At 42.3% G+C, this 115,343-nt stretch carries 99 protein-coding genes and 1 pseudogene (2 of these 100 cut by a window edge); 49 read left to right on the top strand and 51 right to left on the bottom strand.

Annotated elements, in window-relative coordinates; all coding sequences use genetic code 11:
* The 9 genes from RMZ95_RS08390 to RMZ95_RS08350 form a co-directional block, all read left to right on the top strand.
* Positions 1-2,573 carry the 3' portion of a PAS domain S-box protein gene (locus RMZ95_RS08390; protein ID WP_322685241.1) on the top strand. 1,327 nt of this gene lie to the left of the window's left edge, so the window shows 2,573 of its 3,900 coding nt (coding positions 1,328-3,900); its start codon lies beyond the left edge, outside the window; the stop codon is at positions 2,571-2,573.
* Between the two features lie 734 nt (positions 2,574-3,307).
* Positions 3,308-3,700, top strand: coding sequence for a beta-lactamase hydrolase domain-containing protein (locus RMZ95_RS08385; RefSeq protein WP_322685242.1), 393 nt, complete (start codon positions 3,308-3,310; stop codon positions 3,698-3,700).
* A gap of 204 nt (positions 3,701-3,904) precedes the next feature.
* On the top strand, positions 3,905-6,328 hold the full coding sequence (locus RMZ95_RS08380) for a sucrose synthase (RefSeq protein ID WP_322685243.1): 2,424 nt from the start codon (positions 3,905-3,907) through the stop codon (positions 6,326-6,328).
* Positions 6,329-6,671: 343 nt separating this feature from the next.
* Positions 6,672-9,704: a beta-phosphoglucomutase gene (gene pgmB / locus RMZ95_RS08375; protein ID WP_322685244.1), complete on the top strand. Its 3,033-nt coding sequence runs from the start codon at positions 6,672-6,674 to the stop codon at positions 9,702-9,704.
* Between the two features lie 362 nt (positions 9,705-10,066).
* Positions 10,067-11,416: an ATP-binding protein gene (locus tag RMZ95_RS08370; RefSeq protein WP_322685245.1), complete on the top strand. Its 1,350-nt coding sequence runs from the start codon at positions 10,067-10,069 to the stop codon at positions 11,414-11,416.
* Positions 11,417-11,599: 183 nt separating this feature from the next.
* On the top strand, positions 11,600-12,037 hold the full coding sequence (locus tag RMZ95_RS08365) for an Rrf2 family transcriptional regulator (RefSeq protein ID WP_322685246.1): 438 nt from the start codon (positions 11,600-11,602) through the stop codon (positions 12,035-12,037).
* A 93-nt stretch (positions 12,038-12,130) separates the two neighbouring features.
* The gene (locus RMZ95_RS08360) at positions 12,131-12,523 is read left to right on the top strand and encodes a pentapeptide repeat-containing protein (protein WP_322685247.1); all 393 of its coding nucleotides are present in this window, start codon (positions 12,131-12,133) and stop codon (positions 12,521-12,523) included.
* 97 nt (positions 12,524-12,620) lie between these two features.
* A complete protein-coding gene (locus RMZ95_RS08355; protein WP_322671567.1) occupies positions 12,621-13,109 on the top strand; it encodes a DUF2243 domain-containing protein in 489 nt (162 codons plus the stop codon).
* Between the two features lie 215 nt (positions 13,110-13,324).
* Complete coding sequence (locus RMZ95_RS08350; protein ID WP_322685248.1) at positions 13,325-13,930, top strand: DUF4129 domain-containing protein; 606 nt, start codon at positions 13,325-13,327, stop codon at positions 13,928-13,930.
* Between the two features lie 237 nt (positions 13,931-14,167).
* Here RMZ95_RS08350 and RMZ95_RS08345 read toward each other — a convergent pair whose 3' ends face one another.
* The 3 genes from RMZ95_RS08345 to RMZ95_RS08335 form a co-directional block, all read right to left on the bottom strand.
* Positions 14,168-15,448, bottom strand: coding sequence for an aspartate aminotransferase family protein (locus tag RMZ95_RS08345; protein WP_322685249.1), 1,281 nt, complete (start codon positions 15,446-15,448; stop codon positions 14,168-14,170).
* Between the two features lie 103 nt (positions 15,449-15,551).
* Entirely contained in the window at positions 15,552-15,827 is a 276-nt protein-coding gene (locus RMZ95_RS08340; RefSeq protein WP_322685250.1) for a hypothetical protein, read from the bottom strand.
* Position 15,828: 1 nt separating this feature from the next.
* On the bottom strand, positions 15,829-16,047 hold the full coding sequence (locus RMZ95_RS08335; protein WP_322671570.1) for a hypothetical protein: 219 nt from the start codon (positions 16,045-16,047) through the stop codon (positions 15,829-15,831).
* Between the two features lie 125 nt (positions 16,048-16,172).
* Between RMZ95_RS08335 and RMZ95_RS08330 the strand changes: the two genes are divergently transcribed.
* Positions 16,173-16,355, top strand: coding sequence for a hypothetical protein (locus RMZ95_RS08330; protein ID WP_229458098.1), 183 nt, complete (start codon positions 16,173-16,175; stop codon positions 16,353-16,355).
* A gap of 132 nt (positions 16,356-16,487) precedes the next feature.
* The gene (locus RMZ95_RS08325) at positions 16,488-17,504 is read left to right on the top strand and encodes a potassium channel family protein (RefSeq protein WP_322685251.1); all 1,017 of its coding nucleotides are present in this window, start codon (positions 16,488-16,490) and stop codon (positions 17,502-17,504) included.
* A gap of 269 nt (positions 17,505-17,773) precedes the next feature.
* On the opposite strand, the gene RMZ95_RS08320 is transcribed toward RMZ95_RS08325, so the two are convergent.
* The 3 genes from RMZ95_RS08320 to lysA all read right to left on the bottom strand — a co-directional run bounded on the left by RMZ95_RS08320 (position 17,774) and on the right by lysA (position 20,957).
* On the bottom strand, positions 17,774-18,523 hold the full coding sequence (locus RMZ95_RS08320) for an isoprenyl transferase (RefSeq protein ID WP_322671572.1): 750 nt from the start codon (positions 18,521-18,523) through the stop codon (positions 17,774-17,776).
* Complete coding sequence (cdaA, locus tag RMZ95_RS08315; protein WP_322671573.1) at positions 18,520-19,443, bottom strand: diadenylate cyclase CdaA; 924 nt, start codon at positions 19,441-19,443, stop codon at positions 18,520-18,522. Before cdaA ends, RMZ95_RS08320 begins: the two co-directional genes overlap by 4 nt.
* 116 nt (positions 19,444-19,559) lie before the next feature.
* Positions 19,560-20,957, bottom strand: a complete 1,398-nt coding sequence (lysA, locus tag RMZ95_RS08310; RefSeq protein WP_322671574.1) for a diaminopimelate decarboxylase — start codon at positions 20,955-20,957, stop codon at positions 19,560-19,562.
* 92 nt (positions 20,958-21,049) lie between these two features.
* On the opposite strand from lysA, the gene rimI reads away from it, so the two are divergent.
* The 4 genes from rimI to RMZ95_RS08290 all read left to right on the top strand — a co-directional run bounded on the left by rimI (position 21,050) and on the right by RMZ95_RS08290 (position 25,841).
* On the top strand, positions 21,050-21,601 hold the full coding sequence (gene rimI / locus RMZ95_RS08305; protein ID WP_322671575.1) for a ribosomal protein S18-alanine N-acetyltransferase: 552 nt from the start codon (positions 21,050-21,052) through the stop codon (positions 21,599-21,601).
* A gap of 576 nt (positions 21,602-22,177) precedes the next feature.
* Positions 22,178-24,646, top strand: coding sequence for an ATP-dependent Clp protease ATP-binding subunit (locus tag RMZ95_RS08300; protein ID WP_322648268.1), 2,469 nt, complete (start codon positions 22,178-22,180; stop codon positions 24,644-24,646).
* Positions 24,647-24,737: 91 nt separating this feature from the next.
* Complete coding sequence (locus RMZ95_RS08295) at positions 24,738-25,115, top strand: hypothetical protein (protein WP_322685252.1); 378 nt, start codon at positions 24,738-24,740, stop codon at positions 25,113-25,115.
* A gap of 504 nt (positions 25,116-25,619) precedes the next feature.
* Positions 25,620-25,841 carry a ferredoxin-thioredoxin reductase variable chain gene (locus RMZ95_RS08290; RefSeq protein WP_409882227.1) on the top strand — a complete coding sequence of 74 codons (222 nt, stop codon included), beginning with the start codon at positions 25,620-25,622 and terminating at the stop codon, positions 25,839-25,841.
* A 5-nt stretch (positions 25,842-25,846) separates the two neighbouring features.
* Here RMZ95_RS08290 and RMZ95_RS08285 read toward each other — a convergent pair whose 3' ends face one another.
* The 5 genes from RMZ95_RS08285 to RMZ95_RS08265 all read right to left on the bottom strand — a co-directional run bounded on the left by RMZ95_RS08285 (position 25,847) and on the right by RMZ95_RS08265 (position 30,369).
* Positions 25,847-26,068 (bottom strand): hypothetical protein, encoded by a 222-nt coding sequence (locus RMZ95_RS08285; RefSeq protein ID WP_322671578.1) that lies wholly within the window; start codon positions 26,066-26,068, stop codon positions 25,847-25,849.
* 129 nt (positions 26,069-26,197) lie between these two features.
* The gene (locus tag RMZ95_RS08280) at positions 26,198-26,989 is read right to left on the bottom strand and encodes a YdcF family protein (RefSeq protein WP_322685253.1); all 792 of its coding nucleotides are present in this window, start codon (positions 26,987-26,989) and stop codon (positions 26,198-26,200) included.
* A gap of 160 nt (positions 26,990-27,149) precedes the next feature.
* The gene (locus tag RMZ95_RS08275; protein WP_322671580.1) at positions 27,150-27,656 is read right to left on the bottom strand and encodes a hypothetical protein; all 507 of its coding nucleotides are present in this window, start codon (positions 27,654-27,656) and stop codon (positions 27,150-27,152) included.
* 131 nt (positions 27,657-27,787) lie between these two features.
* Positions 27,788-29,317 (bottom strand): AAA family ATPase, encoded by a 1,530-nt coding sequence (locus tag RMZ95_RS08270; RefSeq protein ID WP_322685254.1) that lies wholly within the window; start codon positions 29,315-29,317, stop codon positions 27,788-27,790.
* A 176-nt stretch (positions 29,318-29,493) separates the two neighbouring features.
* Positions 29,494-30,369 (bottom strand): hypothetical protein, encoded by an 876-nt coding sequence (locus RMZ95_RS08265; protein ID WP_322671582.1) that lies wholly within the window; start codon positions 30,367-30,369, stop codon positions 29,494-29,496.
* Positions 30,370-31,135: 766 nt separating this feature from the next.
* Between RMZ95_RS08265 and RMZ95_RS08260 the strand changes: the two genes are divergently transcribed.
* From RMZ95_RS08260 to RMZ95_RS08250, 3 genes are all read left to right on the top strand, one after another.
* On the top strand, positions 31,136-31,702 hold the full coding sequence (locus tag RMZ95_RS08260; protein WP_322686224.1) for a hypothetical protein: 567 nt from the start codon (positions 31,136-31,138) through the stop codon (positions 31,700-31,702).
* Positions 31,703-31,845: 143 nt separating this feature from the next.
* Positions 31,846-32,055, top strand: coding sequence for a hypothetical protein (locus RMZ95_RS08255; RefSeq protein ID WP_409882194.1), 210 nt, complete (start codon positions 31,846-31,848; stop codon positions 32,053-32,055).
* A 233-nt stretch (positions 32,056-32,288) separates the two neighbouring features.
* Positions 32,289-35,018 carry a CHAT domain-containing protein gene (locus tag RMZ95_RS08250; RefSeq protein ID WP_409882193.1) on the top strand — a complete coding sequence of 910 codons (2,730 nt, stop codon included), beginning with the start codon at positions 32,289-32,291 and terminating at the stop codon, positions 35,016-35,018.
* Positions 35,019-35,452: 434 nt separating this feature from the next.
* On the opposite strand, the gene RMZ95_RS08245 is transcribed toward RMZ95_RS08250, so the two are convergent.
* Positions 35,453-36,070, bottom strand: a complete 618-nt coding sequence (locus RMZ95_RS08245) for a 50S ribosomal protein L25/general stress protein Ctc (RefSeq protein WP_322686221.1) — start codon at positions 36,068-36,070, stop codon at positions 35,453-35,455.
* Positions 36,071-36,161: 91 nt separating this feature from the next.
* Positions 36,162-37,505, bottom strand: a complete 1,344-nt coding sequence (locus tag RMZ95_RS08240; protein WP_322671587.1) for an adenylosuccinate synthase — start codon at positions 37,503-37,505, stop codon at positions 36,162-36,164.
* A gap of 490 nt (positions 37,506-37,995) precedes the next feature.
* On the opposite strand from RMZ95_RS08240, the gene RMZ95_RS08235 reads away from it, so the two are divergent.
* Genes RMZ95_RS08235 through RMZ95_RS08225 form a run of 3 tightly spaced genes read left to right on the top strand, consistent with a single transcriptional unit; the run spans position 37,996 to position 40,295 of the window.
* Positions 37,996-38,754, top strand: a complete 759-nt coding sequence (locus tag RMZ95_RS08235; RefSeq protein ID WP_322671704.1) for an ATP-binding cassette domain-containing protein — start codon at positions 37,996-37,998, stop codon at positions 38,752-38,754.
* On the top strand, positions 38,751-39,383 hold the full coding sequence (locus RMZ95_RS08230) for an ABC transporter permease (RefSeq protein WP_322671588.1): 633 nt from the start codon (positions 38,751-38,753) through the stop codon (positions 39,381-39,383). The genes RMZ95_RS08235 and RMZ95_RS08230 overlap by 4 nt, the downstream gene beginning before the upstream one ends.
* A gap of 3 nt (positions 39,384-39,386) precedes the next feature.
* Positions 39,387-40,295 (top strand): glycine betaine ABC transporter substrate-binding protein, encoded by a 909-nt coding sequence (locus RMZ95_RS08225; RefSeq protein ID WP_322686220.1) that lies wholly within the window; start codon positions 39,387-39,389, stop codon positions 40,293-40,295.
* Positions 40,296-40,462: 167 nt separating this feature from the next.
* Here RMZ95_RS08225 and RMZ95_RS08220 read toward each other — a convergent pair whose 3' ends face one another.
* The 4 genes from RMZ95_RS08220 to RMZ95_RS08205 all read right to left on the bottom strand — a co-directional run bounded on the left by RMZ95_RS08220 (position 40,463) and on the right by RMZ95_RS08205 (position 45,341).
* Complete coding sequence (locus RMZ95_RS08220; RefSeq protein WP_322686219.1) at positions 40,463-40,921, bottom strand: cupin domain-containing protein; 459 nt, start codon at positions 40,919-40,921, stop codon at positions 40,463-40,465.
* A 55-nt stretch (positions 40,922-40,976) separates the two neighbouring features.
* Positions 40,977-43,373: a glycoside hydrolase family 15 protein gene (locus RMZ95_RS08215; protein ID WP_322686218.1), complete on the bottom strand. Its 2,397-nt coding sequence runs from the start codon at positions 43,371-43,373 to the stop codon at positions 40,977-40,979.
* A 73-nt stretch (positions 43,374-43,446) separates the two neighbouring features.
* On the bottom strand, positions 43,447-44,385 hold the full coding sequence (locus tag RMZ95_RS08210; RefSeq protein ID WP_322671592.1) for a cation diffusion facilitator family transporter: 939 nt from the start codon (positions 44,383-44,385) through the stop codon (positions 43,447-43,449).
* 143 nt (positions 44,386-44,528) lie between these two features.
* On the bottom strand, positions 44,529-45,341 hold the full coding sequence (locus RMZ95_RS08205; RefSeq protein ID WP_322686217.1) for an SDR family oxidoreductase: 813 nt from the start codon (positions 45,339-45,341) through the stop codon (positions 44,529-44,531).
* A 766-nt stretch (positions 45,342-46,107) separates the two neighbouring features.
* Between RMZ95_RS08205 and RMZ95_RS08200 the strand changes: the two genes are divergently transcribed.
* The 11 genes from RMZ95_RS08200 to RMZ95_RS08150 all read left to right on the top strand — a co-directional run bounded on the left by RMZ95_RS08200 (position 46,108) and on the right by RMZ95_RS08150 (position 55,122).
* Entirely contained in the window at positions 46,108-46,602 is a 495-nt protein-coding gene (locus RMZ95_RS08200; RefSeq protein ID WP_322686216.1) for a DUF2231 domain-containing protein, read from the top strand.
* Entirely contained in the window at positions 46,599-47,204 is a 606-nt protein-coding gene (locus RMZ95_RS08195; RefSeq protein WP_322686215.1) for a DUF2231 domain-containing protein, read from the top strand. Before RMZ95_RS08200 ends, RMZ95_RS08195 begins: the two co-directional genes overlap by 4 nt.
* Before the next feature lie 32 nt (positions 47,205-47,236).
* Entirely contained in the window at positions 47,237-48,160 is a 924-nt protein-coding gene (locus RMZ95_RS08190; RefSeq protein WP_322686214.1) for a cytochrome c oxidase subunit II, read from the top strand.
* Positions 48,150-49,805, top strand: coding sequence for a cbb3-type cytochrome c oxidase subunit I (locus tag RMZ95_RS08185; protein WP_322686213.1), 1,656 nt, complete (start codon positions 48,150-48,152; stop codon positions 49,803-49,805). Before RMZ95_RS08190 ends, RMZ95_RS08185 begins: the two co-directional genes overlap by 11 nt.
* Before the next feature lie 158 nt (positions 49,806-49,963).
* Positions 49,964-50,629, top strand: a complete 666-nt coding sequence (locus tag RMZ95_RS08180; protein ID WP_322686230.1) for a heme-copper oxidase subunit III — start codon at positions 49,964-49,966, stop codon at positions 50,627-50,629.
* Positions 50,630-50,666: 37 nt separating this feature from the next.
* The gene (locus tag RMZ95_RS08175; protein ID WP_322671599.1) at positions 50,667-50,912 is read left to right on the top strand and encodes a hypothetical protein; all 246 of its coding nucleotides are present in this window, start codon (positions 50,667-50,669) and stop codon (positions 50,910-50,912) included.
* A 652-nt stretch (positions 50,913-51,564) separates the two neighbouring features.
* Positions 51,565-51,843, top strand: a complete 279-nt coding sequence (locus RMZ95_RS08170) for a chaplin (protein WP_322671600.1) — start codon at positions 51,565-51,567, stop codon at positions 51,841-51,843.
* A 162-nt stretch (positions 51,844-52,005) separates the two neighbouring features.
* A complete protein-coding gene (locus tag RMZ95_RS08165) occupies positions 52,006-52,224 on the top strand; it encodes a bacteriocin (RefSeq protein WP_322671601.1) in 219 nt (72 codons plus the stop codon).
* Between the two features lie 198 nt (positions 52,225-52,422).
* On the top strand, positions 52,423-52,719 hold the full coding sequence (locus RMZ95_RS08160) for a hypothetical protein (protein WP_322671602.1): 297 nt from the start codon (positions 52,423-52,425) through the stop codon (positions 52,717-52,719).
* 173 nt (positions 52,720-52,892) lie between these two features.
* Positions 52,893-54,260 (top strand): NAD(P)/FAD-dependent oxidoreductase, encoded by a 1,368-nt coding sequence (locus RMZ95_RS08155; protein WP_322686212.1) that lies wholly within the window; start codon positions 52,893-52,895, stop codon positions 54,258-54,260.
* Between the two features lie 451 nt (positions 54,261-54,711).
* Positions 54,712-55,122, top strand: coding sequence for a peptidoglycan-binding domain-containing protein (locus RMZ95_RS08150; RefSeq protein WP_322671604.1), 411 nt, complete (start codon positions 54,712-54,714; stop codon positions 55,120-55,122).
* A 307-nt stretch (positions 55,123-55,429) separates the two neighbouring features.
* On the opposite strand, the gene RMZ95_RS08145 is transcribed toward RMZ95_RS08150, so the two are convergent.
* The 9 genes from RMZ95_RS08145 to RMZ95_RS08105 all read right to left on the bottom strand — a co-directional run bounded on the left by RMZ95_RS08145 (position 55,430) and on the right by RMZ95_RS08105 (position 64,642).
* Complete coding sequence (locus tag RMZ95_RS08145) at positions 55,430-56,065, bottom strand: nucleotidyltransferase family protein (RefSeq protein ID WP_322686211.1); 636 nt, start codon at positions 56,063-56,065, stop codon at positions 55,430-55,432.
* Positions 56,066-56,070: 5 nt separating this feature from the next.
* Complete coding sequence (locus RMZ95_RS08140) at positions 56,071-57,228, bottom strand: XdhC family protein (protein WP_322686210.1); 1,158 nt, start codon at positions 57,226-57,228, stop codon at positions 56,071-56,073.
* 505 nt (positions 57,229-57,733) lie between these two features.
* Positions 57,734-59,050 (bottom strand): Gfo/Idh/MocA family oxidoreductase, encoded by a 1,317-nt coding sequence (locus RMZ95_RS08135; RefSeq protein ID WP_322686209.1) that lies wholly within the window; start codon positions 59,048-59,050, stop codon positions 57,734-57,736.
* Positions 59,051-59,535: 485 nt separating this feature from the next.
* Positions 59,536-60,231 (bottom strand): DUF4142 domain-containing protein, encoded by a 696-nt coding sequence (locus tag RMZ95_RS08130; RefSeq protein WP_322686208.1) that lies wholly within the window; start codon positions 60,229-60,231, stop codon positions 59,536-59,538.
* A gap of 167 nt (positions 60,232-60,398) precedes the next feature.
* A complete protein-coding gene (locus tag RMZ95_RS08125; RefSeq protein WP_409882190.1) occupies positions 60,399-60,518 on the bottom strand; it encodes a twin-arginine translocation signal domain-containing protein in 120 nt (39 codons plus the stop codon).
* 573 nt (positions 60,519-61,091) lie between these two features.
* The gene (locus RMZ95_RS08120) at positions 61,092-61,985 is read right to left on the bottom strand and encodes an aromatic alcohol reductase (protein ID WP_322686207.1); all 894 of its coding nucleotides are present in this window, start codon (positions 61,983-61,985) and stop codon (positions 61,092-61,094) included.
* A gap of 111 nt (positions 61,986-62,096) precedes the next feature.
* Positions 62,097-62,609 (bottom strand): quercetin 2,3-dioxygenase, encoded by a 513-nt coding sequence (locus RMZ95_RS08115; RefSeq protein ID WP_322686206.1) that lies wholly within the window; start codon positions 62,607-62,609, stop codon positions 62,097-62,099.
* Positions 62,610-62,890: 281 nt separating this feature from the next.
* The gene (locus tag RMZ95_RS08110; RefSeq protein WP_322686205.1) at positions 62,891-63,850 is read right to left on the bottom strand and encodes an AraC family transcriptional regulator; all 960 of its coding nucleotides are present in this window, start codon (positions 63,848-63,850) and stop codon (positions 62,891-62,893) included.
* A gap of 399 nt (positions 63,851-64,249) precedes the next feature.
* Entirely contained in the window at positions 64,250-64,642 is a 393-nt protein-coding gene (locus RMZ95_RS08105; RefSeq protein WP_322686204.1) for a DUF6632 domain-containing protein, read from the bottom strand.
* A 364-nt stretch (positions 64,643-65,006) separates the two neighbouring features.
* Here RMZ95_RS08105 and RMZ95_RS08100 point away from each other — a divergent pair, with 364 nt between their 5' ends.
* On the top strand, positions 65,007-65,378 hold the full coding sequence (locus RMZ95_RS08100; protein WP_322686203.1) for a hypothetical protein: 372 nt from the start codon (positions 65,007-65,009) through the stop codon (positions 65,376-65,378).
* Between the two features lie 48 nt (positions 65,379-65,426).
* Here RMZ95_RS08100 and RMZ95_RS08095 read toward each other — a convergent pair whose 3' ends face one another.
* From RMZ95_RS08095 to RMZ95_RS08050, 10 genes are all read right to left on the bottom strand, one after another.
* Entirely contained in the window at positions 65,427-66,365 is a 939-nt protein-coding gene (locus RMZ95_RS08095) for a cation diffusion facilitator family transporter (protein ID WP_322686202.1), read from the bottom strand.
* A 160-nt stretch (positions 66,366-66,525) separates the two neighbouring features.
* Positions 66,526-68,739: a xanthine dehydrogenase family protein molybdopterin-binding subunit gene (locus RMZ95_RS08090; RefSeq protein ID WP_322686201.1), complete on the bottom strand. Its 2,214-nt coding sequence runs from the start codon at positions 68,737-68,739 to the stop codon at positions 66,526-66,528.
* Positions 68,736-69,719, bottom strand: coding sequence for a xanthine dehydrogenase family protein subunit M (locus RMZ95_RS08085; protein WP_322686200.1), 984 nt, complete (start codon positions 69,717-69,719; stop codon positions 68,736-68,738). The genes RMZ95_RS08090 and RMZ95_RS08085 overlap by 4 nt, the downstream gene beginning before the upstream one ends.
* The gene (locus tag RMZ95_RS08080) at positions 69,706-70,329 is read right to left on the bottom strand and encodes a (2Fe-2S)-binding protein (protein WP_322671617.1); all 624 of its coding nucleotides are present in this window, start codon (positions 70,327-70,329) and stop codon (positions 69,706-69,708) included. Before RMZ95_RS08080 ends, RMZ95_RS08085 begins: the two co-directional genes overlap by 14 nt.
* A gap of 592 nt (positions 70,330-70,921) precedes the next feature.
* Positions 70,922-71,263, bottom strand: a complete 342-nt coding sequence (locus tag RMZ95_RS08075) for a cupin domain-containing protein (protein ID WP_322686199.1) — start codon at positions 71,261-71,263, stop codon at positions 70,922-70,924.
* 142 nt (positions 71,264-71,405) lie between these two features.
* Positions 71,406-72,575, bottom strand: a complete 1,170-nt coding sequence (locus RMZ95_RS08070) for a zinc-dependent alcohol dehydrogenase (RefSeq protein WP_322671620.1) — start codon at positions 72,573-72,575, stop codon at positions 71,406-71,408.
* A 164-nt stretch (positions 72,576-72,739) separates the two neighbouring features.
* Positions 72,740-73,129 (bottom strand): hypothetical protein, encoded by a 390-nt coding sequence (locus RMZ95_RS08065; protein WP_322671621.1) that lies wholly within the window; start codon positions 73,127-73,129, stop codon positions 72,740-72,742.
* Positions 73,130-73,192: 63 nt separating this feature from the next.
* A complete protein-coding gene (locus RMZ95_RS08060) occupies positions 73,193-74,362 on the bottom strand; it encodes a zinc-dependent alcohol dehydrogenase (RefSeq protein WP_322671622.1) in 1,170 nt (389 codons plus the stop codon).
* Positions 74,363-74,421: 59 nt separating this feature from the next.
* Entirely contained in the window at positions 74,422-75,120 is a 699-nt protein-coding gene (locus RMZ95_RS08055) for an SRPBCC family protein (protein WP_322671623.1), read from the bottom strand.
* Between the two features lie 105 nt (positions 75,121-75,225).
* Entirely contained in the window at positions 75,226-76,323 is a 1,098-nt protein-coding gene (locus RMZ95_RS08050) for a DJ-1/PfpI/YhbO family deglycase/protease (RefSeq protein WP_322686198.1), read from the bottom strand.
* A 476-nt stretch (positions 76,324-76,799) separates the two neighbouring features.
* On the opposite strand from RMZ95_RS08050, the gene RMZ95_RS08045 reads away from it, so the two are divergent.
* Positions 76,800-77,198: a DUF6335 family protein gene (locus tag RMZ95_RS08045; RefSeq protein ID WP_322686197.1), complete on the top strand. Its 399-nt coding sequence runs from the start codon at positions 76,800-76,802 to the stop codon at positions 77,196-77,198.
* Here the strand turns inward: RMZ95_RS08045 and RMZ95_RS08040 are convergent, their stop codons facing one another.
* Both RMZ95_RS08040 and RMZ95_RS08035 read right to left on the bottom strand, forming a co-directional pair.
* Positions 77,199-77,615, bottom strand: a complete 417-nt coding sequence (locus RMZ95_RS08040; RefSeq protein ID WP_322686196.1) for a response regulator — start codon at positions 77,613-77,615, stop codon at positions 77,199-77,201.
* Positions 77,616-78,380: 765 nt separating this feature from the next.
* Positions 78,381-79,178, bottom strand: coding sequence for a peroxiredoxin-like family protein (locus tag RMZ95_RS08035; protein WP_322686195.1), 798 nt, complete (start codon positions 79,176-79,178; stop codon positions 78,381-78,383).
* Positions 79,179-79,719: 541 nt separating this feature from the next.
* On the opposite strand from RMZ95_RS08035, the gene RMZ95_RS08030 reads away from it, so the two are divergent.
* The gene (locus RMZ95_RS08030) at positions 79,720-80,082 is read left to right on the top strand and encodes a DUF2809 domain-containing protein (protein WP_322671628.1); all 363 of its coding nucleotides are present in this window, start codon (positions 79,720-79,722) and stop codon (positions 80,080-80,082) included.
* 61 nt (positions 80,083-80,143) lie between these two features.
* Here RMZ95_RS08030 and RMZ95_RS08025 read toward each other — a convergent pair.
* The 4 genes and pseudogenes from RMZ95_RS08025 to cobJ form a co-directional block, all read right to left on the bottom strand.
* Positions 80,144-80,249: pseudogene (locus RMZ95_RS08025) on the bottom strand (ISKra4 family transposase); the annotation flags it as partial.
* Between the two features lie 129 nt (positions 80,250-80,378).
* Complete coding sequence (locus RMZ95_RS08020; RefSeq protein ID WP_322671629.1) at positions 80,379-81,425, bottom strand: glycosyltransferase family 2 protein; 1,047 nt, start codon at positions 81,423-81,425, stop codon at positions 80,379-80,381.
* A 536-nt stretch (positions 81,426-81,961) separates the two neighbouring features.
* Positions 81,962-82,204: a hypothetical protein gene (locus RMZ95_RS08015; protein WP_322686229.1), complete on the bottom strand. Its 243-nt coding sequence runs from the start codon at positions 82,202-82,204 to the stop codon at positions 81,962-81,964.
* A gap of 41 nt (positions 82,205-82,245) precedes the next feature.
* Entirely contained in the window at positions 82,246-83,964 is a 1,719-nt protein-coding gene (gene cobJ / locus RMZ95_RS08010; protein WP_322686194.1) for a precorrin-3B C(17)-methyltransferase, read from the bottom strand.
* A gap of 292 nt (positions 83,965-84,256) precedes the next feature.
* On the opposite strand from cobJ, the gene RMZ95_RS08005 reads away from it, so the two are divergent.
* Together RMZ95_RS08005 and RMZ95_RS08000 are read left to right on the top strand one after the other, a co-directional pair.
* Positions 84,257-84,505 (top strand): helix-turn-helix domain-containing protein, encoded by a 249-nt coding sequence (locus RMZ95_RS08005; protein WP_099103407.1) that lies wholly within the window; start codon positions 84,257-84,259, stop codon positions 84,503-84,505.
* Complete coding sequence (locus RMZ95_RS08000) at positions 84,487-85,176, top strand: BglII/BstYI family type II restriction endonuclease (RefSeq protein WP_409882224.1); 690 nt, start codon at positions 84,487-84,489, stop codon at positions 85,174-85,176. Before RMZ95_RS08005 ends, RMZ95_RS08000 begins: the two co-directional genes overlap by 19 nt.
* Before the next feature lie 11 nt (positions 85,177-85,187).
* Here RMZ95_RS08000 and RMZ95_RS07995 read toward each other — a convergent pair whose 3' ends face one another.
* Both RMZ95_RS07995 and RMZ95_RS07990 read right to left on the bottom strand, forming a co-directional pair.
* Positions 85,188-86,297, bottom strand: coding sequence for a DNA-methyltransferase (locus tag RMZ95_RS07995; RefSeq protein WP_322686192.1), 1,110 nt, complete (start codon positions 86,295-86,297; stop codon positions 85,188-85,190).
* Positions 86,298-86,579: 282 nt separating this feature from the next.
* The gene (locus tag RMZ95_RS07990; protein ID WP_322671633.1) at positions 86,580-86,969 is read right to left on the bottom strand and encodes a hypothetical protein; all 390 of its coding nucleotides are present in this window, start codon (positions 86,967-86,969) and stop codon (positions 86,580-86,582) included.
* A gap of 166 nt (positions 86,970-87,135) precedes the next feature.
* Here RMZ95_RS07990 and RMZ95_RS07985 point away from each other — a divergent pair, with 166 nt between their 5' ends.
* A complete protein-coding gene (locus tag RMZ95_RS07985; RefSeq protein WP_322686191.1) occupies positions 87,136-87,837 on the top strand; it encodes a DUF547 domain-containing protein in 702 nt (233 codons plus the stop codon).
* On the opposite strand, the gene RMZ95_RS07980 is transcribed toward RMZ95_RS07985, so the two are convergent.
* The gene (locus RMZ95_RS07980; protein ID WP_322686190.1) at positions 87,822-88,577 is read right to left on the bottom strand and encodes a TIGR04283 family arsenosugar biosynthesis glycosyltransferase; all 756 of its coding nucleotides are present in this window, start codon (positions 88,575-88,577) and stop codon (positions 87,822-87,824) included. The genes RMZ95_RS07985 and RMZ95_RS07980 overlap by 16 nt on opposite strands.
* Before the next feature lie 264 nt (positions 88,578-88,841).
* Complete coding sequence (locus RMZ95_RS07975) at positions 88,842-89,333, bottom strand: rhodanese-like domain-containing protein (protein ID WP_322686189.1); 492 nt, start codon at positions 89,331-89,333, stop codon at positions 88,842-88,844.
* Positions 89,334-89,502: 169 nt separating this feature from the next.
* Between RMZ95_RS07975 and RMZ95_RS07970 the strand changes: the two genes are divergently transcribed.
* Together RMZ95_RS07970 and RMZ95_RS07965 are read left to right on the top strand one after the other, a co-directional pair.
* Entirely contained in the window at positions 89,503-90,390 is an 888-nt protein-coding gene (locus RMZ95_RS07970) for a pirin family protein (protein WP_322686188.1), read from the top strand.
* 335 nt (positions 90,391-90,725) lie between these two features.
* Positions 90,726-92,132: a collagen-like protein gene (locus RMZ95_RS07965; RefSeq protein ID WP_322686187.1), complete on the top strand. Its 1,407-nt coding sequence runs from the start codon at positions 90,726-90,728 to the stop codon at positions 92,130-92,132.
* Between the two features lie 396 nt (positions 92,133-92,528).
* On the opposite strand, the gene RMZ95_RS07960 is transcribed toward RMZ95_RS07965, so the two are convergent.
* From RMZ95_RS07960 to RMZ95_RS07950, 3 genes are all read right to left on the bottom strand, one after another.
* The gene (locus tag RMZ95_RS07960) at positions 92,529-93,089 is read right to left on the bottom strand and encodes a nitrate transporter (RefSeq protein WP_322671639.1); all 561 of its coding nucleotides are present in this window, start codon (positions 93,087-93,089) and stop codon (positions 92,529-92,531) included.
* A gap of 477 nt (positions 93,090-93,566) precedes the next feature.
* Complete coding sequence (locus RMZ95_RS07955) at positions 93,567-94,742, bottom strand: patatin-like phospholipase family protein (protein ID WP_322686186.1); 1,176 nt, start codon at positions 94,740-94,742, stop codon at positions 93,567-93,569.
* A 552-nt stretch (positions 94,743-95,294) separates the two neighbouring features.
* Complete coding sequence (locus RMZ95_RS07950) at positions 95,295-96,614, bottom strand: dihydroorotase (protein WP_322686185.1); 1,320 nt, start codon at positions 96,612-96,614, stop codon at positions 95,295-95,297.
* 417 nt (positions 96,615-97,031) lie between these two features.
* Between RMZ95_RS07950 and lepB the strand changes: the two genes are divergently transcribed.
* From lepB to RMZ95_RS07925, 5 genes are all read left to right on the top strand, one after another.
* Positions 97,032-97,673 carry a signal peptidase I gene (lepB, locus tag RMZ95_RS07945; RefSeq protein WP_322671642.1) on the top strand — a complete coding sequence of 214 codons (642 nt, stop codon included), beginning with the start codon at positions 97,032-97,034 and terminating at the stop codon, positions 97,671-97,673.
* 414 nt (positions 97,674-98,087) lie between these two features.
* Positions 98,088-98,873, top strand: coding sequence for an MOSC domain-containing protein (locus RMZ95_RS07940; protein ID WP_322686184.1), 786 nt, complete (start codon positions 98,088-98,090; stop codon positions 98,871-98,873).
* Between the two features lie 533 nt (positions 98,874-99,406).
* Positions 99,407-103,093 (top strand): ATP-binding protein, encoded by a 3,687-nt coding sequence (locus RMZ95_RS07935; protein WP_322686183.1) that lies wholly within the window; start codon positions 99,407-99,409, stop codon positions 103,091-103,093.
* Positions 103,090-104,925: an EAL domain-containing protein gene (locus RMZ95_RS07930; RefSeq protein WP_322686182.1), complete on the top strand. Its 1,836-nt coding sequence runs from the start codon at positions 103,090-103,092 to the stop codon at positions 104,923-104,925. Before RMZ95_RS07935 ends, RMZ95_RS07930 begins: the two co-directional genes overlap by 4 nt.
* 265 nt (positions 104,926-105,190) lie before the next feature.
* Positions 105,191-106,648, top strand: coding sequence for a response regulator (locus tag RMZ95_RS07925; protein ID WP_322686181.1), 1,458 nt, complete (start codon positions 105,191-105,193; stop codon positions 106,646-106,648).
* Between the two features lie 44 nt (positions 106,649-106,692).
* On the opposite strand, the gene RMZ95_RS07920 is transcribed toward RMZ95_RS07925, so the two are convergent.
* Positions 106,693-107,367, bottom strand: coding sequence for a response regulator transcription factor (locus RMZ95_RS07920; RefSeq protein WP_322686180.1), 675 nt, complete (start codon positions 107,365-107,367; stop codon positions 106,693-106,695).
* A 136-nt stretch (positions 107,368-107,503) separates the two neighbouring features.
* Complete coding sequence (locus RMZ95_RS07915; RefSeq protein ID WP_322671706.1) at positions 107,504-108,601, bottom strand: HAMP domain-containing sensor histidine kinase; 1,098 nt, start codon at positions 108,599-108,601, stop codon at positions 107,504-107,506.
* Positions 108,602-109,253: 652 nt separating this feature from the next.
* Here RMZ95_RS07915 and kdpA point away from each other — a divergent pair.
* The 4 genes from kdpA to RMZ95_RS07895 form a co-directional block, all read left to right on the top strand.
* Positions 109,254-110,939, top strand: a complete 1,686-nt coding sequence (gene kdpA / locus RMZ95_RS07910) for a potassium-transporting ATPase subunit KdpA (protein WP_322686179.1) — start codon at positions 109,254-109,256, stop codon at positions 110,937-110,939.
* A 681-nt stretch (positions 110,940-111,620) separates the two neighbouring features.
* Entirely contained in the window at positions 111,621-113,726 is a 2,106-nt protein-coding gene (gene kdpB, locus RMZ95_RS07905) for a potassium-transporting ATPase subunit KdpB (RefSeq protein ID WP_322686178.1), read from the top strand.
* A gap of 335 nt (positions 113,727-114,061) precedes the next feature.
* Positions 114,062-114,664: a K(+)-transporting ATPase subunit C gene (kdpC, locus tag RMZ95_RS07900; protein ID WP_322686177.1), complete on the top strand. Its 603-nt coding sequence runs from the start codon at positions 114,062-114,064 to the stop codon at positions 114,662-114,664.
* A 163-nt stretch (positions 114,665-114,827) separates the two neighbouring features.
* Positions 114,828-115,343, top strand: partial view of a universal stress protein gene (locus RMZ95_RS07895; RefSeq protein WP_322686228.1) — the beginning only. Its footprint extends 633 nt past the window's final position; 516 of the gene's 1,149 nt are visible here — the first part of the coding sequence; the start codon lies at positions 114,828-114,830; its stop codon lies beyond the right edge, outside the window.

The raw sequence follows: 115,343 nt of genomic DNA, 5'->3' as shown, positions 1-115,343 counted from the left end.
CCAATGCAGCTGCTTGTCAAATTTTCGGTTGGAAACAAGATGAGTTTCGCGATCGGTCAATTTTCCAATTTCTTCATCCAGATGACTTGCCTGAAGCGATGGAAGATATGGCAGCTTTAGGATCTTCATTCCATCCCTTGATTAATCGTGAGCGACGTGCATTGACAGTCAACGGTATCCGTTGGTTTCAATGGAATGCGATCGCAATTCGTAACGACAAAGGAGAGGTTCTTGAAATCCAAAAGGTAGGCAGAGATATTACCGAACAGCAAGCTACGCTACACGAATGCCAAGTTGCCGAAGCAGCACTGCGCCAAAGTGAAGAGAAATTTCGCAAATTTGCGGAAAACACCCACGCAGTTATCTGGATTGCCAGCACAGATTCATTCCGAACTTTGTATGTTAGTCCTGCCTATGAAAAAATTTGGGGTCGCTCTTGCCAAAGTTTATTGGAGCGGCCTGAGTCTTGGATAGACTTTGCTCATCCAGACGATCGCGAGCGCTTAACCATTGCAGCAAAGCAACAGCTTATTAATGAGTCGGTTTCAATAGAATATCGAATTTTGCGACCTGATGGATCGATGCGCTGGATATGGGATCGAGGCTTTGCTATCTATGATGACCAAGGAAAAGTTCAATACTATGGTGGCATCGCCGAAGATATCACCGAACGCAAACTAGTCGAAGAGTCACTGCAAGAAAGTGAAGCGCGATTGAGTTTAGCTACCGAAGCAGCCCAAATTGGCATCTGGGAGCGGAACCCGATCGCTAATACTGGTATTTGGTCTGCCAATATGGGGCCACTTTATGGTCTACCGAGCAATACCTTATGTCCAACCTATGAAGATTATCTTAATTTAATCTATCCAGAAGACCGCGAATCAGTGGCTGCGAGTATAGCGCGGATGATTGAGCAAGGAAAGGGATCTATAGAGTATCGAATTGTCTGGCCCGACGGCAGCTTACACTGGTTAAACTGCAAAGGTCAGGTTTACTATAACGAAATCGGTCAGCCGATCCGGATCGTCGGCATAAATAGGGATGTCACTGAGCGCAAGTTGGCAGAACAAAAAATCTCTGAACAAGCCGCTTTACTTGATATTGCCACCGATGCCATATTAGTTCGAGATTTCCAGTCTCAAATCTTATTCTGGAATCAAGGTGCAGAGCGGATGTACGGTTGGCTTTCTACAGAGGCGATCGGAAAAAACCTCCAGGAGATTTGTTACACAGCAGGAACTCAGCAGCAATTGGAAGTACCCCTGAAAAGGGTAATTGAGAGTGGTTCGTGGCAAGGTGAGTTAAATAAAGTTACAAAATCTGGTCAGAAAATTATTGTGGAAAGCCGCTGGACATTGATGCGCGATTCTGCGGGAAAACCCAAATCCATCCTGACTGTTGACACTGACATCACCGAAAAGAAACAACTCGAAGAACAGTTTTTTCGCACCCAGCGATTGGAAAGCCTTGGCACTCTTGCAGGTGGAATTGCCCACGACTTGAACAATATATTGACACCAATTTTGGCAGCGGCTCAATTGTTACAGAGAGCATTGTTACAAGATGAGGAGCGTTCTGGGCAACTGTTGGCACTTGTAGAAACCAACGCCAAACGCGGAGCAGCTTTAGTAAAGCAAATCTTGTCCTTTGCACGAGGATATAAAGGAGAGCGGACAATTATCCAAATCCAATATCTGATTTCAGAAATTGTCCAAATTGCTAAACAGACATTTCCCAAATCTATTGAACTTTCCACGTTTATCCCAAAAGAAATTTGGGCTGTAAATGGAGACATCACGCAACTGCATCAAGTATTGATCAATTTGGTAGTAAATGCCCGCGATGCTTTACCGGATGGCGGTAATATCAATATTTCTGTAGAAAATAAGTTTATTGATGAAGCTTATACGCGAATGAATCTTGATGCCAAGGTTGGGCATTATATTGTGATTACCGTTGCCGATAACGGAATTGGCATACCGCCAGACATAATAGATAGAATTTTTGAGCCATTTTTTACTACAAAAGAGGTCAATGCAGGTACCGGACTTGGACTTTCAACAGTGCTGGGAATCATCAGAAACCACGACGGTTTTATCAAAGTGTCTAGCAATGTTGGTAGAGGCAGCAAATTTGACCTGTTTTTACCAGCAGTGGAAGCAACCCAAGCGTTCAACATAGAAGACCTGGATTTGCTTTCAGGAGAGGGAGAATTGATTTTGGTTGTGGATGATGAACCCCAAATTCGGGAGATTGTCACAATCATCTTGGAAAACCATAACTATAAGATACTAACTGCCAGTAATGGCATTGAGGCGATCGCGCTTTACGCCCAATACGAGCATCAAATCAATGCCGTATTGATGGATTTAATAATGCCAGAAATGGATGGAATCATTGCTATTCGCACCTTGCGAAGAATGAATATGCAGGTTCAAATTATTGCCTGTAGCGGACTCAACTCAATGGAAATCTTTGCTCAATCTGCTGAGGCTAATGTACAAGCAGTTTTATTAAAACCCTATACGGCCAGAGAATTATTAAAAACCTTACATAATTTATTCAGAGACTAGTACCGCAAGGCGGAATTAACAATTAAAAATTAAAAATTAAAAATTAAAAATTAAAAATGTATACAGCATAAGGGTTTCGTTGATTTGGAATGATTGGTTTATTTCTGCCTTGTATAGCAGTTGCCAGGTAGATTAGGACATAATGACAAGCGTAAATATCAGGAATAGCAAGGTTTTTACCTCCTGCCTGGTTGTTGAGCGTAGTCGAAACACTGCCTCCTGCCTCCTGCTATATTAGGAGCGCAAGGCGGAAGTCAAAGGTCGCGTATGCTTTAATTTTGGGCTTTCTAGCTGTAATGAAATAGCGCGATCGCTTTTTCCAAACTATTGAGAACGAAATCAAACGTTTATCACAACTGATTCATGACCTGCTCGATCTCGGAGGCTTAGAGGATATTTGAAAAGTGGTATGTTGTGATTTTAATCGAATTATTACCCCCCTTAATCCCCCCGATGTATTGGGGGAAACAAGAAAATCCGGTTCCCTCCCAATATATCGGGGAGGGTTAGGGTGGGGTAAAAAATATTTGATACATTAATCACGACTTTTCAAACATCTTCTTAGAAGCAGGAATTACTCAACTCGAACAGCAAACTTTCTCACTGCGCGATCTGATTCACCATGCTCAATGCTCCAATTCTCTAGACTTTGATGATTTCCTCACAAGTTCCTCAAATTTCTTTGCTAGGGTTAAAGCTAGGGCAATGTCGGCAAAATGGAGTTAATCCGGCTGATGAACATTATTAGAGAAATTAATCGTGAGTTAGCGATCGCAGGACAAATTACACTAGCTCAGCTGCAACAAGTAGCTGATGAGGGTTATAAGTGTGTAGTTAATCTACGTTTGGCTGACGAAACAGGCTGGCTGGCTAATGAACGGAAAAAAACTGAACTTTTGGGATTGTATTATGTTAATTTCCCAACTGAATGTGAAGACATTAATCATCAAAGTACGCTCCAGATGTATCAGACTATCACTGAATTACCCAAACCGATTCTGATACATTGTGATAATTCAATTCGTTCAGCTGCAATAGTATTTTTGTATATAGCCCTAAAACAAGGTATAGACTTTGAAAAAGCACTGCAAAAAGTTATTAGTTTAGGTTTGATATCTAGAGTTTAGACCTTAACGCAAAAGATACTCTTTTGCCCTTTTCTCCCACTTCCTCATCCCATAGATTTGAAGTTATTACAGCCTTTCATCCCAGAGCTAGACGCGAAAATTTTTATAGCAATTTACGATTGTTTGGGGAATATACCTCAGCAAACCGAAAACTGGAAAAAAAAATGAGGTTATTACCTAACTAAATTTCTGGAATTCGTCATCATGTATGAACTAGTTCAAGCTCTCTCCAACGGTGATGAGAAAACTGCTCTACATCAGTTGATTTATGCGTTGAGTGCTTCAGGTAAGAATTACTTCCTAAGAAATGAGATTTTGCTCTTCTTTGCTGATTACTGTCATCAATCCCAAAAGCCAGCCTATTTTTACCACTCTTCTTCTGTTGGCAAACTAATACAATATACCCACGAAATCATTCTCGAAGAGGGAAGAACTTGGTTCGTGATTCGACCGAGGATTGCTAATCAACAAGTTTGGCAACTGACAGCCGATTTTAGTAAGTTCGAGCAGATGACGCCTCAAGCGCTGTTAGATGTGAGAGATCGTTTAGTCAACCGTTACCAACCTCATATCCTTGAAATCGACCTCCACCCCTTCTATGAGAGTTCTCCAAGAATTGACGATGCGAGAAATATTGGTCAAGGTTTAGCCTTCCTCAACCGTTACCTGTGCAATCAATTGTTGACTGACTCTGAATATTGGGTAGAAATGTTATTTAAAGCATTACATAGGCTGCAATGCAATGATATTCGCCTGTTGTTGAGCGATCGCATTGACTCCGGTATTCAGTTAGCCAAACAAATTAAGCTAGCGCTGAAATTCCTGAGCGAGCGATCGCCTGATGAACCTTATGAAAAATTCCGCTTCGATCTCCAAGAACTCGGCTTTGAGCCGGGTTGGGGTAACACTGCGGCGCGAGTCTCCCAAACCCTAGAACTCCTCGACCGACTCATTTACTCTCCAGAACCTGCCATTTTAGAAGCTTTTGTGGCCCGCGTCCCCGCCATCTTTCGCGTTGTCCTCGTTTCTGTCCACGGCTGGGTTGGACAGGAGGATGTTTTGGGAAGAGATGAAACACTCGGTCAAGTTATCTACGTCCTCGAACAAGCTCGCAGCCTAGAAAACGAACTGCGCGAACAAATCAAACTCGCTGGACTCGACCAGCTAGGTATTAAACCCCATGTAATTATTCTGACTCGATTAATTCCTAACTGTGAAGGCACATTTTGTAACTTGCCCTTAGAAAAAGTCCAAGATACTGAAAATGCTTGGATATTGCGCATTCCTTTTGGTGAATTCAATCCAGAGATTACGAATAATTGGATTTCTAAATTCGATATTTGGCCTTATTTAGAGCAATTTGCTGTAGATGCAGAAAGAGAATTACTAGCTCAATTCCAAGGCAAACCTAATTTAGTTGTTGGCAATTACAGCGATGGGAATTTAGTAGCCTTTCTGCTATCTCGCCGGATGAAAGTTACCCAGTGTAATATTGCCCACTCCTTAGAAAAACCTAAATATCTATTTAGCAATTTATATTGGCAAGATTTAGAAGATAAATATCATTTTTCGGCACAATTCACCGCCGATTTGATTAGCATGAATGCAGCTGACTTTATCATCACATCGTCCTATCAAGAAATTGTCGGTACGCCTGATACCATCGGTCAATACGAGTCATACAAGTGGTTTACGATGCCGCAGTTGTATCATGTAGTTGATGGCATTGATTTGTTTAGTCCTAAATTTAACTTCGTGCCGCCGGGAGTAAATGAAAATCTTTTCTTTCCCTACAGCCAAAAAGAAAAGCGAGATCCTAAACTTTGCACAGAAGTTCACGACTTACTCTTTAGCCGCGAAGATCCACAAATTCTTGGTTATTTAGAACGCCCCAATAATCGCCCAATCTTTGCCCTTGATACCATCAATTCAATCAAAAATTTCACTGGTTTAGCTGAATGTTTTGGTAAAAGTCAAGCGTTACAAGAGCGTTGTAACCTGATTCTATTAACTACTAAACTGCATTTACACGAAGCTAGCAACCCAGAAGAAGCAGAAGAAATTCAAAAACTCCACGACATTATCGACCAATATCATCTTGATGGCAAGATTCGCTGGGTGGGGATGCGTGTTCCTAGCCGCGACATCGGCGAAGCCTACCGAGTAGTTGCAGATTCTCAAGGAATTTATGTCCATTTTGCCCGTTTTGAATCCTTCGGTCGGAGTATTTTGGAAGCGATGATTTCTGGCTTGCCAACTTTTGCTACTCAATTTGGCGGTTCTTTAGAAATTATCGAGAACAAAGAAAACCAATTTAATGTTAATCCTACAGATTTAGAAGGAACAGCAACGAAAATTTTAGACTTCCTTGAACAATGCGATACTCATACTGAATACTGGCAAGAAGTTTCAGAATGGATGAGTCAGCGAATTCATCACAAATATAATTGGCATTTACATAGCAATCAATTACTACTGCTTGCGAAAATGTTTAGTTTTTGGAACTTTGTTGCTCCCGAAAATAACGAAGCTAGAGATCGCTACATGGAAACCTTATTTCATCTCATTTATAAACCTAGAGTCGAAAAGATTTTGGAAAAACATCAGGGAGTGGGGAGTGGGGGATGAGGGGGATGAGGCAATACGGTGCGGGTTTTGATCCCCCCGCCTACGGCGACCCCCTTAAAAAGGGGGTAAATAGGAGGAAAAGCCCCCTTTTTTAAGGGGGTTGGGGGGATCTCCGAGAGCCAAATATACTAACCGAACCGTATTGGGGGATGAGGGGGATTAGAGACTTGTTCATCCACCTCTGAACTCCGTTAATCCACCTCTGAACTCCGTTAATCCACCTCTGAACTCCGTTAATCCACCTCGGAACTCCGTTCATCCACCTCAAATACTCATTAACGGAGTTCAAAGACTCATTCATCTAGCTCAAAGACTCAAAATCCCAATTCCCCAATCTTAATTTATGCAAACAAAAGGTCGTTCTCGCCATTTTATCTACACAGACTGGATATTAATCGAAACCCAGTTTGACCCTGAGCAATTGCACTCCAAAGAAACCGTCTTTACAATCGGCAATGGATACCTGGGAACAAGAGGCAGTTTCGAGGAAGGTTATCCTCATGCATTGCCAGCTACTTTTATTCACGGTGTTTACGATGATGTGCCTGTGGTTTACACCGAACTGGTAAATTGCCCTGACTGGCTACCCTTGATAGTAATTGTAAATGGCGATCGCTTTCGTCTCGATCGAGGTGAGATATTGCGCTACGATCGCCAGCTTGATTTAAGCCAAGGACTACTGACTCGGGTTTTGCGTTGGCGCTCTCCCAGTGGGAACACCATAGACATCAGCTTTGAACGCTTTGCTAGTCTTGCAGATCCGCACGTGTTGGCGTTACGCTGCCATTTAACACCAATAGATTTTGAGGGGTTAATCGAAGTTCAAGCTAGCATCAATGGCTATCCAGAAAATCAGGGTTTCAATCACTGGGAAGAATTAGATCAGGGCAAGATTGACCAAGGAATCTGGTTGCAACGCCGCACGCGCAACTCTCGAATTGAACTCGGTATGGCAGCTAAGTTGACAATATTAGGCACTGAAGCATCTTTGCAAGTCAATACCGCACCTGGTTATCCTACTTTGAGTACAACCTTCTTGGCGAAAGCGCAGCAGACCGTAACCGTGGAAAAACTTGTTACCGTTTTTACCTCGCGGGAGATTGAAGCACCAGTTCCAGCAGCTCGAGAAAAACTCGCACAGCTGCCAAATTATGCAACATTACTAAAAGCTAATGAACAGGCATGGGATGAGGTTTGGCAGCAAAGTGACATCCTGATTGAGGGAGATAGCACAGCTACTTTTGCTGTTCGCTACAATCTATTTCAGCTGCTGATTGCTGCCCCACGGGATGACGATCGGGTGAGCATTCCCGCTAAAACCCTTTCGGGGTTTGGCTATCGCGGTCATATTTTTTGGGATACGGAAATTTTTATGCAGCCTTTGTTTCTGTTTACTCAACCAGCGATCGCCCGCAACTTACTCAGTTACCGTTGGCACACCTTACCAGGAGCTAGACGCAAGGCAGGCCATTACAGTTATAAAGGGGCAATGTTTGCTTGGGAAAGTGCTGATACCGGAGATGAAGTGACACCACGTTGGGCTATCGGCAGTGATTTTTATGGTGAAGATGTGCGGATTTGGTGCCGCGATCGCGAAATTCATATCAATGCAGATATCCCCTACGCAGTCTGGAACTACTGGCAAGCCACTGGTGATGATGACTGGATGCAAAAGTGCGGCGCAGAGATTATTTTAGATGCCGCGCTCTTTTGGGGTAGTCGAGTCGAATTCAATTCTGAGCGCTCGCGGTATGAAATTCAGGGAGTAATCGGAGCGGATGAATACCATGAATTAGTCCACAACAACGCCTTTACAAACCGGATGGCGCAATGGCATTTAGAGAAAGCGATCGCCGTCTATGATTGGCTGGCTGATAAATTCCCCGAACGAGCCACCGAACTAGAACAGAAACTAAAGCTGACTCCAGAGGAGCGATCGCACTGGCAAGATATCGTCGCCAAAATATTGTTTTTCTATGACCCATCAACAGGACTAATCGAGCAGTGCGAGGGATTTTTCCAATTGGAAGATATCAACTTAGCAGATTATGAACCACGCGATCGCTCTATGCAACCGATCTTAGGTATTGATAAAACCAACAAATCTCAAGTACTCAAACAGCCAGACGTATTAATGCTCCTATATTTAATGCGGGAATCAGCAGATTTTCCCTATAACGAAAAAGCATTGCAGACCAACTGGGACTACTACGCACCCCGCACCGATATTACTTATGGTTCGTCCCTTGGCCCAGCAGTTCAAGCCATTTTAGCTTCCGATTTGGGCAAATCAACTGAAGCTTACGAACAATTTATGCGGGCGTTAATGGTGGATCTTGAAGATAACCGAGGTAATACCAACGACGGAATTCACGGTGCTAGTGCTGGTGGAATTTGGCAAGCTGTAATTTTTGGATTCGGCGGCATCCAATTAACTGAAAATGGCCCTGTAGCCAACCCCCACCTTCCCCCTGGCTGGACGCGTCTGAAGTTTAAACTGCACTGGCGCGGGAAATGGCACGACTTTGATTTGCATTGGGAATTGGGCATTGGGCATGGGGCATTGGGCATTGGGCATGAGGAGAAGGGAACAAGGAGACAAGGAAACAACGCAGATAACGCAGACAACCAATTCTCAATGCCCAATACTTCTCTGCGAGACGCTACGCGAACGACTTCGCTCAGTACAAGTGCCCAATCCCCAATGCCCAACATCCAAGGATTCATTTTCGATTTAGATGGTGTGCTAACAGATACAGCAGAACTTCACTATCTCGCTTGGCAGAAGCTAGCTGATGAAGAGGGTATACCATTTAATCGAGAAGCTAACGAAGCCCTGCGGGGTGTATCCCGTCGTGCTTCTCTGATGGTGATTCTTGGGAATAGAGCGTATTCGGAAGCACAAATCGAGGAGATGATGGAGCGTAAAAATCGCTACTATGTGGAATTGATCCAAAACATGACATCCCACGATTTGTTACCAGGTGCGATCGCCTTGTTGGATGAACTGCGGCAAGCTGGTATTAAGATCGGTATTGGTTCAGCAAGCAAAAATGCCCAGACTGTGATTGAGCGATTGGGCATTGCTGATAAAGTAGATGCGATCGCTGATGGTTATAGCGTCCAAGAACCCAAGCCAGCACCCGACCTCTTTCTGTACGCAGCCAAGCAGCTAGGAATCGAACCAGCGCAATCTGTGGTTGTAGAAGATGCCGCAGCCGGTGTTGAAGCCGCTCTCGCTGCTGGGATGTGGGCAATAGGACTTGGCCCTGTTGAGCGAGTTGGAGCCGCTCATATTGTTTTACCCAGTCTAGAAGGTATTAAATGGGCAGACCTTCGAGAGCAATTGAGTAATATTTCCAAACGAAAACATTAAATATAGCAAGGGACTGGGGACTGGGGACTGGGGACTGGGGACTGGGTGAAAAGCCTTTTTGTGTCTAAGTTGTATCGTGTCTGTTGATGTCCTAACCACCAAGGCTTGTGCTATAAACGAGAGCTGCTTGATTACTTACAGCAGATTTCCAGGAAGGTGAAATACACAAAGATTCGTCTTAAAGCCAGATATAAAGTATGTTTTACTCCTGAATTCTGCTGTATTCAGTCCTAATCAGCCCAAAGAACTAAAACTACCTAAAACTACATTGAAATTACTGATAGCTGCTAAACTCCAAAAGCTAATATCGTCTAAGTAGGGAATCTAAAACAAACTCCACTTTAGAAATTAGGAGCAAGAGCGTGAATTCGGACGATTTAGCTTTGCAGATAGAGAACATGCGTAAGCGCGTCGCCCTCTTGCAACGCCAGAACGAACAGCAAAAAGCACAAGCAGATATTCAACTCGTTACCGCAGTATTCAAAGAAGTTTACCTGGCTTTGGAAGAACTTCAACTAGTAAATGAAGATTTAAAGCAGCAGAATGAAGAATTATCCAAAACTCAACAGGCTTTGGTAGCAGAAAGTCAACGCTACCAAGAATTATTTGAAGAAGTCCCAGACGCTTATTTTGTGACTGATACAAAAGGGATAATTCAGGAAGCTAACTCAGCCGCTACCACTCTGCTTAACATTTCTAAAAGTTCATTGTTGGGCAAATCCATAGGGATTTTTGTGCTTGAGAAAGAAATAATTGCTTTTCATTTGAAACTAACTCATCTGCGCGATCGCGCCCAATTCCCAGACTGGAAAATGCAAGAATGGGAAGTAAACCTACGACCGCGTGACAAAACACCTATTATTGCTGCGGTTAAGGTGGTTGCTATCCGCGATCGACATAGTGAGTTAGTTAGTCTGCGCTGGATATTGCGGGACATTAGCGAAAGCAAGCGAACCCAAGCCAAGCTGCAATGGGCAGAACAGGCGATGCGACAAGCGCTTGCTAAAGAAAGGGAGTTTAGCGAACTTAAATCCCGCTTGCTCACCATCACTTCCCATGAGTTTCGCACCCCTTTGGCTACCATCCACTCTTCTGCGGAACTACTAGAACATTATCGCCACCTCTGGAGCGAACAGCGACAACAGACCCACCTGCGTCGCATTCAAAAATCAGTTATGCATATAACCCAGTTATTGGATGATGTATTAGTGGTGAGTCAGGATGAAACAAGCAAGTTAGAGTTTAATCCAACACCGATAAATTTAGTAGAATTTTGCCGCGATTTATTAGAAGAATTACAACAGAGCGATCGCTCACAACATGCGATCGTTTTTAGCAGTGAGTGCCAATGCACAGAAGCTAATTTAGACGCGAAACTACTGCGCCAAATCTTGAGTAATTTATTCTCAAATTGTCTAAAATACTCTCCCATTGGAAGTACAGTTAGGTTTTCTGTAACCACTAGCAACGAGCAAGCTATATTTCAGACTCAAGATTCTGGTATTGGCATTCCTGCTTCTGACATTGAACACATCTTTGAACCGTTCCATCGCGCTAGTAATACAGCCAATATCCCAGGAATGGGATTAGGGATGTCCATTGTCAAGCAGGCTGTAGATTTACACGGCGGCGAGATTACAGTTGAAAGTGCGATCGATGCGGGAACTACCTTTACAGTTATTCTGCCATTTTCAAGAAATTTCCATGTATAGCTAATCAATCACTTTTATTTATCGAATTTAAAAACAAAAGTAATTGCTTGTATGCTAGAAGGTCTTTAAAGTGGAGTAAGCCGGTCAACAATAGGTTGATTGTAAAGTTTTTCTTAGCAGTAGCTTAGGGAAACAAACTCAAAGACTTTGTATCTTTAAATATGAGCTTAAAATATTACGCCTGTGGTAATCTCTAACAAATCAGAATACGCACTTCTAGCCCTGTTAGAGTTAGCAACCTGCTATCCTAACGGTGAAGCCCTACAAATTCGAGAAATAGCGGCTTTGCAAGACATCCCGAACCGCTATTTAGAACAACTCCTAGCGACATTAAGACGTGGAGGTTTAATTAAGAGTATACGCGGAGCCAAAGGTGGCTATGTTCTGGCACGAGATCCCGGAAAAATTACAGTGTTGGATGCTTTTAGCTGCATGGAAGGGTCAGATATTATTGTCTCTCCTTCTGAGCCGACTCCTAATACAGTAGAAGGTGAGCTAATTCAGGAAGTTTGGCAAGAAGCACGTCAAGCTGCTAACTCTGTTTTAGCAAAATATACACTCCAAGACCTTTGTGAACGAAGATCGCTCCGACAACAGAAGGAACTAATGTATTACATTTAGGAAGTATAATTACTAGTTCGTAATTCGTAATTCGTAATTCGTAATTAAAAGGGGAAGATGAAAGTAAGAACGAGCAATCTGTGACACTGTTATATGCCTGAAGTCAATTTTCAACAGCCGATAAATAGTGCCGCTACTCTCGTGGAGAGTTATGCAGCAGGAAAACGGAACTTTAGTAAAGCAGAACTGGGTAATGCTGATTTGCAAGGCATTAACTTGAAAGGATCTGACCTAAGTTATGCTGACTTGAGTGAAGCTAACCTGAGTAACGCTAATTTGAGGGGAACTGATTTGAGCTTTGCCGATTTGAGTCAAGCTAATCTGAAGGATGCCGATCTTAGGGGAGCATTATTGATGTCAGCGAATCTCCGCCAAGCCGCTCTTAAAGGAGCGAACCTGGAAAAAGCAGATTGCGATCGCAGCACCCATTTTCCCCAAGATTTCGACCCAGTGAAAGCGGGTATGCAGATTAAATTTGAATATTAATTAATTTAAGTTGAGCGATCGTACTGGCCTCAAGATAGAAGATATTTCTCTCAAAAGAGTTGTATTTTGGTAAAAAAGCCTATCTATGAGGTTGACAATGGAGGCGAAAAGTGAAACCCTCAACCGACGCGCACCACTAATAACTGCTGGGATTTTTCTTGGTGTGGGTCTTGGAGGGTTTATTGATGGAATTTTACTGCATCAAATCCTCCAGTGGCATCACATGCTCAGTAACATTAGGCCTCTGACAAATAGGGCGAATATAGATTTGAACATGGTGTGGGATGGATTATTTCATACCTTGGATTGGGTATTCACCGTGGCAGGACTTGTGTTACTATGGCGTGCCGGAAGACGTGATGATGTTCCTTGGTCATCACAAACCTTTATTGGATCGATACTGATTGGGACTGGGTTGTTCGACTTTATTGAAGGTTTAATTGACCACCAAATTCTCGGTGTCCATCATGTGAAACCAGGCCCAAATGAGTTAGCTTGGGATCTAGGATTTCTGGCATTCGGTGCGCTACTTGTTCTCATCGGCTGGCTAATGATAAAAAAAGAGTCAAGAGTCATTAGTCATTAGTCATTGGTCATTGGTCATTGGGTATTGGGCATTGGGCATTGGGCATTGGGCATTGGGCATTAGAGTGCTGAGTTAGGAGTTAGGAGTTAAGAGTTAAGAGTTTTGTTTATCTCCTTGTCCCCTGCTCCCCTGCTCCTCTGCCCCCTGCCCCTCTGCTTCCCTGCTCCAACTCATTACTCATTACTCATCCGCTCCCCCACTCCCCGCTCCCTCCTATGACAGATACTTTTGAAAAAACTAGCTGGAATTGGCATTTGTCTCAATTCCAACAACAAGCGGGTGAATGGTGGGAATACCAGTTTTACCGCTTTGAACGGGCTTTACCAGAATTGCCTACTGATTGGTCAATTAGCCCAAGGCTTAGTGAATTGCTGAAATTCCTGTTTTGGCTGGTACTGGGATTATTTGTAGCGTGGGTGGGTTGGCGATTATGGCGAGAATTCAGTCCCTATATATATTCTTGGCTAAATAGAAGTGCCAATCTCACTGATTTTCGCGTCAAAACTCGCTCCAATGAGTCATCCATAGCCCTTTTGTTGGAGCGATCGCAAGAATTTTACCGTCAAGGTAACTACCGTGAGGCTTGCCGTTGTGTTTATTTAGCGATGTTGCAGCAGTTGGATAAAAATGCGATTGCACCCCACAAACTCAGCCGTACTGATGAAGAATATTTGCAATTGCTGCGATCTTCTGTGACTTCCATACAGCCTTATGAAACTTTAATTACTACTCACGAGCAATTATGTTTTGGTAATGCTGAGATTTTGCCAGACAATTATGAGCAGTGTCGGCAAGCTTATCGAGAAATTTCCCCAGAATGAAAAAGAGACGTTACAATGCAACGTCTCTACACAAAACAAACAATATTTTATATGAAGAATTCAGAACTCAGGAGTCAGAATTCAGTATGAATTCTGTACGAGTGGGTGACGCATATTGGTTAAAAGCGAGTGAAATAGTTACTGGGCGAAAAAAATTAAAATATTCTCGCCTTAAAACTCTATCTCTTTATGGGTTGAGTATTCACCAATTCTGAATTCTGTATTCTGACTCCTGTTTTATTTGGTGAGAATTGCGATCGCCTTGTCCACAGCTTGCAAGGCAGTATTGACTTCCGCTTCTGTAACAATTAACGGTGGCACAAATCGGACTACTTTTGGCCCAGCTGGTACTAGCAATACACCTTCCTTGATGGCAGCATTGACGACATCGGCTGCGGTTATCTCGATGTTGGCTCGTAACTCCAAACCGTTGATTAAACCCCAACCCCGAACTTCGCCAATGTGCTGAGGATATTTCGCTGCGATCGCCTTCAATCCAGTTCGCAACTGTTCGCCCCTGTCTTGGACATTCTGCAAAATATTTTCCCGTTCCAATGTCTGGCAAACACTGAGTGCCACACCACACACAAAAGGATTTCCGCCAAAAGTGCTGGCGTGTTCCCCTGGTTGAAAAACATCGCAAAATTTCTTGCTCATCATTGCACCGATGGGGACACCTCCACCTAAGCCTTTAGCACTGGTGAAAATATCCGGTTCAACGCCGAGATGCTCGTAAGCCCATAATTTGCCGCTACGTCCCATACCAACTTGCACTTCGTCGAAAATCAACAAAACGCCAGTTTCATCGCAAATTTGCCGGAGCTTTTTGAAATAGGCAACGTCTCCTGGACGTACACCGCCTTCTCCCTGCAATGGCTCGATCAGAATTGCTGCTACCCGATAATCGCCTTCATCCAACTCGCTAATCGCCACTTCCACAGCGTTAATATCGTTGTAATTTACGTAGTGGAACCCAGGAACCAAGGGATCGAAGTACTTTTGATACTTGGGTTGTGCTGTAGCGGTAATGGTTGCCAAAGTCCGCCCGTGGAAACTGGCATTGGCGGTTAAAATAATCGGTTTTTCAATGTCTAATACTGTGTGAGCGTATTTCCGCGCCAGTTTAATTGCGGCTTCGTTAGCTTCAGCACCAGAGTTGCAGAAAAATACGCGATCGGCACAGGAACGATCGACAAGCCATTTTGCCAATTCACCTTGCTCAGGAATGTAATACAAATTAGAGACATGGTGCAGCTTTTGGATTTGGCGTGTTACCGCTTCTACCATTGCTGGGTGGGCGTGCCCTAAAGTACAAGTAGCAATTCCCGCTACAAAGTCCAGATATTCCCGCCCCTGCGTATCCCAAACCCGGCATCCAGCACCCCGTTCTAGGGCTAAGGGAAACCGGGCGTAGGTAGACATGACAGCTTCATTAAAGCTATCTGTATCAAAGGGACTAGATGCTGACCCTGAATCTGGGGGGATGGTGGCTTGGTCAACGAGAGTTTGTAGGCTCACTACCGCTCCTCCTGAAAGTTTTTCATTATATAGTTATTTACTAGTTTCCTAGAAATCCCTAAAAAATACTTTTTATTTAGCACAACTCGTACTTCTTCTTAAACTAACGTTTATATGACCTCAAAGGCCTGGTGGTGGTGAAAAAAACTTTGTACTCAACACTTGAGCAATTTAAAGCCACAGATCCCCGACTTTTTAAAGAAGTCGGGGATCTTCTCGATCGCGATTGACCCAGTAGCCCAACAACCATTTCAAGGTGCATCTTAGCTTTGTGCAAATTCAGCAGGTTCTCTTGGTCAAACCTATCGGGGTAAGCCATTCTCGTACCTTCCAAGGTTATTTTGATGAGTGCTGCTTGCTCATCTGTGGGTGAATTCATTTCATCTCATCCCTTCAAAAAATTGAATGGCGCTAAGTCCAGGAGATTTTAATCCCCTTCCTTCTCTTAGCTGCCCAAGTGCTAGCTGAGGGAATGCCATCAGAGAAGTAAGGTAGCTGACTTTGTATGCCGCACTGCCTGTAGGTTTAACACCGTATCGACGGCATAAGTCACGTAATTCTGGGATGGTTTTGATTTCTAACTCGGAACGCGTGAACATAAAATAGAGTTACCTCTTGTAAAAGTGGTATCGGTAGGTAACAACTTTTCCAGGGATGATACCTACCGATTTAAACTCTATTTCCTTGTATACATCAAATCAAGCCTTATTTATATCTCTCAACAATGCCTAACCCCAAGGGTAACCCTCAAAATTTTGAATCATCTCAACCAAGTAGAGAGTTAACCGATAATCTGAGTTTCCGGGTTACTAAGGAAATGAAGGAAGAGGTGAAAGCACAAGAAGACCCTCCAGAATTCTGTAGACGCGCTATCCAAGAAGCACTAGATAAGAAAAAAGGTAAGTAGTCCTGAGTTATTGGACTATTAGTATAGATAATTTTAAAGTTAGTAGAAAACTAGAAAAAGTAGGCTAAAAATACTATTTTTACCTCATTCTCAACACTTGAGCAAAAATATCAACGTATCCAAAAAGAGTTGATGGCTGGGGCGATCGCTCTTGGTGGTGTTTTCTTGATTGGCACTTTGTGGTACTGGTTAGTGGAGGGCTGGTCATGGGAAGATGCAGCTTACATGACAGTTATCACTTTGGCGACTGTGGGATACGGAGAGACGCAACCACTCGGTAGTCGAGGACGATTGTTTACAATTGCCCTGATTTTGTTAGGTGTAGTCAATATCGGTTACATTGTCAATAGATTTACAGAAGCGATTATTCAAGGGTACTTTCAAGAAGGAATTCGGCTACAACAACAGAGGCGGTTAATGGAATCCTTAACAGAACACTACATCATCTGTGGATTTAGCCGGACTGGTCGGCAAATTGCCAAGGAATTTCGGACAGAAGGTGTAGCTTTTGTAGTAATTGATTCGGAGACAGAATCAATACAAAGGGCACAGACTGAAGGTTACACAGCATACCAAGGTGACGCTACATTAGATGACACACTCCTAAAAGTTGGTATTGAACGAGCGATGTGTATCGTTGCAGCCCTTCCCTCTGATGCTGAAAATTTATACATCGTCTTGTCAGCAAAAACGCTGAATTCAGGAATTCGGGTGATCGCACGGGCAAGTACAGAAGAAGCTTTGCAGAAGTTACGACGCGGTGGTGCAGATGAAGTGATATCCCCCTATATTACTGGTGGAAAGCGGATGGCTGCTGCGGCTCTCAGGCCCCAAGTATTGGATTTTGTAGATGGGATTTTGACTGGTGCAGACCGCCAGTTATATATGGAAGAATTTTTACTCGATGCAGCTTTCTGTCCTGTTGTGGGTCAAAGTTTGCAAAAGGCGAGATTGCGATCGCAAACTGGAGCATTGGTTCTGGCAATTCACCGTGTTGATGGAACTTTAATCGGTGGCCCCACTGGCGATACGATTTTAATGTCGGGAGACAGACTAATTGGTATGGGTACAGCAGAGCAATTGCGTAGCCTGAATCAAATTCTCGGCCCAATGAATTCCAAGAAACTGCGACGACCGAAAAATAGTTGATTTTATTTAATTACTTTTTTATCCCAATTAGGTATTGGTTGTATAGCACAAGCCTTCGTGGTTAGGACATTAACAGATGATAAAACTTAGACACAACAAGACTTTTCACCCAATCCCCAGTCCCCAGTCCCTTGCTATATAAATAAGTTGGCACAAGAAAACCAAACTATGTGAAGAAAGATAAACTAGACTAAAACCCTTTTTCCTCCTGCCTGATGCCAACGACAAATTTTTACGCCGACCTACTGAGTCTAATTGCGTAAACAGATTTAGACTTTCCCAAATCGCCGCTCCCGTTGCTGGTAGGCACACAGGGCACGATGAAATTCGGCACGGTCAAAATCGGGCCAGAGAGCATCGGTAATATAAATTTCTCCATAAGCCATTTGCCAGAGAAGAAAATTTGAGAGGCGGATTTCTCCACTGGTGCGAATTAACAAATCTGGGTCAGTAATTCCGGCTGTGTACAAGTGGCTCTCAAACACCTGTTCATTAATTTCATTGGGTTGTAGCACACCTTGCTGGACAAGCTTAGCGATCGCCTGACAAGCTTGTAAAATTTCTTGCCGTCCACCATAATTAGTTGCCACGGAAAACCGGATACCGCGATTATTCTTAGTTTCTTCCATTGAACGGGAAATTTCTTGTTGAAGCGATCGTGGCAGGTCTTGCAAATTTCCTACAAACTTAATTTGAACATTTTCTTCGACCATTTCCCGCAGTTCTTGGCGCAAAACTCTTTGAAATAGAGTCATCAAAAAATCTACTTCTTCCTGCGGTCTTTTCCAGTTCTCTGTTGAAAAAGCATAAGCTGTCAACGCCTGAATTCCCCAATCCTGACAACAGCGAAGTAAATCCTTGAGAGCATCTACTCCTCGCTTATGACCCATAATTCGGGGTAGACCCTGACGTTTAGCCCATCGACCATTACCATCCATAATCACCGCAACGTGCTGCGGCAATAATTCTCGTTTTAAATCGGTAGGTAAATCTTGCAGTTTAGTTTGTTGTAGTGTCATTTTTTATCTCGAGAAGCGGTCGATGGTAATCTGAGTAAACGTGAAACCAGTGCTAGTGTCTTCCCACCTATCCGACGAACAAAACTCAACAGACCAGGAGCAACAGCTTCCCTATCCACGGTTGGAGACAAAACAGCCTCTAATGACTCTTTCAGTTTCCTATTCGTCAGCGGTCTATTTAGGGTTCCCCGTTCCGCTAAGGAAATAGAACCCGTTTCTTCAGAGACAACGACACAAATGCAATTTTCGACCCGCTCAGTAATTCCCATTGCTGCCCGGTGGCGTGTTCCCAGCTGGCGCGAGGCTGTGCGTCCCGAAAGTGGTAAAATTATACCTGATGACACAATCCGTGAGCCACGAATCAATGTCGCTCCATCGTGTAACAAAGTTTTCGGCTGAAAAATTGTCTGGATTAGTTCTTTAGAAACTTCCGCATTTAGCTTTACTCCTGGCACAGAAAAATCTCGCTCATCAATTGGCCCTGTGGTTTCCACAATTAGTAAAGCTCCAATGCGGTTTTTTGACAATTCTTTAACAGCCTCAACAATTTCATCAATTACGCTATCAGATTTGGGGATTGCCAGACGGTCGGGTTGAAACAGCTGGCGGAATTCGCCACGCCCCAATTGCTCCAAAAACCGCCGAAACTCTGACTGTAGAGCAACTGCCATCGCCACAGCACAACCAATCACCAACTTTTCTAGTACAAAACTTAGCAGAGGTAGTCCGAATCTGCCACTGAGTGCTGAGGCTAGCATTAAGATAATGAATCCCCGCACCATCCATAGTGTCCGGCGCTCACTAATAATAACTAGTATCATGTACGTCAGCGCCAGCACTAACACAATATCCAGAGTCCCAAGTAGCAAGGACTGTGACCACCCCAGGTTTGTCAGCCATTGCTTCCACCAATCTCTCATGACATCTGGATTAAACTTTTGCCTCTAATTTACAGTTGGTCATTTGTTATTTGTCCTTTGTCATTTGTCCTTGGTCATTTGCAAATGACCAATGACTAATGACCAAGGACAAATGACTATTTCTTTAGTCTTTCTGGTAGGCGATCTTGTCGAATTAAATCTTCATAAGTTTCACGTTGCAAAATTAAATTTGCTTCGCCATTTGCCACTACGACAGCTGCCGGTCGAGGCAAGCGGTTGTAGTTAGATGCCATACTGTAATTGTACGCACCAGTTCCCATAACTACGAGAATATCCCCTGGTTCAGTCTTTGGGAGTAGAGCATTTTTAATCAGAATATCTCCTGATTCACAATGTTTACCAGCAATTGTGACTGTTTGGGTTAAAGGTGAAGACATTTTATTGGCAACTACTGCCCGATAAACTGATTGGTAAGTAATCGGTCGGGGATTATCAGACATTCCCCCATCGATCGCTACATAGGTACGAATTTCTGGGATAACTTTGGATGAACCAATAGTATAAGCAGTGACGCAAGCTGTGGCAATTAGCGATCGCCCCGGCTCGCTAAGTAATTTCGGCAAAGGCAGATTTTCGGCCGCACAAGCTGCTTGAATTACTTCACAAATTGCCTTCACCCACTCTTCAATGCTAGGGGGATCGTCTGATTCTATATATTTAATCCCTAAACCGCCACCAACATTTAACTCTGTAATATTTAAACCAAACTTAGCAGCATCTCGCAGCCATTGCACCATAACGGCGGCCAAATCTTGATGTGGTTGGCGCTCAAAAATTTGGGAACCAATATGAGCGTGTACCCCTACGCAATTAAGGATAGGTTGTTGACTGACAAAACCAAACACCTCATCTAAATCGTTGGGATCAAAACCGAATTTGCTATCTAAGTGTCCCGTGCGAATATATTCGTGAGTGTGGCACTCAATACCGGGAGTTAACCGTAGCATGATGCGGATTGGTTGAGCAGGTTGGGCTATTTCGACAAGGGTACGCAACTCATACCAATTATCCGCCACAATGGTGACATCAGACTCGATCGCTAAAATTAATTCTTCACGAGATTTATTATTTCCATGAAGGTAGATTTTATTGGGACTAACACCCGCTTGTAGGGCGGTGTAAAGTTCGCCTCCGGAAACTACATCAATTCCCAGTCCTTCAGATGCGGCGATCGCACAAACAGCTAAACAATTCCAAGCTTTTGAGGCGTACAATACTTGAGATTCGCCCTTGTAATATTGCTTGAAAGCATCTCGGTATTGCTGACAAGCCGAACGCAGGGTTTCTTCATCTAAAATATATAAAGGTGAACCAAACTGCTCAACTAGGGTTGTGACATCACACCCACCAATTTCCAAGAGGTCATGATGATGAACTCTGGCAGTCAAGGGTAAAAGTTCTTGATTAGGCGAAGGATTTGCACTGGTGTCGTGTCTTTGAGGTAAATATTGACTTCCAGAATGTTGAACCCCAGTGGGGTGAGTCGATACCATAACTATAAAAGTTTTCCTTGTTCAAATTACGGGCTTTGAGTTCGTCTCCCGATTCCCAGTTTACAAAGGGTTTGTAACGTTATTCAATAAATGTGATCGCATTAGACTTAGAAATTAAATTACTGACATTAGAAAATCTCAGTGCTATCCTGGAACTCGATCGAGCCTGTTTTGGCGGACTTTGGACTCTGGAGGGCTACAAACGAGAATTGGATAGTCCCAACAGCGATTTACTCGGTTTATTTTCTTCCTCCTCCAGCACAAGTTTGCTAGGAATGGGTTGCTTTTGGTCAATTTTAGATGAAGCGCACATTACAATTTTGGCGGTTCATCCTCAATATCACCGTCAAGGTTTGGGTGCGGCTTTATTATATTCACTCATTAAGACAGCTTGCGATCGCAAAATGGAGCGAGCTACCCTCGAAGTCCGAGCTTCCAATTTGGCGGCAATATCTTTATATCAAAAATTTGGCTTCAAAACAGCTGGGCGGCGGCGGCGTTACTACCAAGATAACGATGAGGATGCTTTAATCCTTTGGCTCCCAGATTTACAACACCGCAAATTTAAAGCAACTTTAGACCAATGGTATTCCATTGTCAGCGATCGCCTCGAAAAATCCTCTTGGCATTTGCTTTTTAAGTAAGTCCGCGAGAAGATTTATAACTATATTATTGCGTTCGCCCCTGGCGTTCCCGTTGGCTACGGAGCAAAGAAAAGTGAAGCAATTACATGGGTTTTGAAGGTTTTACATTTTGTTATATAGTTAGCTTTATTTCTGCCTACCTATTTAGTTGGGTATGAGTAATTTTGGATTATTAGGGCTTGCGATCGGCTTCAGCAAAAAAATGTAACTTTGTCGCACCTATTTTTATTTAAATATTTTATCTAAAAAATAAATTATATAAATAAATCGTATATTAATTATTTTTGCTTGATATTAAAAAATACATATGTTAAATATAAATGTTTGGGATTGAGTCAAAAAACCCTTAATCTAAACGGTCAACTATTTGTAATAAATCCCAATAAATCCCAAAAACGCTGGTAAACTAAAGCTCCTCAGTACACTAGCAAGATAGAAGTAGTCAATAGTTAACAATTAGCCCATCAACCCAAGTCATAGGTTCAGGATGTCTATAATCTGTTATACAGGCATCCAAAAGCTTTGCCTGTGCTAAAATCAGCATACCGGCACGACCGCAGATGATGGGATAAAGCCATGTTTGAGCGCTTCACAGAAAAAGCCATTAAGGTAATCATGCTGGCCCAAGAAGAGGCCCGCCGTTTAGGTCACAACTTTGTCGGAACCGAGCAGATCCTCCTGGGTCTGATTGGCGAAGGCACTGGAGTGGCTGCTAAGGTGCTGAAATCAATGGGCGTCAATCTCAAAGATGCCCGAATTGAAGTTGAAAAAATTATAGGACGGGGATCGGGCTTTGTTGCCGTGGAAATTCCGTTTACGCCACGGGCGAAGCGAGTTTTAGAACTTTCCTTGGAAGAAGCACGCCAACTGGGGCATAACTACATTGGCACCGAGCATCTGCTGTTGGGCCTAATCCGCGAAGGGGAAGGCGTCGCAGCCAGGGTGCTAGAAAACCTCGGTGTGGATCTATCTAAGGTAAGAACCCAAGTTATTCGGATGTTGGGAGAAACTGCCGAAGTTTCACCAGGCGGTTCATCCGGGCGCACAAAAACCCCGACTCTGGATGAATTTGGTTCAAACCTGACCCAAATGGCAATAGACAATAAGCTCGATCCGGTGGTAGGACGCGCCAAGGAAATTGAGCGAGTGATCCAGATATTGGGTCGCCGAACCAAAAATAACCCAGTGCTGATTGGGGAACCAGGGGTTGGTAAGACTGCGATCGCTGAAGGTTTAGCTTCACGCATTGCCACCAAAGATGTCCCTGACATCCTCGAAGATAAACGCGTCGTCACCTTAGATATTGGTTTGCTCGTAGCAGGAACCAAGTATCGAGGTGAATTTGAAGAACGCTTGAAAAAAATCATGGATGAAATCCGCTCGGCGGGTAATGTCATTCTCGTGATTGATGAGGTACACACCTTAATTGGTGCGGGTGCAGCAGAAGGTGCTATAGACGCAGCAAATATCCTCAAGCCAGCTTTGGCCAGAGGTGAGTTGCAGTGCATCGGTGCTACAACCTTGGATGAATACCGGAAGCACATCGAGCGAGATGCAGCGCTAGAGCGACGTTTCCAACCAGTAATGGTTGGCGAACCTACAGTTGATGAAACAATTGAAATTTTATATGGTTTGCGCGAACGCTACGAGCAACACCACAAACTGAAAATCTCCGACGAAGCATTGGTAGCGGCGGCGAAATTGTCAGACCGTTACATTAGCGATCGCTACCTCCCAGATAAAGCCATCGACTTAGTTGATGAAGCTGGTTCTAGGGTGCGCTTGATTAACTCCCAACTGCCACCCGCAGCCAAAGAGTTAGACAAAGAACTGCGTCAGATATTAAAAGAAAAAGATGATGCAGTGCGCTCTCAAGACTTCGATAAAGCTGGAGAATTGCGCGATCGCGAAATGGAAATCAAAGCCGAAATCCGGGCGATCGCTCAAAGCAAGACCAATGCAACTGGCACAGAACATGAAGAACCTGTAGTTACAGAAGAAGACATTGCTCACATTGTCGCTTCCTGGACTGGAGTACCGGTGAACAAACTCACCGAATCTGAATCTGAAAAGCTGTTGCACATGGAAGATACCTTGCATCAGCGTTTAATCGGTCAGGATGAAGCTGTCAAAGCAGTTTCACGAGCAATTCGTCGCGCTCGTGTTGGCTTGAAGAATCCCAATCGACCCATAGCTAGCTTTGTCTTCTCTGGGCCTACTGGTGTAGGTAAAACCGAGTTGGCGAAATCCTTAGCTGCTTACTTCTTCGGTTCCGAAGAAGCGATGATCCGCTTAGATATGTCCGAATACATGGAGCGTCACACCGTCAGCAAGCTGATTGGTTCCCCTCCTGGTTATGTTGGTTATAACGAAGGTGGTCAGCTGACCGAGGCCGTGCGGCGGCGTCCTTACACCGTGGTGTTGTTCGACGAAATCGAAAAAGCGCACCCCGATGTATTCAACATGCTGCTGCAAATTTTGGAAGACGGTCGGTTAACTGATGCCAAAGGTCGCACGGTGGACTTTAAAAACACCTTGCTGATTTTAACTTCCAATATTGGTTCTAAGGTAATTGAAAAAGGCGGTAGCGGTATCGGGTTTGAATTCTCCGAAGATGCCAGCGAGTCAACTTACAACCGGATTCGCTCTTTGGTCAACGAAGAACTCAAGCAGTACTTCCGTCCAGAGTTCCTCAACCGACTCGATGAAATTATCGTCTTCCGTCAGTTGAGCAAGCCAGAAGTGACCCAAATCGCCGAAATTATGCTCAAGGAAGTATTTGGTCGTCTCACTGAAAAGGGTATCACCTTAGAAGTTAGCGATCGCTTCAAGGATCGGTTGATCCAAGAAGGTTACAGTCCCAGCTACGGCGCAAGGCCATTACGTCGGGCAATTATGCGCCTGTTAGAAGATAGCCTAGCAGAAGAAATTCTGTCTGGTCGTATCAAGGATGGCGATACAGCCCTTGTTGATGTGGATGAAAATGGCGTTGTGCAAGTTAGTTCTCAACAGCGTCGGGAATTGTTACCCCAAGGCGTTGAGTAAGATTTAGGGTTTGGGATTTTTTAGATTAGATCCCAAATTAAAAAACGGTAGAGTATTAATTGCTCTACCGTTTTTTGTTTGAATACGTCTAATGCAGACGAAGAATACCGCGTTATTCCCCCACAAGATCCAATATCGATATTTGAGAGAAGCGATCGTAACGGGACAACTCCCCCCTGCTTTAGAAGCGTATTATCAGCAGCATTTGCACAAGATGATTCCCCCCAACTCGCCAAGTCTTGAGAGGGAATTAAAATCACCTGTACTGAAGAAATTAGCGCAAGTTTCATCAGTTGTATCAGCAGAAAGCATTGCTAGTACAATTGATGCTGATGAATACGATGTCGAAGAAGTTCTAGAAAATTGGCGTGAGTTTTTAACACTCCAGGAAATTGATGGAGAAATCCACTACAGTCTTTATCATTCCAACTTCCGCGATTTTTTAAGCAAGCAAGTAAATTTTGGTTAGACTCTATAATGCTTCGGTATTGAGTCGAATAAAGACCTAACCCCCAACCCCTTCCCTACTAGCGTTGGGGAGTAAGATTCAAAGCCTCTCTCCTAAGAGGAGAGAGGTCAAATTCTACAGCATACAAAGGAGCGATCGCAATCACCAAGCATCTGCCATAGACGAAACATTCGTGAGAGAGTTGACCTGGGGAACATCCTAGCGTCAAGATAAAAGGGTTGGATATCTTGTCAAAGTACTAAGCACATCCGATATCGCCTGATTTTCTTTCATTTCCCTGCTTTTGGGTTAAAGAGAAAGGCTATAGGCGATACTTATTAACGTGGCAAAAAACTGAAAAAAGTACGCGCGGATTGCTAAGACGTGCCTGGACGCAGAGGGTTAAGCCGTTGCACCCCGATGAAGCGTCAAGAAATAGCTGATTAAATCAAATTCTAAGCGATTTAATCATATATTTTGTAGCAGATACTTGTGGAAAAGAAAATGCTAGGTGTAAATGTTGTTATGAAAGTTGGCGATCGCGTCCGCGTTAAAGATTCGGTAGTGGTGTATCATCATCCTGAACATCGGAATCAGCCTTTTGACATCAAAGGTACAGAAGGCGAAGTTACAGCTATTGCCACCCAATGGCGAGACAGACCAGTAAGCGCTAATCTACCGATTGTAGTCCAGTTTAGTAAAAAGTTTAAAGCCCATTTACGTGAAAACGAATTAGAAGTCATCTAAATCACTTATCGGCGGCGAAACCACTGGAAAATATTCAGTTCGCCGCGCATTCTTTTAAGTTCTTGGCGGTTTTGTTCTGCTGTTGTATAATACCAATCACAATAACGCTGAAACTCCGATCGCGACCGAACTTCATGGTAAAACTCATGGGTTGTTTGGTAAGAGGCAAAAGCTTCTTCAACTTGAGGTTGAGCAACTGGAATAATATAAGGTAAATTTTTTGACATAAAATTAAGAGTCGTAGAGACGCGATCGCGTCTGTTTTGAATTGAGATAATTACCGCACTTCTTAATTAATAACTCATAATTCCTGTACAGACGCGATTAATCGCGTCTCTCCTAACTCCTAACTTTAATTAAAGCCAACCGCGTAAGCGATAAACTAAAGAACCAATATACTCTTTTAAAGCGATGGTAAATTGGTGTAAGTTATCAGTATCAGGTAATAAATTTAGTATGGCGGCTTTGGGAGTACTACCGAGTTCTTGCAACTCACCCTCACTAACTAGAAAGTCAGTAGGTGCAGGAATAGCATTGATTCCTTGACGCTGGAAAATCTGAAGCGATCGCGGCATATGCATTGCCGAAGTTACTAATAATACCTGACGAATGCCACGAGATGACAAAATTTTTTGGACATTTACAGCATTTTGATAAGTATTGAGAGAGTCCGGTTCTTGGACGATCGCCTCAGATGGAATACCAATAGATGTAAGTATTGTTGCCATATCTGCCGACTCTGGCGAACCACTTCCACGCCAATCAATGCGACCGCCGCTCAGAATGATTATAGGCGCTTTTTTCTGGCGATAAAGTTGTGCGGCGTAGATGACGCGATCGCCTGATTCACTTAAATCGACAGTAGGTCTTGGAGGAAAAGCTGATTTAGTTGCGCCACCTAAAACCACAATTGCTTCTGCATTAGGTATTTGGGCGGGTGGAAGATTTTGCCATTCTAGCGATCGCACTAATGATTTAGCGATCCAAGCATTGCTAGAAAATAGCAATAAAATTAGGGAAAAAGCAATTGCGATCGCCGCAGTCCGGGGTCGTTTCCACAAAGTCACTAATGCTACTACCAAGCTTACACAGGCTAATCCTAGTGGATAAAAAAATAGTGGCAGTAATTTGGATAGATATAAAAACATATTATTAGGGCATGGGGCATGGGGAATAGGGCATGGGGAATAGGAGATGAGGAAGTGATGAAGAAAAACTATTGATTATCGATCGATGCCCAATGCCCAATCCCCAATCCCCAATCCCCAATCCCCAATCCCCAATCCCCAATCCCCAATCCCCAAATTATTACCTTTCCCAAAACTTGTAATTGAAACTACTTCCAGGAGTGCGACGGTAACGGCGACCGGCTCTTCTGATTTGCCGTTTGTTGATCCTTTCATTCGTTGGTTCAACTTCAACCTCTTCTGATTCTTCAACTTGCAACTGAGTTCTAGTTTCTTCCTTACTTCCCCACCAAGCAGTAATCCAGCCTCCACCTAAAGCACCTAATCCACCGAGCAAGATACTCATAGGTGCTGGATAGCCTAAATATACAAAACCCAGCATGAAAAATAACCAGTATTTCAGTCCTGCATCAACACCATCAGAGGAGGCTACATTTGGTGCTTGGGGGCTATTATCAGTTACATTAGCGATCCAGCTTAAGATGAAACCGCCCATGATTCCTAAGAAGATGCTTAGGGCTGGTGCGGAGCCGGTCATTATTAATATAAATGTTAAAAATGCCCCAAATAATAGTTGAGAAAAGAAGCTGGGAGAAATACTGAATAAGTCGTTCTTTTTGTCTGCCATAAAATAAATAACTTATTTAACAAATTACTAATGACGCTCGATAGCAAAGCCTTAGCGACGTAAAAGCGTCTGACTCTAACGTAATTCCTAATTTTCGATTCAATTACGAATTACGAATTACGAATTACAAATTATTTTAATTGTGCCTGTTGTGGTTGAGTTGTATCCCAAATCTTTACATAAGGTTGTTCCTCTTCAGTGAAAGGTTCAGCTTGTTTGATTTGTGAGGCTAATAAATCGGCGGTGGCGTCAGCAATATCACCAGTGCGATTGTTCAAACGCTCTTTTAGAACTTCAAGTGGTGCTGTGCATTGGATAATCTGAAGGGGAAGTTGATGTTTTGTAGCTTGGGCGATCGCTTCTTGGCGTAACTGCTGTTTATCATACTTGGCATCTAAAATTACCGAAAAACCTTGTTTAGCCAGAATAATTCCCAATTCCAGCAGCCGTGTGTAAGTTTTCTCGGTCATCTCCGGTGTATACAAATCATCGCCACCCCGTTCCCACAACGGAATTCCCCCTAAATGCTTCCGCACTGCATCCGAACGCAGGTGAATCGCTCCCTGTTGACGAGCTAAATGTCTTGCTGTGGTACTTTTACCAGAACCCGACAACCCCGACATCAAAATTAGTTGTCCCTGCTTGGGTTTAGTGTATTCCCAAGCTTGTTTGTAATAATCAGTGGCGGTTTTTGTCGCTTCTTCCTTCACCGTTGCGGGTACACTCGGATCGTCTAGTAAAAATGATGTCACCTTCGCCCGGACATAAGCCTGACGGCTTAAATATAAAGGCAACACCTGTAAGCCTTCCCAGTCTCCAGTTTGCTCTATATAAACATTCAAAAACGCATTACCCAAGTCTTGACGCTGGCCAGCTTCCAAATCCATCACAGTGAACGCCACATCGTACATCACATCGACAAAGCGAAACGATTCATTAAATTCAATGCAATCGAACAACAAGATTTTATCGTGCCACTGGGCAATATTTCTCAGGTGTAAATCCCCATGACATTCACGAATATAACCGTTGTGAATTCTGCTAGCAAATAATTCTGGACGTTCGGCAAAAAATTTATCTGTATATTGCTTTGTTTCTGTAAATTGCGCCTGAGTCTGGGGGCCACCAATATACTTCTCAGTTTGCTGATAATTCTCATCAAAGGCAGCCCGGATATTTGGCACTTCGCCAAAAGTGCGAATGTAATCATTCGTCTGTGCTTGGGCATGATATTGAGCAACCACTCGTCCCAACTCATTTAGAAGTGTCTCATTTAACTTACCTTCTTCAAAAAGGATACTTAGTAGCGACTCTTGAGGAAACTGACGCATCTTCAGCGCATATTCTACAGCCTCGCTCGTTCCCCCTAACTGGTATTGCTCCCCTACTAAAGTTATGGGCAAAACTTCTAAATATAATTCACCAGCACCGCGTTGATTTAACCGTAACTCTTCCTGACAAAAATGCTGCCGCTTATCTAAGGTAGAAAAATCCAAAAAGCCAAAATTCACAGGTTTTTTCAGTTTATAGACGTAATCCCCAGTTAACAGCACATAAGAAGCGTGGGTTTGAACTAGTTGAATAGGTTCTGTTACCTTATGGGGATAAAATCCCGCCTGCAACATTTGCTCGATAAAAGCTGGAAGAGTCGCTTCTGTCATCTCTTTGCTCTACGGGTTCAAATACAAAAAAACCAGGAGTTTCCTCCTGGCTATCATCAAAAATTATTACACAGTTTACCAATTGAGTGTTGATAAGCTAATGCGCTATTTTCTGTGAAGACTGTCATTAGTCATTGGTCATTGGTCAATTGAGAATGGTGCAAAATATCAGCATATCAAGGAGAACTCGTTTTAGAAGCTTCTGGACTGCGAATGATGATATGTCCCTTCTCACTTTCTTGAATAGCCAACACAGATGGAATCTCGCCAGATTTTGCGTTTGAGGGTAATGCTCGAAACAAATAAATCCAGCCGCCACGTTCTAGGAGTAAGCGCCAGACTCGCGGCTGCTGTGGATTGCTGATGTCATTATCTTCTCTGCCTCGCAAGTCGTCGAATAGACCGCGATCGCCAATAATGCGATAACCTTTCAAAGATGGATCTGCAAATATATCATCAAGTTTGCGTCCCACAGCAAACTTTTCTTCAGGTGTAATTAAAGCTACAACAGGTAAGGTGGAGTTTTGACCAGCGTCTCGTCGTGCATCTGCGATGCCTTGCCAACGAGCTAACCAAAATATCACAATTAATACCCAGGATACTATGACTATCTCATTGACTAGCGATCGCAGAAATTCCACTGAGCGCAGTTGTCCAGAACTAAATTCAGCCAGAGATTTTAGCCGTTTAGCTGTCCATGAGCGTTTGTGTTGGGTTGCAGAGATAATGCGACTCAATAGTAGTTGGCTTGCAGAGACTACTGTCTCACTAACGATCTTAATTAACCATAATGTTGCCTGAATAGCGATCGCAGCGACAAAAAAAGCGATCGCACTTTTGCAGATTGTCCAGCCATCTCCGAGAAATATTTGCAGGGGAACTATCAAAAAAGACTGTGCGGGTAAGTCGAGGGTATTGACTTCTAGCTGAAAAAAGTAGAAATATGACCAACGGTAAATCCAGCCTGCAAAGAAAAGCGCCGCACCCAGTAAGCCAAGTACACTCGTGAATTTACCTAAAATATTGGTTTCCTGGTTCGGGGTTTGGGTCATACGAAAAATAGGGGAGATGAGAGAAACAATATAGCGTTTCTCATTTGTGTGCAAATACACTCTGACCTCTCTCCAAACCTCTCTCCTAAGAGGAGAGAGGCTTTGAATTTTACTTCCCAACGCTAGTAGGGAAGCGGGGTGGTTTCATACAAGCAGAGAAAAACTAAAACTGGGTTTCAAAGCCTCTCCCCCCGTGGGGGCTTCTGTGTACACACATCTTGGTAATGAAGCGCAAACCTCGGATTTACCCCCCTTAATCCCCCCTTGCAAAGGGGGGAGATTAAAGATCCGGTTCCCTCCCCTTTGCAAGGGGAGGGTTAGGGTGGGGTAAAAGTGACGCAAAAACCCAGATGAGTAAGCTATTTCAGACTTGTGTGTACACTGTAGCCCGATGCCTTGGGGGAAATATCCGGTTCCCGGTTCTCCCCCAAGGCATCGGGGAGTTAGAGGGGGTGAGAAGGACTTGTGTATACACGGTAGCCGTGGGGGAGAGGAATAGAAGTGAGGGAAAAAGCCTGGACACTAAACGAGAAATCAAGACTTAATATTTTTCTTTTTTCGTATGAAACCACCCTGCCTAACGCTAGTAGGGAAGGGGTTGGGGGTTAGGTCTATATTGCACAACTACAAACTGTTACAGGTAAATAATCAGTTTGTTTTTGTGATTTTACGGAAATTTAATATACGCCTCTGAAGTTTAATGAGAAAGTTAAATCTAGTCAAATATACTGTTAAAGCCATGAAAGCTTTTTTCCAGAGATCGGTTGTGGCAATCTTAGTAATGGCAGCAGCACTAGCAGGGAACATCCAAGCTGTAATTAGCAAGGATGTCACAACGGAAAATTTCTTCTTAGCACAGACACCAGTCAACGCAGATGAATTAGAACTTCCAGTGGCCTTACCAGAGTTAGCAGAAGTCATCCTAAAAGCAGGTGGGTCAAACAGTGGTCGAGTAATCGGAATTGATGCACAGACAGAAGCACTATCAATTCAGCGTAGTGGCAAAACTGCCACAATTCCCCTGAGCAAAATTCAAAAAGTAGTCTTCAAGAATGGGGCGTTAGCTTACAGAAGCAATGGGCGGCAAATTATCCGGGGTGAGCGAGATCGTCCCACAGGTCAGCTTGTAACTTGGAATGGTATACCCCTAAATACTTTTACCGTAAAAAATCCTACTCAGGGTCAAGCGGTGGTGAAACTTAAACCACCTGTAGTTTCCACAGCACAGTTGCTAGGTATTCAGTCTGTGGCTAGAAATCGGCAATATGTGGTGAATGAAATCCAGTTCAATTCGCAACAAAGAACGATTAACATTCTGGCAAACCCTTATTGATTCGTGAATTATTTTAGCTGTACGCTTCTATAGCATATTTGTGTCTACTCAACGTAAATCCCTAATTTAGGCTTTTGCTGATGTTGATAACAAAAACTTCGATGCTAGCAACAAATGTTTGAACATTTATTGCAAATGCTTTGGTGCTGGCAACAAATGTTCAAGCAGTTGCAACAACTATTCAAATGCTTGCAACAAATGTTCAAGTAGTTGTAACAAGTATTCAAACATCTCTAACAAATGTTCAAGTAGTTGTAACAAGTATTCAAACATCTCTAACAAATGTTCAAGTAGTTGCAACAAATATTCAAACGTTTGCAACAAGCGTTCAAACATTTCCAACAAATGCTTAAACATTTGCAAGAAATGTCCCAACGTTTATAACAAATGCTCCGATGTCGGCAATAAATGTTTCAACCTTTATAGGACTTACGCAAAGTGAAGGTATTTTTGTTCTTGCGATCGCTTTGCTTGCTCTTAGCGTTCCTGTAAGGTAGCAATCCCAGACTTGACCAAATACTTTTGATGTTGCTAACGACAACTTCTGCTAACACGCAATTAAAAACAGCTACCTCTGCGCTATTCTATGAAAAAAATTCTCACCAGTTTTTTGGCTGTGGGCTTTTATCTAACGCCTTTAACAGTGATGCTAATGGCTCAACCCACCTGGGGACAGACTCAAAACTCGCGATCGCAAGAAGCAGAAAGATTGCTAGAGCAAGGGGCAAATCTGACACAGCAACAGGAACACCAACAGGCAATCCAAATATTACAGCAAGCTTTAATCATTGCACGAGAACTCAAAGACCAAAAATTTGAAGCAACTGCACTGGTAGGGCTTGGGTTTAACTACGACGCTTTAGGAGAAAAGCAAAAAGCACTCGAATTTTACAACCAAGCTCTGCCCCTTTTGCGTGCTGTGGGCGATCGCACAGGTATTGCGGCTACACTCAATAACATCGGTAAAGTCTACAACGATTTAGGAGAAAAGCAAAAAGCACTCGATTTCTACAACCAAGCTCTGCCCCTTTTCCGTGCTGTGGGCGATCGCACAGGTGTTGCGACTACACTCAATAACATCGGTCTAGTCTACGACGCTTTAGGAGAAAAGCAAAAAGCACTCAATTTTTACAACCAAGCTTTGCTCCTTATTAGTGCTGTAGGCGATCGTACTGGTGAGGCTCGCACGCTCAATAACATCGGTTTAGTCTACGACGCTTTAGGAGAAAAGCAAAAAGCACTCAATTTTTACAACCAAGCTTTGCTCCTTATTCGTGCTGTAGGCAATCGCTTTGGTGAAGCTGTCACTCTCAGTAACATCGGTGCAGTCTACAACACTTTAGGAGAAAAGCAAAAAGCACTCGATTTTTACAACCAAGCTCTGCCCCTAAGACGGGCTGTGGGCGATCGCTCTGGTGAAGCTCGTACACTCAATGACATCGGTGCAGTCCACAACGCTTTAGGAGAAAAGCAAAAAGCACTCGATTTTTACAACCAAGCTCTGCCCCTTAGTCGTGCTGTGGGCAATCGTACTGGTGAGGCTCGCACACTCAATAACATCGGTGCAGTCCACAACGCTTTAGGAGAAAAGCAAAAAGCACTCGATTTTTACAACCAAGCTCTGCCCCTTTTGCGTAGTGTGGGCGATCGCTCTGGTGTTGCGACTACACTCAATAACATCGGTGCAGTCCACAACGCTTTAGGAGAAAAGCAAAAAGCACTCGATTTTTATAACCAAGCTCTGCCCCTTAGGCGTGCTGTGGGCGATCGCTCTGGTGAAGCTGTCACCTTGGGTAATATTGGTGTACTCTTCCAAAATACAAATCGACCAACTGAAGCTATTACTAATTTAGAGCAATCTCTCAAAATCAGCTTAGAAATGCGCCGGGGTTTACAACGAGAAAATCGCCAAAAGTTTTTACAAGAAAATGATGGAAGTGCAACTGCTTTAGTCGATGTCCTGATTAATCAAAAAAAATACGCTCAAGCCTTTGAATGGGTTAACCTATTCACTACAGCCGACCTTGCTGATTATACTCGCCTGATTAATGCCAAAGTTGCCAACCCAGAAGCACAGAAAGCCCTTGATAACTGGAGTAAACAAAATCAACAATTAGAATCCCTGCGACAACAACTGCAAGAAAAGTTTTCTGAAGCATTAACTCAACAAATTCGGCAATTAGAAGCACAAGTTTACTCAGAAGCCGAAAATATCTCTCGCCATTTTCCTGAAGTGGCAGAACTATTTGAAACTACACCCGCAGATATTAAAAACCTGACATACTCCATCCCCGCAGGAACGGTTGTAGTTCAACCTGTCTTGCTGACTAATGTCAAAGATATGCCTAATAATGTCGCAATTTTTATCTTCACAAAAGGCGAATTGAGCGTTATAAAAAAATCTATTGACCCCACTGAATTTAATAAACTTCTCACCCAATACTTGAAAGAAATACAAGATGAAAGTAATTCTAACTACCGTGAAACTGGCGGCAAACTTTATGATATTCTTATTCGTCCTATAGAAGACAAAATTAAAGCTTTATCCCCCAAAGAACTAAGTATTATCGCTACTGGTCAACTGCGCCATCTACCTTTTGAAACTCTTTCCGACAGTAAAACCAACCAATTTCTAATCGAGAAATATCCTGTCAACTATCTCACTCGCATTTCCAATAATTCCCTAAAATCTCCAGGCGTGCAAAATGCCGTACCCCCCAAACTACAAGCTGTTTTAGCATTTGGTAATCCAGTACCCAGTGACCCACAAAATCTCCCAGGTGCAGAGGCAGAAGTCAGAAGTATTAAGGAAATACTGCCAGACAGTGAAGTTTATATCCACAAAGAAGCTACCCTAGAAAAGTTTAGATCCCAAGCATTGCGCTTTGACTTTTTGCATTTAGCAACTCATGGCTGTTTCAAAACTGAAGATTGCAAAAAAGTCAAGTTAAAAAATAATACATTACTATTTGCTGACAAACCCTTAGACATTGCCAATGCTGCTCTTTTAGGGTTACAAGGCACACAACTGATTACTCTTAGTGCCTGTCAAACTGCTGTAGACACTAATTTGAATGATGCTAGCACAGGACTTGCAGGAGTTGCTTATATATTTGAGCGTGCTGGTGCTAAAGCTGTGATGGCAAGTTTATGGGCGGTTGATGATGAAGCGACTCAGCAATTGATGGTTCAATTTTATCAAAACCTCAAGCAAGGTATGACCAAAGGAGAAGCTTTGCAAAAAGCTAAGTTGAAGCTAATTAAAGACCATCCTTATTATTGGTCGCCATTTGTCTTGATTGGTGATGCACGTTAAAGTAATTCGTAATTAAGTGCGTTAGAGGATGTTTGAAAAGTTTTCTTCTCGGTAACAAAACGTTCTAGATCCCCCTAAATCCCCCGATAAATTGGGGGACTTTGATTCCGGTTCCCCCTACGGTGTACACACAAGTCACATTACCCCCCTTAATCCCCCCGATGTATTGGGGGGAAACAGGAGAATCTAGTTCCCTCCCCTTTACAAGGGGAGGGTTAGGGTGGGGTAAAACCTTGGGTTTTTCAGCTATTTCAGACTTGTGTGTACACCGTAGCCCCGCAAGCGGGGAGGGGAGACAAAGCGTAGCGTTGGCGGGGTGGGGTTCCGAGGGAATTAAGGGTAATTTAGCGGAGATGATATCATCTCTTTGTGCAGGTTCAAATACAAAAAAACCAGGAGTTTCCCCCTGGCTATCATCAAAAATTATTACACACTTACGTAGCTTCAGAGGTTGTTTCACTCCCTGCCTCAGCTTCATCCTCAGCAGCAGCGCTGATTTGCGGCTGCGAGACGCTAACTACAACTCGCTCCGTATCGCCAAGAACTGTGACGCCTTGAGGCAAGACTAGCTCGTGAACACGCAAGCTGTCTCCGATTTGCAGGTTAGAGACATCAATTTCAATTATTTCTGGAATGTTTTCTGGCGCACAGCTGACTTGCAATTCAGTGATAACAGTGTCTAAAAAACCACCTTCTTGTTTAACACCAACAGCAGTTCCCACATAACGCAGCGGTACTTCTACAGTGGTGTCACCGTGGCCAGCAACTGCAAAAAAGCTGAGGTGGTAAGGCGTACCTTTTGCGGGATGGATCTGAAGTTCCCGCAGCAAGGTTTTACCGCGCCAAGGTGCATCAGCAATATTCAACTCAATCAAGGTGTTGTTAACGGAAGCTCTTTTGAGCAAACGCTCAACAGTTTTAGCTTCAATGGTCAAAGAAATGGATTCTGTACCCTTATGACCATACAAATTGGCAGGTATCAATCCAGCACGGCGCAAAGCTTTTGGCTTGCTGCCTTCTGGACGTTTTTGAGATTCGACTGTAATAGCCATAAAAGTTGTCCTTTGTCAGTTGTCAGTTGTCCTTTGTCCTTTGTCATTTGTCATTTGCTAATGACCAATGACTAATGACTAATGACTAAATTTACGCACTAAGTAGGGTAGCAGGTGTACCGTCGGGGTGCAATAAAGCGCGTTTGGGCCCGTGGATGGGGTCTTCTACGATTATGGTTTGATCGCGGCTGGCTCCTAATGAGACGATCGCGATCGGAACTTCCATCAATTCGGCTAAGAATTTCAGATAATCCAATGCTGCTTGTGGCAAGTCTTCTAGGGTGCGGCAGTGAGTTGTTGACACTTTCCACCCTGGTAAGGTTTTGTAGATGGGGCGACATCTAGCAAATTGACGAGAACTGGTGGGGAAGTGTTCGCTGCGTTGGCCATCTATGTCATAAGCGACACAAACTTGGATCTCCTCTAATTCATCGAGAACATCCAGTTTGGTCAGCGCCATACAATCCATGCCGTTAATCCGCACGGCATAGCGACCGATAACGGCATCAAACCAGCCACAGCGCCGTTTGCGTCCGGTGGTTGTGCCAAATTCCGCACCGCGATCGCACAACAATTCTCCCAACTCTCCATCTAATTCAGTGGGAAATGGCCCCTCTCCGACACGGGTTGTATAGGCTTTTGACACCCCAATTACCCGGTCAATCATTGTCGGCCCTACCCCAGTACCAACGCAAGCCCCACCCGCCACTGGGTTAGAGGAGGTGACATAAGGATAAGTTCCGTGATCTAAGTCTAGGAGCGTACCTTGTGCGCCTTCAAACAAAATATTGCGTCGTCGCCAAATTGCATCGGATATTTTCAACGATGTATCAACAACGTGAGGTCGCAAGCGTTCTGCATACCCCAAATACTGCTCAATTACCTCTTGTGGATCTAGAGGCGGCAAGTTGTAAAGCTTTTCTAAAATGACGTTTTTATAATTAATCGTCCACTCCAGCTGCTCGCGTAGCCCATCCGGGTCCATTAAGTCTAAAACCCGAATCCCTGTACGTTCAGATTTGTCAGCATAAGTCGGCCCAATGCCCCGACCTGTTGTGCCGATCTTATGGCTTCCCCGTCGTTCTTCAGATGCCTGGTCAATCAATCGATGATAAGGCATGGTTACGTGGGCTGTTTCAGATATCAGCAGGTGGTCAGTGGAAATATTTAACTCTTTTAATTGGTCGAGTTCTGCGATCAAAATCTGTGGATCGATCACTGTTCCACAGCCGATAATGCAATCGGTATTTGGATACAAAATCCCAGAGGGAATCAAATGCAGTTTAAAGGTCTGACCTTTAACTACAATCGTGTGTCCAGCATTGACACCCCCTTGGTAACGCACCACAACATCTGCGGAACGGCTGAGTAAGTCAGTTATTTTACCTTTTCCTTCATCGCCCCATTGGGCACCTATGACAATGACGTTAGCCAAGAGCTTAAATTAAGAAGTAAAGTTTCCACAAACTATTATTATTAACACATTGCGTGAATCATGTCAACCAAAATCTATTTTGAGCGCGAACACCGAAATTACGCAACAGAAACAACTAGAAGCTCAACTTCTGCGATGGCAACACTGTTTAAACATTATTTAAGCTGTTCCACACTTTTTAAATCATATATGGTCGTGTTGGCTGTTGAGTGTTAACTCTTGACTGTTAACTGTCAGCAGTCAAAAAACCTTACTCCTTCACTATGCAAGAAATATGTGTTTTAGCTTATCAAAAACGAGAAAGTGATTTTTTCCTTACTTATGGGCATTAGTCGGTAAGCTGGGAAAATCTACACCCCCGAAAGCTTTAGGTAATCCCTACTTTGGAGAAAATAACCACTCAGACTAATTTTAGGAAAAGCAAATGGGCGTTAGCACGCTAGCAAAATCAGCACATAATACAATAGCTAGCGTCCCCCAAAAGTCACTCATGCCGCAAAATAGTCAAACCGCCATCGAATTCCGCGATGTCACTTTTAGCCGCAATCATCGCCCATTGGTGTCAAATCTCAATTTCACTATTCGCCAAGGAGAAGCACTGGTATTACTTGGGCGCAGTGGTAGCGGCAAAACCACGACAATGAAGTTAATTAATCGCCTATTTACACCTACACAAGGCGAAGTTTTATTTGATGGCATTCCCACAACTCAATGGGATGAAATTAAACTGCGGCGAAAAATTGGTTACGTTATTCAAGAAATTGGTTTATTTCCCCATTTCACTGTCGAACGCAATGTTGGTTTAGTCCCATCTTTAGAAGGGTGGCAACCAAAACAAATTAAAATGCGAGTTTATGAACTGTTGCAATTGGTAGGCTTAGAACCAGCACAATTCGCCACACGTTACCCGCACGAACTTTCGGGAGGACAAAGGCAAAGAGTTGGTGTAGCCAGGTCTTTAGCAGCAGATCCGCCAGTGTTGTTGATGGATGAACCCTTTGGCGCACTCGATCCGATTACGCGCCTCGAACTGCAACAAGAGTTTCGGCATTTGCAGCAAGAGTTAGGTAAAACAGTTGTTTTCGTCACCCATGATATTCAAGAAGCCTTTGTGTTGGCATCGAGAATTGGTTTAATGTATGGCGGAGAATTGATAGTATTGGGGACGAAAGATGAATTTATGCGATCGCAACACCCAGAAAGCCTCGCCTTTCTGCAATGTCTGCGTTCCCTGCAAGATACTTTATGAAAAATTTCTTCCTGGTTAAGTATGCCCCAGAAATTCTTCAGCATACTCTAGAACACCTATTTTTAGTAGGCATCGCCATTGGAATTGCCATCATTGTAGGCATTCCATTAGGTATTTTAATTACACGTAAAACCTTTCTTCGTCAACCAATTCTCGGCATAGCAAATATTTTCCAAACTATTCCCAGTTTGGCACTGTTTGGTTTACTCATTCCTGTTCCCATAATTGGCGGCATTGGTGCAGTACCAGCAATTGTTGCCCTGACTGTATATTCCTTGCTGCCGATAATTCGTAACACTTACACAGGTATTACTGGCGTAGATCCAGCGATTCGAGAAGCTGGGAGAGGCATGGGAATGACGGATAGACAATTATTGTTGCAAGTTGAGATTCCTTTAGCACTGGGAGTCATTTTAGCAGGAGTGCGAGTCGCAACAGTTATTGCCATTGGTATTGCAACTATTGCAGCGGCTATTGGTGCAGGTGGTTTAGGAGTATTTATTTTTCGCGGCATATCAGTAGTGAATAATCAGTTAATTTTAGCTGGTGCAGTTCCAGCGGCGGCAATTGCATTACTAGCTGACTTCGCAATTGGTTTGATGGAGAATAAATTAAAAATTAAAAGTTAAGTAATGAAAAGATTTTTGGCATTGTGCTTTTTAACTTTTGCTTTGTTACTGGTAATCGCTGGCTGCACGGCAAATATCAATAGTAATAACGATGCTAATATAGTTGTGGCTTCCAAAGATTTTACCGAACAAGATATTTTAGGTGAATTGTTAGCGCAGCAAATCGAGGCAACAACTAAGTTAAAAGTAGCTCGTCGTCCCCGTTTAGGTGGTTCATTTGTTTGTCATAACGCTATTAAAGCTGGCATAATTGATGCTTATATTGAGTATACAGGCACAGCTTTGACTGCAATTTTAAAGCAAAAACCAGTTAATAACTCCAAAGAAGTTTACGAAATAATCAAACAAATATACGCCCAGCAATTCAATCTGGAAGTGATGCCCAGCTTGGGTTTTGAAAATACTTTTGCGATGATTATTCGGGCTGAAGATGCTAGACTCAACAATATTCAAACTCTCTCCCAAGCTACTCAATATACACCACAGTGGCGTGGCGGTTTCGGTTACGAATTTTTAGAAAGAGAAGATGGTTTTCCAGGATTAGCTAAAACTTACGATTTACGTTTTGCTAAACCACCCCAAATTATGGACTTGGGTTTAATATATCGTGCTTTGATTCAAAAACAAGTGGATATGGTGGCAGGAAATTCCACTGATGGGCAAATTTCTCGCTTGGGTTTATTTGTACTCAAGGATGATAAACATTATTTTCCACCTTACGAAACTGTACCAATTGTCCGACAAGAAACCTTAAAAAAATATCCACAATTAAGAACAGCGATCGCACAACTAGCTGGAAAGATTTCAGCAGATGAAATGCGGCAATTAAACTATTTAGTTGAAGGGGAATTACGTGATGTTAAAGATGTTGTCCAGGAGTTTCGGAAATCGAAGGGGTTAAATAATTCGTAATTCGTAATTAAGGATAGGCTTTACCCCACCCTAACCCTCCCCTTATAAAGGGGAGCCACTGCGTTGGACGGGTTTCCCGGCTTGAAGCAAGTGGCGTGAGGGAACTAGATTTCCTCTGGGTGAGGAGCAAGTTTTGGGCAGTGAGTAAAGCCACTATACTAACTTATTTACCTAAATCGACAAGATTGGTTTACAGTCGGAGTCTCTTCAAATTGCACCATTATTAAAACAGCTGGCGCATCGCCTACTGTTCCAGATAAGTGACCTTTATGACCTTGCGCGTCTGTTTTCGTACCCCGATCTTCTCCAAAGGAAATTTCGCCTTCCCCCATCTCGACTCGCTGACCGTCCATAGTCTCCACAAACCAGCGTCCTGACAAAGGTATAATCCACTGGGGTTTTGGGTTTTCATGCCAGTTACCAACCCATCCCACAGGTAGCACAGTAAAGCTGATTGTAGCACCGGACTGCTTCAAATTAGAAAGCCACTGCGGTGAAGTATCCGGGGCTATGCCTTTTTCGATAAAGTCTTCAATTTGACAACGGGATTGATGACTTATACCGTCGTTGCCAGTCCAGACGTGCCAGTATTCAATTGTTGGTTTGGATGATGAGTTATTCTGCATAATAATGGCTCTTTTCGATCCGAAATGTATTGAAAGGCGAATTAGAAATTAGGAATTACGAAATTTTAACCGTATAATTGTGTCCTTCCCATTTGCTGCTTTCAATCCAGAAAAAGGTAAAGTTAATTGATTGTTGCTGATTCTCAGAAATAAAAATATCTACAAAATTCACTCCTAACTTTGTAGAAGTAGAAAGCATATCTTGTGTAGTTTGCCAATCATCATCTGACCAGTGCAATTGAAAAGATGCTAAAGCGTCAATTCGCAATGTCTGACCTTTTTTTACTTGGCTGATTTGTCGGTTAAACTTCCAAATTTCCAATGATTTACACTGCTTTCTTTCGCCTAGATAACGATTTGCCACTTCTGGAATAAAATCAAACACCTGTCCGTCATCAGTTGACCGTAGCAGCTTGATATACTCTGCGTGTGCCCACATTAAAGGCATCGCTGAACCTGTTGGTTTTCCTAAAAACATATAGATATCAGGGATATCTGCCTCATCCCAAACCTGTTCTGGTAGCAAACAAGTATCTGAAGCAAATCCTTCCATCGCCTTAATATATGTTTTGACATCGCCGCCAGCAGCTAGTTCATAATGTCCTCGTTCTCCTGTCAAGAGAGGCCAAGCGCGTCCCTTACCCCAACCAATATAAGGACTTCCGTCTTCTTGCTGGCCGTAACCGTCGTGGTTGTAACGATGCCAACAAGGCCCAACGGGTGTATCTACTTTTAAAACTGCATCAATTACTTTGACAGAATCAACAATAATCGGGTCATCAGGTTTGCGAATTCCATAACGTACTAATTGGAGAAATCCGCCATCGACAATTTCCTTGGCTGGAAATTCTGCTGGTTCACCAGGTGGCTGACTGCTGATGAAAAGAGTTGCTTGGTTAGGATTTTCATCGGCTTGAGAATTATTAATATCTGAAGGAGTAATTCGGATATAATGCCGTTTGATCCCAGGAACCAAAGTTCCTTCAGTAGTTACTGTCCAAGCTTCAATGTGACATTCTAAAAAATCTGCGTATTCTTCTATAAACTTTGCTGTTGCTTCATCTCCACGTTCGCGAACAAATTGAGCAGCACAGATTAAAGCGGCAATATTGGATGCTAGTGTTGATGGTGAATAACCGCTATTTTCTTCCCAGCGTTCTTGTTGAGTAACCGGGCCGTTACGAATTAAATAACCCGCCGCCCGCAAAACCATCGGATAAATATCGAATTTTAAGCAAGTCTTCTGCTGATGCAATAGCCATGCTAGAAGAATCGGAAATGCCACCTCATCTAGTTGAATACCTTTCCAGTAAGGTTCGCCATCAACCCAGAAATTTTGAGCAAAACCGCCATCTTCCTGCTGGCTGGTTGCAAGATAAATTAGCGATCGCACTGCCGTTTCTGTTTCGCCAGCAGCCACCAAACCTGTTACACTACTGACCATATCCCGCGTCCAGACAAGGTGATATCCTCCTTGGTCTTGGTCGTTTTTGGCTTCACCCCAAGGGATAGCCAGGGATGCAATCAACGCACCTGGATAAATTTTGTCTTCATGTGCTAACAACAAACTAATGCTGTTGTGATACAACTTTCCATCATTGCATGAAACATATTCTAGCGGTCGGATATTGCGGCGCGATCGCTTCCACTGTTCGTTGTATTGCTGCTTCTGCTGTTCAAAAGGAATATTGAGCGACTGAAATAGTGTAGAAATTGCATTATGCAAGTTTGTACCAAATGCCAATCCTAAAGTAAATTCTTTAGTACTATCTAAATTTAGTTTTCCAGTCAAAGCCAGATTGCCATCTACAGCATTATCAAACTCCCAATCCATCTGGAAATTATCAGCTAAATCTGTCCAGCCATCACTTTCACCAACGTAACCACAAGAAAGGCGGCTAAAGGGAACTGTTGCACCCAGCGCTAGCCATGTTCCTTGTTTCTCGGCGATCAAAATCCGATGTCCAGCAACCTCTACAGCGTAACCATTATTACCCATACCTTCAACATCCAGATGCGGCGCACACAAAGCATATAACTGAAGTTGGGAAATAAAATCGCTCTCTCCTGTTAGTGTAGTGTGCTGTAAGATGCAGGGGAAATGTGGGTCGGCAATCACTTCTTTGATTACGGCATAACGTCCTTGGGGATCGGAATTAGTAATGCGGTATCCTAAACCATGAGTCCACATCGGTTCCACTTTGGATTCGAGATGGCGTTTCTCTTCGTGGAAAAAGCTTTTCCCATCAGAAATTAGATACTGCAAATCCCGAATTTGAGGTTTGTCTACTGTGGGATGGTAGATTTCAGTGACAATACCGTTCCAAAGAGTAAACCAAATGTTACTAGAGGTAGAGTAGGCTGTTCCGACTCCATCTTTATTAGCATGAGTCCATCGAGGCTCAATACCTGGTGAGCCAAAAGCTTTTGCTCGATCAATAATCTTTACCATACTGCATTGTTGTGCCGATAAGCTTTGAGTACATTGAGAAAATGCTGTGTTTGATATTTATGCGATTAAAAATTTATTGAGAAGTTGGCGAAAATTTCCGAGCGGCAGTTAAGGATTTTGCTTCAATAAAAATTTGTTTGATTTCAGGATGCTTTTGGCGAATTTTTACTTCTAAATTTTCTACAGTTAAAGCTATTTCCTCACCTGTAAGATTTTTAGAAAATTGGATTTCTAAGTTCAGTAATACTTCTTTGGGAGCAAGCTGCATTGTTAGCACCCGGATAACTTCTTGCACTCCTGGTTCTGTTTTGGACAAAGACCGGATATTGGCTATAGTTTGAGGATCAGCACTTTCACCAACTAATAATCCTTTGCTTTCTCTCGCTAATACCACTGCTACTATAGCCAAGATAATGCCAATAATAATCGAAGCAATGCCATCCAAATAAACATTATTAAATAAATGTCCTAAGAAGATTCCGATTAAGGCCACGAATAAGCCTAAAATTGCCGCAGAATCCTCAAATAATACTGTAAATACTGTGGGGTCTTTACTGTTTTTGATTGCTTGCCAGAAATTTTGTTTACCCTTAGTCGGCAAAAACTCTTTTAAAGCTACAGTCCAAGAAAACCCCTCCAATAATATTGCAATACCTAATACAATATAATTCCACATTGGGTTTTCTAAAGGGCTGGGATGAATTAAATGAGTGATTCCTTCATAAATTGACATCCCGCCGCCAAGGGCAAAGATGAGGATAGCAACGATAAAAGTCCAGAAATAAAGTTCTAGACCGTAACCAAAGGGATGGCGATCGTCTGCTGGCTTTTGGCTTCTGCGAATTCCCAGCAAAAGTACTAGTTGATCGCCAGTATCTACCACCGAATGAATCCCTTCAGATATCATGGCGGAACTGCCAGTAATGGAGGCGGCGATAAATTTAGTAATCGCGATCGCTAAGTTAGCGCCCATCGCTGCAAATATAGTTTTATGAGATGAATCAGATGCCATGAGAGTTAATAATAATTATGCAGAAACTTCTAATTCACCATTGGGTTTGTTCGACATTGTGCCAAAATGTCTCCTACAGCCAAATTTAATTCCTTGATTGTTATCAAACCAGGGTTAACAGTAACTTTTGTAGGCATTATCAATTAACCATTGTCTGCAAAACCTGGATACAAGGTCATACCACCGTCTACAAATAGAGTTGTACCATAGACATAATCTGAGTCATCCGAAGCTAACCAAACCGCTGCTTTAGCGATATCTTCTACATCACCCACACGTTTTGCTGGAATCAGTTTTAATAACTTTGCTTCTGCTTCTGGAGTATCCCAAGCTGATTTATTAATGGGGGTTTTGATTGCACCAGGCGCAATACTATTAACGCGAATTTTATGGGGTGCAAGTTCTTGAGCAATACTTTGCATCATCATATTTATACCGCCCTTACTCGCAGCATAATTAACATGACCCGCCCAAGGAATTACTTGATGTACTGAACTTATACAAATAATCTTACCTGCGGCAGATGAAATATCGGGCTGTATACCTCGGCGTAAGAATTCCTTTGCAGCTTCCCTAGCACATAAGAATTGTCCTGTCAGATTCACCTCAATAACTCTATTCCATTGATCGAGGGTCATATCTACAAACGGTGAATCTTTTTGAAGACCTGCATTGTTTATCAAAATGTCAATAGTGCCGAATCGCTCGATTGTTTGGCTAAACATCGCCTTTATTTCGTCTTCTTTGCTAACATCAGCTTGAATAGCAAATGCTTCACCATTAGCCGCTTTGATGTCATCAACAAGTTTTTGGGCTGATTCAGCTTCCGAACGATAATTGACGACTACTGCTGCACCCGATAAAGCTAAATAGCGAGCGATCGCTTGACCAATGCCAGAACTAGCACCCGTCACAAGTGCTTTTTGACCTTTGAGCAGGTAAGGGGAATAACTCATAATGCTTTCGATATTTTTAAAACTTGTATTCGTTGTGAATATCTCAATATTTGCAAGACCTTCATGATATTTTTGCTTTTTGCGCGTAGTATTACCCTGACAACTTTAATTTTTAAATCAGGAAATTATGGATTAAAAAAGTTTTGCTTTTTTAATGATTTTAAAAACATTTAGTATTTTTCTAATCTATCTAGAGAAAGATAAACAGCATATTTTTTACTAAAAAATATTGAAATCCTTTGTCATTTCTGTGACAATAGTATGTTTTTATTTTTAAGATTTGTAAAAATGTGATTTTCAAGCTTATATCAATCTCAATAAAGATTTATGGTATATTCAAAGCAAGTTTGATTATTGATTAAAGTAAATTTTTTAGTTAATCAGAGAACTATATAAGACATTAAATATTTTTCTTTACGCGCCTCTCAAGGGTCTGATTAGATTGGCTATTAGCAATCCCATCTAATCAAAAAGAAAATTTTTGTTTTTTGGAAATACTAATCAAGATATGATATCAATCAGAAATGTAGTTGTTTTAGTGAGTTTTTACCTTTGGAGAAAATAATTACTGAAAAAGAGTAATTATGTATTTTTATTTCCAAAGCTACTTGAAAAATTATTGCAGTGTATCGGAAATTCTCAATGTTTTTTAATTGGTCGATCTGTGACGTTAGCACAGTATTCTGGAAAATATGAATGGTACGTTAAGCGGATGGCAATTCCATGCAACGCATATATATATATTTGACCTATGAAGGAGAAAGCGATGCCTGCTCTGTCTCTGAATAACCAAAATTTACCATACCCTGACCCTCTACATCCGATCGTTGTTCACTTCGTAATTGCGATGGTGCTTTTTTCTTTCGTGTGCGATGTGCTGGGTTATTTTACCCGTAACGTGCGGTTGTTTGAGGTGAGTTTCTGGAATATGTTTGTAGCCTCAGCAGCTATCTTTATAGCGGTGATTCTTGGTCAGTTTGAAGCAGGTCTGGCGAACATCTACCCAGCAGTGCAACCAACACTGAATTTTCATACGGTGATGGGTTGGTCGCTGGCGGCTATTGTTGTTGGCATTACAGCTTGGCGTTTCGTGATTCGCAAACGTACTCCACGGAAAGTACCGCCAGCTTACCTTGGTGTAGCAACGTTTTTAGTCTGCCTAGTGTGCTTGCAAGTCTATCTAGGAAGCAAGCTAGTTTGGGTGTATGGGTTACATATTGAGCCAGTCGTGCAAGGGATGAAGCAGGGAGTTGCGCCATGAACTGGCAATTGATTGACCAGTTGAGATTGAAGCTGAATGCTAACGGATTACCTTATGAGATTCCCATACATCCGCAATTTGTGCATCTAACATTGGGTTTATTCATTCTTGCGATTATTTTTGATATTGCGGGAGCGCTTTTTGCTTTAGAAAAACCAATATTCAAATTTTTGGGTTTGCCTACCCTCCGTTCTGGTTTTTTTGATGTCGGCTGGTATAACCTCATTGGAGCAGCTTTTATCACTTTTTTCACTGTTGCAGCTGGTTTTTTCGAGCTATTGCTAGCAAATCCACCAGTCGATCAAAAGAGCGTTTGGGGGTTAACTGCTGGTTGGACGATGCTTTTGCATGGTTTGGGTGGCATTTCATTGTTGGGGATCGTTGTTGCCATGACAGTATGGAGAGGTTTACAACGCTATCGCTGGCGCAAGGATGCTTCTAGGCAGGTGCAGTGGAGTTACTTATTAGCAGGTATTGCAATATTGGGCATCTTGTTTGTCCACGGAACTTTGGGGGCGCAATTGGGAGAAGAGTTTGGAATTCACGTTACTGCTGCGAAGTTACTTCAAGAAGGTAGAAGCCCAAATTTACTACCCAAATAATCGAGTAATAAGTACTCTTAAATGAAATTATTATGTTTAGTTCCTGGGAATATGTACTAATAGCGTTTTATGTCGCAGGACTGCTAATTGTCAGTCGGTGGATTGGACAACAGGCATTTTCTTGGATGCCTCCCCAAGCGACAGCAGAAGCACAACGAGTAGATGATTTATTTAGCTTTTTAGTCTCAATTGGAGCATTTATTTTGCTTGGGCTAGTTGGTGTTATCGTGTATGCGATCGCCTTTCATCGCGCCCGCCCAGAAGACTACAGCGAGGGACACCCTTCTAGAGGTAATGGGAAGTTAGAAATATTGTGGACAGCGACCCCAACTTTATTAGTAATATGGATTGCCTTTCAAAGCTTCAATATTTATCAGCAATTAAATATTCTCGGTCTAAACCAAATTGTGCATTTGCACTCGCCCCTAGAATTTGCACCCGCCTATGCTGCAAAGGTTAGCGATGTCCCCAAACCTGCGTCTGAAACAATTGATGTTTTCGTTAAGCAATGGGATTGGTCTTTCCACTATCCAAATAATCTTATTAGTAAGGAATTACATTTGCCGAGCGATCGCAGCACTCGCTTAAATATGCAAGCAGAGAAAGTAATCCACGGCTTCTATGTTCCTGAGTTTCGCTTAAAGCAAGATATTGTTCCAGGGCGGAACATTGACATTGTGCTAACACCCATTCGCCCAGGTAAATATCGGCTGAAAGATTCTCAATTCAGTGGTACTTATTTTGCCTTGATGGAAGCAGATGTATACGTTGAATCCCTCGATCAGTATAATCAGTGGCTCGCGCAAACAGTCTCTAGCGAAACTACAAACACTCAAAATCAGGCAGTTGCCGAAAATATTCAACCGCCAAAGACATTATTCAAAAGCGGCTGGTACACCGTCGCACCTGCTCAACCTGCTGTAGCGAATCAAAGGAAGATAAATAATGACACATGATTTGAGTGAAGCTATAGCCAACAATAGAGAACCTGAGAATAACTGGCGGGAATATTTCAGCTTCAGTACTGACCATAAGGTAATCGGTGTTCAGTACATGGTGATGACCTTCATTTTCTTTCTTCTTGGCGGGCTATTGGCGATGATTATCCGGGCTGAATTGCTCACCCCGGAAGCAAATTTAGTTGACCGCCCCCTCTACAATGGTTTATTCACCATGCACGGGACAATCATGATTTTCCTGTGGATTATTCCCTTCAATGCAGGTCTTGCTAACTTCCTAGTACCGCTGATGATTGGAGCGCGGGATATGGCTTTTCCCCTGCTCAACGCCATCTCTTTTTGGATTTTACCACCAGCCGGTCTTCTACTACTGTCTAGCTTCTTACTACCAAGCGGGACTGCACAAGCTGGTTGGTGGTCTTATCCACCAGTTAGTCTGCAAGTTCCAGCCGGTCAGTTGATTAACGGTCAATTGATTTGGATAGTTAGCCTAGTATTAATCGGCATCTCTTCAATTATGGGGGCTGTCAATTTTGTTACCACTATCTTTTGGATGCGATCGCCAGGGATGACATTTTTTCGGATGCCGGTCTTTGTGTGGTCAGTTTTTAGCGCCCAGTTGTTGCAGCTGATTAATTTGCCTTCCTTGACAGGTGCATTGATCCTGCTGTTGCTTGACCTCTCCTTCGGGACACAATTTTTTAAACCGGAAGGAAGTGGCGATCCGATCGTTTACCAACATTTATTTTGGTTCTACTCTCATCCCGCAGTGTATATCATGGCGCTACCAGCCTTCGGTATTATTGCGGAGGTTCTGCCAGCCTTTTCTCGCAATCCTTTATTTGGCTATCGGTCAGTTGCTCTTGCTTCTTTAGGTATTGCTGTAGTCAGCATCTTCGTTTGGGTGCATCACATGTTCACCAGTGCAACCCCTGGCTGGATGCGGATGACCTTCATGGCCACCTCGATGTTAGTTGCCATACCCACTGGTGTTAAAGCATTCGCTTGGACTGCCACAATCTGGAGGAGCAAGTTGCACCTAGAGACACCAATGCTGTTTGCGATGGGAGGTGCAGCGATGTTTATTTTTGGCGGTGTCACTGGTGTGATGCTTGCCGCTACGCCATTTGATATCCACGTCAATAATACTTACTTTGTCGTCGGTCACTTCCACTACATCGTTTTTAATACTATTACAATGGCAATCTTTGCCGGAATTTACTTCTGGTTTCCCAAAATAACTGGCAGGATGTACGCCGAAGGTTGGGGTAAACTGCATTTCTGGTTAACCTTTATTCCTGCCAATATCACGTTTTTCTCGATGCATCCGTTAGGTTTGCAAGGAATGCTACGCCGAATTTCTTCCTACGATCCCCAGTATCAGGGATGGAATGTTATTGCTAGCCTGGGATCGTTCTTACTGGGAGTATCTACGCTGCCCTTTATTGCTAACATTGTCGGTTCTTGGCTATATGGAGTCAGAGCAGTTAATAATCCCTGGCACGCTACGGGATTGGAATGGACAACTTCTTCACCACCTCCGCGAGATAACTTTGCAGAGATTCCTGTTGTCAACAGACCTCCTTACGACTATGGCGATCCAAAATATTCATTCGTGGAAAATTCTGATAATGGTGAGTAATTGCGTTTCTTTATAAAGCTGCGCTAAATTTTAGCTTTTTTTTTAACGCAAAGGTACGCAAAGGTTAGCGCAAAGGGACGCGGAGGTTTTTTAAAGATAATTCGCTATGTCCGAAAAATCAGATGGAACCTGAATTTATTAATTACGAATTACGAATTATGCAACAGCGCAGCATCCATATAGATGAAAGTCCGATCCGTTTCGATCGGTGGCGGCGACGCTTACCGAATTGGTTACAGCGCTTTCTGCCAAGTGGTGGCGGAAGTCATGAAGATCATCATGGCAAAGGAATGTTTGGGTTTAGTGTATTCTTGTTGTCGGAAAGTATCATTTTTTTGAGTTTTATCTTTACTTATGTTGCTTTACGACTGAATACTACTAACTGGCTACCACCTGGTGTTTCTGGGCCAGAATTGTCTAAACTCGTGATTATTAATACAGTAGTTTTACTTTCTAGTAGCTTTGTGATTCAACCAGCAGAAAATGCCCTCAAGCGTAATCAATTGGGTAAATTTCGCTGGCTCTGGCTAATAACGATCGCAATGGGAATCTACTTTTTAATTGGTCTATTAATTGAGTGGAAAAATCTCGATTTCAAGCTCACTACGGGATTAGTTGGTTCCACATTCTATTTACTGACAGGTTTCCACGGTTTACACGTTCTGGCTGGTGTTGTGCTTCAGATAATTATGCTGATTCGCTCATTCATTCCAGGCAATTATAATAAAACTCACTTCGGTACAAGTGCGACAACTCTATTTTGGCACTTTGTTGATGTAGTTTGGGTCTTCCTTTTCTCGCTTCTCTACCTTTGGCGGGCATAAAAATTTTCAGTTTAGCAAGTATTTCAGGAGTAATTTTATGAATTTATTCATCCAAGAACTACCAGCATCAGAACTCGCACCAAAAGCAGTTCAAGAAACTCCCGCACCAGGTAAAGATCCACTGATTGCACAAGGTTTACAAAAAGAGCAATATATTGGCATTATTGGGCTAGCGATCGCTCTAATTGCTGCGGTGGGATTTTTTAGTCGCAGAGTCGAATACGCTATTGCTTTCGCTTTATTCCTTAGCGTCTTTTTAATTGCGTTATTTTTATTCGTATAGCAAATTTGTCATTTGTAAATACAAATAACTAATAGAGATATTGGGTGAAAAGAAATCAGGACTTACGCAAACAATAGCTGAAACCCTTATTTTTAGGTAGGGGCAATTCATGAATTGCCCCTACCGCGTGTAGTTTTGCGTAAGTCCTATAAATTCGCAGCGAAGCACGACTAAAGAAACGTCGCCCCAAAGCTTACCCCTTAATAACGAAATCTCGGCATGAATTACAAAAGCAATTGCAAACTGTTTAAACCACAAGCCTTTGGGCTTTTATTAGTGCCATTCGTTTAAATGGTACGCTAAGGCTAAAACGAAGATGGGTAAGCTTTATAGCAATTATATATTCAGCTACAACAGTACTTATTTTGTCAAGTAGGAAAAGTAGGAAAAGTAGGATGTTTTGTAGGAAACCTTGATTATCCTGTTGATAAGCTTTAAATTAGTGCGTAATACATAGTCAAATCAAAATATTGGCAGATAATAAAGCTTCCTTAATTAACAAAGAACTTGTGACAACCATCTTTACTACTTCCCCGTGTCTTGCGTTTATACCCGATCCAAGAGGAATTATCTCTTATTTGATAATTCATGCAAGAGAGCCATAGCACACTTAAGCACAGAGATTGAAAACAACCAAAAAGAGTAAAATAAAATGTTAAAAATCTTTTCAACCAAGAAACAAGCAACAAAAGAAGTACCTACACTCCATCAAGAAGAACTAGAATTGTTTGAAGAACTAGATGACGCTGATTTATTGAGTGTATTTGGCGGAGATTCAAGTGCAGAAGGTGCTGCTGTTGGTAGTCCTGGAGTTCTTTCGGGGAACCTTGCTCAAGTACCCGTTCATGTACCCGTTAACGTTTGTGTTAATAGTGTCAATGTAATTGGTCTACTTAACCCAGCTTTCGGAAATACTTGTGTAAATGATTAACGATTTGCACTCTATTGAATATTACGATTAAATAGCGATCGCAAGCATTATGTATTGAATTTATCTGAGAGTTTTTGATGTCTGCTATCAAAGACACTTAGGAGAATTATGACTAACAACAAAAAAGTCTAGAAACGTCCTCAACTGGAGCAAGCAAAGCAAATGCAAGTAGACAAATTCCAAATCAATGAAATCGATGATTTGAAGGAACTTTCTGATGATGAGCTAATGGCTATAGTAGGAGGAGCAAAAACGGCGTTGGCAGAGGGAATAAAGCAATTGGAAGGGCATTTAGTGGATTTGGAAGCACAATTAGAAAAATTGAATCCACAAACAGAAGTGGGGAAAGCGTTGTTGAAATCGTTAGAAACTTTAGTTTAAGGGAGCCTAAACCTAGTTAGAAGAAGAGATAAGTTAATTATCTGGAGGTTAGACTAAATAATGAAAAATAGGGTGTGTGATTGAACACAAGTTTCCTATTAGCAGAAGCATCAGAGTTGAATCACCAACTCTCGTCTGGCAATATGAAAAGTACCAAAATATAATCAATGTAATTTCAATTAATGAACAAAGGAAGTTATGACAAACAACAAAATTGCCGACTTGGAAACTAGCTTTTTTGAAGAATTGAGTAATGCAGAATCAATGCTAGTAGTAGGAGGAATTGGTAATGATAATGGTATAAACACTGTGAACGGTAATGGATCTCTTCAGATATACGCAAATCAAGTTAATGTCGGCGACTCATCTCCTCAGCAGGGATTGATTCAAGGAGGTTTCACCCTCAACAGACAAGAACCGAAAGGAGATGAACCCCTGTCACGTGTATTAGATAACATACCAATTTTGTCTGGAAATGCTTCTGTCGGTAGCTGAAACGTAGATGGAATATAGCTAAATAAGAAATAATTTTTTTATCTATAGAGAAAGTGGTCGCCATAGTCGATCGCTTTTTCTATTGGTAAAAGTTTAGACTTTTTTAAGTTTTATCTTAACAAAAGGAGTAATTATATAAAAGTGAGTTATGAATTTGGTAAAAGAGATATTTTATGAACAGCCCAGTTTATCAAACTGTGATTCTTGGTGGTGGCTTCACTGGCTTATTTACAGCCTTACACCTAGCTCACGAACATTATCCTCGCTCTGTAATTTTGATCGATCGAAATGAAAGCTTTTGCTTTAAGCCATTACTCTACGAATATTTCAGTGGCGAGATGGATGCTTTTCAAGTAGTACCGCGTTTTACAGAATTGCTTAAAGGTAGTGGTGTAATTTTTGTTCAAGATGCAGTGGAATCGATAGACTTGCATCAACAACAAGTCAAATTAGCTTCGGGAAACTCATACAACTACAGTAACTTAGTATTAGCTTTGGGTAGTGTTACTAGTTATCATCATCTTGAAGGTGCTAAAGAATACGCTTTTCCTTTTTGGACAGAAGCAGATGCGATCGCTCTCGATCGGCATTTAGGCGATTGTTTGCAAAAAGCAATCAAAACTGAAAATCCAGAACAACGTCGTCAACTGCTAACAATAGTTATAGTTGGTGGTGGTGCAAGTGGTGTAGAAATGGCAGCTACTTTAGCTGATTTACTCCCACATTGGTATAACGCTATGGGAGGAAATTCTAGTGAAATCCGGGTGGTATTGCTCAATCACGGACAAGAAATTCTCAATGGTGATATTAACAATCCTCTGCGCCCAATTGCTGAGAAAGAATTACAAAAACGCACGATTCCAATTGAAATACTTACGGGAGCAGAAGCCACTACTATTCATGCTAATGCCATTGAATATAAACGCAATGAGCAAATTGAAACATTGCCAACATACACCGCAATCTGGACAGCTGGCACTTCTATTCACCCACTAATTAAAGATTTACCAATTTCTCAAGAACATCGCGATCGCCACAACCGCCTCCTAGTGAATTCTACAATGCAACTACTCGACTTTCCAGAAGTATTTGCAGGCGGGGATTGTGTAGCAGTTCAAGATAATTCACTACCGCCAACAGCCCAAGTCGCTTATCAGCAAGGAGCCAATATTGCCCAAAATTTAAAAGCATTAGCTTTAGGCGAAGCCCTCAAATCAGTAAAGGTAAATATACGCGGAACTCTCTTAAAATTAGGGTTAAATGATGCTGCCGCTAACTTATTCAATATTTTTGAAGTTGCAGGAGAATCCGGGCATTTAATTCGTCAAGGAACTTATTTAACGCTATTACCAACACCAATTCATGACTTTAAAGCAACAACTGAATGGGTGGATGAAGAGATTTTTCATCACCATCTCGATCCTCATGATGTAGGCAAAAAAGTTGTCCAAGCAGTGGAAGTGGTTGGCGCAGGAGTTATGGGTGTTTTAGCTGCCAGAAAATTATTGAAAATGTTGGGTTCGGAAGATAAAAGAGATTAGTACAGTACGGCGTAAATAAACCACGCATTCAAAACCGAATGGCACGCTTGTAAAGCCCAAACACTTATTGTATCCTCGTGTATCCTCGTTCCCAGCCTCCAGGTTGGGAACCAGTTGGGGCAAGGGCTGTATCTTAACAAGCGTGCCATTCCATTCAAAACCAATGAAATGCTTACGCTGTATTAATTTTTAATTTTTAATTCCGCCTTGCGGTACTAGCGCAATTTCGTGCGACATAAATTTTAATACATTTAGTCATGGTTTTGTCACAATTTCGCAATAGCTTTGTCAATACGACGTGTGATGCTATAGCTCTGGCTTTGGAAATAGTCTCAGACTAAATCCACATACCAGAATCTACAGAGGAGAATCACTTAAGGCACAGTACCTTATGAAGATGACTCTTCAGATAGAAATTGCAAAATCTCATACAGTTGTAAGGAACAAGAAAATGAATTGGAAAGTACTTGCTTTGCTCCCTGCTTTGACTCTAGCTACTGCTGTACCTGCTTACTCTTTAACTAATAATAAAAACCAAAATTCGGCTACTGCTACCCACATTGCCCAAAGTACTCAGCAAGGCAACACCATGAAAAAGCCTAATGCTGTACCAAAGCTTAGTGCCAAGCACAAGTCTAATCATCTGGCAAAGCGTAGTACTGGTACTGTACTAACAGTAGGCAGCAAAGGAGAGACAGTGAAAACTGTTCAGAATTCTTTAAAACAACAAGGATTCTATACAGGAAGTGTGAATGGTGTGTTTGATAACAAGACTCGTGCCGCTGCGATCAAATTTCAGAAGTCTAAGGGATTAAGAGCAGACGGAATAATTGGACGCAGAACTTTAGCAGCTCTTAAATAAAATTGTTTCCTAATATAGGAATCCGGTTTGATTCGGAGAATTTACTTGCGCGTGGGCAGGGAACAGGGAATAGAGAATAGGGAACAGGAAAGAAGGCATAGATCCGTACTGAGTCTTGTTTAAAAATAAAATAGGAGTCCTATATCCTCATTCCTAAAATGCTTTAAAGACAAAAGGCTAGGAAAAAAATTCTAGCCTTAAAATACTAACCCAACTTTTTCTATTTTTCTATCTGTATAGGTCGGGGAGGCACTGCATTGTGGAGCTAGCGCGGTCTTTTCTACTTGTTCGCTTTTAGCGTTCTTGTTCAAGATGCTTCAAAAATTCCTTTAGTAATTGATAGCAATTGTTCGTAATCCTTTGGTGTATCAATATCTATATCCCCTAATGGAAACGGAATAGAAAACACTTCATTAAGGTTATGATTAATAACTTTTTTCGCTCCTGAAGTTTCCTTTAAAGCGGCAAGTTCTGAAAAAAATGTCTGACTGAATAGAGCAGGTACACCTAATGTATCTCCATATTCACAAGCAATAATCGGTTTTTTTGTCGAATAATAGGCATCAACAAGTTGATTGATAATTTGGGGAGAAACAAATGGCTGGTCGCAAAGTGTAATAACTACTGCTTCTATTTTTTGCGGAAGATTATTTAACAATTCAATACCACTCTTGATTGAGGTACTCATTCCACAAGCCCAATCCGAGTTCTTAACTACTTTAACGGGAAGTTGTTTAATTTGGGGATGAATCTGTTCTGCGTTGGCTCCAAGTACTACTACCACAGGTTGACAAACTGAAGCGATCGCTATTTCTGTAATATATTGTAAAAAACTACGCCCTTGGTAAAGCAATAGTTGTTTCGGTGTACCCATCCTAGTAGATGCACCAGCAGCAAGAATCATAACGGCTATGGTTGATTTCTCGTTGTCTATAGCAGTCATAAAAACTATGGGGTAAGTAGCAAGTTTGAGTTGCTTTCATAACATTGGTGAATCGGTTGATTGCGATTTTTTAAAAAACTACCATTGCGGTTTGTTAGCACTGCTTGAATTTCTGCAATAATCGCGATCGCTATTCCTTCAGGTGTTTCTGCTCCGATATCAATCCCAATCGGGCCATGCAATCTAGTTAATTGTTCAGTAGTATAAACTATTCCTTGCGAACGTAAATCTTCAAGCAATCTTTCAGTACGTGCTTTTGGGCCTAAAACCCCTATGTAGCGTGCGGGAGATGGCAGCAATGTTTTCAAAATTTCCAGGTCATCAAGATAATTATGCGTCATCACTACGGCAACTGTCTTGACATCTATAAATATTTGTTTTTGGACAATTTCTCGCTGAGTCAGAATCACGTCACAAGCTGTCGGAAATCGCGCTTTAGTTGCCTCATTAGCCCGACAATCGACTACAGTAACGTCCCAACCTAATGCTTGAGCAAACTGTGCTACGGGTACAGCATCATAACCAGCACCAAATATTACTAAAGGCGTGGGTGGTTGGATGACTTCAATAAAAACTTCTGCACTGCCTAAAGGTAACTGATAGTTTTTTACACTAGACTTTTGATTAGTAAAAGCTGCTTGAGTATCTACTTGCAGAGATTGAATTAAATTTGGATCTTTGATGTCAGCGATAATTTTACCATCAGGATACAGCAGTAAACGCGACCCAAGTTTCACATCTACCTCGCCTTCAAAAGCAATGACTGTAGCAATAATACCCAAATGTTTTTGATGAAAGCACTCTTGCATAAAAGCGATCGCATTTGGTGAACTTTCTTTTTCAAGACGTTCGATGAGAACTTGCACTGTTCCATTGCACCCCAAACCAAAGCCCCAAAGAATATCTTCCGAGGCGGTGTTATCGTAAGTAACAACAATTGGTTCGCCGTCCGACATTCGTTGTTGAGTATACTCAAATACGTCATTTTCTAAGCAACCCGCGCTGATTGTTCCGATCGTCCGACCTGTATCTGTCATCAACATTTTGGCACCCGGTCGGCGATAGGTTGAACCTTGAGTTTTGACTACAGTAGCAAGAAAAGTAATTTCACCATTTTTTTGACTTGACTGGAAGCCTTCTAAAATTGCTTGTAATTCGTTCATTTGTTTCTGTTTCTAGCAGTTTATGAAGTTGAGTAGGTAGTCTCAATGCAAACAATGCGATCGCTGTGCCATTGTGCATCGCTGCTAGTGTCAAACACTCCTTAGATTTGCTGCCTTTTAACGATTACAGTATAGTACGTTAGATTGAGGTGCGTTGTTTACCGCCGCAAGCATCGCGGTGTTCTGCTATCCAAGATAAGCGAAAACACTACTGAAATCATGCCCCACAGGATAGTTGCCAACTTTAGGCAATCGGGCGATCGCGAAACAAAGATTTACGCACCAGACTTCAAGCAGAGGTTGTCAAATCCTTCGGGCAGGGAAAAGGGAAAAGGGAAAATGGAAAAGGGAACCCCATAACTAAAGTTAGGGGCTTGATACTATGACGCTGTATTTCTCGTACTACGTATCTCGAAATACATCTTTTTCTGTCTCCATGTTTAAAAACAGGGACTTGTACCCCTTCCCCTTCCCCCTCTTTGGTCATGACTGCGGTATGCACAGATTACTTCAGCATTCGCGGAGCGGGGCCACGAGTGGTATCCAATCCTGAGACACGAGGCAAGGTAATCGTTTTGCCTGTTCGTGCCGCTTCGTAAATCAACGCTATAAGTTTTTGGTCTTGCAAACCTTCTTCACCAGGTGTATGAGGTTGTTTATTTTGAATCACACAATCCGCCATGTGATCGATTTCTAAGGCGAACTGATTCTTCTCACCTATCCGCACTTCGCTAATATTTTCTGCCATGCTGTTGGTTGGGGATTTGCGCGAAGTCATCATTCGCAAACCATTGTAGGAGAACGCCGGATCGAGTTGTCCCCAAGCATCAGAGCCGAAAACGCGAAACCGCCGCCCTTCATGAAAGCCGTAGCTAGTGGAGCAAATCCCTAGTATTCCACTGGGAAACCGCAGCTGGAAGGTGACATTTTCTTCTACTTCTTTGAAGCGCGGATCGCCGGGAGTACTGAAGATTTGGGCGCTAATTGCGATCGGTTCCTCTCCCGTTAAATAGCGAGTTGCATTCAAGCAATAAATTCCTACATCCGGTAAAGAGCCACCTCCAGCTAAGGCGCGTTTCAATCGCCACTGATTTAAGTCACCTCCCTGATTTTGTCCGTTATCTGCCTGAATCACCTTCACAGTTCCCAATTCTTTGCTACGGATCATCGCAATCATGGCGCGATGGTGTGGCTCATATTGGCAGCGATAAGCAATCATCAGCTTGCGATCGGCTTGTTTGCACGCGTCGATCATCTGTTGAGCATCTTCGACTGTGGTTGCCATCGGCTTTTCACACAGAATATGCTTTCCAGCTTTCGCACCACGCACCGTATATTCCCGGTGCATACTGTTAGGCAGTACAATATAAATTACATCAACGTCTGGATTGTTGCGGAGATTGTCGTAATTCTGATAGTTGTAAACGTTCTGCGGTTTAATGCCATACTGCTGGGCAACAAGATTTGCTTTGGCAGCATCACCACTAACTAATGCAGTTGGCTTTGCTAGTTTACATTCTGCAAAGGCAGGCATGATTTCTTCTAATGTCAGTCTGCCAAGTCCAACGATCGCAAATCCCAAACGTCGCTCTGGAGGTAATGCAGTTGGTGGCCCACCCGTATCAACCTCAGTTTTTTCTGAGATGGGCGGAAACTCAATCTGAGGCGGCAACGAACCTCCGCGAGGAGTGGCTTGTCCCGTTGGTTGTTGGGCAGTAACCTCTTCGCCCATACTACCAATTGCGGCGGCTGAAACGGCTCCTAACCCAGCTGTAGTTAGAATTTGACGACGAGAAATTTTTCCTTTAAACAATTTAGACATCGTGGTTCCTTAAAATTCTCTTTAATGATGAAATTTTCGTCTTCCAGCAGAAATCATGTATTTGAACCACATCTGTCGTCGGGACACATGATTGCTCATTGGGTCAACTTAAGCTCAAACGTTTGTCCCACACACGCTTTACCCCACCCCAAAGCATCGGCTTGTAATACACAAGTCAAATTACCCCCCTTAATCCACCCGATATATTGGGGGGAAACAAGATTTCTTGTTCCCTCCCCTTTATAAGGGGAGGGTTAGGGTGGGGTAAAACCTTGGTTACTCAGCTATTTTAGAAAGGTTACTGGGTTTGGGAAAATTCCTATACCTTTACCCCTTACCCTTTTCCCTACAATGCCAAGAAGTTTAATCATTGCTGTACCCCTACCACCTTCTCTACAAAACGCTACGCGTAGCTTGCTTGTTTGCAAGAGTACGCGCAGCGGATACAAAGGGAAAGAAGAAATGCTTAACTGAACTTTATTGCCTTACGGGGTAGTGGTTGGAGTTGGGGTGCTAGTTGGAGTTGAGGTGCTAGTTGGAGTTGGGGTGCTAGTTGAACTTCCAGGATTAACAAGAGAACTAACCTCTTGCAAATGTTGTTGGAGGGTTGGTAGCGTTTGAGCCGCAAATGCTTTCACGTCTGCATCTTGTCCTTGTTCAGCTTCAGTTTGGAATGCAGCAACATCCTTTTGATGAGCTTGAAGCATCTGGTTCAGATATTGACGATCGAAGTTAGCACCAGAAAGTTTGGATAAACGTTGCTTTACTTGCTGATTTTTGGCGCCAATAGTAGTTGGCAGCGTCACACCTTTTTGAGCCGCCAGCTGTTTAAGTTGATTGTTTGCTTGCGTATGATCTTCAACCATATGCTGTCCAAACTGTTTTACCACATTGCTAGCTCCACGTTGTAATGCCAGTTGTCCTAGTTGGACTTCTGCTAAACCATCTTGAGCGGCTTGAGTGATGAACTGTCTGTCTGCCGAACTGAGGTTATTTTGCCCTGATGGAGTTGGTGAGGTAGTTGGCGATACAGTTGGGGATGGACTCTCAGTTCCTTGTACAGGTACAGCAGCTGGAACTTCAGATGTAGTCTGGTCGTGCGGAGTAGTCGGTGTGCAACCAGTCGCCAGAGATAAAGCGATCGCTACTATACCAGTAGAAAATATTTTGAAGTTAGACATAATTAGTGTTCTCCTTGGATAAAGCTATATTTTGAAACGTTGAATGAAAAATTAAACGCGATCGCACAGTTGAGTAAGCTACAAACAAAGCCGATTAATGTGAAGCAGATGCCGTTGGTGCAAATTGTGCAAATAGATTCAAGATTTCTCGATTGAATGCAGGGATATCATCTGGTTGAGTTCTGTTTGGGCAAAGAGCGGTTGCAAAAATCCTTCCGAAACTGTAATGCTGCCACTAATCCCGAAGCAGAAGCAGTTTTTAACAAGCTGCGTCTACTGATTTCCATAATTGTCTCCTACAAGCACCAACAGGAATGAGCCGTATATTATCACTGCTATCTGGCACAGAGACTCTAGCTAAGGTGTGCTTTTAAATATACTCCGCAAGATTCATTCACAATGCAAATCGATGCATTCACCATGCAAGTTGATGTATTCCTAATGCAAGTCAATGCATTCATAATGCAAATCGATGCATTCCTAATGTAAGTCGATGCATTCACCATGCAAGTTGATGTATTCCTAATGCAAGTCGATGTATTCCTAATGCAAGTCGATGTATTGTAAAAACTTACTTTTTGTTTAAACTTGCTTGATTTAAAACTTTATCAATAAAAGTAGGAGTTATATCATGTCCGCCTAATTAGTTATAATTCCCGCATCTGTGCAAAAACCAGGAAACCCTTTTTCCCCCTGCCCCCAGCAAGAACTGCTCCCCTGCCGTCTTAATAATAAATCTTTAACCGGACATGATATTAAAGGGCAGCAGGAAAACCCTCTGTTTTTTGCCTCGTAACAAACTCGCAAGCGAGAGACGAAAGCACCACCACTTTTTCCACTAAACCTGCTGTTGTGCCATTTTACGAATTTCCTTTGCTTAGAAATTGCTTAACCGTCTTAGGTTTAATGTGGGGATAGCGATCGCTCCCAATCCGATCGAGTTTGCCTTTACCCGATACCATCGCGTACATATACTGGTGGTAAACGTACTCTTCGCGTGAACTGGCTGACGCTTTTTTGTTAGCAATCCAAGCTTTCATCTCGGCGATACTGCCCAATAATTTTTCGGTTAATTTGCTGCCCGTTGCCGCTTCATAAGTGGCTTTCAACTGCTTCGCGGTTAAAGTGTCACCTGCGACTGACAATGCCGTGTTTCCTAAGCTTGGGTCGCTCACCGCTTCCGCCACATACTTGGCGGTATCATCAGTAGTGGTAAGATCGAGCGGTGTTTCACCATCGCCCCAGTATTGAAATATCTGATGTTCTAGGTCAAACAGTGGCATATAGGTGATGAATTCCATAAATGCCCCGTTGAGAACTAGGGTATATTCCAAACCCATGAGCTGGAGATACTCAAACACTTCCTTCCGCATATCCAGGTTATCATTGTCGCCATAATCCAGTTTGCGATAGTCCACGGAGTAATCGGAAGGAATGAACCGCTTCACGCCCTGCTGTTTGGCAGCATCAATCAGGTTTTTCTGCCCTGGCACAGTCACGTCATTATTGCCGATCGCAGAGACGACCACATCAACCCCGTCACAAACAGACAGCAGCGTTTCAGGTTTCATTAAGTCGCCTTCTGCGATCGTGACACCCTTAGCTTGCATCGCCTCAATTTTTTGACGATTTTTTGCACTGCTGTCGTTGATTGAGCGCACCATTGCTCGAATATCAAGGTTGCTTTTGTCGAGTAGAGCAGAAACAATCTTAGAACCCAGCATCCCAGTAGAGCCAGCGACTAGAACCGTCAATTTTGTTGTCATGATTTTCTTTGTATTTACAGAATTTAATGAGGCAGACTCGTTACTTGAAAAGCGATCGATCTGCCAGAGCCAAACTCGAATAATTTGGTGTTGGGTAATTTAGCTTGCAAAGCCTTGTAAGAATTTTGTTTTAGCGGCAGGATACTGCTGAATGACTTGCTCAAGCGCTTGATTAGCTTGTTCTCGATCGGGAAAAGGTATTGAAGCAGGAGGCAATGTGCGTGCCTCTGCGGGCACTGTCGTTGCCATGATTGTATACTCAAAACCTGCGGGGACATAAGTATTGAGTAGTCGAGCCGTTTCAGAATCGATTTGAAAAGCGTGTTTTGTACCCCGTGGAATTGACACAAACGATCCAGCAGTTGCTTTAATCGGCTGGTCTTCGACAAAGAAGGTGGCTTCGCCTTCGAGAATGTAAAAGGTTTCATCTGCCGCCTCATGAATGTGAGGTGGTGCTGCCGGCCCATGCGGTATAATTTCTTCTATACAAGAATACTGTCCATCAGTATCTTCGGCAGTTGCCAGCATAATCCAGAGAATGCCCATACCCCAATAAGCGCGACCTTCGGCACTATTAACTTGAAAAGCTTGTGGCTTGTTTTGTGCGTTCATGTATAAATCCTTTATTTCAATTAGTTAGAATTTCATGGTAGAAAAAGCTTTATTTTTATCCCTTGATTAACCAATCTCTAGAAATCGTAGGAAAAATAAAGCCTGACTGTCTTGGACGATCTTGCTTTTTAACAGTACATTCTTGCTCTAAGGAATAAGAATTAAACAACATACAATTTATGTTTATGTCCCTGGCTTACCTCACCCTCAATCCCTCTCCTTATAAAGGAGAGGGAAGCTAGAGACAGGATGAAGTTTTGCATTTTATTTAATCCACGTTCCTAAGCGCGGAACTGGCTGGGTGAAACACCAAAATGGCGCTTGAAATGGCGGTTCAGGTGACTTTGATCGACAAAGCCTACTTGAATTGCAATGTTAGTGATCGAGAGATTTGTAGTCTTGAGTAGCTGTTTCGCCTCTTTTGTGCGGCATTTGAGTAAATACTGGTGTGGTGTTAATCCGGTCGATTGTTTAAACAAACGGCTAAAGTAATAAGGACTTATCTGCACCATTTCAGCCATGATCGTTAGGCTAGGATTCTGCGCCGAATGCTGGTGAATATATTCAGTCACTTGTCGTAATCGAGCCTGTGATAATCCATCAGAATAGCTTGCAATTTTGGGCTTTTGGGTCGAGTAGTGCCGTAGTAAATGAACAGAAAGTGCGGTTGCCATTGACTCGGTGTAGAGGCGATCGCAGGCATTCTCAGATTCAAGATTTACCTTTAGAGCAAGCCCAATTTGATAAATTAACGGGTCATTTAACTTGAATTGGGGTATAATCTCAAGTCGATCCGGATCGACCACTTCCGCCGCGATCTGCTTGATAAACGTGGGTTCAAGGTGTAGAGCAATCCACTCGCTTGCATCCTGTAAACGCACTGAAACAGGAGCAGTTGCAGGAGTTAAACAAATATCGCCGTTGCTGAAGCTCGCGCATCGTAAATGACCATTTAGCAATTGCTCTTTGATCGCGACGGCGTGATTGAGATGAATTGTGATCAAATGCTGCGAGAAACAATGCTCAGGAGTCTCAACAGCATTGTGGTACTCGTAATAGCTAACTCTGACTCCATTCCAGAATCCTTTTTGACTAGCAAGAACAGGCGCACTTGAACCAATTTTTGAAATGAATTCGTCGCTGGCAGCGTCAAGTATTAACGGCTGTTCTGTAGTCATGCTTCTTTTACTGGCTGTTAAAGTCTCACTAAATTTAATAAATACTTTGGTTACAAATAGCACTCATTCTTACCCCTTGATATCTATCTGGAGTTAGGATTAATTACTTCTTGTAGAACTGACTTTTCACGGCATCTGGAAAACCTCACTTCTATTTCTCTCTCCTAAAAGGCTACGGTGTACACACAAGTTGAATTACCCCCCTTAATCCCCCCTTATAAAGGGGGGAGACCGGAAAATCTAGTTCCCTCCCCTTTATAAGGGGAGGGTTAGGGTAGGGTAAAACTTTGGTTAATCAGCTATTTAGATAGACTGGTAGCTGCTGACAGCAAATTGCGCTCTAATCGAATACACGTAGAGACGTAGCATTGCTACGTCTCTACAAGGTTTTAGGTTTTATATTTATCTAAAATGTGCTGTATCTCTTTAATGATAGGAAATACACAGACATTCTACGCCCGTTCATGTACTTGACACCACTTTGCGGGGCGCTAAAAAGCCAAGGACAATCGCTACCAAGAACAATGCTGGAACATCACCAAACAAGTGTCCCTGTTCAACAGGGTCAATTACTGCATGTACCGCCATGATCAGCCCGTGGACTGCACTTGATATGACGGTGAACCAGATTAAACTGAGGTGAGCTTCTGGTTGCCTTGAAGCCAACAGTAAAAATACACCAAGCGTCGCATAAACACCAACGATCATCTGTTCGTATTCGTGCTGACCTGGTTGCCATAACCAGCCTGATGCCCAGACCTGAGTTAGCGGATAAATAAGTAGAAAAGCTATGCCAAAAAGAACCAGAGCGATTCGTAAGTACCGATCGCGCCCATCCATTGCTTTAACCTCCACTATTTTCTAGTGCAGTCTTTACTAACAAAACTGCATCATTTTGTGATTGTATTCTCACTAGTGACACTTCAGCTTTAGAGTGTTAGAAATTTTAATGCTCCTCATAGTTTTTAGTGTCGTCTTACGGTTTTGTAATTGCATCGGTCTGTTATGCCAATACATTGGTCTGTTATGCCAATACATCGGTCTGTTATGCCAATACATCGGTCTGTTATGCCAATACATCGGTCTGTTATGCCAATACATCGACCTGTTATCTTAAACTATCCTTTATAACCTTGCTCTATCTGAAAATTTCATCTTACTGATAACTTTTTTTGTTGTAATGGGTACGTTAAATGTACAACTTATTAAGTATGCATGTATGCCTCCCCAAAATACAACAAACCGTTTGCGTCCTCTACTGATTAGTCAAGATATTGACTCATTCCACGGTTTACAAACCGTCAGCACTTACAACACAACTCGTGCTGATGCTTCATCTGCTAATTTACAGGAAGCTTATCAGGCAATGTTGATTTCTCAACAAACCGAAACCGAGAAATTAGCTTTATACCGTGCTGCTGCTGATGCTGCGCGATTAGCAGAATGGGAATTTCATAATGCCGTATTAGCGATGAAAGAAGTTGTACGCGGACAATATGGTTCAGATAGCGATCAAGCTCAAGCTGTGGGATTGAAGAAAAAATCAGACCGCAAGCGTCCTTCCCGCAAAAAACAAGTTGCAATAGCGTAACCGCCTGCTGGAAGCGATCGCATTTGCAGTATTCGGCGTTGTATGCAATTAATCTCTTACGCTCATATCTTGCATTTGCTGATTGCTCGAACGCTCTAACTCCAAATCTTCCCAAGAAACTGGATCTTCTACAGGTTCCAAATGAGTTGTAACGTGGGTTGAAGGCAACACCCGAACAATCGCAAGCTCAATTGCTTCGCATAAATCATGCCCTTGTTGCACTGTCCAAGATCCAGGTACAAGAACATGAAAGGAAACAAAGCGACGGGTTCCAGCAGCGCGGGTTCGCAAGGCATGAAACTGGATGTCTTGACCTTTGTACTCGTTAAGGATGCTCTTGATTGCGTCAATTTCTTTTTTAGGTAAAGCTGCATCCAGTAAGGCGCTACTGGTTTCCCGCAGTATACGAAATCCTGTCCAAGTAATATTTGCTGCTACTATCAGTGCAATAATTGGATCGAACACGAGAGCGCCTGTTAGCTTGACGAGTAAGATTCCAACTACCACACCACCCGAAGTCACCACATCGGTAAACAGATGGTGAGCATCAGCCCTGAGTGTGATGGAACGCAACCGTCGCCCTGCCCGTAGCAAGATAAAGGCAACAACGCCGTTGATTGCGGTTGCAATGAGGGAGAGTGCCAACCCTAATCCCAACTGTGTTAACGGTTCTGGATGTAGCAAGCGTCCCCAAGCTTCAACAGCAATGCTGATAGCGGCTATTACAATCAACGCACCTTCTGCACCACTGGAAAAGTATTCAGCTTTAGAATGCCCAAAGGCGTGTTCGGCATCGGCTGGTTTATCAGCATAGGTCAATGCCCATAGAGCAACCAATGCTGCTACGAGATTTACAATTGACTCAATAGCATCTGAAAGCAAACCTACTGATCCGGTTAGCAGGTAAGCGCCAAATTTCAAGGCAATAGTGATGATTGCTGCTGCAATCGATAAGAAAGCGTAGGATCGGGCTGTTGGACTACTCATCTCGGTCGCGGACGTAATTACTACAGTGATTCCGAGCTAAGAGTACCAAATTTTACTTGAGCGGTCATCAATCTTGAGTCTTCTACTGATTGGTATTTCAAGACGCGATAAATTTAAGACGCGATAAATCGCGTCTCTACAAGTGTTGCGATCGCCATATCTACAGCAGTTTGTCTAAGGTAATTGGCAAATCGCGGATGCGCTTACCGGTGGCATGATAGACAGCATTAGCGATCGCCGCCGCAGTGCCGGTAATGCCAATTTCACCAATTCCTTTGACACCGAGCGGGTTGATATGTGGATCTTGTTCATCGACAAACAACACTTCAATATCAGGAACATCTGCATTCACTGGTACGTGATACTCAGCTAAATCATGGTTGACAACACGTCCTCGGTTGGGGTCTGTTAGCGTATGTTCCATTAACGCCATGCCAATGCCATAAATAATCCCACCGATCAGCTGACTGTTGGCTGTTTTAGCGTTGAGGATGCGTCCTACGCCAAAAGTTCCCACCCAGCGCGTTATTCGCACTTCGCCTAAATCAGGCTCAACGCGCACTTCGGCAAACTGCGCTCCAAATGAGTGCATTGAAAACTTCTTTTGTTCCTCTCCAGGTTTGGCATCTGCACGCGCTTCGAGCATTTTCATCCCATGTCGTGCCAAGATTGCCTGATATGTTTCGCTAGCGGAGGATTTATTTTTTAAGAAAAAGCTGCCATCTTGAGCAATCACATCCTCAGCCTTTGAACTATAAAGCGGCGATTTTTGATCGGCAAGTGCTAGTTGCAAAAGCTGACTGCGTGCTTGATTTCCCGCTAAATGCACGGCTGAACTGACACTGGCGGCAGTTTGAGAACCACCAGAAATGGGGGTTTGTGGCATCTTGGTATCGCCTAATTCAAACCGCACTTTCTCAACTGGTAAACCGAGTGCTTCAGCTGCAACTTGAGTCATCACAGTATAAGTTCCCGTACCAATATCTTGGGAACCGCTTCGCACCACGGCTGTACCATCTGCCATAATTTGAGCGATCGCTGATGCTGGGGAACGGTTAGTAGGATAAGTAGCTGTCGCCATCCCCCAACCAATTAAATAGTTGCCATCTCGCATCGAACGGGGCTTGGGATTGCGCTTTTGCCAGCCAAACTTTTCTGCCCCCAATTTGTAACACTCTCTCAGTGACTTGCTCGACCAAGGTATTTCTTTACTAGGATCGACTTCAGCATAGTTACGCAAACGCAACTCTACCGGATCGATATTGAGTGCATAAGCTAGTTCGTCCATTGCCGATTCTAAGGCAAACGACCCAGAAGCTTCGCCTGGGGCCCGCATATAGGTTGGTGTTCCTTGATCGACCTGAACCAGATGGTGGCTAGTTTCGATATTCGGGCTAGCGTAGAGCATTCGGGCGCTTTTACCAACAGGTTCGATAAATTCATCGAAAGTTGAAGTCTGGGAAGTGCCGACGTGTCGCAAAGCAGTCAATTTGCCATCGCGGGTTGCACCGAGAGAAACCTGTTGAATTGTCTCCGGTCGGAAGCCCACAGGCCCATACATTTGTATCCGTCCCAGAACTAATTTCACTGGGCGATTAACTTGCTTTGCGGCCATCGCCGCTAGCGGGACGTGCGACCAAGCCGACCCTTTGCAACCGAAGCCACCGCCTACAAAGTAAGACATAATGCGAACTTTCTCAGGCTCAATTCCTAATACCCCTGCAACTTTTTGTTGAGCCTGAAAGATGCCCTGAGTTGCGTCATACAGCAGCAGTTCATCACCTTGCCAAACTGCTGTTGTAGCATGAGGCTCCATCGGATTGTGATTTTCTACTGGCGTGGTATAGGTTTGCTCGACGCGGACAGCTGCCGCCGCTAGTCCCTGGCTGAGATTGCCATGCTCTAAATCGGGCGGTTCCTCTCTAGGGATTTTACCTTTAGGCAAGTATGCCTTAGCGAGATTGTCCCGCATATTAATGGTTGGTTTCTCTTCGTCATAGCGAACTTGCACCAAGGAGGCAGCATACATCGCTCGTTCAAAGGTATCGGCAACCACAACACCAATATGCTGACCGCTATACAGCACAATGTTATCTTGCAGGACTTGCAGCTTGCGACCGCCGCCCTTTTCTCCAGAAGCTTTGGGCGCGTTGAGGTGGGTAATTACTGCTAATACACCCGGTACTTGTTCCGCCGCCTTGGTATCGATTTGGGCAATTTTACCTTTGGCGATCGCACTTTGAATTGTCACGCCATAAGTCATTTTGGCTACCGGAAACTCAGCCGCGTAACGTGCGCCACCAGTCACCTTCAGGTATCCATCAACTCGATTTAGCGGTTTGCCGACAACTATATTTTTATCCCCAGTATTCATGCCATCCCTCCCACCGTTGTCAGCGCTTTAACAATTGTGCGTTTAGCCAGTTCGACCTTAAAGCCGTTGTATTTTTGAGGTTTAGCACCGGCGATCGCAGCCAATGCTGCTGCTTGAAATGTTGCTTGGTTTGCCGGCTTGTTCAGAAGCACTTTTTCCGCTTCCAAGGCACGCCAGGGCTTTGTGCCAACGCCACCAAGGGCAATGCGTGCCGAGCGAATAATTCCATTTTGAATATCTAATGCTGCTGCAACCGATGTCATCGCAAAGGCATAGGAGGCGCGATCGCGAACTTTTAAATAGTGCGATCGCCTTGCGAAGTTTAAAGCAGGTAAATCAACGGCAACAATTAACTCTCCGTGTTCTAAAACCGTCTCCCTTTCTGGCGTTTCGCCAGGTAGAAGATGAAAATCTACCAGCGGGATACTGCGCTCTCTTCTTGGCCCGCGGGTTTGCACAACGGCATCGAGTGCCACCAATGCCACAGCCATATCAGAAGGATGGGTGGCAATACAGCGATCGCTACCGCCAAGAATTGCATGGATGCGGTTATAACCCTCAATTGCCGGACAACCTGAACCAGGAACGCGTTTATTGCAGGGGAAAGCGGTATCGCGGAAGTAGTAACACCGAGTACGTTGCAGCAAATTTCCGCCGACACTTGCCATATTTCGCAGTTGCGGTGATGCCCCAGACAGCAACGCCTCCGCCAACACCGGGTAACGCTCCTGAATTATCGGATTATAAGCAACCTCGCTATTGCTTGCCATTGCTCCAATCCGCACACCGTTACCCTGCATTTCTATCTTGCTCAGTGGGAGTGGGTTAATGTCAACCAACTCTCTTGGATTCTGGACATTCAGCTTCATCAAATCGATGAGGCTAGTACCACCAGCGAGATACGAAGCTTGGGCATCTGGAGTAACCAACGCCACGGCATTTTCTGCCTGTCCTGCTTTCTTATAGCTAAACGGCTGCATCTTTTTTTCCCTCTAAGACATCGCGGACAGCAGCCACGATATTTGGATAAGCACCGCAACGGCAGATATTGCCGCTCATCAGTTCGCGAATGTCGGCATCTGACTTGGCGTGTCCTTCGTTGACTAAACCCACTGCCGAACAAATTTGTCCTGGCGTGCAGTAGCCGCACTGAAACGCATCGCGGGCAACAAACGCGGCTTGCATCGGATGCAGATTGTTTCCTTGTTCCAACCCTTCAATAGTTGTAATTTTTGCGTCGGTGTGCATAATTGCAAATGTCAGGCAGGAATTAATTCGTTGCCCATCAACCAGCACCGTGCAAGCACCACACTGACCATGATCGCAACCTTTTTTAGTACCAATTAATCCTAGATATTCCCGAAGTGCATCAAGTAAAGTAACACGCGGTTCAATTTGCAAACTATGAGGTGTTCCATTCACTTGTAGCGTCACCTTCACAGTTTCAGAAGTGGAAGTTGCCAGCATTGGGGTAGTTTTTTTTACTTGAGTTTCTGCTACAGCTTTCTCTACAAAATTAGCGATCGTAGCCGCTACTGTGCTGAAGACCATCAATTGACCCAGCTTGCGGCGTCTTAAGACAAACCTCATTTGTTCGCTCCATTCTGTTTTTGTTAAAAATATTGAGTAATTATCTATGCTGAAATTATTGATAGAAAACCAGACTTACCAAAAAGCATTTTCTCTAAAAAGACATTGTTAATAGAATACAATTTCGTCTTGTTATGTCTCTCTATCAGAAGATTTATGCCATAAGAGGTTGTTTGAAAAGTCATAGTTGATGTATGAAATATTTTTTACCCCACCCTAACCCTCCCCTTAGAAAGGGGAGGGAACTAGATTTCTTTTTCCCCCTTTCTAAGGGGGGATTAAGGGGGATAAAAATGTGATAAAATCATAGCCCAACACTTTAAAACAACCTCTAAAGTGCAAAGCACAGTAAAAAGGAGAACAATATTCTTGTTCTCCTACGAATGCTTTATATTCCATGTCATTGAAAGCGGCTATAGGTTTTTAGCGAGCGATCGCAAATCATATCATGTCCGCTTGATTGCTTATTAAACCCGAAGAACCCCACCCCGCCAAAGCTACGCCTTGTCTCCCCTCCCCGCCTGCGGGGAGGGGATTAAGGGGTGGGGTGCAATGACTGTGGAAATCATAACTAGTTTATGCGAACATGATATCAGTTTTCGTCTCGCCCGTGAACTTGAGCAGGTGGACTAGTTGCTTCAACAGCAGTAAATGATTCTAAAATTTTATAAGTGTGACTAGCTCCTTTTGGTACTACCCAAGAACTCCCAGGTTCTAGTAAAATCGTTTGCCCTTCAATATGCAATTCTGCACGACCAGTAATTACATAACCAACAGTTTCATATTCCCGTGCTGCTGGTTCTTTAGGTTCGTTCGGTTCCTCATTTTCCCATAGGCGCATGGAAATGGTTTTGCCAGATGCAAGATATTTCTGACCAAGTTGACCTTTAGGGGAATTGCTAGAGTCTACTTTAATAACGGTTGTATCAGACATATTTTCTACCTCTTTCTAGTTTTAACTTTGGGTATTGGGCATTGGGCACTTGTACTGAGCGGAGTCGAAGTATTGGGCATTGGGCATAGTTATTTTCCTTGTTTCCATTTCCTATTCCCCATTCCCCATTCCCCATTCCCTACTACGGTTTGAGTACAACTTTGATGCAGTTATCTTTCTTGTGCTTAAAAATCTCGTAGCCGTGGGGCGCTTGTTCTAGAGGTAAAGTGTGAGTGATGATAAATGTTGGATCGATATCACCGTTTTGGATGTGTTCTAGCAAAGGTTTTAGATACTTGTGGACATTCGTTTGTCCCATTTTGAAGGTTAATCCTTTGTTCATGGCAGCACCCATTGGGATTTTATCTAAAAAGCCACCGTACACACCCGCAAGTGATACATGACCACCTTTAGCAGCAGATACTATTACTTGCCGTAATGCCGTCGGACGGTCTGTTTCTAAACGTACTGCTTGCTTTACCTGGTCGTACATCGCCATAAAATCTGTGCCGTGTGCCTCCATTCCTACTGCATCAATGCAAGCATCGGGGCCACGACCGCCAGTCATTTCTTTGAGTGCTTCGCCAATATTCACTTCTTCGTAGTTGAGAACTTCTGCTTTGCCGTATTCTTTAGCCATTTGCAGACGTTCGGGAACGCGGTCAAAAGCGATCACCCGTTCCGCACCTAGCATATATGCGCTTCTGATGGCAAATTGTCCGACTGGCCCACAACCCCAAACGGCGACAATATCACCGGGTTTGATGTTGCAGTTCTCGGCTGCCATGTAGCCGGTGGGAAAAATATCTGTTAGAAATAGCACTTGCTCATCCGTTAAACCATCGGGAATTTTGAACAAGCCTACATCGGCAAAAGGTACTCTTGCATACTCTGCTTGACCGCCAGCGTAACCGCCGAATAAATGAGAGTAGCCAAATAGACCTGCTGGTGAATGTCCCATTTGCTTTTCGACTAACCAAGCATTGGGGTTAGAGTTATCGCACAGCGACCATAAATCCCGATTGCAGAAAAAGCAGCTACCGCAAGATATAGTGAAGGGAACAACGACGCGATCGCCTACATTCACATTTTTAACTGCACTTCCAAGTTCTACGACTTCCCCCATAAATTCATGACCAAGGATATCGCCCTTTTGCATGGTGGGAATATAGCCGTCGTAAATATGCAAATCTGAACCGCATATTGCTGTGGAAGTAATTTTAACAATAGCATCACGTGGGTTAAGAATTTTAGGGTCGGGAACTGTTTCCACCCGCACGTCGTTTGCTCCATGCCAGCAAACTGCTTTCATAATTATTTAGTCCTTAGTTATAATTCCTGGATCGTTCGTATCAAGATAAATCCTGGATTTGTCTTAATTTTGAGACGCGATAGTTATCGCGTCTCAATAACCGCTAAAAAGTTATTCAAGTATTCGACTCAAGATTTACTAACCCTTTAGCTGCTATCTCTGAGTTAGTTACTAGAAGGAGTGCGATAATAACCTTCTCTACTTCCTTCATATGATGAAGTTTTATCTGCACTTCTATTTGTACTAGGATCAAAAAACTCTTTTGTAGCTTCAGGAGGTTTTTCATCCAAGTTTAATTTTTCGCGGATATTATCAACAGCACCTTTGATTGGATTTTGTGATTTTTGGGTATTATTGATTTGGGTATCGTTTCTAATTTCACCTTGCCCATTTGGTGTTCCTTTGTAATAAGTACCCTCTGGACTTGTAACATCAGCTTGTGCTACATCAACGTAGCTAAAAGCCTGACCCAGTAAAAATATAAATCCTGCTAAGAAAACTACAAGGATTTGAGAAATACGAATATTTCGTAACCAAGAACTTAGTCGATTCATAAACAACCTCAATTGCATTATGTAAGGTGGACAAATTCAAAACACTGAATGACTATTTGCCATTTAGGGTTTAAGAACAACTTTGATACAGTTATCTTTTTTTTGTTGAAAGATGTGGTAGGCGTGGGGTGCTTGTTCTAGAGGCAATTGATGGGTGACAACGAAGGATGGATCGAGTTTTCCATCCAAAACCATCTGCAATAACAAATGCATATATTTCTGTCCATGCATTTGTCCCATTCTGAAGGTTAAGCCTTTATTAAAGGCTGCACCCAATGGTATTTTGTCTACAAAACCACCATAAACACCCATAATTGAAAGAGTCCCGCCTTTACGACAGGCGACCATCATTTCCCGCAGAACGTGGGGACGGTCGGTTTCCAATCTGAGCTTTTGTTTTGTCTGGTCGTAGAAGTCTTCTAAACCAACGCCGTGTGCTTCTAAACCAACAGCATCGATGCAAGCATCGGGGCCACGACCACCAGTCATCTCTTTCAACGCTTCGCCAGCATTAACTTCTTCGTAGTTAATCACTTCTGCTTTGGCAAACTTTTTCGCCATTTCCAGGCGTTCGGGAAAGCGATCTATTGCGATCACTTTTTCGGCTCCCATCATGTAGGCGCTAATCATGGCAAACTGTCCAACAGCACCGCAACCCCAAACGGCTACAGTATCACCCGGTTGGATATCGCATAATTCTGCACCCATATAACCTGTGGGGATAGCGTCGGAGATGAATAACAACATCTCATCCGGCAAATCTGGCGGAACTTTGACGACACCCACATCAGCAAAGGGTACGCGGATATATTCGGCTTGTGCGCCTGCATAACCACCCAACATATGGGAGTAGCCATAAATAGCTGAGGTGATATTGCCAAACAATTTTTCTTGAATCCAACCTTTCGGATTGGAGTTATCGCACAATGACCACATATCACGTTGGCAATAATTGCAATTACCACAGCCAATTGTGGAAGGAACAACAACGCGATCGCCTATTTTTAAATTGTTGACTCCTCTGCCAACTTCCACGACTTCCCCCATGAATTCGTGACCAATAATGTCACCCTGTTGCACTGTGGGAATATAGCCGCCATAAATATGTAGATCGGAGCCACAAATCGCCGTGGAAGTAATTTTAATAATCGCATCACGCGGGTTAAGAATTGTCGGATCTGGTACTGTCTCTACCCGCACATCATTAGCACCGTTCCAGCAGACTGCTTTCATAATTATTAATCATTGGGCATTGGGCATTGGGCATTGGGCATTGGGCAAAGGACAAAGAACTACTTACGTCCAGAAGGTTGACCTTCAGTTGTGGCGATTTCGCCTGCTTCCATTAGCATTTTGAAGCGGCGCAATTCATCACCAATTTGCTGTTCTGGTTCTTCACCAAAAAGTTTAGCTACGGTAGCTGCCAATGCTCCGCCTGGTGGGTTATACTCCAAAACAACCTTGACTTCCGTGCCGCGATCGCCTGGTGCTTTTTTGAAACGGACAAAACCAGAATTATCAATGTCTGCACCTTCTACAGAAGCCCAAGAAATAAATTCATTTTCCCGGTCTTCGAGAATATCTGCATCCCATTCTACGGTATTATCCAAAGGTGCATTGGCAATCCAATGAGAACGTTTTTCGTTGTACACCTTGACAGATTTGAGATGCTTCATAAATGTGGGCAAATTCTCAAAGTCGTGCCAAAAGCGATACAATTCTTCTGGCGATTTATTGATAGTTACCGTCTTTTCAACTTTGATCGGCTGGTTTAGACCTATTGCTTCCTGTGCTTTCTGGATTGTGCTTTGCTTGGTTGCACCTTGATAAACCAAACCACCACCAGCTAAAGCCGTCAGCGCTCCTCGCAATGAACCTTGTCTTAAACCCATCAGCACCATCGCACCGCCACCGATAAGGGAAGCCCAACGCTCTACTTCACTAGCCTCTGGCTGGTTTGTACTTGATTTATCCCCTGATGTTGAAGTCACTTTTTATATCTCCATTACTGTAAATTCACCATAGAGGCGCAAATACCCTCTTCTTTCTCGTGTGTTATTTGCGCCTTTTCGGTAGCCATCTACGTTCAAAAAACCTTACATTGACACAGCAGCCCCTGTTGTCGGCTTAGGAGGCTGAATCTGAGCGCCTATCCGCGCTCGATATAGTTCTACCAATCGTTGCTCATATTTCGATGAATCTTGGTAAATTTGTTTGAAAATAGCTGTTGCTACTGGGTCAGTGTACATTGCACACAAATTGCCAATATCGCCGATACCGGTTTGCACATCACCTAGAGCAGAACGTAACTGATATATATCATCACTTCCTGTCATGGCAGTTTTCACTTTGGCATACTGATTGGCAATATTTGCCCCTAAAGAGGGTTTTTCACCCAATCGGTCAAGATAAGTTTCTAGTTTTTCAATGTGGCGCTGTTTATGAGCAATTATTTCTTGGAAAACTGATTTTACTTCGTTATCTGATTCCTTTTCAAAGTAGTTCTCAAATGCTTCTAAAGAATAACGTTCACCAGCAAGAGCAGTATTTAAACCTTTGGCAATATCACCTTTAGTTGAGCCACCCCAAGCATCAGCCAACTTCCACCATTCAGCACTTGTGTCTTTTTCATTTGGCAATGCAGCATCTTTGCCACCATAACCCAAACGGCTTAATATCGCTGTGGTGAAAATTGGCAAGTCTCCGGGTTCACGAGATGTAATCAAATTTCCGTCAACTACCACTGGCTCATCTAGATAATTTGCGCCAGCGTTAATCATGTCCTTGGCAATAGCGCTAAAACCGGTGGCTTGCTTACCTTTGAGCAAGTCACCTTCAATCAAAACTTGTGGGCCGTGACAAACAGCAGCGACTAATTTTTCTTGTTGTATAGCTTCTTGGACAAAGCGGACTGTGTTGATGTTTCGCCGCATTTGATCGGGAGCCATCCCACCGGGAATCACCACTGCATCGAATTGGGCTGCGATCGCCTCCGTTGTGGTACCATCGGCTTGTATGCTAAGTTTGCCGCGTTTCCCCTTATATTTTTCATTCATTCGGGAACCAAGGACTACTACCTCTATTCCTGCTTGTTTCAATCCATTATATGGAACTGTAAATTCTGCATCCTCTACTGCTTGTTCAATGAGGATAGCAACTTTTTTCTTACCGGAGTTATTGTTATGTTCAGTCATAAAATGGTATTACGTTTGTATTCTCTAGTCTTTAACTAACTACAACAAAAGTTAAATAAACAGATTATTTTTTGAATAAATAATCTTGAATTACTTATCATATTATCTGCCTTCACTACTCAAACTTATTTGAGTATTCAATTGGTTATTTAGCATTCAGATATTTAAAAAGTATGAAAACGAGTTAAAATGCTAAACTTATCATCAAAATTTTATTTTGGTTGCCTATTTTTGCCAAACAAGAAATAGTTATGAGTGAAAAGTTCGCCAATGAATAATTTTGGTTTGATAACTTATAACTCATAACTTCAACTACAAGTTCCTTGACCATGAATTCATAGCTACAATCTTATGGCGCGATCGCTAGTTTAGCTTCGTACCCAGGGGATAGATTATTTTCTTAGCTATACACCTCTAGTTAGACAAATTGCTGACAAGAAAACGTTATTGTGAGAATGCAGAAAAGAGCTAGGATCATGGCAGAAAAAAATCATAATGACAAAATTAAAAGTAATGATTTGCCACAAGAGATTACCGAATCCTACGGTACTGGTGTAAAAGACTTGCCGGGATACAACATTGGCGGACGCTCTATGCAGGATGAAAGAGACGAGTACACAGAAACTAGTCCTGAACTGACTGGTGGGGATGTTGATGCTTATTGGCAAGATGCAGATGCAGTTGGAGATGAAGCAGTTGGTGGTAGTACTTCCACTCCCGATCAAAATGTCACAGAGGACTTAGAAGCAGCAGTGGGGCTAGAAATGGCTGATTCTGAATTTCTGCATACCAACGATATTTTAGAGGATCGTGATGGCGATCGCTGGGAGTTAGATCCAAAATCTTCTGAAGATTATCAAGACCGAAGAGAATAACTACCAATTACAAGAAGCAACCAAATTAGCCACTATCTCAACTAGTTCTTCTGGAGCGATCGGTTTAGATATATGAGTGTCAAAGCCAGCTTCCAAAGCACGGATACGAGCCTCACTATCAGCAAAGGCTGTTAAAGCAATAGCCGGGACTCGTCCACACTTATTTGCTTTCAGCGCACGGAATTTGGAAATGAAAGTGTAGCCATCCTCCCCAGGCAACCCGATATCACTAATTAAAACATCGGGTTGCAATTCAGACAATACATTGCGTGCATCTGCTGCTGATATCACTGCTATAACTGTTGCTCCATCCATTTCCAAGACAGTAGTGATAAAAAAGCGGGTATCATCATCATCCTCAACTACCAAGATATCTAAACCAGTAAGAGTTCCAGAAGTTTGCATAATAAATGACATTTTATTTATCCTTACTTGCTATATTCGTAATTCGTAATTAAGAGAGTACAGAGCAAGCAGTGATTACAACTACGAATTACGTTAGCGAGTCCGCAAGCGTCATTATCAATTACGAATTATTATGACTTTTATACCCATTAGAGCTTCTTTTAGAGCAGATTTTAGATTTACAAAAGTAGATTGATGTGTTCAGAATATTGATGAGATCCCGAAGCAGGCTCTTTTAACAAAAAATGATTTAATACCATAATTTCAAACATATAGCTTGATGGTTACTACTCCTTTATCTATTTTCCTACTGGAAGACCACTTCGCACAAATGAAATTCAAGTGTCGTTAGAAAAGTCCTCACTTATCTTGATTTTCAGCATAATTCAAAATTCAAGAGTCAGGAGCGATGCCCTGAGTCTGCTGTTCGCGGAGCGTCTGAACAAGAAGATTTAAAACCCTTATTAAATCAAACGCGAACAGCGTCTCTAAAAGAGAAGATTTAGTGGTTTTCAATCAACGGCGGGTTTGTAGCGAGATCCCGCAGGGTATGACCCCACTCGTAGCGCGCCCATAGTCAAAGGCGGGCAAGATGCCCACCCTACAAGATTGGATAATTTATTTCTTGGAAGTCCCTTAAAAGATATATTTATGTTTATGTAGGTTGGGTAGAGTGAAACGCAACCCAACATTACCACCTTATTTATATGTTGGGTTACGCTATCGCTGCATCCAACCTACAAAACTATGGTTCTCAAGGTAGACAAGGTTTAGGAATTAGTGAGTTGAAGTAAAGCTATCCGTTTCAATCGAGGATAAAAATGATAAGGGCTGACTCATATTAGCAGCAAAGCCTAAAATTCCTGGATCTCGATGTTCGTAAAGTAACTGGCCTTTGGTATCAAACAGAAAAGTTCCACCACGCTGAGTTAAGTAGGCAGAATTAGGTACATAAGTATGCCAATTGCTGAGAACTTCAACCATATTCCGTAGCCGTAGAGTAGCCAATTCAAAGGGACGTTGAAACCCACTTCCGCCAGCTAATTGGAAAAACGAGCCTTTAAAAGCAGGTAAAGGAGTACCTTGAATAACTTCATCATCTTCAATAAGTTGAGGGGCTTGACGATCTCCCCTGTATCCCCGAAAAACTTCTTTTAGCGTTCCAGGACTTCCAAAGCCTGCACACATTAACACTAGATTTAGCCAAGCTTTCTGAGCAGGGGAAAGTCCAGGGAGAGGAAAATTGAGACCTGAATAAAGTTTGAGTTGGTGATGTAGTTCTCCATTAGGTTCAACAAATAAATTTTCCGGTGGAAATCCTGTATATTCACAAAATCTTATTCCAGAGGCGCGATTACCAATTCCCACTGCACGAATAGCGAGTTTTTCATCTGACAATTTTTTAGCTTCGCGCTGTAACCACCACGCATATTCAAGACTATCAAAATCCCCAAGTTGGGGCCAGACTAAAACCAGAGTATATGAGGCAGGCTCGCAATTTTCTAGTAGGGGGCGGATCATGCCATCACTAACACGCTGAAGTCCTGTCCGATCGAGGATAGTGTAAGGATTCATGACAAATGATTACTCGGATATTTGGGGTATCAGTGACACAGGATGTACTAAAGCATTAATATGCCATCATCTCAGGTTTGTGAATATTTTGTTATACTAGTTAACATAAGTTCATATTTAGTTTGATACCGCTAAGTATTTCTTTTAATTTTTTGATATTCCACAGTGCATCTCTGGTAAAAATGATGACGGGAATTGACCATCTTTTAATCCTGCTGTTTTCGCTATCTCTGGTAGCGATTTGGCTCGGATTTCTGATAACATTCTCAAGTGTAAATACTTGAATGCCTCAAAATGTCTCACATCCTCAAATATTGAATAATAGTGTTGACAATAGTTATCTATGAAGCCGACTGTATTTACTGCTTCCCTGCGCTACGTAACCATCAGAGTTACTTACTGTTTCGGTTTTTCTTCCTGATTATACTCTCCCCATAGTAACAAAAGAGGGATTAGTAATAATAGAATTTTTAACAGAGTCTATCAAAAATGAAAGAGGTTGATAGTCAAAGTAGGTATTTTTTGAGCGCTATTGATTGCCATGTTTATCTTCAATAAAAAATATTTTTACCTGACACTTTTACTATTTTTAATAGAGGTATGTATTGCAGTTTTTATAAATGATAGTTTTATTCGTCCTTTTATCGGTGATGTTTTAGTAGTTATATTAATTTATTGCTTTGTCAAAGCTTTTTGGAATATACACTCATCGATAGTCGCTTTATCAGTTTTTGCCTTTTCTTGTGCAATTGAGATTCTGCAATATTTTAATTTTGTAAATAATTTAGGATTACAAAAATACAAGATTCTGGCTGTTGCTTTGGGAAGTGTATTTGATTGGAAAGATATTATTGCTTATGCAATAGGTATCATAATAGTTCTATGGTTGGAAAATAGGACATGATTACTCGATCGAGTATTTCGCGGCGTTCAATAGGGAGAGTAAATTCACGAATAATATTCTAAATTCCATCATGTCCATCTCCAATACAGGTCAGTATAGGAGCTATGATTTGGCTGTTAACCCAATTAGACTACAAGATTATTTTCTTGGAATGAGGCTGCGTAGGCGCAGCCCGCCGTAGGCATCGCAACCAAGTTAGAAGACGTACAGCTTTATAATCTTTATAATCTTTCTAGTCACAGGGTTGTCCGATTACTCCCTTACCTCATATTTTTGTAACAATCTTTTGGTCTTACTTATTTATTATTTTTGGAAGAATAAAAATTGGGATGCGTTGATTTTCTTCGTTTTATTTGGAGATTATAAGGCATTTCAAAAACTAATTTATTACCCATCACATAGTATTGAAATCGACGTTTAATAATATTGTTACATCTAGAAATAAAATCATAAAAAACGCTCGGTTTTTTTGTGAGTTCTTTCAATGCTAATAACCAATTTCCTTGCTTGAGAGGCAATAAAACTTGATAGTAAGCTAAAGTTCTATTGTAAACTGCAAGATTATAAGACAGAGCACGCATTAAAGCTGGATTTTTTTCCACAACTTTTTGCTGCATGAAAGAATCAGTAGATATGCAAGATTGATTTAGACGTTTTAATCGGCTTTCACGTACAAGAGAAGAAGAGCGTGAACGGTAGAAATAATAGGCTTCTGGCACTAGAAAAAAGCGAGCGCCATTAATTAAACATTTCATATCAAGCCAAAAGTCCTCAGCTATGCTTAGGCTTTCATCGTACTCAATGCTGTGTTTAACCAAAAATTCTCGTTTGAACAGGGGCTTGCTTAAACCAAGATGTAGTCCTGCTTTTCCATAGACATCAGTTTTTACAAAATAAACGATATCAATTTGGAGAATTTTATCTATATGTTCTCCACTTTCTTGAATCAATGTACTCCAAGGAGATGTTGCACCATCTTTGATAAAATAAACATCATCTGCAATCATATCTGCATTTGCTTGTTCTGCCAGCAACACAAGCTTTTCTAATCTTTCATGAGCATACCAGTCATCTGAATCAAGAACAGCAATCCATTCTCCTTGGGCTGCTTTGATAGCAAGATTACGTGCAGCAGAAACCCCAAGGTTTTGTGGATTAACTATCACTTTGAGACGTTCATCGGTAAAACTCTTTGCAACTTCTACAGTTTTATCAGTTGACCCATCATCGACAACGATAACTTCAAGCTCAGTGAGTGTTTGATTTAAGACTGACTCTATTGCCTTCTTAATATAAACTTCAGTATTGTAGGCAGGGATAATTACAGAGACTTTAGGATTCATCAAACTAAACTCCTGACTAATCGCTATATGCTTAGATTACAATGTTAAAATTCCAATGAAAATTTGTTGAAGTCAAAATTCAGAAGTCAAAATCAAAACACTTAAGGATTCCTTGGCGTTGCCTTAGCGTCTCTGAAAGAGAAGCCTTTCGTAGAGAAAGAGCTTCGTTATCAATCGGGGATTTAGACCCATTAATGAATTCTTGCATCACCAAATTTTCTTGTTTTGTGAGATTTTGAACCCGATGATTCCTCCGCTATTTGTACAGAATTCAGAATAAATTTTGACTTTTGACAAATGTATTCTGTTTAATAATAATTTATTTTTTCATAGCGTAATCATCAATGGTTTTTACTCATTTATATTGCAGATAGGTGAGACTTATTGGGATTTTCGTTTGAATGAACTACATACACGAGTTGTATAGTAGCACAACTATGACTGCTGTTGTGAAAATTAAAAATTTTGATGATGTACCAGTTGCTGTTGCACACTTTTGGGAACTTTTATGCATGTTTTTCAGATTTTTATGTGTGTTAATAGCCTGATAATTGATGAATTGAACAAAAAGTAATGTTGGGCACATTTTCCACAGCTGCTTGTGTTTCGTTCCCTTGATGTACATACCATTCAAGAATTTTAACTCGCTTGATTTGTCCTATTTCTAAAGCATAAAGAGTAGCGTAGACGCTTTGCGGCTTGTCGCTAGACATCGCGGCATTACAGAAAATGCAAAATCCCATCCCTTTATCTTTGAGTGCCTTTAAAAAAGTGTTTATTTTGCCTTTTTTGCTCTCTTCGGTGACAGCGCCAATCGTGCCTAATATTCGGTATAGCGACGCGGCGTATAAACCCAGATATTACCATCGCGGCGCTTGATAGTTCGGGTTTTTGTGGAACCAACGAGAATAATTGTCCGCATATCAGCGCTTGCTGGTGTTAACTGCTCAAGTGCGATCGCTTTTACCGTTTGTCCTGGGCGGCCGAGATTCCGGGCCAATACTACTGGTGTATCTGGTGTTCGATGTTGCAGCAAAATATTTCTCGCTTCTGCCAGTTGCCAAGTACGCTCTTTAGAAACAGGATTGTAGAAAGCAATGACAAAATCGGCCTCAGCAGCAGCCGCAATTCGTTGCTCGATCGCAGACCAAGGTTTCAAGATATCGGAGAGGGAAATAGCACAGAAATCATGCCCAAGGGGCGCACCAATGGCTGCTGCTGCTGCCTGCATTGCAGAGATGCCTGGGGCCACATGAATGTCGATACTGTCCCATTCTGGTTTAGCATAGCGATCGCATACCTCAAAAACTGCTGTTGCCATTGCATAGATACCGGGGTCACCAGATGAAACTACAGCTACATATCGTCCAGATGCAGCCAAATCAAGGGCCATCTTTGCCCGTGCTTCTTCTTCGCGGTTATCAGACTCATGCCGTTGCTTGCCATCAGCCAGAGAACCAACTAAATCTAAATAAGTTTTATAACCCACTAAGTCAGTTGCCGACTTGAGTATCTCCTTGACTTCGGGAGACATCCATTGCGAACCACCAGGGCCCGTGCCAATAATCGCTAATTTTCCGCGTGGTTGACCGATGGTGTTGGGGTCGATTGCTTGAGGAGCAATAGCGATCGCAATATCAGGAGATGGAGATAAGGGGGATGTCCCAGTGGCGGCGATCGCTGCGGCTTGGACGGGGCTATAACCTTGTGAAAGTAGACTTTCTAACTGATTTGGGGTAAAAAAGCGAGTGGGCACTTTTAAGGCGCTAGCTACCGCGTGGATTGCGGGATCGGCGGCGGCGGCGATGGGTGCAAATATCCCGGCGACTGATGCTTTTTCTAGTTTGGCATCAGCTAGTAGCTGGTGTACTAAAGCTACTGCATCATCAATCATGCCACTCATTGCGATCGCGATCGTTGCTGGGTGGTAGACAAGCCTGTTGGCTGTAGGAGTCACCAAGCGTTCCGTAACTTGGATGGTCAAATCTCCCTGTGGATCTATGGGCAGTTTACTATCGCTCAACCAAGGCGCTATTCCTTCGAGCTTAACTTGCGCCCCAGCTAGCAAATCTGAGATAAATTTCTTCGCATCGTCTGGGTTTGCTAAATGGTATCCAGGGGGAGGAGATAACAGCGTTGTGCCTAAACGTAAATCGCCTGTGGTCGTAATTGCAGCTTTGACATCCAGCGCTTCAGCAATGCGGCGAGCCAAATCGTTTACTCCACCAAGTCCGCCCAAGAGAGGGACAACAGCACTACCATCTTCAGCCACAGCTAGCACTGGTGGTTCCTGTCGTTTATCCGAGATTACCGGAGCTAGAGTCCTAATTAAAATACCGGCGGCACAAATGCCAATTAGCGGTGTTCCTTGGGTAAATAACTCGCGCAGCGTCTCACCAAAGTTCGTGAAGCTGACATCAACTCCAGATGTGCGACCCTCTAGACCGTATAGCGTCGCCCCTGGTAAGACGCTGATTATCTTGCGTGCTACTGTCACGCTATTTTGACCTAGTACTACAATGGCAGGTGCAACATTCATGATCGTAAGTAGATATCTTGCAAAATTTGATATCCTTCAAATGAAACCACAGATATAGACATGTAGCGACTTCACATTTACAAGCTTGGAGAACTGAGAGTGTCATTTCTACGACGGGCAACTCTTGGAGAGGTTACGCCAACACCTACGTGCGTGCTGTCTTCATAATAGCTGTCCAAAACCTATTTTGGGTTTATCCCATATTAGGTTTTAAAATTTAACTGAGTTTAGCAATATGTAATAACTCTCATCGAGATCGAATAAACCATCGCCCGAAAAAAGGCAAGCTAAAGTGCCTAAATCAGTTTTCAGCGAAGATTACAATCGGTTTCGCCAGTTACTTATAGAAGCGCGGAAAGCTGCAAAGCTCACTCAAACAGAGTTGTCAGCAAAGCTAGAGCTTCCACAATCTTATGTATCAAAGTATGAACGTGGAGAGCGCCGTCTTGACGTGATTGAATTTTTACAAGTTGCCCAAGTTCTTGAAATCGATCCGCTTGCTTTTATCAAAGAACTGTTGAAATACCAAAAGGAGACATAATAATCATTATTCAATATGTTGACTTTAACGCAGCAGATACAATAATTAATACCCAATACCAAAACGAATGGCATGAGATTAGTACTACTCTCACTAGAATGCCTTTGCATATCAAGGCTTCAGATCAAGCTGGAATTCAAGGTAATGCAATATTCGATCCAGTAGGTACGAACGAATATATTAAAGCTGCTTTTATTCATGATGCTTGGCAATCAAATATTCCTATTCCGGCACCTTATAGATTTTTAGGTACAGATGTTGATTTTGCTAAAACTGGCATTATCATTGAAATTCAATTTTCTAACTATCCCTTTCTACTCAATAACACTTTGCGCTCAGAATTGTTCTTCAAAGCTAAAACTGAATTTGTTGGATACCCGACTAATTTGGTAATTATAGTAACAAAGGCTCTGATGTTTCCTGCTTCCAATAGCACTCTTTATTACGAGCAAGCTGTTAATCAGTTAACAGCTTTGGCTAAAAACCAAGTTTTTGATGTACCAATCAGACTGGTTGGATTATTTGAACAACAAAATACAATAGTTCCTATTATTTGGACTGAGTATTTATCTAAAAGATATTCGAGAACTGTAAATACTAGAGTTAATCGCCAATGCCAAATTATTGCGGGACGTTCAGCCCGTAGTCGTTGTCTAATTAACTTATTGTAAAAATTAATCTATTAAGTCCATAATCTCAATTCAATTTGTTCTACTTCTTCTACTTGTTTTGCTATTTTATTTTGTAAAGAGGTCTTTTTCCCATTACCATTAAGCTTTGCATCTACTGGAATCTCTTCACCTCTTAGATTAGCTGCAAAAGCAGATTCTTCATAAATTAATCTATCTTCCATTGCTTGCAAGTGATACTCTTCTGAATAAATTTTTGCTTTGCTGCGTTCTGAAGCTTTATTTCCTACTTGCACATCAAACTTAAATGTATCAATACATTGACCAGTTTTTTCAACATAATCACGCAATGTTTTTAAATTTGGAAAACAACCATTTTTATCCGGATTGCCACTGAGACGACGCAATGCAACTTGATGATATTTCGGTTCAATTTCTGACCCGATAAAATGACGTTTACCATCTCTCGCAACCACTGCCGTAGTTCCCGATCCCATAAATGGATCTAAAACAATATCATTTTCGTTAGTTGTAGCTAATATAATTCTAGCTACCAAGTCTTCTGGAAACTGGCAGGGATGTATAGTTTGTTCTTCATGATTGTGCTTAACATTCCGAAACAGCCAAATATCACCAGGATTTTTACCTTCTGGATTGCATGAAAGTTCCCCCTTTCGATTTCCTCGATAATGTTTCTTATTTTGATATTTTTGGGGAACTCTAATAGCATCTAGATTAAATTTATAGTTATCTGATTTAGTAAACCAAAGAATAGTTTCATGTCTACAAGAAAACTTTTTCTGGGCATGAAGACCATGTTGCCTAGCCCATATAATTCGGTTGCGAGGAATTAGTCTGCATGACTCTAAAATCGGAAAAAAGCGAATATCTAAAGGAATCAGCATTCCTCGGTTAGAAAAAGCACCAACTTGCCAAAATAGCGAACCTGTATTTTTGAGAATCCGGCTACATTCAAGCAGAACGGCTGTTTGTTCTGCCAAATAAATCTCAAGAGCTTGCCTTGATTCGTATTCTTTGCCTAGATTATAAGGTGGAGAAGATACAACTAAATCAACACATTCATCTGGCAGATTACTCAGCAGTTGTAAGCTATCCTCTAAGAGAATCTGGTCTAAGGGTAGATTCTCTCTATTAATCATCATTACGATACCTACCTTGCAAGTAATACTAGGCTTTCGTCATCATAACCTATTTTAGGTTATTAGCAAATTTAAATAGTAGATTGAGTATAATACCATACTTACTTTAACAATATACCTTGCCGCCGTAGACATATATACCTAAAGGCGATGGAGAAGCGATCGCATTCTCTCAAAAAAGTGCGATCGCTTATTAAATTGGACACTAGGGAGCAGGGCGAAAGGGGGAGAATAAAAAATTACCTCTTTCCCCTCTGCCTCTTGTGCCCAATCTCCAGTCTCAACTCAATTAGCTTTACGCTCTTTCAGCACTTGATCTAGCAAGTCTCTAGCAGGTTGTGCTTTAGCCAACGCTACTTGATGGTCATTATAAGCACGAACAAGCCGAGAAAGACTGCTCACACCTGTCTTGAGTTGCTCCAATTCTTCACCAGCAACTAGTTCGCCATCAAGCATCCGCCCAATTAACGGTTTAATATCGCCTACTTCCTGCCGGACTTTTTGGAGCTTTTCTAGAGAACTCAGTAAGGTTTTTAGTGAGTTCAATATGTCGTCAATATCTTGGGCATCCTCCACTGGCTCAGGTGGATTTTCAATTGCGATCGCATTTTTATCTGAAACTGTAGGCAATTCCTCTACAGACGTTTCACTTGTAACCCCATTTGACCGTGCCATCAACGCTTCCTCAAGGAATTTTCCTCAGTGTATCGCTGATTTCAAGTTGCCAAAGATAGTATTGTTATAATTCGTTAAATAAATACTTGTATAAATTCAAGTCTACGTTGCGATCGCGAAAGCAAAGAATTCTTTTAGCTACAGCCAACATATAAACACAGCAATAATGATTGATTTTGAACCTTGGGACAAGTTGTTGCGTCAATATGTCGATCGAGAGGGTCGTGTAAACTATATTGCTTGGAAAACTGAGCAACCTCAAGCGCTAGCTGATTGGTTGTCGAGTCAAAAAAATCTGCCTTTTACATCTAATAGCAACACTTCTGAGCAATTGGCATTGTGGATCAACCTTTACAATGCGTTCACCATTTCGGCAATTTTAGAAAGATACCCACTTGAGTCAATTCGTCCGCGAATCTTAGGCATTCCCAACTGGCTGGCTTTTTTGTGGTTCTTCCAACGTCGTGCTTATTATATATTTGACGAACATTACAGTTTAGCCCAAATAGAGAACCAAATTCTACGGAATCAATTACAGGAGCCACGAATTCATTTTGCAATTGTCTGCGCTTCAGTTGGTTGCCCGTTACTGCGGGCTGGAGCTTATTTTCCTCAACAAGTTACTCAGCAGTTAGATGAAGATACCCGTCGCTTCATTAACAATCCTGAAAAAGTCCGTTATGACTCAAATAGTAAAACGCTCTACTGTAGCAAAATCTTTAAATGGTATCGTCAAGATTTTCTTAAGGTCAAATCCTCTATTCCAGAATATATCCGCTCCTACCTAGAAACAGACCTGCCAATCAATGCCTCAACGCCGATTTCCTATCTCTACTATGATTGGAGCCTGAATCAGCGAATATCTTGATAAAATTGTTTGAGATAATTTGCATCAACGCCAATTCCCCACAAAAAACCGATATAAAGGTAGATTGCGTTTGCTTTCCAGCTACCCCATTTTGCGACGCGACGATCTGAAGAGTGAACAATGCGGTTCACCAGATAAATACGTCCTTTTTTAATCAATCTCAGGCATAAATCTCCATCTTCCATAATCGGTAATGCCTCATCAAATCCGTCGCAATCCCAAAAGTCAGTGCGACGACAAAACATTACCTGATCTCCGAACAACAGGCGCAATCCTCGAAAAAACAGGTGAGGTTTAAATAGCAGTGGTGCATAGTAGGTTTTTAAATAATTATGTAGAGAGATGCCCCAGCGAGTCGTTTGAGATCCACTCATCAGAGAAATGAACCCCCCACAGGCAATGGTTGACTCTGCTAGAGTTTGCTCGATTACAGTGATTAGGTCATCCGGCACCCAAGTATCTGCATGAAGAAAGCAAAGAATATCTCCAGTTGCAACCGATGCTCCGTAATTCATCTGAATAGAACGCCCACGCTGTTCAGATGAAAGAACTTGTACGCCTAGCGATTGATTGAATGACCCAAAGCATTGCTTTGCAACTGCCACTGTCTCATCATCGCTGCCACCATCTACTACTATCACTTCAAAAGCAGGCGGATTAAGTAAAGTCAATTGGCGCAATGTCCGCTCTAAGCTAACTGCTTCGTTTAAAGTAGGAATGACAATCGAAACTTGAGACATGCAGCTTAAGTAGTTTTATCGTTGCTTTTATTCTACTTGCTCAATGTTGACAAGCTCTTATATCATGTTCGCATAATTAGTTATGATTTCCACAGTCATTGCACCCCACACGCCAGATGCTCCACTTGGGGAGACCCCAAGACCGCACTGGCTCCCCTTAATCCCCTCCCCGCTCTTCGGGAGGGGAGACGAAGCGTAGCTTTGGCGGGGTGGGGTTCTTTGGGTTTAATAAGTAATGAAGCGAATATGATATTAGTCCAAAGGTCAATACTCCTGAGCATGGTAAGTAGTTTTTAGCAGTTTTCCCCAGATTGCATTGTAAGGATGTACAACCTTTGTCGGATGACCATTTTGAAAAATCGGCCTGTCTTCGTTTGCCCACTGAAAAATTCCACCACTCAAGTTATAAATGCACTTAATCCCGGCTTTATCCAGTTTTTGGGCTAATTTTGCGCTTCGGTAGCCAACAGCACAGTACACAACAATTGGTCTATCTTTTAAAGCTGTTGCAACTGCTGTTAAGTCCTCTGTGAGAGGATCTATGCGTACTGCTGTTTCGATATGACTAACTGCATACTCAGCTTGACTTCGTGCATCTAGTAATAATGGACGGGGCTTTGCAGAATCTGATAGTAATTGAGTTAATTGGTTACAATTAATTTCCTTAACAGTAGGAAACTGAGATCCAATCAGAAGTTTAATAAAGTTAAAGGTGAGCGATCGCACTTGTGAAAAAACTCTCTGGTTGAGAAACAATACTGACTGGGGCTGTGTTTCATATTTAATCGGAAAAAACTAGTCAAAAACAGGCGATCGCATTGGCATCAACTCTCCAAAATAAACAGATAACTCATCAAGATTAGCTTATTTGCAAGTAAATATACTTATAATAATTACAGCATTTACTAATCACCTGCGATTATTTATGGCAATTCTTCAACTGATTGAACCCGAAGTTAAAAATCTGGGTGGTTTTTCTGCCCGCCGCAGTTTGCCATATCCTAATCGCCAAACGGTTGGGCCGTTTATCTTTTTCGATCATCTTGGGCCGTCCGTTATGCCCCCCAATCAAGGCATCGATGTCCGACCACATCCTCATATTAATCTGGCAACAGTAACTTATTTATTTGATGGTGCTTTGATGCATCGCGATAGTTTGGGTACTGTGCAGGAAATCCAACCAGGTGCAGTTAACTGGATGACAGCAGGAAAGGGGATTGTCCATTCAGAACGCTCACCTGACTTTGACCGTCAGCAAGAAACTACTATTCATGGCATTCAAACCTGGGTTGCCTTACCTGTTGAACACGAAGAAACCGAACCAACATTTATTCACTATCCTGCTGAAATCCTTCCCTCCTGGGAAGAGAATGGCGTTACGATCAAACTTATTGCTGGGCAAGCATTTGGCTATACCTCACCTGTAAAAGTTCTCTCACCTATCCTCTATTTAGATGCAGTGTTGTCTGCTAACACCCACTTCACTATCCCTACAGATTATTCACAAAGGGCAGTATACAGTGTCACAGAGGGATTGAGGATTAATGGTGAACCGATCGAGCAATATCGTCTCGCTATTCTAGAGCCAGACGATCGGGTTGAGGTTTCTGCTACATCTGCTGCTCGATGTATTATTATTGGCGGTGAGCCGTTAGGTACACGCTACAAATGGTGGAATTTTGTCTCTAGCCGACCAGAGCGAATAGAGCAAGCGAAAGCTGATTGGCGCGACTATCGCTTTGCTAGCGTGCCAGATGAAACGGAGTTTATTCCACTGCCAGAAGTGGTAACAGAAGCTAATCCTTTTTCATAAGTGTGTCACACTTGGACACTCACTACCTTGCTTCAGGATGCCCAAGTTTAAGAGGTATTTGAATATAAAGTGAGTCTTTGGCGTAAACTGACCCAGTGGCTACCATGTTCTAACCAATAGAGTCAGAAAAAAATCACTATTAACCCAAGTTGCTAGTTACTCTTATGGGCGATCGCTTTGGGACAATTCCCCTCTGCCCCTCTGCTCCTCTGCCCCTAGAGCGGTCTTAATGATAAGTCTTTAACCAAACACGATCTCACTGGACAAGAGGGAGCAAATTGTTGAAAGTCAGCGTCAGGAGTAGATAATTCAACTAAAGTTTTAGGTGTAAATAGATGCACAATGGTTTTAGGAGTAAGCTGCCACTACTGCTGACATTCTGCTTATTTACTAGCTTTTTGCCTGCCTCTGGTTCAGTTTTATGTCCAGCCGTTGCCTCTGACGAATACTATAGAGTAGCTAGAAATTATGGCAGAGATGGACGCGCCGGAACCGATGGGCGATCCGGTAGAGATGGTAGCAGCGGTGAAAACCAAAATATTTTTGTCAATGGTTCACCTGTAAATCTTGACTTGTCGGGTAAAGATGGTGAAGACGGGGAAGACGGGGAAGATGGTTATCAACCTGAGTGTGGTTCCCAACGCGGCGATCGCGTCAGCCATGATATAAACGCACCAGATGGTGGTAGTGGCGGTAATGGTGGCAAAGGAGGAGATGGGGGAAATGGTGGTTCTTTGACAGTGTATTACAGCAATTTAGCAGACTTACGGAATATTTCTGTTCGGGCAACTAGTGGCGAAGGCGGGCGCGGTGGTAGAGGTGGTAGGGGTACGGAAGGCTGTAACTGTCACAGACGAAGATGGGAAGTAAAAACCTGCCAGGGAACTCCTGGTAGTCCTGATTACAAGTGTACTGAAAAGGTTTATCGATGTAGCGATGGTAGCGATGGGCGAGATGGCAGTGATGGTAGCGATGGTAGCCAAGGGCGCTTAGGAACTTTGAGTATTGTCAATAGCAAGGAACCTTTGGCCGCTGATACTCCAACTGTGCAGCTAGCAATGTCGGAACTGATAAATAAACAGTTCAAACTCTCGAAGAATAAGTGGAATCAACGCATAGGGGCGGCTTCTTTACTTGCGCCTGGTTCTGCGATCGCCGATGATTACCTTGAGTTTGAACAGCGTCTAGAAGAGGCTTTTCAAATAGTTTGGCAAGAAAGACAACCCATTACCAGCTTTGGCAATCAAGCCGTAACACTAAATTTAACTGATAACAAACAAGTAGAAATTACTTTTTCTGAGGAATTATGGGTTGAAGGTAACAGCAAAAGTGAGGCTAACTTAACAACATTTACTGTTAACCATGCCATTCCCAAAAAAGATGTCACCCGGTTAGCTGTGGCAGAGTTTGCCGATGCCGGACAAAATCTCAACTTAAAAATAGTTGATTTGGCAGCCAAGTCTGATGCTATTAATACTCAATTTCGCGTGAAATTCCGCGCCCAAGATAGCTCGCACGGTTTTTCTGGCTACAAAACTGAATTTGAAGGGGATATTCCCACCGAACTTGTGACTCGTGACTACAACCGTTTTATTCTAGCTTTGGGCAAGCTCAAAATTCCTGACGACGCTTTACGCCCTGGTGTCAACGTTGATATTGAAGTCGTAGCAACTCGTTCTTTAGGAATACGTTCTGCCAAGCAAACTATTAGCTGGCAGGGTGCAATCCGCAAGCCTAGATAAAGAAGAATTCAGAATTCAGAATGCAGAATTCAGAATCAAAACGCTCTCTACAAGAAGCTGCGCGTAGCTTCTGCCTTTGGGAGAAGAGAAGGCTAGGCTTTATACCAATTCGCAATTCGCAATGACGCTCGTTCCTTGCTAACGCAATTCGCAATTGAGAAATTTAGATGCAGCAAAGCTTTCAGAGGTTACATCTGTATCAGATTTTTCGTGAAATGGTATTACGCTGCGCTACCTGCCACTCGTACACAATTCATTCTGACTCCTGACACCATTTTGAAAAATGATTGCGACAGATGGATTCACACCAAGCCAGACGCACAAGGCAATTTCCAATCCAAAATCTAAAATCCAAAATCTAAAATGGTATGACTCCTGAATTCTGCTCGATAAAGTTTAAGAAGATTTTTTTCCATCTGAAACCATTTGCGAGAGAATATAGGCTGCGAAATCTAGTAACTGATCCAGCAAAAAGCCAATGATGCCGATGTATAATATTTCCTGGATTATATAATCAGTATTGCCAGCTTTATAAGCATCCCAGAGGGTAAAGCCAAGTCCTCTTGGGCCTGTTAACATTTCTGTGGCAATAACGATAAACCAGGCTACCCAAATGCTAACTTTCAAGGCATGAAATATGTGAAAAATAGCTACTCGAAAGTTATTATTCTGTCTCTTGAAATGCCGCATCCCTATTGCTGTATTAATAATCATCGTCCAAAGAGTTCCCACAAAAACTACTACAATAGCAGCCGAGTCGCTCTCTTGAAACGCAATTAGAGCAATAGGTAGCAAAGCGATAGGAGGGATACTATGTGGTATCTGAAATATCAGCCGAAATAGCTGATAAACCATGCTATTTATCCCGATTAAATATCCAATAAAACCACCCAACACAACTGCTGGAATATAACCAACAAATAACCGTTGCAGGCTAGCTAAAATGTCTAAAAACATATTATTTTCTCTGCCTCAGTTCTCATGGAAAACATTCGGTAAATACTGCGGCAACAACACAAAACAGGGCTGAGAAAAATGTATTTGATTACACATTCTATTTTGTTACTAAAAGATTTTTTATATCTTCTCCTGTTAATTATTAATTAAAAAACTTAGGTATTATTACGATGTGATAGGAGTAGTACAAAGAAGAGGTAAAGCTTGACTTGACTAAACTTTATCAGAAAAGCAAATTTTAATTAGTAAATTAAATACAATTTCGAGAATTTATCAAAGAAGGCAGTTATTGTTATATGTGACGTGCGTAGTTTACCGCACTTCGGCAAGGCTCAGTGACCACCGTAGGCATCGCTCCTTGACTATCTAAGCTGATGCAACCAGCCAGAAAAAGTCTTGAACGGCATGTAAAAATCAATTGGATGGGTATTCAAACCCCAACCAATTGTAGACAGTTGTAAATAATGACACAGTTCGCTAGTTATCTTTAATAAAAGACGCGATCGCCTTTTTTATCGGAGAACCGGAATCGTCTCTGGTATAGTACGTAAGACCTTCCTCAATGAATGCAGAAGTAGTATCTATTAACTGCTGAAGAATCACGGAATTAGTATTATCTATTTCTTCAGTGACTTTTTCCCCTGTAAATTTATTTTTCCGCTCTTCTGGAGGTAAGACAATGCGAGGATCTTTATAAGTCTCTTTTGGTTTGGGTTTAAATGTTTCATTTAAGTCAAACTGAAGACGTAAGTAACGTTTAGACTCATGTCCACCCATAATTTGTCGGCAAATCGTACTATCAATCTCAGATGTAGGTTCCATGAAGATGTTAGTAAGATTTTTGATCCAGTCTAAACCTCTCCATTTGCTTATTTGCTTATATTGATATGGTTGACCAGTTTGACCTGTGCCAATAGAAAGGATAGAAATATCTTCTAATCGCAGATTATTTAGTTTATATTGTTGCTTGATTTCTGGAGATACTGAAGACTGACTAATCCTCATCGCTAGACTCAAAGCTGCCAGAGCAGGGTTATTAGCAGAAACTCCTCCATCAATGTGGGGGAATTCCCAGTCACCAAATTTTTGTTTATCTACAGGTTCTAATTTATATGGTGGAAAAAAAGTAGGTGCTGAGGCAGAAGCGGTACATATTTCCCATAAATAACAGTCATCGTACCATCTATCTCCTAAATCTGGATGACAATTTGTAAAAAAGGTAGTGTTGCGATATAGCGTATCGTAAGCAAGAATCAAAAGAATGGGTTTTTCGATATCCTTAATTCTTGTGGATTTATAAGCATCTTTGAGTACGCTAGTAATTCCATCATGAGAATATTTAGATGGGGAAAATACCTCAATAATTGATTTGATGATGGACGGAAAGTTTTTGTAGCGCTCTTTTATTTCCAGAGGGAATATATCTTTACCTCTATTTTTATACATTTTAATAAGTTCATCACTTTCCTTTCCGATAGCAATCCCTCCTGCTAATATCGAACCAGTAGAAGTACCAGCAACCATGTCAAAATATTCGTGTAAAAACTCTCCTTTTCCCTGATTTCTAATTTCTTGTTCTACTTGTTGAAGTATTCGTGCTGCAACAATTCCACGAATACCGCCACCGTCTAAAGCCAAAATTTTGAAGGACATAGCAATTCTTTTTGATTATTTTTTTGTGGACAAGGATCGTGAGATGAACCACAATACAATTCCATTGGCTTGTTTACTCTTATCCGACTTATCCGATTTATCCGACTGGAAGAATACCTAAGTTTTTTTTTAACGAATTCCCTTCTCTACGAGACACTACCTATAGCTTGCTTATCTGTAGAGGGCGGTATGCGTAGTATTGGTGTCAACTTAACGTGAAAGCCAGCCTCAAAACCAGCTTTTAAATATTATCTCGTTCCCAGTCTTCGACTGGGAATGCCGTCCTAGAGGCTCCGCCTTGCGCAATACTGTTCGGTTAAGGCAAGAGACGCGATGAATCGCCGTCTCTACAATAGTCAATCTTTCGTAGAGACGGCGATTTATCGCGTCTTTGCGATCGTTTAACTTGAAACACTTAGAAATACAGCAAAATTCTACGTTGTGAGTTATGGAAATACCCCACCTGCACAATCTGGCATGAAGGTTGGGGAGGGATATATCTTATGTAGTTGCTGTAAATTCAAGGTTTCAGTAAAGTTAAATAAATATTTGCTACAAGAAAGTTAAAGCTTGACCCCGCACTTGCGTATTTACCTGGCCTTTGTCATAAACTATTTCACCGCCGACAATAGTGGTTTTAGCCCAGCCAGTCAGGTTCCAGCCTTCAAAAGGACTCCAATGGCATTTGGTTAAAAGTTCTTCGCGCTGGACTGGACGGTATGTGTTTAAATCTACAAGCACCAAATCAGCATCATAACCAGGGGCGATCGCTCCCTTATTCGGAATACCATAAGCCACAGCTACAGCTTTAGACATCCAGTTTACAACTTGAGCCACAGTACACTTGCCCTCCATTGCGGCAGTTAACATCAAAGCGAGGGAAGTTTCTACCCCAGGCATTCCTGAAGGGCTATTGGGATATTCTTGAGCTTTTTCTTCTAAAGTGTGCGGCGCGTGATCTGTGGCAATGAAATCAATCACGCCATCGCGCAAAGCTTGCCAGAGAACTTCGTTATCGTGGGGCGATCGCAAAGGTGGATTCATCTGTGCTAATGTACCAATTGTTTCATAGGCACTAGTATTTAATAACAAATGCTGTGGTGTCACCTCCGCTGTCACCCAACTCGGTTTCTCCTGACGCAGCAAATCTGCTTCTTCGGCTGTTGACATATGGAGAATATGCAACCGACGTTGATATTTTTGAGAAAGTTTTAATGCTAGTTGGGTTGCCAGCAACGCCGCTTGATTATCTTGAATTTGCGAGTGAACGGCTGGATCGTGAATATTGGCAAATTCTTGGCGGCGTTGGTTGATTCTAGCTTGGTCTTCGGCATGAACGGCAATTAAGCGATCGCCTTTGGCAAATATCGCCTCCAATGCTGTTTCACCATCAACTAGCAACTGACCATGCATCGACCCCATGAAAATCTTAATTCCCGGTGTTGGCTTTGCTAAGAGCAAATCTGGTAAACTCTCTGCTGTTGCCCCAATAAAAAAGCCATAATTAACTAAGGATTTGTGTGAGGCCCGTTCTAGCTTGTCGTCTAAAGCCTGTTGTGTCGTAGTTAGGGGGCGCGTATTGGGCATTTCTAAAAAAGAAGTGACTCCCCCTTTAGCACAGGCACAACTAGCGGTGAATAAATCTTCCTTGTGTTCTAGTCCAGGTTCCCGGAAATGCACCTGCGGATCGATAACTCCTGGCAACAAAGTTAAGCCTTCTGCGTCAATTTCAGTGGCTAGTGCTGTTTGGGAGATTTCTGGCGCAACTTCGACTATTTGGCGATCGCGCGTCAACACATCCCCAACCATCAGTTCACCATCGGGTAAGATTATGCGAGCTTGGCGAATCAGCAACATTTTTGGCGATGACATAGGGATAACCAAGTTTAAACAACGAGCTATGTATTACAGAGAACCATGCTTTTAGGTTAAACTTATTCGCGATCGGAGTAACCAATTTTTGCCGCACCTTAAAAAAAAGTTTATTTTTAACAATAGAGGCAGCAGGAGTTTAATTCCGCCACCAAATCTCCGATTTGGTGGACTGCAATTAGATAAGGTTGAACGCGAAAGCGTCTGTCTTATATAGAAGCCTCATCTAAATTGAAACCTACTCCTGCCCCCTGCCCCCTGCCCCCTGCCTCCTATCTCCTTCCCAATCCACAATCTCAAATTGGTAGTCAAGATGCAAACATAATTAGGAAATTAAAATTTTCCCGTTAAGATTAACAGATAAAGTCTCACTAAGCGAGTTAATTACCTACGTCTTTCGTTAAGTTAAGTAATTTCATGCATAATCAAGTGTCTGATAACAACTCTAGTCAACAACCCGATAATTCCTGGATCGCAGAGCTAGGTAGAACAATTGTATTGAGCATCGTTCTAGCTCTGGGAATTCGTACCTTTGTTGCTGAAGCACGCTGGATTCCTTCTGGCTCAATGGAACCAACTCTGCATGGTACGCCAAACCAGTGGGAGGCAGACAAAATTATTGTCGATAAGTTGAAGTATAAATTTGCTGACCCACAGCGGGGAGATATAGTAGTATTTTCACCTACGAAAGAGCTACAAAAAGAACAATATCAAGATGCTTTTATTAAACGTATAATTGGCTTACCTGGAGAGAAAATACAACTTAAGGATGGCAAAGTCTATATCAACGACAAACCTCTGCCAGAATCTAATTACCTCAGTTCTGGGCAGACTACAGTTATTGATGTTTGCCAATCAGGGCCACAGCCACCTTTTTTGGCCAAACCCCAGACTATACCAACCGATTCATATTTAGTACTGGGTGATAATCGTAACAGTAGTTATGACAGCCGCTGCTGGGGTGTTGTCCCTCGCCAGAATATCATTGGACGTGCTGTAGTTCGCTTCTGGCCTTTAAATCATGTTGGCGGAATCGATAAATCGCCAGTATATCCATAAATTAACAAACAATATTGCTCAAATAGCTCATTAACAAAAGAATTTTAGATTTTAGATTGGGGACTACTAAATCACCAATCTAAAATCCAAAATCCGTGTTGAAAAGTTCAGTTCGCTCTTTGCGAGATACTGCGACTTTTCGCCAAATCTCAAATCCAAATATTTCTATGACCGAAGAGGGAAAGGGGCAAAGGGGCAGGGGGCAGGGGGCAGGGATTGCTCCCCCTGCCCCGAAGCCGTGAAGCAAAGCGGAACATGGGTATCAAGCCCCGTCATAAAGGACGTTCTTGATTGGTCGGAGTATCAAGCTCCGTCCAATCCTCCCCCTTGCTCCCTGCTCCCCTGCCTCTTTTGACGGGTGTCTAAAATGTTTGAATGCGTGAATTTTGAATTTTTAATTCGGAGCGAAGCGACGTGACGCCTTACCTAGCTAAGATTTTACTGTATCCAGTTAAATCACTGGATGGTGTTGAAGTTGAGAACGCTAGAGTTCTTGCCAGTGGCGCACTACAGTATGACCGCGAGTTTGCCCTTTTTGACGAACAAGGTAGATTTGTCAATGGTAAGCGTCATGCTAAAATCCATTTAATAAGGGCACAATTTGCACTCTTAAATAGAACTATCTCGTTGCAAATTCCCGATCGCAACTTACAACAAATTTTTCATCTGGATGAGGAACGGCAAGCATTAGAAGCAACTTTGAGTGATTATTTTGAGTTTGCTGTCACATTAAGACAAAACTCTTTGATGGGTTTTCCTGACGATACACACTCACTTGGCCCAACGGTAATTAGTACGGCCACATTGGCAGAGGTAGCTTCTTGGTTTCCTGGTTTAAGTGTAGATGAAATGCGCCGTCGGATGCGTGCCAACATCGAGATTGGTGGTGTACCAGCATTTTGGGAAGATAGGCTATTTAGCGAACAAGGTGATTTAGTCTCTTTTCGAGTGGGAGATGTAGACTTTTTTGGGGTTAACCCATGTCAGCGTTGTATAGTCCCAACACGCAATTCTTACTTAGGGGAAGCTTACCCAAACTTTCAAAAAATCTTTACAACCCAGCGACAAGCAACTTTGCCAAATTGGGTTGCTTCATCGCCTTTTAATCACTTTTATCGATTGAGTATCAATACTCAACTACCCCCATCATCAGCCGGAAAAATTTCAAAAATTGGCGATAAAGTAGAAATAATTATATAAAAAAGTTAACAATTTGTCAAAATAAAAAATACAAAGTAAATTTTTTATATTTTTTTTGTTTCTGCTGTGTATTTGCATAACAATTCTAAAATTGCTGTAATTAAATATAAGTTCTTGTGCAAATCCAGAGGTTTCCAGACCAGAAAATCAACACATCAGCAATTACAAATTAAATTTAGGATTGGGTGCTAATGGCGACCTGAATTTTAGAATGGCATACTGGAGCTTATTGGTTAAATTTCAGTTCATCTGAGAAAATTTGTGGAAATAATTGCCAGATAAAATTGAGCAAATTCAAGTGCGATGGCGTATCCACATAGACGATTTCTATAGTGGACTACTCCTGTGCAAAGTTTGAAAATTAGGCGTTGGAGGAAGTTAGCCAGTCAAACAATTACAAGTATTTCGTACGATTTTATACTAAAAATATAAAATTTTCATAAAGAGCGATGTCTGCCGTAATTATACTTATATAGAATGTAGCTAGCACGGCAAAATGCACCTAGTAGATGCTGGGGAAGAATAAAACTACAATGTTATCCAAACTTCAGCCCGTCAAATCATTTAATCGCTTAGTTGGCAAAGTTTATGCCAAGATGCCCCTGAGATATGTTCTGATTGTGCCCTTTATCTTGCAAATTTGTGGTGCGGTAGGACTTGTGGGCTATCTTTCGTATCAAAACGGGCAAAAAGCGGTAAGTGAGCTTGCTAATCAATTAGAAAATGAAATCTGCGATCGCATTGAACAGCATCTCGATCGCTATTTAACAACTCCAAAGCAAATCAATCAAATCAACTTAGATGCGATTGAGCTAGGTTTGCTCAACCTTTCGGACTTTCAAACCACCGGCAATTACTTTTGGAAACAAATGCAGGTTTTCAATGTTGGCTACAACAGCTTTGCCAATTTCAAAGGTGAGTTTATTGGTGTTGAACGTCTAGATAATGGCCAGCTCTTAATTAATGAAGTTAGCGCCAAGCATGGTGTAGGCAAACTCTATGTTTATCCTACAGACAAGCAAGGAAATCGCCGCCATTTACAGCAAGTCAAAAATTACGATCCTCGCCTAGAAGCTTGGTATACAGATCCAGTTAAGAGAAGCAAACGAGTTTGGAGTCAAATTTATCCATGGGAAGATAAACCAGAAGTTTTATCCATATCTTCCAGCTATCCTGTTTACGATAAAAATCGCAAATTTGTTGGGGTGATTAGTGTTGATTTGCTCTTATCACAAATTAGCAAGTTTTTAACTAAGTTAAAAATCAAAGAGTCGGGTAAAACTTTTATTTTAGAGCGTTCTGGGTATATAGTGGCTTCTTCTACTAGCGAGCCACCATATACGATCGTTAATGGTAAAGGAAAACGTCTATCAGCATTAAATAGTCAAAATTCTTTAATTAAACTCACTACACAGTCTTTGATCGAACGCTTTGGTAGTCTGAAGTTGATTGTGGGGAAGCAACAGCTAAGTTTTACCGCCGATGGAATGCGTTATTTTGTACAGGTAAAAAGCTGGAGGGACGAACTGGGTTTAGATTGGCTAATCGTGGCGGTGATTCCCGAAGGCGAATTTATGGAGCAAATTAATGCCAACACCCGTATCACTATTTTGCTGTGCATAGTTGCTTTTTTAGTGGCTACAAGAATTGGGATTTTGACTGCTCGTTGGATAATTAAACCGATTTCACAATTAAACAGAACGGCAAAGAAAATTGCTGAAGGTGAATGGGAGGAAACACCAAACATTCAGCGTTCCGATGAACTGGGAGAACTAGCTAAATCATTTGAAACTATGGCAAAGCAACTCCAAGCATCCTTTAGTGCTTTAGAAGCAAAGAATGCCCAGATGCAAGTTTTAAATGAGGCACTATCTCATAATCAGAGTCAGCTAACTCAATTTTTAGAAGCCATACCGGTCGGTGTATTTATCATCGATGCTGAAGGTAAACCTTATTATACAAATCAGATTGGGCAGCAAATTCTCGGTCAAGGAGCGATCGCAGAAGTTAAAGTCGAAGAATTATCAGAGATATATCAAGCTTACCTTGCCGGGACAGATCGACTTTACCCCAGCGATCGCTTGCCGATTTTGAGAGCATTGCTTGGGGAAAGCATCAGGGTTGATGATATAGAAATTCGCTATTGTGGCAATATTACTCGCATTGAGGTTTTAGGAAAGCCAATTTATGATGAATCAGGGAATGTGGCTTTTGCGATCGCCACATTTTTTGATATCACCCAACGCAAACAAACAGAAAAGTTATTAGCGGAATATAATCGCACCTTAGAGGCTCAAGTAAAAAAACGTACCCAAGAGTTCCAGCAAGTTATTGAGCAACTGCAAACCACCCAAATAGAACTGATTCAATCGCAAAAAATCGCTGCACAGGAACAACAAGCAGCCGTTCGAGAAGCGGCGCGAAGTGCTGCCGCCAACCTCGCCAAAAGCGAATTCCTGGCTAACATGAGCCACGAATTGCGTACCCCACTCAATGCCATTCTTGGTTTTACCCAAGTCATGAGTCGAGATTATTCGCTATCTAGCGAACATCAAGAAAACTTGGCAATAATTAATCGTGCTGGCGAACATCTACTCAAATTGATTAATGACATTCTCGAAATGTCTAAAATCGAAGCTGGCAAAATCACTTTAAATTCCAGCAGCTTTGACTTAATTCATTTGTTGAAGAATTTAGAAGAGATGTTGCACTTGCGTGCTGCATCTAAAAATTTAGAATTACTGTTTGAATATGCGCCAGATATTCCTAAATACATAGAAACTGACGAAAATAAATTGTGTCAAGTATTGCTCAACCTCTTGGGAAATGCGATTAAATTTACCGAGAAAGGGAGTGTGACGCTACGGGTGAGACTAGGGGCTGGGGATTGGGGACTGGGGGCTGGGGACTGGGGACTGGGGACTAGAGAGAGCGAGGAAAAATTGAATTTTTCGTTTTCACCCTTACCTCATGCTTCCTACCCGTCTGCTTCTTCAGCCCAATCCCCAATTCCTAATCCCCAATCCCTCATCTTCGAGGTACAAGATACTGGCTGTGGTATTGCCCCACAAGAACTTGACTTGCTGTTTGAGGCTTTTGAGCAAACTGAAATCGGCAGAAAATTCCAACAAGGGACGGGACTGGGTTTAGCGATTAGCCGTAAATACGTGCAACTGATGGGAGGAGATATTACTGTCAGCACTATGCCTGGTGTCGGTAGTACATTTGCCTTTGATGTTCAGATTGCTCTAACTTGCCCTAGAGAAATTCCGATCGACCAAATTAAATCACAAATTAGAGCTTTAGCACCTAGTGAAAAAGTATACCGCATTTTAGTAGTTGACGATTCCAAAGAAAGTCGTATATTGCTAGTTAAAATTCTCACATCTCTTGGCTTTGAAGTTAATGAAGCTACAGATGGTAGTGAAGCGATCGCTAATTGGGAATCTTGGCAACCACACTTGATTTTTATGGATATGCGAATGCCAGTTATGGACGGTTATGAAGCCACAAGAATTATTAAAGCTAGAGAAATCGGGCATGGAACAGCCAATACGTCGCGGAGGTTTCCAAAATTGAAACAACTGGTATCATCGGGAAGCCAGTACCTTGCAGAAGAGTTAACCGATTCCGGCGAGGGTGAGGTTCTGAAAGTTGTATGCAAATCTTCTACACCCGAAACAACTGGTGCGATCGAAAATGATGCTTCTGGTGCGTCCACTTGGCGGTTGCGAATGCCAACAGCCTTGGCTCCTCCTGACGACTTCTCTAAAACAATGCCAGATCGCTCCAATACCAATACAATCATTATTGCCCTAACTGCTAGCGCCTTTGAGGAAGAACGCCAGAAAATTTTGTCCATTGGCTGTGATGATTTTATTCGCAAGCCATTCAAACAGGAAGTATTATTGGAAAAACTGAGCAAACATCTAGGTTTAAAATATACCAATCAAGTAGAAACCACAAACACAGTAGTTGCCGATCGAGGTACACAGATTTTTGTAAGTGTTGCCGAACTCCTGGGTCATTTATCACAAATGTCACCTGAGTGGCTCCAACAGATTCACTATGCCGCAGCTAGCTGTAGCGATGAACTGATTTTAGAGTTACTCAAACAAATTCCATCAGATAATGCTCAAGTTTTCCAAGTTCTCAGGGATTTAGCAAATAACTACCAGTTTGAGAAAATCATGGAATTGACTACAACAAACTTAGAATGAATTACGAGCATTTAGACCCTAATAAAAAAGATATTTTGATCGTTGATGATATGGCGGATAACCTCCGGGTTTTATCCTCCATATTGACAAGAGAAGGGTATAACGTTCGTAAAGCTTTGAACTGGCAAATGGCACTGACAGCGACTCAAACATTATTACCTGATTTGATTCTACTCGATATCATGATGCCAGAAGTAGATGGATATGAAATTTGCCAGACCTTTAAAGCTTGGGATTTAACAGCCGATATTCCAGTAATTTTTATTAGCGCTTTAGACGATGTTTTTGACAAAGTTAAAGCCTTTAAAGTAGGTGGTGTAGACTACATCACCAAACCTTTTGAGTTTCAAGAAGTTTTAGTGCGCGTGCAAAATCAACTGGCATTGAGATCGGCGCGATTAGAAATACTGAAACTAAATGTTGAACTTGAAGATCGGGTAAAACAACGGACTGGAGAGCTAGAAAAAACTCTCCAAAAACTTCAACAAGAAATCGATTCCCGCCAGAAATTGCAAAGTCAACTGCTAGATATAGCACTGCATGATTCCCTGACTGGATTATCAAACCGAGTTTTGTTTATTAGGCGACTAGAAAATGCTCTAAATCGGGCCAAACAAGAATCTAGTTATCAATTTGCAGTACTTTTTTTGGACTGCGATCGCTTCAAAGTTGTTAATGATTCTCTTGGTCATCTGGTAGGAGATGAATTGCTGATAGCCATTGCTCACCGCTTACAAGGATGTATCATACCTGTTGATACTTTAGCACGATTGGGCGGGGACGAATTTGGAATTCTCCTAGAAAATATCACAGATGTCAATATAGCAATCCAAGTTGCAGAAAGGATTTTGCAACAGTTATCACTTGCTTTTCAACTGTCAAGATATGAAGTATTTATGAATGCCAGTATTGGCATTAGTTGGGGCAATAAAGATTACGATCGCCCAGAGTATTTGCTGCGAGATGCTGATACGGCAATGTATCGGGCTAAGGCTCAAGGAAGAGCCAACTATCACGTTTTTAATCCAGCGATGCATCAGGAAGCTATTCAGCTTTTAGAGTTAGAAAATGACCTGCGGAGGGCTGTGGAAAGGCGAGAATTCCTCGTTTACTATCAGCCAATTATTTCCCTGGTTACAGGTAGAATTTCTGGATTTGAAGCCTTGGTACGCTGGCAACATCCGATTCGTGGTTTGGTTTCTCCTATAGAATTTATTCCTGTGGCCGAAGAAACGGGTTTAATTAATGCGATCAATACTTGGGTATTACAGTCAGCTTGTCATCAATTAAGCATCTGGCAACATAATCCAGTCACACCAGAACCTCTAACTATAAGCGTCAATTTGAGTGCAAGGTTATTTTTACAGCCAAATTTGGTAGAGCAAATTGACCGAATAATTTATGAAAATCAAATAAATCCCGCATATTTAGAATTAGAAATTACCGAAAGTGTAATTATGGAAAATACTGATGCAATCAAAGGAATTCTTGAACAACTAAAGCAGCGAAAAATTAAGTTGATTATGGATGACTTTGGTACAGGATATTCCTCTTTAAGTTACCTGCATAGCTTCCCTTTGAATGCACTCAAAATTGATAAATCTTTCGTCAAGCGGATGCAGGAGAATAAAGAGAATATGGGGTTAGTACCAGCAATGATTGGCATTGCCAACTCAATGGGGATGAGTGCGATCGCTGAAGGTGTCGAAACACAAGAACAGTTAGCCCAATTGAGAAGTTTAAACTGTAATTTTGCTCAAGGATATTTATTTTCTAAACCCGTAGAACAACGACTGGCTGTTGAGTTGCTCGCTTCAGCACCTCAATGGTAGCTATCAAGTAGCACCTGGAAAAAATTTCATTTTGATCCTTGGCTTATTATCTGTGAGTGCTATTTATTACAATCGTGACAACAATTCATCGTGTTGCCAAAGGTGATAAGTGGCTAATAGCTTCGATAATCTGCAAAACTCTCCAGCCACGTGAGAGTTAAACTATAAATATAAATATTTCGGTGAAATCGGTCAACAAATTTTAGGGTGATTTCAAACAAGGATTTACTATCCTCAATAATTATACGCGTAACTTTGATCAATAATGCATTTTAATCAAACTAACCATCAGAAAAGAAATATTTTGGTGGTCGATGATACCCCAGATAATCTGCGGCTTTTATCAGCTATGTTGACTGCACAAGGTTTTGAAGTTCGCAAAGCCTTAAACGGTAAAATGGCACTGACTGCATGTCAAATGGTTTTGCCCGATGTGATTTTGCTGGATATCAATATGCCAGGTATGGATGGCTACCAAGTTTGTCAACAACTAAAAGCTGACGATAAAACTAGTGAAGTCCCAGTAATTTTTATTAGCGCTCTGGATGATGTTGTCGATAAGGTAAAGGCATTTGATGTTGGTGGTGTAGATTATATTGCCAAACCTTTTCATGGTGCAGAAGTGGTATTGCGTATTGAAAATCAGATTAATTTACGCTTGCTCCAAGTTAAACTGCAAGAACAAAACTTTTTACTCCAACAGGCTCTTGACAACTTGAAAGCCTCTCAAGTTCAACAAATTCAGAACGAAAAGATGGTGGCGCTGGGACAGTTAGTAGCTGGACTAGCTCATGAGATTAATAACCCGATCAGTTTTATTTATGGAAATCTCCAATATGCTGGTCAATATGTGGAAGACCTAGTGAAGATGATTGAGGTCTATCAGCAAGAATATCCCAAACCCACACCAAAAATTCAGCAGATAGCCAAAGATATAGACTTGAATTTTATCATTAAGGATCTGCAAAATCTGATAGGTGCAATGTATAGAGGCTCCGATCGCATTCAGGAAATTGTACTGGCGCTACAACATTTTTCTCGGCATGATGAAGCAGAGATGAAAGGAGTCAATATCCATGAAGACATCGAAAACACTTTAGTGATGTTACAACATCGGCTCAGGGAAACAGCCAATCGTCCGGCAATTGTTGTAGTGAAAGATTATGGTAACTTGCCCCTAGTCACTTGTTATGCAAGTGAACTAAATCAAGTATTTATGCATTTGTTGAATAATGCTATTGATGCAATAGAGGAGGGAGTAGAGAACGGAAAGTGGGGAGCAGGTAATCAATTTCCAGATGAAGCAATGGGAAATGAAGCATGGGGAATAGGGAATCAATCTTCTCCTCCCCAAATTTGGATTCATACAGAGGTGACAGACTTGAACGCAGTCAAAATTGCGATCGCTGATAATGGTCTTGGTATTGAAGAGTCGTTGCGATCGCGTTTATTTGATCCATTTTTTACCACAAAACCTGTGGGCAAAGGTAGTGGACTAGGATTATCTATTAGTTATCAAATTATCGTCCAAAAACATCGAGGAAATATAAGCTGTAACTCATCTGTGGGCAAAGGAGCGGAGTTTGCGATCGAAATTCCCATAGAGCAGCAACCTGATATCTCATCGCAATTTTCAAAATCGGAAAAGGGATTAGGGAGCAGGGGAGTAGGGGAGCAGGGGAGCAGGGGGAGCAAGGAAGTAGGAGAGAATAATAATTCCTGACAAATGACCAATGACAAATGACAAATGACAAATAACCAATAAATCTAATTAATCAACAATTCTGGTGCTACCAATCCTTTTTGAATAGCTAAGACTGCGGCTTGAGTGCGATCGCGTACTTCTAGTTTTTGTAAAATAGCATGGACGTGAACCCGCACTGTACCAGGGGCAATGTAGAGAATTTCAGCAATTTCTTGATTGCTTTTGCCAGCTGCTACCAGTGCCAAAATTTCTTGCTCCCGCTTCGTTAAAGGATTTTCTAAAGATTCCTCAGTTTTTGCAGACTGCACCGCTATCGAATTACCCTCAAAAGCGGCTCTAATTTCAGTTGTTGCCGTTTGATCCCACCAAGAAGCGCCCGCAGCAACCGAGCGCACTGCTAATATCAAAGACTCAGCTGGAATACCTTTAAGGCAGTAACCTTGCGCTCCGGCGGCAATTAACCGCGAAATCAGGGGTTTTTCAGAACGAGACGTTAAAACGAGAATTGGTAAATTTGGGTGCTTCTGCTTGATTTGGCGACAAGCCTCAATCCCGCCAATCCCTGGTAAACCTATATCCAGCAAGACCAAATCCAGAGGATAGTGATTGGCTAATTCTACAGCTTGTTCCCCATCTTCCGCTTCTGCGACAATCTCCAAACTGGTTTCTTGTTGCAACCGCATTCGCAAACCAAGCCGAAACAATTCATCATCTTCAACTAATAGGATTTTTGTCATTAGTCATTAGTCATTTGTCATTGGTCATTTGTCATTAGTCATTTGTCATTGGTCATTGGATCATTAATTATTCTCTCCTACCCCTCTGCTCCCCTGCTCCCCTGCTCCCCTGCCCCCCTGCCCTCCTGCCCACTCCTCATCTCCCCGGTGGCGGACAAGCTGGGAGTCGGAAACCAAACAGTGCGCCGCGTGGTGAGCGATTCTCTGCCCAAATTGTACCCCCATGAGCAGTAATAATTTGCCTGGTCAAATAAAGTCCTAGCCCAGAGCCGGTGACGTGACGATCGCTATTTCCTTGATAAAATCTCTCAAATAAGTGAGGTAACTCTTTTTCGGTAATCCCGGAACCAGTATCGAGTATTTTTACCACTTGATCGCTAGAATAACCTTCAAATACTACTTCCACTTTACCGCCACGAGGGGTATGGTTAATGCCATTACTCAGGAGATTGCTGAAGACTCGCCCAAGTTGCAAAGAATCGCCATTTACCCAGAGAAAGCTGCGAAAATCTGATTCGCCATAATGCAGAGAAATATAAACCTGGCGTGTTTTCGCTAGTTCTGTTAAGGTAGCAACGATTTCTTCCGCTATTGTCACCAAGTTAACTGGTGATATCTGTAGTTTCAGTCCTTCGGCATCATTGCGGTACACATCTAAAAGCGTTTGGACTAATTGCAGTGTACTCTGATGACTACGAGCCATTGTTTGTAATACTTTTGCTTGCATGGGCGTGATTTTACCGAATTGCTCATTTTGAAAATATTTCAGCGTTTCAATTGCTCCTAATAAAGGTGTTTTCAAATCATGCGTTAGGGTAGAAACAAAATCTTCACGCATGATCGCTAGTTGTTCTTGGGAGCGTAATTGTGCTTGGGTATAAGCGATCGCTTCTTCATTGCGGTGGTTGCGATCGCTTAACCAACCCGTTACCATCAAAGCCAACACTGCAATCAGCCTATTTGCCAATGTTGAGAGATAAAGTATTTCTCTTCCGGGAACAAGCAAGTCTAATAATGTTAATCCTGTAGCTGCAAGAGTGATCCCCAACACAGCACCCCGATTCAATCGTGAATTTGCTAACAAAATCGTCCCTGTGTAAAGGTAGCCAAATACGTACTCAGGTGGTGTTGAAAATTCCAACACTATCACGATCGCAAAGGCGATCGCTATTAGCCCATAAGTCTTTCCCCGCTCATTTATCGCTTCTTTCATAGTCAATAATCGACTTAACATCGTCATTTATGATTTACTAAAAAATTTTGATTTTCCAATCTGTATAACTATTTAATTCACCAATTATGAGTTATCTGCAATCTATATCTGCAAATGCCAACTTAAGAATTAACCCGAAAATTACGATTCTCCAAATGCAATAAAGAAGACTGGATAATGGAAACTGAGTAGTTGCCCACAAGAAGCGGCGTCTCTACCACTATCTTCCAAAACCCTAATCCCATTAAGAAAATACTTTATGATATTTATATTCTTTGAAAGTAGCAAACTTGCAAAATGTATTGTATAAACAAATAGTCCTAAGTAGTGAGATAGATAAATTAAGAGTCAAAATTAAATATTCTTAACGAAAACTTTAATAAGTATCTAGAAAATAGTCATAACTGAAAATATTCAGGAGTTATCTTAGCCGTAGTGGTACGTTCAGCCAGTATTGAGTAACAAGTTATGAGTAAAAATTAGTACTTATGAATCTTACTACTCTCAGCCGAGGCACTTAATACTCGGAACTGATTTGATGCTGAGTGCAATTATTGCTTTTTGTACTCAGTACTGTTTAGGAAAATCCCTTGAAATCAAATACTCCTACAGTTAATCTATTATTTCTAAGAATTGGCTTGCTACTACTTAAATTTAATTTAGCGCGAAATATATGGGACAAGGTTTTTTGCAAATTGGCTTAACGCTATGTATTGTCATAGCAATCACTCCATTATTCGGAAAATACATAGCTCGTGTCTTTTTGGGAGAAAAAACACTGCTTGATTTTTTAATGAACCCCATAGAGCGAAGTATGTTCGTATTTGCGGGTGTTCGGAGAAAAGATGACATGACGGGTGGGGAGTATATCCGGGCTGTACTCTGTTGCAACTTAATTATGGCTATTTCAGTGTATTTTCTGATATTTTTTCAGAAACTCTTGCCCTGGAATCCAAACGGCTTCGGTGCGCCCAATTGGGATGTATTGCTGCATACAACGATTTCATTTGTAACCAATACCGACCAACAACACTATGCAGGTGAGACAACCTTAAGCTATTTTAGCCAAGTAGCGGCTTTAGGCTTTTTGATGTTCACCTCCGCAGCCACCGGTTTAGCTGTGGGAATTGCCTTTATTCGCGGGTTGACAGGTAGAAGACTGGGAAACTTTTACGTCGATCTCGTCCGTGGAATTACGCGAATATTGCTGCCGATTTCAATTATTGGCGCGATCGCTTTGCTGGTAGCAGGTGTACCACAAACCTTAGCTGGAACTATGGATGTGCAAACCTTAGAAGGCGGCACGCAATATCTGGCCAGAGGCCCGGTGGCATCCTTTGAAACGATCAAACTTTTGGGCGAGAACGGCGGCGGCTTTTTTGGCGTAAATTCAGCACATCCCTTTGAAAATCCCAATGGCGCTTCTAACTTGATAGAAATGCTCGCCATGATTTCTATCCCAGCAGCCTTGATTTACACCTACGGTATATTTGCCAATAACATCAAACAAGCTTGGCTACTTTTTTGGATGGTGTTTGTGATTTTTGTCATTCTCGTGGGAGTGACAGCTGTGGGAGAACTGCAAGGTAATCCCCTGGTTAATACCGCCTTTGGATTAGAACAGCCCAATTTAGAGGGGAAAGAAGTTCGATTTGGTTGGGCACAAACAGCATTTTGGGCAGTGATGACTACCGCTACTATGTCTGGTGCTGTGAATGGGATGCACGATTCTCTGATGCCGCAAGGAATATTTTCGACTCTCTTCAACTTATTTATCCAGGTTATCTGGGGTGGTCAAGGAACTGGAACAGCTTACTTATTTATTTACTTAATTCTCACAGTGTTCCTGACTGGATTAATGGCAGGACGTACTCCAGAGTTTTTAGGACGCAAAATTGAAAAAAGGGAAATCGTTCTCGCTAGCGTAGTGCTGTTGATTCACCCAATTCTAGTTTTGATTCCCAGTGCGATCGCTTTGGCTTATCCCATCTCCCTATCTGGAATTAGCAACGCTGGCTATCACGGTATTTCTCAAGTAGTTTATGAATATGCCTCAGCAGCAGCAAATAATGGTTCGGGCTTAGAGGGTTTGGGGGATAACACCCTGTGGTGGAACTTGAGTACAATAGTTAGCCTAATCGGAGGACGTTACATTCCGATGATTGCTATCTTGCTGCTAGCTGACGGGATGTCTCGCAAACAACCAGTAGAAGAAACTCCTGCTACCCTAAGAACTGATTCTTTGGTATTTACTAGTATCACAGCTGGGGTAACGCTGGTTTTGGGAGTATTAACTTTCTTTCCCGTTCTGGCTTTAGGCCCCATAGCTGAGGGTTTAAAACTAGCATCTGGCAGTTAGAAAAGTTATGAGTTATAAGTTTGAAATTAAGAAGATATCAAAAAGTAATTCAGGAGGCAGGAGGAAGGAGTAACCCAGACTTAAAAGTGTGAGATTTAAGCAAGAAAGGTTATATAGCTATAGTCAGATATGATGTTAGAACAGTGTTGATTGCTCAAAACCTGGAAGCAACTAGTAGTCTGCCAAGCCAAAAATGTGCTTGTGAGGGCTGGGTAAGGGGTAAAGGGGAAAGGGTAAGGGCAGGACTTACGCACTGAAGCCTGAAACCTAGATCCCCCCTAGCCCCCCTTAAAAAGGGGGGAACTTCTAAAGCCCCCTTTTTAAGGGGGTTGGGGGATCTGAGTGCGTAAGTCCTGAAGGGATTTAAAACCTTTCTCCCTTTACCCCGCCAAGTTCACGAGAGTGAACTACTAGGTTTACTCAGCACGGGATCAACGCCTCGCTAACAGCACTCAGCTATATCTTGCACTATGCGTCTCGTACCAGTATCTTATTTTTAACTGGGTAATTACTCAGAACTAAAGTTTTCATTCATACTTATTTCCTCCTGGCTCCTGCCGTTATCTTATAAATTATTCGGTTTCGTAGGATGCGTTACTAACGCATCCTACAGGTTGGATATTTTTTTATTAGAAGTTCCTATAACTCCTAACTCCTAACTTCTCACTGCTAACTTTATTTATGAATCCAGTGGCAACTAACTTCAAAGCTAGACGCCCAAGTTCTCGTTCTGGCGATCGCCGCCAAAAACGTAAAAAGACTAGGGCAAATAATAAGTGGCTGTACTTAAGAGCAATTAGAGATGCTTTTGTCAAGCTCAACCCTAAGTATGCAATCAAAAATCCAGTAATCTTTGTGGTTTGGGTAGGAACAATCATCATCCTATTGCTAACCATCGATCCCAACCTATTTGGCCCAACTCTTCAAAAGAACCCGCAAGTTTTCAACGCCTTGTTATCGGGGATTTTATTCTTTACAGTTTGGTTTGCCAATTTTGCCGAAGCAGTGGCAGAAGGACGGGGTAAAGCCCAAGCCGATGCCTTGCGGTTAACAAAGTTAGAAGCGATCGCTAAAAAACTTGCTGCCGATGGCACAATTAGTGAAGTTTCATCCACCAGCCTTAAACAGGGCGATACCATCTACGTCGTTGCTGGCGATATCATCCCCGCCGATGGTGAAGTAATCATGGGTGTTGCCTCAGTGGATGAATCGGCAATTACTGGAGAATCTGCACCAGTATTAAAAGAATCAGGCTCCGATGTTGCCAGTTCCGTCACTGGTGGAACGCGGATTATCTCAGATGAACTAATTATCCGTATAACTACTGACCCAGGTAAAGGCTTTATTGACCGGATGATTGCCTTGGTAGAAGGAGCAGAACGCAGCAAAACACCCAATGAAATTGCCATCACGGTATTGTTGGCAGTTCTCAGCTTAGTGTTTTTGTTAGTCGTAGTCACCTTGCCTGCACTTGCTTACTATGTCAACAGTCCAGTCAGCGTCCCAATTTTAATTGCCCTATTAGTAGCGTTAATTCCTACCACCATTGGCGGCTTACTAAGTACCATCGGTATTGCTGGTATGGATCGAGTTGCCCAATTTAACGTCATTGCCACATCAGGACGAGCAGTCGAAGCCTGTGGTGATATCAATACTTTACTTCTCGACAAAACAGGTACAATTACCCTCGGCAACCGTCTGGCGGAAGAGTTTATTCCCCTCAACGGTCATTCAATGTCAGAAATTGCTAATGTTGCTTGGGCGGCTAGTGTCTTTGACAATACACCAGAAGGAAAATCCATTGTCCGACTAGCAGAACAGTTAGGCGCACGGTTTGATTTTGATTCCACTCAGGCAGAAGGAATCAGTTTTTCTGCCAAAACTCGGATGAGTGGCACAAATTTACCTGGTGGGTATGAGGCCAGAAAGGGAGCAGTAGAAGCCATTAAAGGATTTGTCCGTTCCCGCAACGGACGCGATACGCCAGAATTGGATGCTGCCTACGAACGAGTTTCCCGCTTGGGAGGTACACCCCTAGCAGTTAGCTTAGATAACGAAATTTATGGGATTGTTTATCTCAAAGATATAGTTAAACCTGGTATCCGCGATCGCTTTCTTGCACTGCGACGGATGGGAGTACGTACCATCATGCTAACTGGAGACAACCGAATTACCGCTTCTGTCATTGCTAAAGAAGCTGGGGTTGATGACTTCATTGCCGAAGCCACACCAGAAGACAAAATCAGTATCATTAAACAGGAACAAGCCGCAGGCAAACTAGTTGCCATGACGGGAGATGGAACTAACGATGCACCAGCATTAGCTCAAGCTAACGTCGGCGTGGCGATGAATACAGGAACGCAAGCTGCAAAAGAAGCCGCTAACATGGTCGATTTGGACTCCGATCCCACAAAGCTACTCGATATCATTGGTATTGGTAAGCAATTGTTGATTACTCGCGGGGCATTGACGACATTTTCCATCGCTAATGATATTGCTAAATACTTTGCAATTATTCCAGTGATATTTGTCGCTGCTAATTTGCAAAGCCTGAATATTATGAATTTGACTAGCCCTAAATCTGCTGTACTCTCAGCATTGATTTATAATGCTTTGATTATTCCTGCTTTGATTCCCTTGGCATTAAAGGGTGTGAGGTTTAGACCGCTGACAGCTAATCAGTTACTCCAACGCAATATCTTAATTTACGGCTTAGGTGGCGTGATTGCACCGTTTATTGCAATTAAGTTGATCGATGTACTGATTACACTTGTAGGTTTGGCTTAAGGATAGCAAAAGTAGAGACGCTGAGAAACGATCGCATCTTGACCAAAGTAAAATAATAAACATTTTTACTTTTACCTGTTGATAGGAGGGACAAGAAGAATATGAATAAATATCGTTTTCATTCAGCACTGCTTTGGCGATATCCTTTGTTTAGTCGCAATGGCATAAACAACATCTACCACTCGCTATTTTTATCTTGCTGTGCTTGAATGTGGTAACTGTCCCAGTTGTTTATGCTGTTGCTAACAGCATCTTGTAACATCCTGTTAGGTGGGCAAAAGAATTAAAAATTAAAAATTAAAAATTAAATTCTAGGCGCAATTGGAAAACTTTTTATGGCTATTATTCGAGAAACTATCAGAGCAATTTTTATAACTCTAATGCTTTGGTTGTTAACTGCAATCATCTATCCGCTGGTAATTCTTGTAGTGGGTCAAGTTTTTTTGCCCTATCAAGCGAATGGCAGTATCGTGCGGAATCTAAGTAATGAACCAATTGGTTCGGCTTTAATCGGTCAGGTATTCACATCTGAGCGATATTTCCATTCTCGTCCTAGTACTGTTAGATATAGTCAAGGAAAAAAAGCCAAGCCGACCGGCATATCTGGAGCTAGCAATCTCGCTGCCAGCAATCCAGAATTACTGAAGCGGATTTTAGAAGAGGCAGATAAATTGCGAGAGGAAAATCTTCAACCGATAGCTGATATAATTTATACTTCTGGTTCGGGTTTAGATCCGCATATTTCCTTGAAAGCAGCACGGCAGCAATTGACACGGGTTGCTGGTGCGCGGGGAGTAAAAGAAGATGAGATTTTACGTTTAATTAATAAGTATACTGATGACAGATTTTTATGGATTTTTGGCGAACCAGGAGTCAATGTTCTGCGATTGAATTATGCTCTTGACTTGCAAGATATTAATCGTCAGCAAAATCAGTAAATGGGCATGGGGCATGGAGCATTGGGCATGGGTAAAGCGCTGTTTTCGTTTCCGATGAAGTAGGAGTACTAAGTAAGTGGGCGGGAATAAACCAAATTATGCTACGAAACGAAAATAGGCTTAAAATCCTTACCAATGACAAATGACCAATGACAAAGGACAAATGACCAATACTGGTTCGGCTGGGAATGCGCCTTTAAATTCTGCAAGTTACTCGCTTTATCCGGCACGACGGCGGGGTAAGCATAAAATCTTTATTGGCATGGCTCCTGGAGTAGGCAAAACCTACCGAATGCTGGAAGAGGGACACGCATTAAAACAAGAAGGAATTGATGTTGTCGTTGGGCTTTTGGAAACCCACGGACGCAAGGAGACGGCTGAGAAGGCAGAGGGACTGGAAATTATACCCCGTAAGCAATATCCTCGCGGTGAGTTGACGCTAACGGATATGGATACAGATGCTATTTTAAAGCGATCGCCACAATTAGTCTTAATCGATGAACTTGCCCATACCAATGTCCCTGGTTCTGCACGTGAAAAGCGCTACGAAGATGTCGAAGTAGTTTTGACAGCCGGGATTGATGTCTACTCCACCATGAATGTGCAACATTTGGAAAGTCTCAACGACTTAGTAGCCAGAATTACAGGTGTGGTAGTCCGCGAGCGGGTTCCTGACAGG

The sequence above is a fragment of the Nostoc sp. DedQUE07 genome (assembly GCF_034530975.2).
Lineage (GTDB): Bacteria > Cyanobacteriota > Cyanobacteriia > Cyanobacteriales > Nostocaceae > Nostoc.
Note: the sequence above shows the minus strand (reverse complement) of the source record. Positions and strands in the feature narration are given on the sequence as shown.

Bases quoted from the DNA above. Each gene is read 5' to 3' on its own strand.
- RMZ95_RS07995 (WP_322686192.1), bottom strand. From the start codon at position 86,297: ATGATGATTAATAGAGAGAATCTACCCTTAGACCAGATTCTCTTAGAG.
- RMZ95_RS08160 (WP_322671602.1), top strand. From the start codon at position 52,423: ATGACAAACAACAAAATTGCCGACTTGGAAACTAGCTTTTTTGAAGAA.
- RMZ95_RS08065 (WP_322671621.1), bottom strand. From the start codon at position 73,129: ATGAATCGACTAAGTTCTTGGTTACGAAATATTCGTATTTCTCAAATC.
- RMZ95_RS07920 (WP_322686180.1), bottom strand. From the start codon at position 107,367: ATGACAAAAATCCTATTAGTTGAAGATGATGAATTGTTTCGGCTTGGT.
- RMZ95_RS08030 (WP_322671628.1), top strand. From the start codon at position 79,720: ATGTTTATCTTCAATAAAAAATATTTTTACCTGACACTTTTACTATTT.
- RMZ95_RS08275 (WP_322671580.1), bottom strand. From the start codon at position 27,656: ATGGCAGACAAAAAGAACGACTTATTCAGTATTTCTCCCAGCTTCTTT.
- RMZ95_RS08085 (WP_322686200.1), bottom strand. From the start codon at position 69,719: ATGCAGCCGTTTAGCTATAAGAAAGCAGGACAGGCAGAAAATGCCGTG.
- RMZ95_RS08385 (WP_322685242.1), top strand. From the start codon at position 3,308: ATGAACATTATTAGAGAAATTAATCGTGAGTTAGCGATCGCAGGACAA.
- RMZ95_RS08300 (WP_322648268.1), top strand. From the start codon at position 22,178: ATGTTTGAGCGCTTCACAGAAAAAGCCATTAAGGTAATCATGCTGGCC.
- cobJ (WP_322686194.1), bottom strand. From the start codon at position 83,964: ATGAATGTTGCACCTGCCATTGTAGTACTAGGTCAAAATAGCGTGACA.
- RMZ95_RS07970 (WP_322686188.1), top strand. From the start codon at position 89,503: ATGGCAATTCTTCAACTGATTGAACCCGAAGTTAAAAATCTGGGTGGT.
- RMZ95_RS08170 (WP_322671600.1), top strand. From the start codon at position 51,565: ATGTTAAAAATCTTTTCAACCAAGAAACAAGCAACAAAAGAAGTACCT.
- RMZ95_RS08205 (WP_322686217.1), bottom strand. From the start codon at position 45,341: ATGAGTTATTCCCCTTACCTGCTCAAAGGTCAAAAAGCACTTGTGACG.
- cdaA (WP_322671573.1), bottom strand. From the start codon at position 19,443: ATGAGAGATTGGTGGAAGCAATGGCTGACAAACCTGGGGTGGTCACAG.
- RMZ95_RS08210 (WP_322671592.1), bottom strand. From the start codon at position 44,385: ATGGCATCTGATTCATCTCATAAAACTATATTTGCAGCGATGGGCGCT.
- RMZ95_RS08340 (WP_322685250.1), bottom strand. From the start codon at position 15,827: ATGAATTCACCCACAGATGAGCAAGCAGCACTCATCAAAATAACCTTG.
- RMZ95_RS08040 (WP_322686196.1), bottom strand. From the start codon at position 77,615: ATGTCATTTATTATGCAAACTTCTGGAACTCTTACTGGTTTAGATATC.
- RMZ95_RS08020 (WP_322671629.1), bottom strand. From the start codon at position 81,425: ATGAATCCTAAAGTCTCTGTAATTATCCCTGCCTACAATACTGAAGTT.
- RMZ95_RS07965 (WP_322686187.1), top strand. From the start codon at position 90,726: ATGCACAATGGTTTTAGGAGTAAGCTGCCACTACTGCTGACATTCTGC.
- RMZ95_RS08135 (WP_322686209.1), bottom strand. From the start codon at position 59,050: ATGTCTAAATTGTTTAAAGGAAAAATTTCTCGTCGTCAAATTCTAACT.
- RMZ95_RS08285 (WP_322671578.1), bottom strand. From the start codon at position 26,068: ATGTCAAAAAATTTACCTTATATTATTCCAGTTGCTCAACCTCAAGTT.
- RMZ95_RS08090 (WP_322686201.1), bottom strand. From the start codon at position 68,739: ATGAATACTGGGGATAAAAATATAGTTGTCGGCAAACCGCTAAATCGA.
- RMZ95_RS07980 (WP_322686190.1), bottom strand. From the start codon at position 88,577: ATGTCTCAAGTTTCGATTGTCATTCCTACTTTAAACGAAGCAGTTAGC.
- RMZ95_RS08355 (WP_322671567.1), top strand. From the start codon at position 12,621: ATGGAGGCGAAAAGTGAAACCCTCAACCGACGCGCACCACTAATAACT.
- RMZ95_RS08155 (WP_322686212.1), top strand. From the start codon at position 52,893: ATGAACAGCCCAGTTTATCAAACTGTGATTCTTGGTGGTGGCTTCACT.
- lepB (WP_322671642.1), top strand. From the start codon at position 97,032: ATGCATAATCAAGTGTCTGATAACAACTCTAGTCAACAACCCGATAAT.
- RMZ95_RS08195 (WP_322686215.1), top strand. From the start codon at position 46,599: ATGAACTGGCAATTGATTGACCAGTTGAGATTGAAGCTGAATGCTAAC.
- RMZ95_RS08095 (WP_322686202.1), bottom strand. From the start codon at position 66,365: ATGAGTAGTCCAACAGCCCGATCCTACGCTTTCTTATCGATTGCAGCA.
- RMZ95_RS07990 (WP_322671633.1), bottom strand. From the start codon at position 86,969: ATGGCACGGTCAAATGGGGTTACAAGTGAAACGTCTGTAGAGGAATTG.
- RMZ95_RS08325 (WP_322685251.1), top strand. From the start codon at position 16,488: ATGGCTGGGGCGATCGCTCTTGGTGGTGTTTTCTTGATTGGCACTTTG.
- RMZ95_RS08335 (WP_322671570.1), bottom strand. From the start codon at position 16,047: ATGTTCACGCGTTCCGAGTTAGAAATCAAAACCATCCCAGAATTACGT.
- RMZ95_RS08215 (WP_322686218.1), bottom strand. From the start codon at position 43,373: ATGGTAAAGATTATTGATCGAGCAAAAGCTTTTGGCTCACCAGGTATT.
- RMZ95_RS08350 (WP_322685248.1), top strand. From the start codon at position 13,325: ATGACAGATACTTTTGAAAAAACTAGCTGGAATTGGCATTTGTCTCAA.
- RMZ95_RS08145 (WP_322686211.1), bottom strand. From the start codon at position 56,065: ATGACTGCTATAGACAACGAGAAATCAACCATAGCCGTTATGATTCTT.
- kdpB (WP_322686178.1), top strand. From the start codon at position 111,621: ATGAATCCAGTGGCAACTAACTTCAAAGCTAGACGCCCAAGTTCTCGT.
- RMZ95_RS08035 (WP_322686195.1), bottom strand. From the start codon at position 79,178: ATGAATCCTTACACTATCCTCGATCGGACAGGACTTCAGCGTGTTAGT.
- RMZ95_RS08045 (WP_322686197.1), top strand. From the start codon at position 76,800: ATGGCAGAAAAAAATCATAATGACAAAATTAAAAGTAATGATTTGCCA.
- RMZ95_RS08270 (WP_322685254.1), bottom strand. From the start codon at position 29,317: ATGACAGAAGCGACTCTTCCAGCTTTTATCGAGCAAATGTTGCAGGCG.
- RMZ95_RS08070 (WP_322671620.1), bottom strand. From the start codon at position 72,575: ATGAAAGCAGTTTGCTGGCATGGAGCAAACGACGTGCGGGTGGAAACA.
- RMZ95_RS08250 (WP_409882193.1), top strand. From the start codon at position 32,289: ATGAAAAAAATTCTCACCAGTTTTTTGGCTGTGGGCTTTTATCTAACG.
- RMZ95_RS08330 (WP_229458098.1), top strand. From the start codon at position 16,173: ATGCCTAACCCCAAGGGTAACCCTCAAAATTTTGAATCATCTCAACCA.
- RMZ95_RS07950 (WP_322686185.1), bottom strand. From the start codon at position 96,614: ATGTCATCGCCAAAAATGTTGCTGATTCGCCAAGCTCGCATAATCTTA.
- RMZ95_RS08235 (WP_322671704.1), top strand. From the start codon at position 37,996: ATGCCGCAAAATAGTCAAACCGCCATCGAATTCCGCGATGTCACTTTT.
- RMZ95_RS08050 (WP_322686198.1), bottom strand. From the start codon at position 76,323: ATGACTGAACATAACAATAACTCCGGTAAGAAAAAAGTTGCTATCCTC.
- RMZ95_RS07985 (WP_322686191.1), top strand. From the start codon at position 87,136: ATGATTGATTTTGAACCTTGGGACAAGTTGTTGCGTCAATATGTCGAT.
- RMZ95_RS08230 (WP_322671588.1), top strand. From the start codon at position 38,751: ATGAAAAATTTCTTCCTGGTTAAGTATGCCCCAGAAATTCTTCAGCAT.
- RMZ95_RS08165 (WP_322671601.1), top strand. From the start codon at position 52,006: ATGCAAGTAGACAAATTCCAAATCAATGAAATCGATGATTTGAAGGAA.
- RMZ95_RS08295 (WP_322685252.1), top strand. From the start codon at position 24,738: ATGCAGACGAAGAATACCGCGTTATTCCCCCACAAGATCCAATATCGA.
- RMZ95_RS08360 (WP_322685247.1), top strand. From the start codon at position 12,131: ATGCCTGAAGTCAATTTTCAACAGCCGATAAATAGTGCCGCTACTCTC.
- RMZ95_RS07930 (WP_322686182.1), top strand. From the start codon at position 103,090: ATGAATTACGAGCATTTAGACCCTAATAAAAAAGATATTTTGATCGTT.
- lysA (WP_322671574.1), bottom strand. From the start codon at position 20,957: ATGGTATCGACTCACCCCACTGGGGTTCAACATTCTGGAAGTCAATAT.
- RMZ95_RS08200 (WP_322686216.1), top strand. From the start codon at position 46,108: ATGCCTGCTCTGTCTCTGAATAACCAAAATTTACCATACCCTGACCCT.
- RMZ95_RS08060 (WP_322671622.1), bottom strand. From the start codon at position 74,362: ATGAAAGCAGTCTGCTGGAACGGTGCTAATGATGTGCGGGTAGAGACA.
- RMZ95_RS08115 (WP_322686206.1), bottom strand. From the start codon at position 62,609: ATGAACGCACAAAACAAGCCACAAGCTTTTCAAGTTAATAGTGCCGAA.
- RMZ95_RS08100 (WP_322686203.1), top strand. From the start codon at position 65,007: ATGCCTCCCCAAAATACAACAAACCGTTTGCGTCCTCTACTGATTAGT.
- RMZ95_RS08125 (WP_409882190.1), bottom strand. From the start codon at position 60,518: ATGGAAATCAGTAGACGCAGCTTGTTAAAAACTGCTTCTGCTTCGGGA.
- RMZ95_RS07960 (WP_322671639.1), bottom strand. From the start codon at position 93,089: ATGTTTTTAGACATTTTAGCTAGCCTGCAACGGTTATTTGTTGGTTAT.
- RMZ95_RS07915 (WP_322671706.1), bottom strand. From the start codon at position 108,601: ATGTTAAGTCGATTATTGACTATGAAAGAAGCGATAAATGAGCGGGGA.
- RMZ95_RS08380 (WP_322685243.1), top strand. From the start codon at position 3,905: ATGTATGAACTAGTTCAAGCTCTCTCCAACGGTGATGAGAAAACTGCT.
- RMZ95_RS08150 (WP_322671604.1), top strand. From the start codon at position 54,712: ATGAATTGGAAAGTACTTGCTTTGCTCCCTGCTTTGACTCTAGCTACT.
- RMZ95_RS08225 (WP_322686220.1), top strand. From the start codon at position 39,387: ATGAAAAGATTTTTGGCATTGTGCTTTTTAACTTTTGCTTTGTTACTG.
- RMZ95_RS07925 (WP_322686181.1), top strand. From the start codon at position 105,191: ATGCATTTTAATCAAACTAACCATCAGAAAAGAAATATTTTGGTGGTC.
- RMZ95_RS08175 (WP_322671599.1), top strand. From the start codon at position 50,667: ATGAATTTATTCATCCAAGAACTACCAGCATCAGAACTCGCACCAAAA.
- RMZ95_RS08080 (WP_322671617.1), bottom strand. From the start codon at position 70,329: ATGAGGTTTGTCTTAAGACGCCGCAAGCTGGGTCAATTGATGGTCTTC.
- RMZ95_RS08280 (WP_322685253.1), bottom strand. From the start codon at position 26,989: ATGTTTTTATATCTATCCAAATTACTGCCACTATTTTTTTATCCACTA.
- RMZ95_RS08185 (WP_322686213.1), top strand. From the start codon at position 48,150: ATGACACATGATTTGAGTGAAGCTATAGCCAACAATAGAGAACCTGAG.
- RMZ95_RS07935 (WP_322686183.1), top strand. From the start codon at position 99,407: ATGTTATCCAAACTTCAGCCCGTCAAATCATTTAATCGCTTAGTTGGC.
- RMZ95_RS08290 (WP_409882227.1), top strand. From the start codon at position 25,620: ATGAAAGTTGGCGATCGCGTCCGCGTTAAAGATTCGGTAGTGGTGTAT.
- RMZ95_RS08320 (WP_322671572.1), bottom strand. From the start codon at position 18,523: ATGACACTACAACAAACTAAACTGCAAGATTTACCTACCGATTTAAAA.
- RMZ95_RS08180 (WP_322686230.1), top strand. From the start codon at position 49,964: ATGCAACAGCGCAGCATCCATATAGATGAAAGTCCGATCCGTTTCGAT.
- kdpA (WP_322686179.1), top strand. From the start codon at position 109,254: ATGGGACAAGGTTTTTTGCAAATTGGCTTAACGCTATGTATTGTCATA.
- RMZ95_RS08245 (WP_322686221.1), bottom strand. From the start codon at position 36,070: ATGGCTATTACAGTCGAATCTCAAAAACGTCCAGAAGGCAGCAAGCCA.
- RMZ95_RS07955 (WP_322686186.1), bottom strand. From the start codon at position 94,742: ATGTCCTTCAAAATTTTGGCTTTAGACGGTGGCGGTATTCGTGGAATT.
- kdpC (WP_322686177.1), top strand. From the start codon at position 114,062: ATGGCTATTATTCGAGAAACTATCAGAGCAATTTTTATAACTCTAATG.
- RMZ95_RS08265 (WP_322671582.1), bottom strand. From the start codon at position 30,369: ATGACCCAAACCCCGAACCAGGAAACCAATATTTTAGGTAAATTCACG.
- RMZ95_RS08075 (WP_322686199.1), bottom strand. From the start codon at position 71,263: ATGTCTGATACAACCGTTATTAAAGTAGACTCTAGCAATTCCCCTAAA.
- pgmB (WP_322685244.1), top strand. From the start codon at position 6,672: ATGCAAACAAAAGGTCGTTCTCGCCATTTTATCTACACAGACTGGATA.
- RMZ95_RS08130 (WP_322686208.1), bottom strand. From the start codon at position 60,231: ATGTCTAACTTCAAAATATTTTCTACTGGTATAGTAGCGATCGCTTTA.
- RMZ95_RS08140 (WP_322686210.1), bottom strand. From the start codon at position 57,228: ATGAACGAATTACAAGCAATTTTAGAAGGCTTCCAGTCAAGTCAAAAA.
- RMZ95_RS08220 (WP_322686219.1), bottom strand. From the start codon at position 40,921: ATGCAGAATAACTCATCATCCAAACCAACAATTGAATACTGGCACGTC.
- RMZ95_RS08190 (WP_322686214.1), top strand. From the start codon at position 47,237: ATGTTTAGTTCCTGGGAATATGTACTAATAGCGTTTTATGTCGCAGGA.